Annotated in this window: 107 protein-coding genes and 6 pseudogenes (1 of these 113 running past the window's edge); 66 read left to right on the top strand and 47 right to left on the bottom strand. The window is 63.7% G+C overall.

Annotated elements, in window-relative coordinates:
- The 5 genes from thiD to AC5ZG5_RS16010 all read left to right on the top strand — a co-directional run.
- Positions 1 to 258, top strand: partial view of a bifunctional hydroxymethylpyrimidine kinase/phosphomethylpyrimidine kinase gene (gene thiD, locus AC5ZG5_RS16030; RefSeq protein WP_456643419.1) — the end only. It extends 543 nt beyond the left edge of the window; the window shows 258 of its 801 coding nt (coding positions 544–801); its start codon lies off the left edge, out of view; the stop codon is at positions 256 to 258.
- A gap of 172 nt (positions 259 to 430) precedes the next feature.
- Positions 431 to 1,243, top strand: a complete 813-nt coding sequence (locus AC5ZG5_RS16025) for a UDP-2,3-diacylglucosamine diphosphatase (RefSeq protein ID WP_456643395.1) — start codon at positions 431 to 433, stop codon at positions 1,241 to 1,243.
- The gene (locus AC5ZG5_RS16020; protein WP_130227059.1) at positions 1,240 to 2,304 is read left to right on the top strand and encodes a glycosyltransferase family 4 protein; all 1,065 of its coding nucleotides are present in this window, start codon (positions 1,240 to 1,242) and stop codon (positions 2,302 to 2,304) included. Before AC5ZG5_RS16025 ends, AC5ZG5_RS16020 begins: the two co-directional genes overlap by 4 nt.
- 161 nt (positions 2,305 to 2,465) lie before the next feature.
- A complete protein-coding gene (locus AC5ZG5_RS16015; RefSeq protein WP_456643394.1) occupies positions 2,466 to 3,455 on the top strand; it encodes a threonine/serine dehydratase family protein in 990 nt (329 codons plus the stop codon).
- Positions 3,456 to 3,682: 227 nt separating this feature from the next.
- Positions 3,683 to 4,717, top strand: a complete 1,035-nt coding sequence (locus AC5ZG5_RS16010; RefSeq protein ID WP_130227057.1) for an AI-2E family transporter — start codon at positions 3,683 to 3,685, stop codon at positions 4,715 to 4,717.
- Here AC5ZG5_RS16010 and AC5ZG5_RS16005 read toward each other — a convergent pair.
- From AC5ZG5_RS16005 to AC5ZG5_RS15990, 4 genes are all read right to left on the bottom strand, one after another.
- Positions 4,714 to 6,777 (bottom strand): prolyl oligopeptidase family serine peptidase, encoded by a 2,064-nt coding sequence (locus AC5ZG5_RS16005; RefSeq protein WP_456643393.1) that lies wholly within the window; start codon positions 6,775 to 6,777, stop codon positions 4,714 to 4,716. The two genes, AC5ZG5_RS16010 and AC5ZG5_RS16005, sit on opposite strands and share 4 nt — an antisense overlap.
- Before the next feature lie 96 nt (positions 6,778 to 6,873).
- Positions 6,874 to 7,527 (bottom strand): TetR/AcrR family transcriptional regulator, encoded by a 654-nt coding sequence (locus tag AC5ZG5_RS16000; protein ID WP_456643392.1) that lies wholly within the window; start codon positions 7,525 to 7,527, stop codon positions 6,874 to 6,876.
- Positions 7,528 to 7,627: 100 nt separating this feature from the next.
- Positions 7,628 to 9,397 (bottom strand): metallophosphoesterase family protein, encoded by a 1,770-nt coding sequence (locus AC5ZG5_RS15995; RefSeq protein WP_456643391.1) that lies wholly within the window; start codon positions 9,395 to 9,397, stop codon positions 7,628 to 7,630.
- A 146-nt stretch (positions 9,398 to 9,543) separates the two neighbouring features.
- Entirely contained in the window at positions 9,544 to 10,728 is a 1,185-nt protein-coding gene (locus tag AC5ZG5_RS15990) for a hypothetical protein (RefSeq protein ID WP_456643390.1), read from the bottom strand.
- A gap of 75 nt (positions 10,729 to 10,803) precedes the next feature.
- Here AC5ZG5_RS15990 and AC5ZG5_RS15985 point away from each other — a divergent pair, with 75 nt between their 5' ends.
- Positions 10,804 to 12,000, top strand: coding sequence for an MFS transporter (locus AC5ZG5_RS15985; RefSeq protein ID WP_456643389.1), 1,197 nt, complete (start codon positions 10,804 to 10,806; stop codon positions 11,998 to 12,000).
- Here the strand turns inward: AC5ZG5_RS15985 and dgcA are convergent.
- Complete coding sequence (gene dgcA / locus AC5ZG5_RS15980) at positions 11,970 to 12,977, bottom strand: N-acetyl-D-Glu racemase DgcA (protein WP_456643388.1); 1,008 nt, start codon at positions 12,975 to 12,977, stop codon at positions 11,970 to 11,972. The two genes, AC5ZG5_RS15985 and dgcA, sit on opposite strands and share 31 nt — an antisense overlap.
- Before the next feature lie 137 nt (positions 12,978 to 13,114).
- Between dgcA and AC5ZG5_RS15975 the strand changes: the two genes are divergently transcribed.
- From AC5ZG5_RS15975 to AC5ZG5_RS15965, 3 genes are all read left to right on the top strand, one after another.
- Positions 13,115 to 14,248: an ABC transporter permease gene (locus tag AC5ZG5_RS15975; protein WP_456643418.1), complete on the top strand. Its 1,134-nt coding sequence runs from the start codon at positions 13,115 to 13,117 to the stop codon at positions 14,246 to 14,248.
- Positions 14,249 to 14,250: 2 nt separating this feature from the next.
- Positions 14,251 to 15,024, top strand: coding sequence for an ABC transporter ATP-binding protein (locus AC5ZG5_RS15970; protein ID WP_456643387.1), 774 nt, complete (start codon positions 14,251 to 14,253; stop codon positions 15,022 to 15,024).
- Positions 15,025 to 15,141: 117 nt separating this feature from the next.
- Entirely contained in the window at positions 15,142 to 16,029 is an 888-nt protein-coding gene (locus AC5ZG5_RS15965; RefSeq protein ID WP_130227049.1) for an MlaD family protein, read from the top strand.
- A gap of 336 nt (positions 16,030 to 16,365) precedes the next feature.
- Here the strand turns inward: AC5ZG5_RS15965 and AC5ZG5_RS15960 are convergent, their stop codons facing one another.
- The gene (locus AC5ZG5_RS15960) at positions 16,366 to 22,236 is read right to left on the bottom strand and encodes an apolipoprotein A-IV repeat region-like domain-containing protein (protein WP_456643386.1); all 5,871 of its coding nucleotides are present in this window, start codon (positions 22,234 to 22,236) and stop codon (positions 16,366 to 16,368) included.
- Positions 22,237 to 22,629: 393 nt separating this feature from the next.
- On the opposite strand from AC5ZG5_RS15960, the gene AC5ZG5_RS15955 reads away from it, so the two are divergent.
- Together AC5ZG5_RS15955 and AC5ZG5_RS15950 are read left to right on the top strand one after the other, a co-directional pair.
- A complete protein-coding gene (locus AC5ZG5_RS15955; RefSeq protein ID WP_028163600.1) occupies positions 22,630 to 23,019 on the top strand; it encodes an Hpt domain-containing protein in 390 nt (129 codons plus the stop codon).
- A gap of 128 nt (positions 23,020 to 23,147) precedes the next feature.
- Positions 23,148 to 23,468 (top strand): 2Fe-2S iron-sulfur cluster-binding protein, encoded by a 321-nt coding sequence (locus AC5ZG5_RS15950; protein ID WP_028163599.1) that lies wholly within the window; start codon positions 23,148 to 23,150, stop codon positions 23,466 to 23,468.
- Here the strand turns inward: AC5ZG5_RS15950 and AC5ZG5_RS15945 are convergent.
- Positions 23,465 to 23,929, bottom strand: coding sequence for an acyl-CoA thioesterase (locus tag AC5ZG5_RS15945; RefSeq protein WP_456643385.1), 465 nt, complete (start codon positions 23,927 to 23,929; stop codon positions 23,465 to 23,467). The genes AC5ZG5_RS15950 and AC5ZG5_RS15945 overlap by 4 nt on opposite strands.
- A 176-nt stretch (positions 23,930 to 24,105) precedes the next feature.
- Between AC5ZG5_RS15945 and AC5ZG5_RS15940 the strand changes: the two genes are divergently transcribed.
- Together AC5ZG5_RS15940 and AC5ZG5_RS15935 are read left to right on the top strand one after the other, a co-directional pair.
- Positions 24,106 to 25,134, top strand: a complete 1,029-nt coding sequence (locus AC5ZG5_RS15940) for an NAD(P)/FAD-dependent oxidoreductase (RefSeq protein WP_456643384.1) — start codon at positions 24,106 to 24,108, stop codon at positions 25,132 to 25,134.
- Between the two features lie 162 nt (positions 25,135 to 25,296).
- Entirely contained in the window at positions 25,297 to 25,884 is a 588-nt protein-coding gene (locus tag AC5ZG5_RS15935; protein ID WP_456643383.1) for a DUF2147 domain-containing protein, read from the top strand.
- A gap of 54 nt (positions 25,885 to 25,938) precedes the next feature.
- Here the strand turns inward: AC5ZG5_RS15935 and AC5ZG5_RS15930 are convergent, their stop codons facing one another.
- Together AC5ZG5_RS15930 and AC5ZG5_RS15925 are read right to left on the bottom strand one after the other, a co-directional pair.
- On the bottom strand, positions 25,939 to 27,879 hold the full coding sequence (locus tag AC5ZG5_RS15930) for an SGNH/GDSL hydrolase family protein (protein WP_456643417.1): 1,941 nt from the start codon (positions 27,877 to 27,879) through the stop codon (positions 25,939 to 25,941).
- 213 nt (positions 27,880 to 28,092) lie between these two features.
- Complete coding sequence (locus AC5ZG5_RS15925) at positions 28,093 to 29,178, bottom strand: lysylphosphatidylglycerol synthase transmembrane domain-containing protein (RefSeq protein ID WP_456643382.1); 1,086 nt, start codon at positions 29,176 to 29,178, stop codon at positions 28,093 to 28,095.
- A gap of 392 nt (positions 29,179 to 29,570) precedes the next feature.
- On the opposite strand from AC5ZG5_RS15925, the gene AC5ZG5_RS15920 reads away from it, so the two are divergent.
- From AC5ZG5_RS15920 to AC5ZG5_RS15900, 5 genes and pseudogenes are all read left to right on the top strand, one after another.
- On the top strand, positions 29,571 to 30,077 hold the full coding sequence (locus AC5ZG5_RS15920) for a YciE/YciF ferroxidase family protein (protein ID WP_028163593.1): 507 nt from the start codon (positions 29,571 to 29,573) through the stop codon (positions 30,075 to 30,077).
- 267 nt (positions 30,078 to 30,344) lie between these two features.
- Positions 30,345 to 31,775, top strand: coding sequence for an MFS transporter (locus AC5ZG5_RS15915; RefSeq protein WP_456643381.1), 1,431 nt, complete (start codon positions 30,345 to 30,347; stop codon positions 31,773 to 31,775).
- A gap of 147 nt (positions 31,776 to 31,922) precedes the next feature.
- Positions 31,923 to 33,236, top strand: a pseudogene (locus AC5ZG5_RS15910) (MHYT domain-containing protein); the annotation flags it as partial.
- A pseudogene (locus AC5ZG5_RS15905) lies at positions 33,235 to 33,444 on the top strand (hypothetical protein); the annotation flags it as partial. The pseudogenes AC5ZG5_RS15910 and AC5ZG5_RS15905, both read left to right, overlap by 2 nt.
- 114 nt (positions 33,445 to 33,558) lie before the next feature.
- Positions 33,559 to 34,326 (top strand): putative bifunctional diguanylate cyclase/phosphodiesterase, encoded by a 768-nt coding sequence (locus tag AC5ZG5_RS15900; protein ID WP_456643416.1) that lies wholly within the window; start codon positions 33,559 to 33,561, stop codon positions 34,324 to 34,326.
- Here AC5ZG5_RS15900 and AC5ZG5_RS15895 read toward each other — a convergent pair.
- A complete protein-coding gene (locus tag AC5ZG5_RS15895) occupies positions 34,323 to 34,757 on the bottom strand; it encodes a hypothetical protein (protein WP_028163590.1) in 435 nt (144 codons plus the stop codon). The genes AC5ZG5_RS15900 and AC5ZG5_RS15895 overlap by 4 nt on opposite strands.
- A gap of 72 nt (positions 34,758 to 34,829) precedes the next feature.
- Here AC5ZG5_RS15895 and AC5ZG5_RS15890 point away from each other — a divergent pair, with 72 nt between their 5' ends.
- Entirely contained in the window at positions 34,830 to 35,435 is a 606-nt protein-coding gene (locus tag AC5ZG5_RS15890; RefSeq protein WP_456643380.1) for a hypothetical protein, read from the top strand.
- Between the two features lie 6 nt (positions 35,436 to 35,441).
- On the opposite strand, the gene AC5ZG5_RS15885 is transcribed toward AC5ZG5_RS15890, so the two are convergent.
- Entirely contained in the window at positions 35,442 to 36,785 is a 1,344-nt protein-coding gene (locus tag AC5ZG5_RS15885; RefSeq protein ID WP_456643379.1) for an aminotransferase-like domain-containing protein, read from the bottom strand.
- A 177-nt stretch (positions 36,786 to 36,962) separates the two neighbouring features.
- Here AC5ZG5_RS15885 and AC5ZG5_RS15880 point away from each other — a divergent pair, with 177 nt between their 5' ends.
- Positions 36,963 to 37,211 carry a DUF1127 domain-containing protein gene (locus tag AC5ZG5_RS15880; protein ID WP_456643378.1) on the top strand — a complete coding sequence of 83 codons (249 nt, stop codon included), beginning with the start codon at positions 36,963 to 36,965 and terminating at the stop codon, positions 37,209 to 37,211.
- Here AC5ZG5_RS15880 and AC5ZG5_RS15875 read toward each other — a convergent pair.
- Both AC5ZG5_RS15875 and AC5ZG5_RS15870 read right to left on the bottom strand, forming a co-directional pair.
- On the bottom strand, positions 37,208 to 37,633 hold the full coding sequence (locus tag AC5ZG5_RS15875; RefSeq protein WP_028163586.1) for a universal stress protein: 426 nt from the start codon (positions 37,631 to 37,633) through the stop codon (positions 37,208 to 37,210). The two genes, AC5ZG5_RS15880 and AC5ZG5_RS15875, sit on opposite strands and share 4 nt — an antisense overlap.
- A 57-nt stretch (positions 37,634 to 37,690) precedes the next feature.
- Entirely contained in the window at positions 37,691 to 38,233 is a 543-nt protein-coding gene (locus AC5ZG5_RS15870; RefSeq protein WP_208829151.1) for a SixA phosphatase family protein, read from the bottom strand.
- Between the two features lie 94 nt (positions 38,234 to 38,327).
- Here AC5ZG5_RS15870 and AC5ZG5_RS15865 point away from each other — a divergent pair, with 94 nt between their 5' ends.
- Complete coding sequence (locus AC5ZG5_RS15865) at positions 38,328 to 39,803, top strand: NAD(P)/FAD-dependent oxidoreductase (RefSeq protein WP_456643377.1); 1,476 nt, start codon at positions 38,328 to 38,330, stop codon at positions 39,801 to 39,803.
- 73 nt (positions 39,804 to 39,876) lie between these two features.
- Complete coding sequence (msrB, locus tag AC5ZG5_RS15860; protein WP_456643376.1) at positions 39,877 to 40,377, top strand: peptide-methionine (R)-S-oxide reductase MsrB; 501 nt, start codon at positions 39,877 to 39,879, stop codon at positions 40,375 to 40,377.
- A gap of 83 nt (positions 40,378 to 40,460) precedes the next feature.
- Here msrB and flbT read toward each other — a convergent pair whose 3' ends face one another.
- The gene (gene flbT, locus AC5ZG5_RS15855) at positions 40,461 to 40,892 is read right to left on the bottom strand and encodes a flagellar biosynthesis repressor FlbT (RefSeq protein ID WP_456643375.1); all 432 of its coding nucleotides are present in this window, start codon (positions 40,890 to 40,892) and stop codon (positions 40,461 to 40,463) included.
- A gap of 364 nt (positions 40,893 to 41,256) precedes the next feature.
- Here flbT and AC5ZG5_RS15850 point away from each other — a divergent pair, with 364 nt between their 5' ends.
- The 3 genes from AC5ZG5_RS15850 (at position 41,257) to AC5ZG5_RS15840 (ending at position 44,676) form a co-directional block, all read left to right on the top strand.
- The gene (locus AC5ZG5_RS15850) at positions 41,257 to 43,719 is read left to right on the top strand and encodes a flagellin N-terminal helical domain-containing protein (RefSeq protein ID WP_456643374.1); all 2,463 of its coding nucleotides are present in this window, start codon (positions 41,257 to 41,259) and stop codon (positions 43,717 to 43,719) included.
- Between the two features lie 206 nt (positions 43,720 to 43,925).
- Positions 43,926 to 44,291 (top strand): flagellar biosynthesis regulator FlaF, encoded by a 366-nt coding sequence (flaF, locus tag AC5ZG5_RS15845; RefSeq protein WP_028163580.1) that lies wholly within the window; start codon positions 43,926 to 43,928, stop codon positions 44,289 to 44,291.
- Between the two features lie 19 nt (positions 44,292 to 44,310).
- The gene (locus tag AC5ZG5_RS15840; RefSeq protein WP_028163579.1) at positions 44,311 to 44,676 is read left to right on the top strand and encodes a hypothetical protein; all 366 of its coding nucleotides are present in this window, start codon (positions 44,311 to 44,313) and stop codon (positions 44,674 to 44,676) included.
- 95 nt (positions 44,677 to 44,771) lie between these two features.
- Here AC5ZG5_RS15840 and AC5ZG5_RS15835 read toward each other — a convergent pair whose 3' ends face one another.
- The 4 genes from AC5ZG5_RS15835 to AC5ZG5_RS15820 all read right to left on the bottom strand — a co-directional run bounded on the left by AC5ZG5_RS15835 (position 44,772) and on the right by AC5ZG5_RS15820 (position 47,277).
- Positions 44,772 to 45,137 carry a flagellar protein FlaG gene (locus AC5ZG5_RS15835; RefSeq protein WP_028163578.1) on the bottom strand — a complete coding sequence of 122 codons (366 nt, stop codon included), beginning with the start codon at positions 45,135 to 45,137 and terminating at the stop codon, positions 44,772 to 44,774.
- Positions 45,138 to 45,283: 146 nt separating this feature from the next.
- Positions 45,284 to 45,781 carry a hypothetical protein gene (locus AC5ZG5_RS15830; RefSeq protein ID WP_456643373.1) on the bottom strand — a complete coding sequence of 166 codons (498 nt, stop codon included), beginning with the start codon at positions 45,779 to 45,781 and terminating at the stop codon, positions 45,284 to 45,286.
- 15 nt (positions 45,782 to 45,796) lie between these two features.
- The gene (gene flgJ / locus AC5ZG5_RS15825) at positions 45,797 to 46,153 is read right to left on the bottom strand and encodes a flagellar assembly peptidoglycan hydrolase FlgJ (protein ID WP_028163576.1); all 357 of its coding nucleotides are present in this window, start codon (positions 46,151 to 46,153) and stop codon (positions 45,797 to 45,799) included.
- Positions 46,153 to 47,277, bottom strand: coding sequence for a flagellar basal body P-ring protein FlgI (locus AC5ZG5_RS15820; RefSeq protein ID WP_456643372.1), 1,125 nt, complete (start codon positions 47,275 to 47,277; stop codon positions 46,153 to 46,155). Before AC5ZG5_RS15820 ends, flgJ begins: the two co-directional genes overlap by 1 nt.
- Positions 47,278 to 47,544: 267 nt before the next feature.
- On the opposite strand from AC5ZG5_RS15820, the gene AC5ZG5_RS15815 reads away from it, so the two are divergent.
- The 3 genes from AC5ZG5_RS15815 to AC5ZG5_RS15805 all read left to right on the top strand — a co-directional run bounded on the left by AC5ZG5_RS15815 (position 47,545) and on the right by AC5ZG5_RS15805 (position 49,676).
- The gene (locus tag AC5ZG5_RS15815; protein ID WP_456643371.1) at positions 47,545 to 47,958 is read left to right on the top strand and encodes a flagellar assembly protein FliX; all 414 of its coding nucleotides are present in this window, start codon (positions 47,545 to 47,547) and stop codon (positions 47,956 to 47,958) included.
- 326 nt (positions 47,959 to 48,284) lie between these two features.
- Positions 48,285 to 48,650 carry an RNA polymerase-binding protein DksA gene (gene dksA / locus AC5ZG5_RS15810; protein ID WP_196237262.1) on the top strand — a complete coding sequence of 122 codons (366 nt, stop codon included), beginning with the start codon at positions 48,285 to 48,287 and terminating at the stop codon, positions 48,648 to 48,650.
- A 216-nt stretch (positions 48,651 to 48,866) separates the two neighbouring features.
- Positions 48,867 to 49,676, top strand: coding sequence for a phytanoyl-CoA dioxygenase family protein (locus tag AC5ZG5_RS15805; protein ID WP_456643370.1), 810 nt, complete (start codon positions 48,867 to 48,869; stop codon positions 49,674 to 49,676).
- A gap of 21 nt (positions 49,677 to 49,697) precedes the next feature.
- Here the strand turns inward: AC5ZG5_RS15805 and AC5ZG5_RS15800 are convergent, their stop codons facing one another.
- Complete coding sequence (locus AC5ZG5_RS15800; protein WP_456643369.1) at positions 49,698 to 50,126, bottom strand: winged helix-turn-helix transcriptional regulator; 429 nt, start codon at positions 50,124 to 50,126, stop codon at positions 49,698 to 49,700.
- Between the two features lie 101 nt (positions 50,127 to 50,227).
- Here AC5ZG5_RS15800 and AC5ZG5_RS15795 point away from each other — a divergent pair, with 101 nt between their 5' ends.
- Both AC5ZG5_RS15795 and AC5ZG5_RS15790 read left to right on the top strand, forming a co-directional pair.
- A complete protein-coding gene (locus AC5ZG5_RS15795; protein WP_456643368.1) occupies positions 50,228 to 51,256 on the top strand; it encodes an SDR family oxidoreductase in 1,029 nt (342 codons plus the stop codon).
- Positions 51,257 to 51,334: 78 nt separating this feature from the next.
- A complete protein-coding gene (locus AC5ZG5_RS15790; protein ID WP_028163570.1) occupies positions 51,335 to 52,120 on the top strand; it encodes a 2-keto-4-pentenoate hydratase in 786 nt (261 codons plus the stop codon).
- Between the two features lie 1,033 nt (positions 52,121 to 53,153).
- Here the strand turns inward: AC5ZG5_RS15790 and AC5ZG5_RS15785 are convergent.
- On the bottom strand, positions 53,154 to 53,501 hold the full coding sequence (locus AC5ZG5_RS15785) for a hypothetical protein (RefSeq protein ID WP_456643367.1): 348 nt from the start codon (positions 53,499 to 53,501) through the stop codon (positions 53,154 to 53,156).
- 296 nt (positions 53,502 to 53,797) lie between these two features.
- Between AC5ZG5_RS15785 and AC5ZG5_RS15780 the strand changes: the two genes are divergently transcribed.
- Together AC5ZG5_RS15780 and AC5ZG5_RS15775 are read left to right on the top strand one after the other, a co-directional pair.
- The gene (locus tag AC5ZG5_RS15780) at positions 53,798 to 54,061 is read left to right on the top strand and encodes a hypothetical protein (protein WP_456643366.1); all 264 of its coding nucleotides are present in this window, start codon (positions 53,798 to 53,800) and stop codon (positions 54,059 to 54,061) included.
- Positions 54,062 to 54,122: 61 nt separating this feature from the next.
- Positions 54,123 to 55,468: pseudogene (locus AC5ZG5_RS15775) on the top strand (IS701 family transposase).
- A gap of 36 nt (positions 55,469 to 55,504) precedes the next feature.
- Here AC5ZG5_RS15775 and AC5ZG5_RS15770 read toward each other — a convergent pair.
- The 3 genes from AC5ZG5_RS15770 to AC5ZG5_RS15760 form a co-directional block, all read right to left on the bottom strand.
- Positions 55,505 to 56,266: an IS5 family transposase gene (locus AC5ZG5_RS15770; RefSeq protein ID WP_456643365.1), complete on the bottom strand. Its 762-nt coding sequence runs from the start codon at positions 56,264 to 56,266 to the stop codon at positions 55,505 to 55,507.
- Between the two features lie 572 nt (positions 56,267 to 56,838).
- Positions 56,839 to 57,903 carry an IS110 family RNA-guided transposase gene (locus AC5ZG5_RS15765; protein ID WP_456643364.1) on the bottom strand — a complete coding sequence of 355 codons (1,065 nt, stop codon included), beginning with the start codon at positions 57,901 to 57,903 and terminating at the stop codon, positions 56,839 to 56,841.
- A 165-nt stretch (positions 57,904 to 58,068) separates the two neighbouring features.
- The gene (locus AC5ZG5_RS15760) at positions 58,069 to 58,752 is read right to left on the bottom strand and encodes a TetR/AcrR family transcriptional regulator (protein WP_456643363.1); all 684 of its coding nucleotides are present in this window, start codon (positions 58,750 to 58,752) and stop codon (positions 58,069 to 58,071) included.
- 211 nt (positions 58,753 to 58,963) lie between these two features.
- On the opposite strand from AC5ZG5_RS15760, the gene AC5ZG5_RS15755 reads away from it, so the two are divergent.
- From AC5ZG5_RS15755 to AC5ZG5_RS15735, 5 genes and pseudogenes are all read left to right on the top strand, one after another.
- Positions 58,964 to 59,860 (top strand): NAD(P)/FAD-dependent oxidoreductase, encoded by an 897-nt coding sequence (locus tag AC5ZG5_RS15755; RefSeq protein WP_456643415.1) that lies wholly within the window; start codon positions 58,964 to 58,966, stop codon positions 59,858 to 59,860.
- Between the two features lie 21 nt (positions 59,861 to 59,881).
- Positions 59,882 to 60,354, top strand: a pseudogene (locus tag AC5ZG5_RS15750) (methyltransferase family protein).
- 144 nt (positions 60,355 to 60,498) lie between these two features.
- Positions 60,499 to 60,957 carry a nuclear transport factor 2 family protein gene (locus AC5ZG5_RS15745; RefSeq protein WP_456643362.1) on the top strand — a complete coding sequence of 153 codons (459 nt, stop codon included), beginning with the start codon at positions 60,499 to 60,501 and terminating at the stop codon, positions 60,955 to 60,957.
- Between the two features lie 129 nt (positions 60,958 to 61,086).
- Complete coding sequence (locus tag AC5ZG5_RS15740) at positions 61,087 to 61,962, top strand: class I SAM-dependent methyltransferase (protein WP_456643361.1); 876 nt, start codon at positions 61,087 to 61,089, stop codon at positions 61,960 to 61,962.
- Positions 61,963 to 61,990: 28 nt separating this feature from the next.
- A pseudogene (locus tag AC5ZG5_RS15735) lies at positions 61,991 to 62,101 on the top strand (efflux RND transporter periplasmic adaptor subunit); the annotation flags it as partial.
- Positions 62,102 to 62,290: 189 nt separating this feature from the next.
- Here the strand turns inward: AC5ZG5_RS15735 and AC5ZG5_RS15730 are convergent.
- From AC5ZG5_RS15730 to flgF, 7 genes are all read right to left on the bottom strand, one after another.
- The gene (locus AC5ZG5_RS15730; RefSeq protein WP_028163568.1) at positions 62,291 to 62,713 is read right to left on the bottom strand and encodes a hypothetical protein; all 423 of its coding nucleotides are present in this window, start codon (positions 62,711 to 62,713) and stop codon (positions 62,291 to 62,293) included.
- 191 nt (positions 62,714 to 62,904) lie between these two features.
- The gene (locus AC5ZG5_RS15725; protein WP_028163567.1) at positions 62,905 to 63,120 is read right to left on the bottom strand and encodes a hypothetical protein; all 216 of its coding nucleotides are present in this window, start codon (positions 63,118 to 63,120) and stop codon (positions 62,905 to 62,907) included.
- Positions 63,121 to 63,297: 177 nt separating this feature from the next.
- On the bottom strand, positions 63,298 to 64,869 hold the full coding sequence (locus AC5ZG5_RS15720; RefSeq protein ID WP_456643360.1) for a glycosyl hydrolase family 79 N-terminal domain-containing protein: 1,572 nt from the start codon (positions 64,867 to 64,869) through the stop codon (positions 63,298 to 63,300).
- Between the two features lie 250 nt (positions 64,870 to 65,119).
- Positions 65,120 to 65,872: a flagellar basal body L-ring protein FlgH gene (gene flgH, locus AC5ZG5_RS15715; RefSeq protein ID WP_028163565.1), complete on the bottom strand. Its 753-nt coding sequence runs from the start codon at positions 65,870 to 65,872 to the stop codon at positions 65,120 to 65,122.
- A 5-nt stretch (positions 65,873 to 65,877) separates the two neighbouring features.
- On the bottom strand, positions 65,878 to 66,966 hold the full coding sequence (flgA, locus tag AC5ZG5_RS15710; protein WP_456643359.1) for a flagellar basal body P-ring formation chaperone FlgA: 1,089 nt from the start codon (positions 66,964 to 66,966) through the stop codon (positions 65,878 to 65,880).
- Between the two features lie 14 nt (positions 66,967 to 66,980).
- Positions 66,981 to 67,769 (bottom strand): flagellar basal-body rod protein FlgG, encoded by a 789-nt coding sequence (gene flgG, locus AC5ZG5_RS15705; RefSeq protein ID WP_028163563.1) that lies wholly within the window; start codon positions 67,767 to 67,769, stop codon positions 66,981 to 66,983.
- Positions 67,770 to 67,781: 12 nt separating this feature from the next.
- A complete protein-coding gene (gene flgF, locus AC5ZG5_RS15700; RefSeq protein WP_028163562.1) occupies positions 67,782 to 68,546 on the bottom strand; it encodes a flagellar basal-body rod protein FlgF in 765 nt (254 codons plus the stop codon).
- Between the two features lie 384 nt (positions 68,547 to 68,930).
- Between flgF and fliL the strand changes: the two genes are divergently transcribed.
- From fliL to AC5ZG5_RS15680, 4 genes are read left to right on the top strand one after another with little or no spacing between them, the layout of a single operon-like run.
- On the top strand, positions 68,931 to 69,422 hold the full coding sequence (gene fliL, locus AC5ZG5_RS15695) for a flagellar basal body-associated protein FliL (RefSeq protein ID WP_028163561.1): 492 nt from the start codon (positions 68,931 to 68,933) through the stop codon (positions 69,420 to 69,422).
- A gap of 2 nt (positions 69,423 to 69,424) precedes the next feature.
- On the top strand, positions 69,425 to 70,621 hold the full coding sequence (gene fliM, locus AC5ZG5_RS15690; protein WP_028163560.1) for a flagellar motor switch protein FliM: 1,197 nt from the start codon (positions 69,425 to 69,427) through the stop codon (positions 70,619 to 70,621).
- 1 nt (position 70,622) lies between these two features.
- A complete protein-coding gene (locus AC5ZG5_RS15685; protein ID WP_028163559.1) occupies positions 70,623 to 71,084 on the top strand; it encodes a DUF6468 domain-containing protein in 462 nt (153 codons plus the stop codon).
- Positions 71,081 to 71,857: a MotE family protein gene (locus AC5ZG5_RS15680; RefSeq protein ID WP_130229066.1), complete on the top strand. Its 777-nt coding sequence runs from the start codon at positions 71,081 to 71,083 to the stop codon at positions 71,855 to 71,857. The genes AC5ZG5_RS15685 and AC5ZG5_RS15680 overlap by 4 nt, the downstream gene beginning before the upstream one ends.
- A 31-nt stretch (positions 71,858 to 71,888) precedes the next feature.
- Here the strand turns inward: AC5ZG5_RS15680 and AC5ZG5_RS15675 are convergent, their stop codons facing one another.
- Both AC5ZG5_RS15675 and AC5ZG5_RS15670 read right to left on the bottom strand, forming a co-directional pair.
- The gene (locus AC5ZG5_RS15675; protein ID WP_028163557.1) at positions 71,889 to 72,419 is read right to left on the bottom strand and encodes a DUF1269 domain-containing protein; all 531 of its coding nucleotides are present in this window, start codon (positions 72,417 to 72,419) and stop codon (positions 71,889 to 71,891) included.
- Between the two features lie 174 nt (positions 72,420 to 72,593).
- On the bottom strand, positions 72,594 to 72,848 hold the full coding sequence (locus tag AC5ZG5_RS15670) for a DUF3551 domain-containing protein (RefSeq protein WP_456643358.1): 255 nt from the start codon (positions 72,846 to 72,848) through the stop codon (positions 72,594 to 72,596).
- 115 nt (positions 72,849 to 72,963) lie between these two features.
- Between AC5ZG5_RS15670 and AC5ZG5_RS15665 the strand changes: the two genes are divergently transcribed.
- The 5 genes from AC5ZG5_RS15665 to AC5ZG5_RS15645 all read left to right on the top strand — a co-directional run bounded on the left by AC5ZG5_RS15665 (position 72,964) and on the right by AC5ZG5_RS15645 (position 78,822).
- Positions 72,964 to 73,251 carry a type II toxin-antitoxin system RelE/ParE family toxin gene (locus AC5ZG5_RS15665; protein ID WP_456643357.1) on the top strand — a complete coding sequence of 96 codons (288 nt, stop codon included), beginning with the start codon at positions 72,964 to 72,966 and terminating at the stop codon, positions 73,249 to 73,251.
- Between the two features lies 1 nt (position 73,252).
- On the top strand, positions 73,253 to 73,546 hold the full coding sequence (locus AC5ZG5_RS15660) for an addiction module antidote protein (protein ID WP_028163554.1): 294 nt from the start codon (positions 73,253 to 73,255) through the stop codon (positions 73,544 to 73,546).
- Positions 73,547 to 74,006: 460 nt separating this feature from the next.
- Complete coding sequence (locus tag AC5ZG5_RS15655) at positions 74,007 to 77,780, top strand: tetratricopeptide repeat protein (RefSeq protein ID WP_456643356.1); 3,774 nt, start codon at positions 74,007 to 74,009, stop codon at positions 77,778 to 77,780.
- Positions 77,781 to 77,953: 173 nt separating this feature from the next.
- Positions 77,954 to 78,190: a hypothetical protein gene (locus AC5ZG5_RS15650; RefSeq protein WP_028163552.1), complete on the top strand. Its 237-nt coding sequence runs from the start codon at positions 77,954 to 77,956 to the stop codon at positions 78,188 to 78,190.
- A 323-nt stretch (positions 78,191 to 78,513) separates the two neighbouring features.
- The gene (locus AC5ZG5_RS15645) at positions 78,514 to 78,822 is read left to right on the top strand and encodes a hypothetical protein (RefSeq protein WP_130229062.1); all 309 of its coding nucleotides are present in this window, start codon (positions 78,514 to 78,516) and stop codon (positions 78,820 to 78,822) included.
- Between the two features lie 132 nt (positions 78,823 to 78,954).
- On the opposite strand, the gene AC5ZG5_RS15640 is transcribed toward AC5ZG5_RS15645, so the two are convergent.
- Entirely contained in the window at positions 78,955 to 80,286 is a 1,332-nt protein-coding gene (locus AC5ZG5_RS15640) for an amidohydrolase (RefSeq protein WP_456643355.1), read from the bottom strand.
- Between the two features lie 50 nt (positions 80,287 to 80,336).
- Between AC5ZG5_RS15640 and AC5ZG5_RS15635 the strand changes: the two are divergent.
- The 3 genes and pseudogenes from AC5ZG5_RS15635 to AC5ZG5_RS15625 all read left to right on the top strand — a co-directional run.
- Positions 80,337 to 80,525 (top strand): annotated as a pseudogene (locus tag AC5ZG5_RS15635) (SDR family oxidoreductase); the annotation flags it as partial.
- On the top strand, positions 80,512 to 80,742 hold the full coding sequence (locus AC5ZG5_RS15630) for a hypothetical protein (protein ID WP_456643354.1): 231 nt from the start codon (positions 80,512 to 80,514) through the stop codon (positions 80,740 to 80,742). The pseudogene AC5ZG5_RS15635 and the gene AC5ZG5_RS15630, both read left to right, overlap by 14 nt.
- A gap of 9 nt (positions 80,743 to 80,751) precedes the next feature.
- On the top strand, positions 80,752 to 81,987 hold the full coding sequence (locus AC5ZG5_RS15625) for a YbfB/YjiJ family MFS transporter (protein WP_456643414.1): 1,236 nt from the start codon (positions 80,752 to 80,754) through the stop codon (positions 81,985 to 81,987).
- A gap of 9 nt (positions 81,988 to 81,996) precedes the next feature.
- Here AC5ZG5_RS15625 and fliP read toward each other — a convergent pair whose 3' ends face one another.
- Together fliP and AC5ZG5_RS15615 are read right to left on the bottom strand one after the other, a co-directional pair.
- Positions 81,997 to 82,749: a flagellar type III secretion system pore protein FliP gene (fliP, locus tag AC5ZG5_RS15620; protein WP_456643353.1), complete on the bottom strand. Its 753-nt coding sequence runs from the start codon at positions 82,747 to 82,749 to the stop codon at positions 81,997 to 81,999.
- The gene (locus tag AC5ZG5_RS15615) at positions 82,746 to 83,705 is read right to left on the bottom strand and encodes a flagellar biosynthetic protein FliO (protein ID WP_456643352.1); all 960 of its coding nucleotides are present in this window, start codon (positions 83,703 to 83,705) and stop codon (positions 82,746 to 82,748) included. The genes fliP and AC5ZG5_RS15615 overlap by 4 nt, the downstream gene beginning before the upstream one ends.
- 330 nt (positions 83,706 to 84,035) lie before the next feature.
- Between AC5ZG5_RS15615 and flgB the strand changes: the two genes are divergently transcribed.
- The 9 genes from flgB (at position 84,036) to AC5ZG5_RS15570 (ending at position 92,252) form a co-directional block, all read left to right on the top strand.
- A complete protein-coding gene (flgB, locus tag AC5ZG5_RS15610; protein ID WP_456643351.1) occupies positions 84,036 to 84,446 on the top strand; it encodes a flagellar basal body rod protein FlgB in 411 nt (136 codons plus the stop codon).
- 23 nt (positions 84,447 to 84,469) lie between these two features.
- Positions 84,470 to 84,895, top strand: coding sequence for a flagellar basal body rod protein FlgC (gene flgC, locus AC5ZG5_RS15605; protein WP_130231207.1), 426 nt, complete (start codon positions 84,470 to 84,472; stop codon positions 84,893 to 84,895).
- 20 nt (positions 84,896 to 84,915) lie between these two features.
- Positions 84,916 to 85,224, top strand: coding sequence for a flagellar hook-basal body complex protein FliE (fliE, locus tag AC5ZG5_RS15600; protein ID WP_028163546.1), 309 nt, complete (start codon positions 84,916 to 84,918; stop codon positions 85,222 to 85,224).
- 127 nt (positions 85,225 to 85,351) lie between these two features.
- Positions 85,352 to 85,615: a flagellar biosynthesis protein FliQ gene (fliQ, locus tag AC5ZG5_RS15595; protein WP_028163545.1), complete on the top strand. Its 264-nt coding sequence runs from the start codon at positions 85,352 to 85,354 to the stop codon at positions 85,613 to 85,615.
- 14 nt (positions 85,616 to 85,629) lie between these two features.
- Complete coding sequence (gene fliR, locus AC5ZG5_RS15590) at positions 85,630 to 86,400, top strand: flagellar biosynthetic protein FliR (protein ID WP_456643350.1); 771 nt, start codon at positions 85,630 to 85,632, stop codon at positions 86,398 to 86,400.
- A 23-nt stretch (positions 86,401 to 86,423) separates the two neighbouring features.
- Positions 86,424 to 87,500 (top strand): flagellar biosynthesis protein FlhB, encoded by a 1,077-nt coding sequence (gene flhB, locus AC5ZG5_RS15585; protein WP_456643349.1) that lies wholly within the window; start codon positions 86,424 to 86,426, stop codon positions 87,498 to 87,500.
- A 157-nt stretch (positions 87,501 to 87,657) separates the two neighbouring features.
- Entirely contained in the window at positions 87,658 to 90,216 is a 2,559-nt protein-coding gene (gene cckA / locus AC5ZG5_RS15580; RefSeq protein WP_456643348.1) for a cell cycle histidine kinase CckA, read from the top strand.
- A 240-nt stretch (positions 90,217 to 90,456) separates the two neighbouring features.
- Positions 90,457 to 91,428, top strand: a complete 972-nt coding sequence (locus tag AC5ZG5_RS15575) for a Tim44 domain-containing protein (protein WP_456643347.1) — start codon at positions 90,457 to 90,459, stop codon at positions 91,426 to 91,428.
- A gap of 155 nt (positions 91,429 to 91,583) precedes the next feature.
- Positions 91,584 to 92,252 carry a lectin gene (locus tag AC5ZG5_RS15570; RefSeq protein ID WP_456643413.1) on the top strand — a complete coding sequence of 223 codons (669 nt, stop codon included), beginning with the start codon at positions 91,584 to 91,586 and terminating at the stop codon, positions 92,250 to 92,252.
- Between the two features lie 284 nt (positions 92,253 to 92,536).
- On the opposite strand, the gene AC5ZG5_RS15565 is transcribed toward AC5ZG5_RS15570, so the two are convergent.
- Positions 92,537 to 92,941, bottom strand: coding sequence for a DUF3606 domain-containing protein (locus AC5ZG5_RS15565; RefSeq protein WP_456643346.1), 405 nt, complete (start codon positions 92,939 to 92,941; stop codon positions 92,537 to 92,539).
- Positions 92,942 to 93,096: 155 nt separating this feature from the next.
- On the opposite strand from AC5ZG5_RS15565, the gene AC5ZG5_RS15560 reads away from it, so the two are divergent.
- The gene (locus tag AC5ZG5_RS15560; protein ID WP_130231073.1) at positions 93,097 to 93,804 is read left to right on the top strand and encodes a glutathione S-transferase; all 708 of its coding nucleotides are present in this window, start codon (positions 93,097 to 93,099) and stop codon (positions 93,802 to 93,804) included.
- A gap of 109 nt (positions 93,805 to 93,913) precedes the next feature.
- On the opposite strand, the gene AC5ZG5_RS15555 is transcribed toward AC5ZG5_RS15560, so the two are convergent.
- A complete protein-coding gene (locus AC5ZG5_RS15555) occupies positions 93,914 to 94,273 on the bottom strand; it encodes a GFA family protein (RefSeq protein WP_028163537.1) in 360 nt (119 codons plus the stop codon).
- A gap of 74 nt (positions 94,274 to 94,347) precedes the next feature.
- Positions 94,348 to 94,827 carry a hypothetical protein gene (locus AC5ZG5_RS15550; RefSeq protein WP_456643345.1) on the bottom strand — a complete coding sequence of 160 codons (480 nt, stop codon included), beginning with the start codon at positions 94,825 to 94,827 and terminating at the stop codon, positions 94,348 to 94,350.
- Positions 94,828 to 95,037: 210 nt separating this feature from the next.
- Here AC5ZG5_RS15550 and AC5ZG5_RS15545 point away from each other — a divergent pair, with 210 nt between their 5' ends.
- On the top strand, positions 95,038 to 96,693 hold the full coding sequence (locus tag AC5ZG5_RS15545) for a fumarate hydratase (protein WP_456643344.1): 1,656 nt from the start codon (positions 95,038 to 95,040) through the stop codon (positions 96,691 to 96,693).
- Between the two features lie 135 nt (positions 96,694 to 96,828).
- Here AC5ZG5_RS15545 and AC5ZG5_RS15540 read toward each other — a convergent pair whose 3' ends face one another.
- The 4 genes from AC5ZG5_RS15540 to AC5ZG5_RS15525 form a co-directional block, all read right to left on the bottom strand.
- Entirely contained in the window at positions 96,829 to 97,125 is a 297-nt protein-coding gene (locus tag AC5ZG5_RS15540) for a hypothetical protein (protein WP_028163534.1), read from the bottom strand.
- A 94-nt stretch (positions 97,126 to 97,219) separates the two neighbouring features.
- Positions 97,220 to 97,774 (bottom strand): inner membrane-spanning protein YciB, encoded by a 555-nt coding sequence (locus tag AC5ZG5_RS15535; RefSeq protein ID WP_456643343.1) that lies wholly within the window; start codon positions 97,772 to 97,774, stop codon positions 97,220 to 97,222.
- A gap of 22 nt (positions 97,775 to 97,796) precedes the next feature.
- On the bottom strand, positions 97,797 to 98,375 hold the full coding sequence (locus tag AC5ZG5_RS15530; protein ID WP_456643342.1) for a hypothetical protein: 579 nt from the start codon (positions 98,373 to 98,375) through the stop codon (positions 97,797 to 97,799).
- A gap of 250 nt (positions 98,376 to 98,625) precedes the next feature.
- The gene (locus AC5ZG5_RS15525; protein WP_456643341.1) at positions 98,626 to 100,029 is read right to left on the bottom strand and encodes a carotenoid oxygenase family protein; all 1,404 of its coding nucleotides are present in this window, start codon (positions 100,027 to 100,029) and stop codon (positions 98,626 to 98,628) included.
- 111 nt (positions 100,030 to 100,140) lie between these two features.
- On the opposite strand from AC5ZG5_RS15525, the gene AC5ZG5_RS15520 reads away from it, so the two are divergent.
- Both AC5ZG5_RS15520 and AC5ZG5_RS15515 read left to right on the top strand, forming a co-directional pair.
- On the top strand, positions 100,141 to 100,866 hold the full coding sequence (locus AC5ZG5_RS15520; protein WP_456643340.1) for a TetR/AcrR family transcriptional regulator: 726 nt from the start codon (positions 100,141 to 100,143) through the stop codon (positions 100,864 to 100,866).
- 387 nt (positions 100,867 to 101,253) lie between these two features.
- Positions 101,254 to 101,916 (top strand): SET domain-containing protein, encoded by a 663-nt coding sequence (locus AC5ZG5_RS15515; RefSeq protein WP_456643339.1) that lies wholly within the window; start codon positions 101,254 to 101,256, stop codon positions 101,914 to 101,916.
- On the opposite strand, the gene AC5ZG5_RS15510 is transcribed toward AC5ZG5_RS15515, so the two are convergent.
- Positions 101,913 to 102,341, bottom strand: a complete 429-nt coding sequence (locus AC5ZG5_RS15510; protein WP_456643338.1) for an RrF2 family transcriptional regulator — start codon at positions 102,339 to 102,341, stop codon at positions 101,913 to 101,915. The two genes, AC5ZG5_RS15515 and AC5ZG5_RS15510, sit on opposite strands and share 4 nt — an antisense overlap.
- Positions 102,342 to 102,425: 84 nt before the next feature.
- Between AC5ZG5_RS15510 and AC5ZG5_RS15505 the strand changes: the two genes are divergently transcribed.
- Both AC5ZG5_RS15505 and AC5ZG5_RS15500 read left to right on the top strand, forming a co-directional pair.
- A complete protein-coding gene (locus AC5ZG5_RS15505; RefSeq protein ID WP_456643337.1) occupies positions 102,426 to 102,887 on the top strand; it encodes a group III truncated hemoglobin in 462 nt (153 codons plus the stop codon).
- 88 nt (positions 102,888 to 102,975) lie between these two features.
- Positions 102,976 to 103,857: an AraC family transcriptional regulator gene (locus AC5ZG5_RS15500; protein ID WP_456643336.1), complete on the top strand. Its 882-nt coding sequence runs from the start codon at positions 102,976 to 102,978 to the stop codon at positions 103,855 to 103,857.
- Positions 103,858 to 103,943: 86 nt separating this feature from the next.
- On the opposite strand, the gene AC5ZG5_RS15495 is transcribed toward AC5ZG5_RS15500, so the two are convergent.
- Positions 103,944 to 104,327, bottom strand: a complete 384-nt coding sequence (locus AC5ZG5_RS15495) for a MarR family winged helix-turn-helix transcriptional regulator (protein WP_456643335.1) — start codon at positions 104,325 to 104,327, stop codon at positions 103,944 to 103,946.
- Between the two features lie 173 nt (positions 104,328 to 104,500).
- On the opposite strand from AC5ZG5_RS15495, the gene AC5ZG5_RS15490 reads away from it, so the two are divergent.
- The gene (locus AC5ZG5_RS15490; protein WP_456643334.1) at positions 104,501 to 105,604 is read left to right on the top strand and encodes an FAD-dependent oxidoreductase; all 1,104 of its coding nucleotides are present in this window, start codon (positions 104,501 to 104,503) and stop codon (positions 105,602 to 105,604) included.
- A 4-nt stretch (positions 105,605 to 105,608) separates the two neighbouring features.
- Here AC5ZG5_RS15490 and AC5ZG5_RS15485 read toward each other — a convergent pair whose 3' ends face one another.
- Positions 105,609 to 105,830, bottom strand: coding sequence for a hypothetical protein (locus tag AC5ZG5_RS15485; protein ID WP_409334853.1), 222 nt, complete (start codon positions 105,828 to 105,830; stop codon positions 105,609 to 105,611).
- A gap of 305 nt (positions 105,831 to 106,135) precedes the next feature.
- On the opposite strand from AC5ZG5_RS15485, the gene AC5ZG5_RS15480 reads away from it, so the two are divergent.
- A complete protein-coding gene (locus AC5ZG5_RS15480; RefSeq protein ID WP_456643333.1) occupies positions 106,136 to 107,524 on the top strand; it encodes a tyrosine-type recombinase/integrase in 1,389 nt (462 codons plus the stop codon).
- A gap of 11 nt (positions 107,525 to 107,535) precedes the next feature.
- Here the strand turns inward: AC5ZG5_RS15480 and AC5ZG5_RS15475 are convergent, their stop codons facing one another.
- Both AC5ZG5_RS15475 and AC5ZG5_RS15470 read right to left on the bottom strand, forming a co-directional pair.
- On the bottom strand, positions 107,536 to 107,772 hold the full coding sequence (locus AC5ZG5_RS15475) for a helix-turn-helix domain-containing protein (RefSeq protein WP_456643332.1): 237 nt from the start codon (positions 107,770 to 107,772) through the stop codon (positions 107,536 to 107,538).
- A 1,258-nt stretch (positions 107,773 to 109,030) separates the two neighbouring features.
- Positions 109,031 to 109,720: an IclR family transcriptional regulator gene (locus AC5ZG5_RS15470; protein WP_456643331.1), complete on the bottom strand. Its 690-nt coding sequence runs from the start codon at positions 109,718 to 109,720 to the stop codon at positions 109,031 to 109,033.
- Between the last annotated feature and the right edge of the window lie 144 nt (positions 109,721 to 109,864).

Genomic DNA, 109,864 nt, shown 5'->3' with positions numbered 1-109,864 from the left:
GGCAGCGAGAGCATCGACTATCTCGTCGATGTAGACAGCGCGATCGTGCTCGCGGCGCCGCGCATCAGCACCGCAAACACCCATGGCACCGGCTGCTCTTTGTCGTCTGCGATCGCAGCCGAGCTTGCCAAGGGCGAAGACGTGACGTCAGCCGTGCGCAATGCCAAGCGCTGGATCAGCGCCGCCATCGAAGCCGCCGACCGTTTCACCGTCGGCCACGGCCACGGGCCGGTGCATCATTTTCACAGATTTTATTAGACGACCGAGCTGCCTCAACCCTGTCCCGCATATCTACGGCCTCTGGTGTCGCCAGATTGTCGCATGGCGCTGTTATCCGCATTTCAAAGGGGCGCGTAGCTGATTCTGGTGGGACTGTTGGCTGCGACGAATCGTCATCGCCCTGTCACAGGGATTTGTTAGGTGCACAGGTATGGGAAGCGACTCTTTCAGTGAAGAGAGCCCCGAGCGGCGCTTTCGCACGTTGTTTATCTCCGATGTCCATCTCGGAGCCCGCGGGTCGCAAGCCGACCGATTGCTGGATTTCCTGCGCTCTCACGATGCCGACACGATCTACCTGGTTGGCGACATCGTTGACGGTTGGGCGCTGAAGTCGAGCTGGCACTGGCCCCAGACCCACAACGATTTCGTGCAGAAGATGCTGCGCAAGGCACGCAAGGGCGCCAAGGTCATCTATATCCCCGGCAATCACGACGAGTTCCTGCGCAAGTACTACGGCACGCATTTCGGCGGCATCGACGTGATGGAGAACACCATCCACACCGGCGTCGACGGCAAGCGCTTCCTCGTGATCCACGGCGATATCTTCGACCTCGTGGTGCAGAATGCGCGCTGGCTCGCCCATCTCGGCGACAAGGCGTACGACTTCGCGATCCAGATGAATCGCTTCGTCAACTTCTTCCGCCGCATGTTCGGCGTGCCCTACTGGTCGCTGTCGCAATGGGCGAAGCTGAAGGTCAAGAAGGCAGTCAATTACATCGGCGCGTTCGAAACCACGCTTGCGAGCGAAGCACGTCGCCACGGCTGCGACGGCGTGATCTGCGGCCACATCCATTATGCAACGATCCGCGACGAGCACGGCATCCGCTACATGAATTGCGGCGACTGGGTCGAGAGCTGCACGGCGCTGGCCGAGCACGAGGATGGCCGCTTCGAGATCATCACCTGGACTGATCCGGTCCGGCGCATCGCACCAGTGCCACGGGTCACGGCGCGCGCTGCATGACAAAAATCCTGGTCGCGACCGACGCATGGCATCCCCAGGTCAATGGGGTGGTTCGGACGCTGACCATGATGGCCGAGGCGGCAAAGGGCCTCGGCGTCGAGATCGCATTTCTCACGCCGCAATCGTTCCGCACCTTCGCGATGCCGAGCTATCGCGACCTCCGGCTGGCCTTGCCGCATCCGGCTGCGATTGCCGCGCTGATCGAGCAGGACAAGCCCGACAGCATCCACATCGCCACCGAAGGTCCGATCGGCCTGTTGGTGCGCCGCTACTGCCGCAAGCGCGGTCTGCCGTTCACCACGAGCTTTCACACCCGCTTTCCCGACTATGTCTCGGCGCGCTCGCCAATCCCGGAAAACTGGGTCTGGCGGCTGTTGCGCTGGTTCCATCGGCCGAGCCAGGCGGTGATGGCGGCAACCCCGGCGCTCGCCGCCGAACTGCGCTCGCGCGGCTTTCGCAACGTGGTGCTGTGGTCGCGCGGCGTCGATACCGAGCTGTTCCATCCGCGCCATGTCGACCTCTGTCTTCCGGCACCGGTTTTCCTGAGCGTCGGCCGGGTGGCGGTCGAGAAGAACCTGGAAGCCTTCCTCGACCTCGATCTGCCGGGCACCAAGGTCGTTGTCGGCGACGGACCGGCGCGGCCGGCACTGGAGCGGAAATACCGCGACGCCGTGTTCCTGGGCGCACGGCACGGCGAGGAATTGGCGCGCATTTATGCCGCTGCCGACGTGTTCGTGTTCCCCAGCAGGACCGACACCTTCGGTTTGGTGCTGCTGGAGGCGCTTGCGAGCGGCCTGCCGGTCGCCGCTTTCCCGGTGGTCGGTCCGCGTGACGTGATCGGCACTGCGCCGGTCGGCGTGCTGAAAGAAGACCTCCGCGAGGCCTGTCTGGAGGCGCTCAGCATCCCCGCGCAAACCTGTGTCGACTTTGCTGCGCGCCACACCTGGCAAGCCTCGGCGCGCGTTTTTATCGACCACGCCCTCAATCTCCGGCCGGTCGAGCCCGAGCCTGAGAACGAACCGGCGGAATTCGTGGCTGAGGACCCGCATTTCGCAGCCTAGCCTGACCCCGTAGCCCGGGTGGAGCGCAGCGCAACCCGGGGACTTCTGTATCTGTCTTGACCGGCGGTCCCGGGTTACGCGTTCCGCTCCACCCGGGCTACGGCCGGGGATCACACAGAAGCGTCTTGCCGGCTCGTCCGCGACCGCGTTACAAATTGCGCATGACCGAAATCGTCGCAAATCAACCCATCGGTGCGGCTGATATCGAAGCCGCCGCAAAGGTGGTCGCGCCGTTCGCGGTGCGCACGCCGCTGCTGTCCTTTCCCGTCCTCAACGAGCGCGCCGGGACCAAGGTATTCCTGAAGCCGGAAATGCTGCAGCGGACCGGCTCGTTCAAGTTCCGCGGCGCGTTCAACAAGCTGTCGTCGATCCCGCAGGCACAGCGCGGCGGCGGGGTCGTCGCGTTCTCCTCCGGCAACCATGCCCAGGGCGTGGCCGCGGCGGCGAAGATCCTCAACATGCAGGCGACCATCGTGATGCCGGCGGACTCGCCCATCACCAAGCGCGAGCGCACCAAGTCCTATGGCGCCGAGGTCGTGCTCTATGACCGCGACCGTGAGGACCGCGAGGCGATCGCCAATGGCATCGCGGAGAAGCGCGGCGCGACTTTGGTGCGTCCCTATGACGATCCCTTCGTGATCGCAGGGCAGGGCACCGCGGGCCGCGAAATCGCCGAGGACATGGCCACGCTTGGGCTTACGCCTGACATCGTGGTGGCACCGGCGTCCGGCGGCGGGCTGATCGCGGGCGTCGCGACCGCCGTGAAGGCCAAATTCCCGCAAGCCCAGGTGATCGTCGCCGAGCCGAAGGGCTATGACGACCACGCGCTGTCGCTACAGGTAGGACATCGCGAGCCGCATCCAGCCGCCGCCCGCACCATCTGCGACGCGCTGATGGCGGCGATGCCGGGCGAACTGACGTTTGCGATCAACAGCAAGCTGCTGGCGGGCGGCGTGTCGGCTTCGGATGAGGAAGTCGCCGCTGCGGTTGCGTTCGCCTATCGCGAACTGAAGCTGGTGGTAGAGCCCGGCGGCGCCGTCGGCCTTGCCGCCTTGCTCGCCGGCCGCATCGACGCCAAGGACAAGAACGTCGTCATCGTTCTCTCCGGCGGCAATGTCGACGCCGACCTGTTCGCCAAGCTGGTGGCCTGAACAACGCCGAGATTCTGTAGCCCGGGTGAAGCCAACGGGTCGCGCGCGAAGGCGCGCCCGATGGCTCCGCCCGGGCTACGACGCAGAACATCGTTTTGGCGCCTGCGCAATCAGCGCATCAACGGCGTCCAAATCCCTGGCCCCACCCCATCGATTGGCTGACTGCCCTTGCGGCGGATTGCAGCACCTGACAATCTTTGTTTGGCGCAAGGTCGGAGGAATCCAGGATGGGGGACGGCTCCGGGCAAAGGGTTGCAACCGTCGTCATCGCGGTAGTGCTCGTCGGCGCGGCCGCATCGCAGGCGAGGAGTGTGCTGGCGCCGCTCGCTGCGGCGCTGTTCATCATCGCGATCGTCTGGCCGGCGCAGAAATGGCTGCAGTCATGGATGCCGAAGCTCGCAGCGCTCGCGATCACCATGCTGGTCACGGTGGCGATCTGCCTTGCCTTCGCTTCGCTGGCAGCGTGGGGCTTTGGCCGCGTCGGCCATTTCCTCGTCGCCGATGCTGGGCGGTATCAGACGTTCTATGAACGGGCCGTGATATGGCTCGATGGCCATGGCATCGAGGTTGCCAGCCTCTGGGCCGAGCACTTCAATGTCGGCTGGCTGCTGCGCGCCACGCAATACGTCACCGGCCGCCTCAACACCACGCTGAGCTTCTGGCTGATCGCGCTGGTCTATGTCGTGCTGGGGCTGCTCGAGGTCGAGGATGCCAGGCGAAGGATAGACAGATTGGAGAACGCTACGGCGGCGCGCGTGCTGCTGAATGGCAGCGCCGCGACCGCGGCCAAATTTCGGAAATATCTGCTGGTGCGCACGCAGATGAGCGCAGTCACCGGCCTTCTGGTCGGCCTTTTCGCCGGCGTTACCGGATTGCCATTCGCGTTCGAATGGGGCGTGATCGCCTTCGTGCTGAACTACATCCCGTTCATCGGGCCGTTCATCGCCACGCTGTTTCCGACGCTGCTTGCCATGACGCAATTCGAGAGCTGGCCGGCGGTGTTCGGTGTCTTTGCCTGCCTCAACATCATCCAGTTCGTGGTCGGCAGCTATGTCGAGCCACGCGTCGCCGGCAACACGCTATCGATATCGCCGTTCATCGTGCTGTTTGCGATCTTCTTGTGGACCTTCCTGTGGGGCCTGTTCGGCACCTTCATCGGTGTGCCAATCACGCTTGCGCTTCTCACCTTCTCTGCCGAGCACCCGTCGACGTGCTGGCTCGCCGATCTGCTCGGAGGGCCGGCGGATGCGAAGCGGGCCTAGGCACCTACTTGCAGACCCGTCCAATGGGCGGCGAAGGCCCACATGTCGGCGTGCAGGGCGATGATCTTGTCCAGCGGCATGCCGGCACCGTGCCCGGCGCGGGTTTCGATGCGCACCAGATGCGGCCTCGGACCAAGGTCCGCCGCCTGCAACGCCGCGACATATTTGAAAGTGTGCGCGGGAACGACGCGGTCATCGGCGTCGGCGGTCGTGGCGAGGATCGCTGGATAGTCGGCGCCGGCCCTGATGGTGTGGTAGGGCGAGTAGGTCATGAGGTTGCGGAAGTGCCGCTCTTCGGCCGGGCTGCCATACTCGCCCATCCAAAACGTACCGGCGGTGAACTTGTCGTAGCGCAGCATGTCCATCACGCCGACGCCCGGCAGCGCCACGTCGAAGAGGTCAGGTCGCTGGTTGGTCACCGCGCCGACCAACAGGCCGCCTCCCGACTCGCCCTGGATCGTCAGGCCGTCCGGCGCGGTGATGCCTTCGGCCTTCAGGAACTCGGCGGCGGCGATGAAGTCGTCGAACACGTTCTGCCTGTTTTCAAGTTGGCCCGCGCGGTGCCAGGCCCTGCCGTACTCACCGCCGCCGCGGATGTTGGCAACTGCCAGCACGCCGCCTTGTTCGACCCAGGCGAGTTGCAGGGAGTTATAGATCGGAACCTGGCTGATGCCGAACCCGCCATAGCCGTAGAGCAGGGTCGGCGCGGCCCCGGACACGTCCTTGCGACGGATCAGGAACAACGGCACCCATGTGCCGTCCTTGGAGCGACAGAAGCGCTGCTCCACCACGATCCTGCTCAGATCGATCGCCACCTTCGGCTCGGCCCATGGCTCGATGGCGTTGGCGGCGACGTCGTAGCGGTAGATGGTGGCGGGCACGTCATAGCTGGTGAAGACGAAGAACGCCTCGCCGTCGGCCGGATTGCCGGTCAAGCCGCCTGCGGTGCCGATGCTGGGCAGCGCCACCGCGCCGTCGGGCGCGCCGTCCATGTCGAAGCGACGGATCTCGGTCTTGGCATCGACGAGGTAGCCGATCAGCAGCTTGCCGCCAAGCAGGGCGGCGTCGTTGAGCACCGCGCTGCCCTCGGCTTCGGGCACGATCTCGACCGGCTGCGGCTCGGGCGCGGCGAGGTCGAGCGACACCACGCGGCGGCGCTCGGCGCCATCGGTGGTGATCAGGATCAACTTGGCGCCATCGTTGCCGAGAACCATCCACTCGGCGTCCATGCTTGGGACGATAGTGCGTGGCGTCCAGTCCGTAGCGCTCAGGTCGACGACGGTGAGGGCGCTCTCGTTCGACCCAGGGGTCGAGGAGATGTGGAGGTAGCGGCCATCCACGGCGCGATCGGCCACGTGCAGCAGTCCCGGGTGATCCGGGGTGCAGTAGATGAGACGGTCTTCGGCCTGCGGCGTGCCCAGTCTGTGGAAATAGACGGCGTGGTTGGCGACGCCAGCGCTCACGGCCGTGCCGGCTTCAGGCTCAGGATAGCGCGAATAGAAGAAGCCGGAGCCATCGGGCACCCAGGCCAGCCGGGTGAACCGCGCCCATTCGACGGCGTCGTCCAACTGCTGGCCAGTATCGACGTTGAGCACTTTGATGGTGCGCCAGTCCGTGCCGCCGGTCTGCACGCCGAAGGCCAGGAAGCGGCCGTCGTCGGACGGCGCCCATTCGGCCAGCGCATCGGCGTTGTCAGTCGACCAGGCATTGGGATCGATCAGCAGGCGGTCTTCGCCCGCCGCCCCGCCACCCACATAGAGCGAAGCCTGATTGGCAACGCCGTCATTGCGGGTGAAGAAGTAGCGCTCGCCGCGCTTCAGCGGGACCGTGAAGCGCTCGTAGTCCAGCAATTCGGTCATCCGCTGCCTGAACACGTCGCGGCCGGGCAGGGTGCTGAGATATTTTTGCGTCACCGCGTTTTGCGCTTCGATCCAGGCTGCAAGCTTTCGGTCACTGCGCGCATCGCCTTCCAGCCAGCGATAAGGATCAGCGATCCTCTCGCCGAACTGCTCCTCCACCAGATCGCCGCGTTCGGTCTCCGGATAAGCGATGTCGGGCATGGTCTCTCCAAAATGGATTGGGCTAGGGCGGGAATGGCCGGGGCCAGAAGAAGCGAGGGAGCCGTGCGGCACGAAACTCGTTCGCCCAGCCTTCGGTCATGAAGATTGCCGGTCGTCGACAGCGGACAAGTCGTCGCCGAAAGGTTTCGGCACGACAGGATCACAGAAGGGCAGGTTGCTGACCGCCCGGATGGCGCGCGACATCCGCGCGACCACTTCTGCGGTGGTGAAGGTCTGGCCGTAGCGCACCGCGGCCAGGCTGATCGTCTCATCGATCGTGCGTATCGCACACATCACGGCAGCGGCGCACAGGCGGACGTCGAAATCATTGCGCAAGCGATCCAGCCGATCCGCGATGACCGCCATCATCTGCTCTTCGCCATCGTGGTAGGACAGGAGCCAGGTTGAGCGAAGGTCAGGCTCATCGGGAAAGGCGGCGATCAGCCTGACGATCAGGATCCCGTCGGCGATCTCTTCTGCCGACTGCTTCTCCAGGTCGAAACACTCCGCGAGATGCGCTTCAAGCGACAGGTTGCGCGGCCAACGTTGCAGTTGCAGGGCGAAGCGGCTCCACGACTGGGCGAACAGCGGCTCCACGCAGCTCTCCTTGGTGCGGAAGTATCTCCACACCGTTCGCTTGGAGAGGCCGGAAGCCTCGGCGATATCGTCCCCGCTTGTGCCGCTGACCCCACGTTCCAGAAAAAGCCTGGCTGCCTGGCGCGAGACCGCCAGACGCGCATCGTCTTGCATCGAACCCACGGAGTAACCTCTTGTCACTTAGTGACGTAAATGATGTCACTAAGTGACATAAATGTAAAGCCCGAGCGCGACAGCGCAGGGGTGCTGCTAGCTAGTTTCCCGCAATCTCCACCTTCTCCGGCTCGGCAAGGCAAAGCGTTCCATCGAGGCCGCTTACCAGATGGTGGATGTAGAAATAGCTTGGCGCATCATCGGCAGCGTTCATCACCGGCGAGGGCGCGGAGATAATCTTTAATGCGCCGCATGCACCGATCCAGTCGATGTGGCGGTGACCGTGCATCACCACGACGCGGTCGGCAAAGGCTTGCAGTCTACGGACGAACCAGCTCCCATTGATTAATGCCGTTCCAATGCGTTCGGAGAACTTCGTCGTCGGCATGGGATATTCCGTGAGGTGATGGTGCAGCGCCACGATCCACCGTGCTTTCGGAAAATAGTTCATGGCGGCCTCTAGCCGCTGCACCTGTTCGAGCGAGACCAGCCCGAGCGCGTTGGTGAAGGAGAAGTGGGTTTCGGCATTGGAGTCGAGGATGGCTATTCCGAGGCCTTCCGGTTGGTCGGGCGGCAGGATCATCGGGAATTGGTCCTCGAATAGCCGGCGAAGCTCGGCGCCCCGACGCACGCCGCCGCGCTCGGCGAACGCAACAATCTCTTCGCGATGCGGCGTGAGGAGTTCGTCCAGCGTGGCCGCGACTTTGCCTGAGTTGTCAACGAGGCGCACCCGATTGCCCTGAATGGCCGATATCGCCGACAGGGTTCGCATTTGCCGCAGCCGCTTGCCGGGGCTGAACGGCAAGTCGAGCCGGGCAGGGTTGGCCCGATCGACGATGTTCACATCATGATTGCCCGGCAGCAGAAGCGTCCGCGCGGTAAGATCAGGGTGCTCTGACAATGCCTCGAGGAATTCAGCCCATTCGCTTGCCCGTCCTGCGTCCGTCATATCGCCGCTGATCAGCACGTGATCGAGCGGATCGGCGGCATGAATGGCGGCGAGACGCGCGAGCACGGCGGCGAAGCGTTCATTGCCGCGCGGTCCGGCGCGCCCGCATTCGATGCGAAAGCCATATCGCTCGCCGACGACGTGGACATCGGACAGGTGCGCAACGCGCCAGATGCGCGCATCGGACCTGGGGATATCGAAGGCGGCAAGATCGACCGGCTGATCCATGCTGGCATCGGCAAAGCCCCAGGCCAATGACGCAGCGGCGAGATAGCAGGATACGAGTACGATGGCGTTGGCCAGCGTGGTCACCACGAGATGATGACCCAGGGCGAGATCGATCAGGCCGGCGGTCCATTGCGAGGCCGGCCAAACCAGGATTGCGATCAATGCCGCGCCTGCGCTGAGCAGGATGCCGGCACCGAGCGAACACGCGCGTCGCACTCGCATGCGCAAATTTGGAGTCAGGCTGTATTGCCAGATCCGTTCCGTCAGGTGGCGCAGTGCCTCACGGCAGAACGCGTAGCTTGGCTGCACCGCGAGCGCGTTGAGCGACCAGAAACTGGTCTCGACGATCCGCAGCAGCGGCCGCCAGGCGAACCAGCCGAGCGCGACGATCGCGATCAGCATCAACGCCGCGCCGATTTCCGTCAGGACCAGGATTTTTTCGGACAGGATTGACAGCCAGGCGGAGGCTATCAGGGGCGCAAGACCAAGCAACACGGCCGGCAGCAGGAGCAACGCGGTCCACGCGAACAAGAGCTTCGGCAGGCTGATCTCGACAAGCAGGCTGCCGGCAATAGCAAGCAGCGAACGCTGACCGGGGCTGGCCGCATCGTCCTCGACGTCGCCGTCGCGCGGATCAAGCAGCACGCGGCGCTGAATGCTCGAACGTTCGTCCGCCGATGTCGACTGCCTCATGACATGAGTCCGTCGCTTGCACCTGCCGCCAGGATGGACTTCGCGGACGCTAGCAGCACGTGTCCGTGCTGCGTACTTTATCACAGGTCTTGTAACGAGACATCGGCCACTGCGCGAGTCTCCTCGCGGAGCGGCAAGCCTCGCGCTTACGAGAAGAACGCGATCTTCTCGGCCTGGCTCATGCGGCGGATCGGCGCGAGCGGATCGCCGGCCGCGGCGCTGGGCTTCTTGACGATGCCGTTGGCAATGATGGTGGAGCCGAGCGAGATTTCGACCGGAGGCTCGGGCGGCGAGACGAAGGTAGGCTGCGGCGGAAGCTCGAACTGCGGTTCCGGCAGCGCGACGGCAAGCTCAGGTGCCTGCGGCACGATTTCCGGCGCGGGCGGTGCTTCCAGTTCAACAGGTGGTTCTTCGGCGATCGTTGCCGTGGTGTCCTCAACGTCGAACGGGTCGGGTGCGCCCATCTCCATCGCGATCATGTCGAGCACGGCCTCGTCATGAGCGTCGGCCGCAGCTTCCTCGGTGGCGCGAGCAAGCTCGATCGCTTCAGCCTCCGCCAGCGCCGCTTCGGCGACGGCGAGCGCGGCGTCCGCGTCCGCGACGGTGATGGTCTCTTCCGCGGCTTCCGGCTCGGGAGGTGCGGCGACCGTCTCCATGGTGGCCGGCGCCTCCGGTGGAGCCTCGATCTCTACCACGTGAAAGGAACGCTCCTCCGCGGGCTTCTCCGGTGCAGGTGCGGGTGAGGGAGCCACCGGCGCTTCGGCGCTCGGCGCGGGCATCTCATCGGCTTCGGAGAACTGGGCGAGGCGCTGCACGATCGGTGCGAAGGCGGCGTCCAGCGCGGCCTTCGCCTCCTCGGATGAAATCTGCGCGGCGCCGCTCTCGATCGCGACGACCTGGGAATCGATGAGGTCGCAGATGCGTCCGTCATTGCCGATCTCGCGCAGCCGCCACGCGATCTCGCGGATCACCCGCGCGCCCTTGCGCACCGGGGCAAGCTTCTGCTCCAGCGCCAGGCTGTCGAGCGCTTCGGCCGCAGATGCCTGCGCGGCCTCCACCGCGTCGCGGATCGCGGCGATGGCCTCGGCGACCGCCGGCCCCGGATCGGGTTCGACCGCCTGCTTCTGCGCGGCAAGGCTTTCCTCGAGCCGGGCCACCGCATCCAGCACCAGGCGGGTATCGGCGTTGCGGTTGCGCTTGGCATATTCGGAGAGGAACCAGCGGCCGCGCGAAGTCTCCATGAAGGCTTCGCTGATCGCGTGGTAATCGTCCTCGCCCGGCTGCACCGGGCGGGCTGTGATCGGCGAAAGGGCGAATGCTTCGTTGGCCATGCAAATCTCGTCGCGCAAATTGCGGCGCGCTGCGATAACGAACACCACGATATCAGGCGAATCGCAATTGGATTGATGGCTTCCGAATCACAAATTCCTGCAGCGCCGCAAGTGGATGCTAAGCGATTCGCGGCTCGCCTCGGAGCCTTTTACGGCACCATGTTCGGGATGCTCGGCACCTATCTGCCGTTCTTCCCGCTCTGGCTGAAGGCGGTGGGGATCGAGGCGTCCTGGATCGGCGTCATCACGGCGGTGCCCGCGGTGACCCGTTTCACCGTGCTGCCGCTGATCACGTCCCTTGCCGAGCGGCGGCGGATGCTGCGCGGCGCCATCATGATCACGGCAGCCGCGACCGCGTTCGGATTTGCCCTCATCGGCACCCAACGCCAGGCACTGCCGGTATTCCTGGTCTTCGTCGTCACCTGCTGCCTGTGGACGCCGACGGGGCCGCTCACGGATGCCTATGCGCTCCGCGGCGTGACGCATTACAGACTGAACTATGGTCCGCTGCGGCTGTGGGGTTCGGCCGCCTTCGTGGTCGGCGCGCTCTTGTGCGGGCTGCTGGTCGATGAAGTCGCGGCGGAGCACCTGATCTGGATCATTGCTGCCGTAGCGGGGGTCAGTGCGCTCACCAGCCTGGGCCTGCGGCCGCTCGAGGTCACAAAGAGGGCCGAGACCGCACAGCGCGGCGGCGTCGCGCTGCTCCGCGATCGGGGCTTCCTCGCGATCATCGCGGCTTCTGCGCTGATCCAGGGCAGCCATGTCGCCTATTACATCTTTGCCTCCATCGTCTGGAAGCAGGCCGGCCTGGGCGGGCTCACCATCGCAGCGCTGTGGTCGCTCGGCGTGCTCGCGGAGATCGTGCTGTTTGCGGTATCGCCGCGCCTCACGCTGCCCCCGGCGATGCTGGTCGTGATCGGCGCACTGGCCGGGGTTGCGCGCTGGGTGATCACCGCGCAAGACCCGCCGCTTCCGGTCCTGGCCGTCGTGCAGCTCACGCATGGGCTGACCTTCGGCCTGACGCAGGTCGGCATCATGGGGCTTTTGGTGCACCAGGTGCCCGGACACATCATGGCGCGCGGGCAGGGCTATCTTGCCGCCTGCAGCGGCATCGTCTCGAGCAGCACCGCGATCCTGTGCGGCGTCGTCTATGCCCGCTACGGCCAGGGCGTCTATTACCTGATGGCCGCGATGGCGGCGTCAGGTGCGCTCGTGATGTGGCTGGCGCGGCGCAACCTCCATCATCCCCAGAGCGAGGCCTCCGGCGGATAGACGAGGCTGCCGTCGTAGCGCAGCCCGTGGTCGCGGTCGCGCGCGAGCAACAAGGGGCCGTCGAGATCGACGAAGCGCGCCTGCGGGGTGAGCAGCATCGCGGGCGCCATGGCAAGCGAGGTCGCGACCATGCAGCCGACCATGATGTCGAAGCCGAGCGCCTGGGCGGCATCCGCCATCGCCAACGCCTCGGTCAGGCCGCCGGTCTTGTCGAGCTTGATATTGACTGCGTCGTAGCGGTCGCGGAGCCCCTCCAGCGAGGCGCGCGCATGCACGCTCTCGTCGGCGCAGACGGCAAGCGGCCGCTTGATCTCAGCCAGCGCCGCATCGTTGCCGGCCGGCAGCGGCTGCTCCACCAGCGTGACGCCGGCATCCGCGCAGGCGGCGAGGTTGTCGGCGAGGTTGTCCGCCGTCCAGGCCTCATTGGCGTCGACGATCAGTTCCGCATTCGGCGCCGCTCTTCGTACCGCCTTGATGCGCTCTCCATCGCCGTCGCCGCCGAGCTTGATCTTGAGCAGCGGCCGGTGCGCGGCCCTGGCGGTCGCTTCCGCCATCGCCTCCGGCGTTCCCAGCGAGATCGTGTAGGCCGTGGTCCAGGGGACCGGCGTTCCGCGCCCGAGCAGGTTCCATATCCGATTGCCGCTGCGCTTGGCCTCGAGGTCCCACAGGGCGCAATCCAGCGCGTTCCGGGCCGCGCCCGGCGGCATTTGCGCCTGCAGGGCCTTCCGGTCCATGCCGGCCGCAAGGGGCCCCTGCATTGCCTGGATCGCCGCAAGCGCCGCCTCCGGCGTCTCGCCATAGCGCGGGTAGGGCACGCATTCGCCGCGCCCGGTCAACCCGTCCAGGCTGACCTCGGCCACGACGGTAACGGCCTCGGTCTTGGCGCCCCGGCTGATGGTGAAGGCGCCCGCGATCGGCCAGCGTTCGATAAAGGCGGCAAGCTCTTGCGTTAGGCGCGCGGATCGGCTGGAAGTCATTTCAAAATCTCGCAATTTCTGAACCGTGCGCTTGCGGGGCGCTGCCAACTATGGCTGGTTAGCGCCAGATTCTACAAGGCAATGCGGCGTTCGAATTCCTATCTTTCGAACGAGACAACCAGCCTGGGGTGGGCATTTTGAACGGCGAGCCGACACTGGAACGGATAGCACAGGGCGACGGCCTTGCCCTGTGCGCCGCGGGGCCGTGGACGGCCCGTTTTGCGCCCGTGCTGGAGCGGATGGTGGCCGACGCGGAAAAACTCCGCGGCACCCGTCCCGATATCTTCATCGACGTCTCCCAGGTCTCCAAGCTCGACACCTTCGGCGCCTGGTTGATTGAGCGGCTCAGGCGCAGCCTGAGCCATGGTGGCGGCGAGGCGATCATCGCCGGGCTCTCGGACAATTATTCGAGCCTGGTCGACGAAGTCAGGCGGGTGAAGGAAACGCCGGAGGCCGAGACCGGCCCGGTCTCGATCACGGCCATGCTGGACCAGATCGGCCGTGTGGTGGTCGGCATCGGCGGCACGATCATCGGATTGGTCGACATGCTCGGCGCCGTGCTTGTCGCGAGCGGGCATGTCTTGATCCGCCCGCGCTCGTTCCGCCTGACCTCGACCATTCACCATCTTGAGCAGGTGTGTTGGCGCGCGGTGCCGATCGTGGTGCTGATCACCTTCCTGATCGGCTGCATCATCGCGCAGCAAGGCATCTTTCATTTCCGCAGGTTCGGTGCTGACATCTTCGTGGTCGACATGCTCGGCGTGCTGGTGCTGCGCGAGATCGGCGTGTTGCTGGTGGCGATCATGGTCGCGGGCCGCTCGGGCAGCGCCTACACTGCCGAGCTCGGCTCGATGAAGATGCGCGAGGAAATCGACGCGCTGCGTACCATGGGGTTCGATCCGATCGAGGTGCTGGTGCTGCCGCGCATGCTGGCGCTGGTGCTGGCGCTGCCGATCCTTGCATTTCTCGGCGCGATGGCCGCGCTGTATGGCGGCGGCCTTGTCGCTTGGCTCTATGGCGGTGTCGATCCCGAAGCGTTCCTTTTGCGGCTGCGCGACGCCATCTCGATCAATCATTTCATCGTCGGCATGGTCAAGGCGCCGGTGATGGCGGCGGTGATCGGCATCGTCGCCTGCGTCGAGGGGCTGGCGGTGCAGGGCAGCGCGGAATCGCTCGGCCAGCACACGACGTCATCGGTGGTGAAGGGCATCTTCTTCGTCATCGTGATGGACGGCGTGTTCGCGATCTTCTTCGCGTCGATCGGGATGTGACCATGCTGGTACAGCCCATTTCCGACGCCATCATCCGTGTTCGCGACATCACGGTGCAGTTCGGCAGGACTCGCGTGCTCGACGGTCTCGATCTCGATGTGAAACGCGGCGAGATCCTGGGCTTTGTCGGGCCCTCCGGCGCCGGCAAGTCGGTGCTGACGCGCACGATCATCGGGCTGGTGCCGAAGGTGTCGGGACGCATCGAGGTGTTCGGCATCGACCTCGATGGCGCCAGCTCCAGCGAACGGCGCCGGGTCGAACGGCGCTGGGGCGTCCTGTTCCAGCAGGGCGCACTGTTCTCCTCGCTCACCGTGCGGCAGAACATCCAGTTTCCGGTGCGCGAATATCTGAGGGTCTCGCAGCGGCTCCTGGACGAGATCATGGTGGCGAAGCTCGTGATGGTCGGGCTGAAGCCCGAGGTCGCCGACCGCTATCCTTCCGAGCTCTCCGGCGGCATGATCAAGCGCGTGGCGCTGGCACGCGCGCTCGCGCTCGATCCCGAGCTTGTGTTCCTGGATGAGCCGACCTCCGGCCTCGACCCGATCGGCGCCGGCGAGTTCGACGAGCTGGTGCGCACCCTGCAGCGCACTTTGGGGCTGACCGTTTTCATGGTAACCCACGACCTCGACAGCCTATATACCGCGTGCGACCGCATCGCCGTTTTAGGGAACGGTAAGATCATTGCCGCAGGATCGATCGCCGACATGCAGGCCTCGCAGCATCCATGGCTGCGGCAATACTTCCATGGCAAACGCGCCCGCGCCGTCATCGGCTAGCGCGTGATCCCGACAGGTGGAAACCGGTTTTCGGACAAGATCATGCGCGAGAGAGAAGGATCAGTGACGGTTCCGCCGCGGCGGACCCCGAGCTTGGACGAGTAGCTGGAGCAATCGATGGAAACCCGGGCGAACTATGTCCTGATCGGCGCCTTCACGCTGGCGGTGATTGCGGCTGCGTTCGGCTTCGTGCTCTGGTTCCAGAGCCTGCATACCACCAAGCAGCGCAGCCCTTTGCGGGTGATCTTCGAAGGTCCGGCCTCGGGTCTGCGGAACGGTGGTAATGTCAATTTTAATGGTATCAGGATAGGGGAAGTCATTTCGGTGAAGCTCGACAATCCGCGTCGCGTAGTTGCATTCGCGATGGTCGAGAACAACGCGCCGATCCGCAAGGACACCCTGGTCGGCCTCGAATTCCAGGGATTGACAGGCGTTGCCGCGATCTCGCTGAAGGGCGGCGAGGAGACGGCGCCTCCGGTGCCGCTCGACGAGGACGGTATCCCCGTGCTGACCGCCGATCCCAGGGCCCTGCAGGATGTCACCGAAGCGATCCGCGCGACGCTTCAGAACGTCAACCGCATCGTCGCGGACAATCAAGAATCGGTGAAGAACTCGCTGCGTAATCTCGAGACCTTCACCGCGGCGCTCGCGCGCAATTCCGAGAAGATCGACAATGTGATGCTGAGGGTCGACGGCGTGATGGGCAAGGCCGACAACCTCATGCTCGGCCTCAACAGCATCGCCGGCGGCGATCGCGGTGGCGAACTGGCCGCGATGGTGAAATCGATCCGCGAGCTCGCCGAAGATTTCGACAAGCGCTCGGGCGCACTGATGGCCGACGGCCGCAGGACGCTCGGCGATATCAGCCGCGCCGTGAACAACCTCGACCGCAACCCGACGCGCCTGTTGTTCGGCGCCAGCAGCAGTAGCAGTAGCAGCAACAGCAACGCATCTGAACCGCCGCCTCCGCCGAGGTCGGTAGGGCCGGTACGGAGGCGACAGTAGCGGGCGATTCGTTCCCTCTCCAGCGTCATCGTCCGCGAAGGCGGACGATCCGGTATGCGGCAGCGTCACGGGCTCATCTCAGGCCGTAGCGACTACTGGATGCCCCGCCTTCGCGGGGCATAACGGTGAGAGATTTGTTCTCCGCCGTCATTGCGAGCCAACGGGTCGCGCGAACGCGCGCCCGATGACAGGCTCCGCGAAGCAATCCATTGGCACCGCATAACGGGTGAGAATGGATTGCTTCGTCGCTTTCGCTCCTCGCAATGACGAAAAGCAAAACGGAGGCCCTTCGGCCTCCATTTCTCTATTCGCTATTCGCCACTCGCTATTCGCGTCTCATCCCAGCCGCCCCGCTGCGTGTGCGAGCAGCGTGTACACCAGCCCCGTCTCCGAGGTGAGGTGGTTGCGCAGCGACTGCGGGCCGCGGTCGTCGCGGGCGACTTCGTCGAGCAGCCGCTCGAACTCGGCGATGTAGCGGTCGACCGTCTGCTTGAAGCCGCGGTCCGAGCGGTACTTGCGGGCGACCTCGTCGAAAGCCTTCTGGCCGGCCGGCGTGTAGAGCCGCTTGCTGAACGCCTTGTTCTCGCCGCGCTGGTAGCGATCCCACATCTCAGCCGCAAGGTTGCGGTCCATCAGCCGGCCGATGTCGAGCGACAGCGATTCCAGCGGATTGGCGGCGGCAGCCTGCGGACGGGGACGCGGCGCTTCGCGGGGCGCGGGGGCAGGGGTATCGCTGCGGTTGAGCAGGTCCGACAGCCAGCCGTCCCGGCCGTTGTCCGGGGTCGCCGGGCTGACCGGCGGCGCTTCGGTGCGGCGCGAGGCCGGCGCCGGCACGCCGAGGTCCGGCGGCGGCAGGGTCGATGCGCTGCCATAGTCGCCGCCGCGCATGCGGACATCGCTTGTGCGACCGCCAGCGGCAGCGACCATCACGGTCTCGTCCTGGCGCTGCACGCTGACCCGGCTGTTGGTCGCGACGTCGAGCCCGCGGCCGTGCTGGGCCACGATGCGGTTGAGCTCGGCCAGCGCCTCGATCTGGTCGACGATCACCTTGCGCATCTGCGCGGTGTTCTCCGCGGCCTCCTGCGGCATCTCGAGCACGCCGCGGCGCAGCTCGGTGCGGGTGGCCTCGAGCTCGTTGTGCATCTCGGCCGCCATCTGCTTCATCGACTGCACCATTGCGGAGAATTTCTCCGTCGATTCCTTGAACATCGCATCCGTTTCCTGGGTGCTCTGCTGGTACAGGTCGTTCATGGCGTCGAGCGTCTGTTGCCGCTCGTTCTCGGCCGCGGCGCGCACGGCCTCGAACTGGCGGCTGATCGCCGCAGAGCCGGCGCCGGCGGTCTCCGCCACCACGCGGGCGATGTCGCGGGCGCGCTCCTCGGCCGCGGCGAGCGATTCATCGAGCAGGCCGGTGAAGCGCGACAGCCGCTGGTCGAGATCAGTGGTGCGCAGGTCGATAGTGGTGACCAGCGATTCCAGCGTCGCCTTGCGTTCGGCGATCGAGCCCGTGGTGTTGCGGTTGCTCTGCTCCACCAATGCGGCGGCTTCGACCAACGCGCGGCCGTGGGTGTCGAACTGGGTCGACAGCTCGCCGAGGTCCTCCAGCGCCTTCTGGGTCTTGCTGTTGAACACGGTGAGCTGGTCTTCCAGCGTCTGGGTCGCAATGCCGTTGCGCGAGGTGACGTCGTTCATCGCCGAGACGAAGTCGGCGACGCGGGTCACGAGCGCGCGCTCGAGCGAGTTGAGGTTGTCGTGGGCGCCGGTGAGCACCTCCTGCAAGAGGATGTTGCCCTCGCGCAGCCGCTCGAACAGCGCCACTGTATCCGTGCGCAGGATCTTGCTGGTCTCCTGCATCTCGGTGACGGCGGCAATCGAGACCTGGCGCGACTGGTCGATCGCCGCGCGCGAGGAGTGCTCGAGGTCCTTCAGCGACTTTGCCACCGCGCCGGTCGCAAGATCGCCGGCGGAGGTGATGTTGCGCGCGACTTCGGCGCCGTGGCTCGACATCGTCTGCGCGAAGGTGTGGCCGCGCATCTCGATCGACTTCAGCGCGTCCGCGGTGGCGCGGTCGATATCGGTGGCGAGCTGCGCGCTCTTGTTGGTGAGCGCTTCCACCAGCGTGCCGCGCCTTGTGTCGACCATCTGCGCCAGCCGCTCGGCCTGCTGCTGCACATAGGTGACGATCTCGTCGGTCTTGCCGGTCATCGTCGAGCCGAACTGGCTGGAGGCGGCGAGCACCGAACGCTCGATGTCGGCGGACGTCGTCTTGACCTTCGAGGAGACCTCGTTGGCGGCGGCGACCAGCGAACTGTGCGCGTTCTGCGCCGAGGTCTGAATCGTCTCGGTGGTGTTCGCCGTGACGGCAGCGAGCGAGCGCTCGATCTGGACCGAGATGGCCTGGATCTGACCAGCCGCGTCGGCCGAGGTCGACACGAACGAGGTCTGCGCCTCGCGTGCGCTGCTCAGGATGGCCGCGGCAGTGTCGGCGCCGACTGCGGTCAGCGTCCGTTCGATATCGATCGCCAGCGACTTGACGTGGTTGGCTGCCTCCGACGATCCGGTGACCAGCGTGGTCTGAACGTCGCGGGCAGCCGAAGTGATCGACTCCGCGGTGGCCGCGCCAGCCATCGACAGCGAGCGCTGCATGTCTGCGACCAGCGTCGTGACGCTGTTTGCAGCTTCGGTTGATGCGGCAACCAGCGTGTTCTGGGCCTCGCGTGCGCCTGAGGTGACTGACTCCGCGGTAGCAGCGCCGGCCATGGACAGCGAGCGCTGCACGTCAGCGACCAGCGCCTTGACAGTGTTCGCGGCTTCGGTTGACGCGGAAACCAGCGTGTTCTGCGCCTCGCGTGCGCCTGAGGTGATCGACTCCGCGGTCGCCGTGCCGGCCATGGATAGCGAGCGCTGCATGTCGGCAGTCAGCGTCGTGACCGCGTTTGCAGCGTCGGTTGAGGCCGCGACCAGCGAGCTCTGCACGTCGGCGGTTAGCGTTCGTACCAGGTTTGCCGCCTCGGTCGAGGCCGACGTGAGCCTGTTCTGCGCCTCGCGGGCGCTGCTCAGGACTGTCTCGGCCGTCGATGTGCCGGCGGCAGACAGCGAGCGCTCCACATCGACCGAGAGTGCCTTCACCTGGCTGGTGATGTCGGTCGAGGCTGTTGTCAGCGCGCTCTGGGCCTCGCGTGCGCTGGCAACGACTGCTTCCGCCGTCGAGCTACCCGCAAGCGTGAGCGAGCGTTCGACATCGCCCGCCAGCGACTTGATCTGGTTCGTGATGTCGGTCGATGCCGCGATCAGCGTGTTCTGTGCTTCGCGCGCACCGGCCGTGACGGCTTCGGCTGTGGCGGTGCCGGCGAGCGTCAGCGAGCGCTCGACGTCGACGGCCAGCAACTTGACCTGGCTTGCCGCGTCGGTGGAGGCGCTGACCAGCGCGGTCTGTGCCTCGCGTGCTCCCGACAGGATCGAGGCGGCGGTCGCGCTGCCGACGGTCTGCAGGGTGCGCTCAACATCGGTCGAGAGCGCCTTGACCTGGGAGGCGACCTCGCCGGTGGCCGCCATCAGCGAGGCCTGGGCATCGCGGGCGCTGGACAGGATCGAGCTTGCGGCACCCGAGCCGACCGCGGTCAGCGCAGCCTCCACTTCGCCGGCGGTGAGCTTGAGCTGGGCGCCGACGTCGGAGGAGACCGTCAGCAGCGACTGCTGCGCGGTGCGCGCGCCGGTCTGGATGGTCTCGCTGGTGTTGACCACCAGATTGGTGAGCGAGCGCTCGGCGTCCTCGACATGCGACTTGATGCCGGAGGAGAGCAGTTCAGCGCGCGCCATCAGCTCGTCGCTGGCCTGGCGTCCGCTGCTTTCGATGCGGCCCGCGACCGCCTCGACGCGCGAGCCCAGGAGGTCCTCGAACTGCGCCACGCGGGCGTCGATGTCGCCGGCGATGGCGCCAACGCGGGTCTCGATGCCGTGGTGGATTTCCAGGAACCGGGCCGAGATGGTGTCGGTCAGATGCGCGCTGCGGCCGTCCACGGTTTCGGTGACGCTGGCGATGCGGCGATCGAGCGCCTCGATCGCCTGCGCGGCGCCGTCGGTGAGCGAGGAGGTGAGCAGGCCGAGGCGGGAGTCGATCGACTGGATCGCCTGCGCCGCACCTTCGGTGAGCGAGGTCGAGAGCATGCCGAGCCGGCCATCGATCGTCTGGGTGACCGAGCTGGTGCGAGTGTCGAAAGTCTGTTCCAGCGACTTCAGGCGGCCCTCGATCGACTCGTCGAGCCATTTGAGGCGGCCCTCGAGCGAATTGTCGAGGAAGCCAAGCCGGGTCTCGAGCGAGGCGTTGAGCGTGCCGAGCCGGTTCTCCAGCGAGCTGTCGAGCGTGTTGACGCGGCCGCTCAGCGCGCTGTCGAACATGGCGAGCTTGCTGTCGAGCGACGAGTCGAGGCTGCTGACACGGTCGCCGAGCGTGGTCTCGAACTGCAGGAGGCGCTGGTCGAGGGTCGCCGTGATCTCGCCGCTGTTGGAGGTGAGGCGGGTGTCGAAATTGTCGACATAGGTTTTCAGGGTGTTGGCGATGTCCTCGGTGCGCTGGCCCATGCGCTCGACGATCTCGCCGCCGAACGTCTTCACGGTGCGGTCGAATTCCGCAATGTGGCGGGTGATCAGCGCGCCGAGCGTGCCGGAGTCGCGGGCGAACTTCTCCGCCAGTTCCGAGCCCTGGTTTTTCACCAGTTCGTCGAAGGCGCTCATCTGCAGCGAGAGCGAGTCGTGTGCGGTCTCGGTCTGGCTCACCACCCTGGCAACCAGCGAATTGACGGTGACGTCGAGCACTTCGCTCGCCTTGTCGCCGGAGGTGATGATGTGGCTGGCCAGCCGATTGCCGGCCTCGTCGATCTTGGTGACGAGGTCTCCACTGCGCAGCTCGAGCTCGAGCAGGAGCGAGTCGGAGGAATTCTTCAGGGAATCGTGCGCCAGTTCGGTGCGCTCGGAGATGCCCTCGACAACGCTCACGGCGCGCTGCTCAAATTCGCCGGTGATGCGGTCGATGCGCTCGTTCAGCATCTCATGGACGCGGTCGGCGAGGTCGACGAATTCGTCGTGGACGTGGCCGGTCTTGAAGTTGAGGCTGCTCGTCAGCCGCTCGGAGGCGTCGAGCACCGCGCGCGTGGTCTCGGAGCTGGCTTCCTCGAGCCGGTCGAGCAGGTCGCCGCCGCGCTCGCCGAGCGCGAGGATCATGTTGTCGCCGGCGTGGCTCAACGCCTGGGTGATGTGCTGGCCGCGCTCTTCCAGAGCGCCGGTGATGCTCTTTGCGACTTCGTCGACGCGCGAGGCGATCGCATCCGAGATCAGCGCGATGTCGTGGCGCAGGTCGATCTGCACGCCGGAAATGGCGCTGCGCACCTGCTCGGCCTGTCCGACCAGATTGTCGCGCTGGTGGGCGATGTCCTGCAACAGCGCGCGGATGCGCACCTCGTTGTCGGAATAGGCGCGCTCCAGCGCCGCGACCTCATTGGCGACCAGCGTCTCGAGCTCGCCGGCGCGCGCGATCGCGCGCTCGATGCCGTCACCCATCGCCGCGACCTCGCGGCGGATCGCCTGTCCGACCGTGACCATGGAATCGCTCGCCGCCCCTTCGGGCTCCGAGAAGCGGATCGCGACCTGCGCCATCGATTGCGCGATCATCCGCATCTCCTGCCCGCGCCAGGCAAGACTCGCGAGGAAGTAGAACAGCAGCACGGGCGCGAGGAACAGGCAGGCGAGGCCTGCCAGCACCAGGACGCCGCCGCTCTGGCCGATCGCGGCCTGCAGCGAGGACAGGAAGCTCACCGTGAGCAGGCCGCAGCCGACCAGCCAGACGCCGGTGAAGATCGACGCAAAGGTGTAGACGTTGCGGGCAGGGCTGCCCTTCTGCAGCGCCTGCAGGAGCTGTCCGATCGCCTCGCGATCGTCATTGGCGGCGCGCCGGGGGCCGCGTTGCTCCTCGATCGGCTCGAACACCGATCGCTCGTTGCCGGGACGTGTTTCGACTGGACGCGTCTCGAACGGGGTTTCGGGGAAGGGCGTGGTCGCAGCAGGGATCGCGGGCGGCGCGGCTTCGCCGCTACCGGTACTGATCACATCGCGGTTGGGCTCGGCACTGTTCTCACCGATGTTCAGGGCTTCCTGAATGGCAGACAGTGCGACTTCGGTGGGATCTTTCACCTTCTTGGGATTGTTCGCCATGTTAAGTCTGAGCCCTCTCAACTAATACGCGTCGGCGATCTTGCGAACATTGTCCCCCGCAAGCTCGAGCCGTCCCGTCCCCGTAAAGCGGTACGCAAGCACGCCCGTCGGCCGCTTGTCCGCTACATCCGGAAACATCCTATTGGTTGAGCGATGCGAATGAAATGGCCGCGATTAAGACATTCTTAATCATCGTTAACAGGTTTGTGCCATAAGGCCTTATGCTTCCACATAAATCCTGCGAGCTGACGCCCATTGAGGTCCTACTTTGTCTGAAAAAGGGCAAAGTTGAGGCAAATTTGGCCAACGATCCGTTAACTATTTCCATGATTGGGTGACGCCCAAACGGCCCTACCGAAAAGGAGGTGGTGGCCGGTCCTTAGGATCAGGCCCATGCCGCGTCACCTCGAACGGACCCAATGGATAGCTTCGCCGCCGCTCTCCCCCGGGGACGGCCCGATCGATCTTGCACATCTTGCGCGCATGTCGCTCGGCGACGCCGCTCTCGAGCGCGAGGTGCTTTCGCTGTTCGTGGCGCAGTCGGCCAAGCTGATCGCAGCCCTGGCCACCCTTCCGCAGGATGCGCGCGAACTGGCGCACAAGTTGAAGGGATCGGCACGCGCGATCGGCGCTTTCGCTGTCGCGGATGCCGCCGCCGGGCTGGAACATGTCCTGACGAGTGGCATCGAACCGGCGGAGCCGCTGGCGGTGCTCACTGACGCGGTCGCGCGGGCGCGGAACGCGATCGAGGCCATCCTCGGCGACCCTTCAAGCCCGAATTGACCGGCGACAAATTCGCGTCAAAAGGTTTTGCGTGAGGGCACCCGGCCGCTGGCGCTCCCGGGATCGACCCGTTATAGGGACTGCCGGGGGACCTCATCCAGATCCGTATTCCGGTAGCACGAGCGATCATGGCCAAGATAACTTATGTCGACCATTCCGGGGAAAGACGCACCATCGAGGTGGAGAACGGCGCGACCGTGATGGAAGGCGCTATCCGCAACGGCGTTCCGGGCATCGAGGCGGAATGCGGCGGCGCCTGCGCTTGTGCGACCTGCCACGTCTATGTCGACGAAGCCTGGCGCGAGAAGGTCGGCGCGCCCACGCCGATGGAAGAGGACATGCTGGATTTCGGTTTCGACGTGCGGCCGAATTCGCGTCTGTCCTGCCAGATCAAGGTCACCGACGACCTTGACGGGCTCGTGGTGACGACGCCGGAACGGCAGGCTTAATCCCGTTGATACAGATCAAGGCCGCGGCGGATCCAGGGCTTTAGGTTAGCCTTCACTTCATCCGTCAGGGGGACCGGCTTGCGCGTGGTTTCGTCGATCAGCACCGTCACCGCCTGCGCGGAGGCCACGCATCGACCTTGCGAAAACACCACCTGATCGAACGTCACCGAGGTTCGTCCGAACTTCACGATGCCGAGCCCGAGTTCGATCGTGCCGGGCCAATGCAGCTCAGCGCGGAAATGGGTGTCGAGGCGCACCATGATCCAGGCGAGCCCATCCGGCACCAATCCCTTGCTGGGATCCTTCATCAGCGTGACGCGGCCGGTCTCGAAATAGCTCGCATAGACCGCATTGTTGACGTGCCCATTGGGATCGAGGTCGGCAAAGCGCACATTGTCTGACAGCCGATAGGGATAGTCTTCCAGGCGCGGCGTGGCGTTGGAACGGATCGGGGCATTCACTTGCACAATCTCCAGGTCGTTCGCCACGTTACAGCCTAGTTGTCGAGTTGCGGCAAGGGGTTGCCGCGGCGCTTGCGGCCCCTATTATGGCGTTCCCGATCAGGTCGTCCCCAATCAGGCGTCTTGGCTCGGCCGGCAGCCTTCCCATTTCGTACTCAACTGACAAAGAAGCGGATATGAGCGAAGCGATCAAAACCGACGTGTTGATTATAGGCGCAGGTCCCTGCGGACTGTTTGCCGTGTTCGAACTGGGCCTCCTCGACATGAAGACCCATGTGATCGACATCCTCGACAAGATCGGCGGCCAGTGCGCCGAGCTCTATCCGGAGAAGCCGATCTACGACATTCCCGGCATCCCGCTCGTCACCGGCCAGGGGCTGACGGAGTCGCTGTTGGAGCAGATCAAGCCGTTCCACCCGACCTTCCATCTGAACGAGATGGTTGAGACGATCGAGAAGGTCGGCGATCCCGCCTTCCGCGTGAAGACCGACGCGGGCAAGGTGTTCGAATGCAAGGTGGTGGTGATCGCCGCCGGCGGCGGATCGTTCCAGCCGAAGCGGCCGCCGGTGCCGGGCATCGAAGCCTATGAAGGCAGCTCGGTGTTCTACGCAGTGCGGAAAATGGAGCAGTTCCGCGAGCGGAACATCCTGATTGTCGGCGGCGGCGATTCCGCGCTCGACTGGACCCTCAACCTGCACCCGATCGCCAAGCGCATCACGCTATTGCATCGACGCGACGAGTTCCGCGCTGCGCCCCACAGCGTCGAGCAGATGCGTGCGCTCGTTGCCGACGGCAAGATGGACCTGAAGCTCGGCCAGGTCACCGGCCTCGAAGGCGAGGCGGGCAGGCTTGCGGCGGCGACGGTGAAGGGCAACGACAACGCCGTCACGAGGGTCGAGTGCGATACCATGCTGCCGTTCTTCGGGCTCACGATGAAGCTCGGTCCGGTCGCAAACTGGGGCGTGGCGCTGGAGAACAATCTGGTGCCTGTCGACACCGCCGCCTTCGAGACCAACGTATCAGGCATTTTCGCGATCGGGGATATCAACACCTATCCCGGCAAGCTGAAACTGATCCTGTCCGGCTTCCACGAGGGCGCGCTGATGGCGCAGAAGGCCCACCGCTATGTCTATCCGGACAAGCGGCTCGTGTTCCAGTACACGACGTCGTCGTCGAGCCTGCAGAAGAAACTCGGAGTCAATTGATTCCAATCAACATATGTTTGGTCGATTTCAGTCAAAATATCGTCGGTCAGGTTGCGGAGCGGCCGGTGCGGCCATTTGCATCGTCTGCCCTGCCACTGGAACCTTCCGCGAAATGGCCGTAGTCTTCGCTCATTCGTTCGTTGAATTAGTCGGGTGACGACAATGCGAAATTGGCGATTTCGATTTCGGCTGCTAGTGCCTGTTATCATGGCGCTCCTGGCGGCCGCCCTGCCGGCGCAGGCGCAGCAGCCGTCGGCGGCGGGGCTGTGGCAGAAGGTCGAGGACGGCAGGCCCGTGATATGGGTGCTGTTCGTCGACCATAACGGCGTCTTCGAAGGCATCATGGCGAAGACATTCCCGAGGCCCGGCGAGCCCGTCACCGAGGCCTGCACGAAATGCACCGACGACCGCAAGAACGCGCCACTTCTTGGCATTCCCTTCATCCGCAACATGAAGCGCGCCGGATTGAAGTATGAGGAAGGCAACGTACTCGATCCGCGCGACGGCAGTATCTACAAGGCCAAGATGAGCGTCAGTCCCGACGGCAAGGAATTGACGATGCGCGGCTACATCGGCATCTCGCTGTTCGGCAAGGACGAGGTCTGGTACCGCCTGCCTGATACGGCGATCGCGCAACTCGATCCCGCCATCGTCGCGAAATATCTGCCGGCTCAGGCGGCGGCGATGAAGCCTCCGGTGCCGGCCGCCACGAAGAAGAACGTCGGTCCAGCCGGCGCGCCTTCGCGCTAAAGCTTCGGTTCTGATTGAATTAGAGCCGACATTCCCACCTCGCTCGAAAGCGCTTTAGCGGCTGCCGATCGGCTGCACCGGTTCGGAGATCACCTCGCCCACGCCGACGTCGAGTCGCAGCACTCCGGCCGCCGCGGGGAGGGCGGCGTCCGCCATCGCGGCGTGGCCTTCGGCGGTCGGATGCACCGCGCCGCCGTAGACGGCCGACAGCAGGCCCCAGGTCGCATCATGGATGTCCGAAGGCTGCATCGAGGATGGCAGCGCCTGCGGATAGGTCATCGCGGTGAAGTAGCTGTCATTGGCGTCGCGAATCCAGCGGGCACGCGGCAGGTAGGCGCGATATTCCGAGGCGCTGCGGCCGCATAGCATCGGCTGGCTGGCGGCGGTGACGATGTCAGGATCGAAGCTCTCGCCATTGGCCGCAAAGCATTGCCGGTCGAACTCCGGATCGGTGGCGCCGCGCGCGCAGAAGCCATGCATCGCGAACGCGTCCTGATGGGCGTCGACAAAGGTCATGCGGTCGGCACGCGGATTACGACAGAGGACGCCTGACTGGCACAGCGCCAGCGCCTTCAAGGCCGGAAGGAATTCGTCCTGCACATAGCCGACCACCGGACCAAGCCGCTGCGGCGCGGCATTGAAGGAGGGATGGATGTCGAAGCCGGCGCGGCCGCCGGGGCAGGGGACACCGCCCTCCGACAGCCCCGGATTGGCATAGGCCGTATAGATCACGCGCGAAAGATCGCCGCCGACGAGCGGCCTTAGCGCCTCGCGCAGCTTGGCAAAGGATTGCGGCAATGTGCGTCGCAGGGCATCGCGGGAATCGTCGACAGACGCCATGACGCCACCGCGCCGGAACAGCGCGCGCTCTGTCCCGGCATCGACGATCACATTGGCGACGAGGCCGGAGAAGTAGATATCGTTGGCACCGATCGAGAGCAGGAGCAGGTCGAGCTGTCGATCCGGCTGGCGGCGCTTGGCTGCCGCGAGCGCATCGCGCAATTCGCCGAGCTGGCCGTTGACGGTGCCCGAGCAGGTGTTGCCCGATTTGCTCGGCAGGCACTCGCGGGCCTGCTGTGAGCCGAACAGCCCGTCATTGATGGTTGCGCCCGTGCAGGCGAGCGGCAGGTAGGTCACGGCGATGTGCGGGTAGTTCACCGCGAGCGCGAGCGCGGTGCGGGTCTGGTAGCTGTAGAGCGAGCGGTGGCAGGCCGCGTTGAACCACAGCGCGCTGTGCTTCTGCCATACCGAGAGGAAGTCCGGTGCTTCGCAGGCGCGTCCGCCTTTGTAGCCGGCGCGGCTCGGCCGGTAATATTGCTCGCCCGCGGTGCCGAGATAGGAGCGGAAGCAGAAGCCTTCTTCCGCCAGCGCAATCGGACGGTCCGGATTGCCCTCGCCGGAGGCGATGCTGTCGCCGAGCCCTGCGATGAAGATGTCGCGCACGGCGATCTCGGTGGAGACGCGCTGGGCCGGATCCGAACCCGCGGAGACGTCGACGGTCGCCATGGTCGTGCGGCCGTAGCGGACGCGCAGGTTCACCGGTTCGGCGCAGTCGAAGGCGGAGGTCTGCGGCCCGTCGCCATCGTCGAACGACCAGGCGCAGGTGGCGCCGACCGGAATCGGCCCGACCAATCGCACCGTGATCGGGTGATCTGTTGGCGTCAGGTAGCTTTCCTTGACGTTGTCGCGGGTGCAGGGCTCGTTGACGCGGCCGGCGAGGTCGATGCAGAGCCGGTTGACGGTGTTGCGCGCCCAGCCGCGGCCGTCGCTCTGCAATTCCAGCGCCTGCTCGGCGGCGAGCACGCTGCGGCCGCGCCCGGCTTCGGTCTGCAGCAGGAAGTCGCGCTCCTCGCGGAACAGGCGAAAGCGGTTGCGGACTTCCCACGAGATCTGCAGCGGCTGTTGGGCCGCGGTCTGCGCTTCGGCCGATTGGCTCAGCAGCGCGACCGCCAGCAGCGCGGCGGAAACGATCGAACGGAACAGAATTTTGACCATGGCGCGTTTGACGGCATCGGTGGGGCAGAAATAAGAGAGCCGCGCCGAATTAGCCAGAAAGAATAACGCGCCGAGATCATGATCCGATTGGACGGGATCGGATTGTGATCTCATCTCTTTGTTTGAGCATGATCTCCGCGCAAACGCTTCGCGTTTGCCGCGAGGGAAAACCGGTTCCCACTTTTCCGGATCATGCTCCAGATAACGTCGCTGTTACCGTTTCAGGTGCTTGATCCGTGGCCGGCTCTCGACCGACTGCCGCACGGTAACCTCGGCGGTCTCCGCTCTGAAAGGCGGATCATTGAGCTTGCGCCGGCTGAGCCACGGCTGCACCACGTTAAGCCACAGCTCGCGCACCCCCATGATCGAGATCGAGATGCCGAAGGGGATCAGGAAGTACAGGATGCGGAACACGACCAGCGTGGCCAGCAACTGCTCCTTGGAGAAGTCCGGCAGCGCCACCAGCATCGCGGCGTCGAACACGCCGATCGATCCCGGCGCGTGGCTCGCGAAGCCGAGCAGGGTGGCCAGGATGAACACCACGGCCAGCGAGACGAAATCGATATAGGGCTCGGTCGGCATCAACAGATACATCGCGAGCGCGCAGAAACCGAGGTCGACGACGCCGATCAGGATTTGCACCAGCGTCAGCTTCGCGGACGGTAATACCACCTTCCAGCCGTTCTGGCCGAGCTCGCGGCGGCCGGTGCCGGTCACGAGCCAGACCAGATAGGCGCCGATGCCGGCAAGGCAGCCCACTCCGATCAGCCGGTTCATGGCTTCCGGCAACAGGTCCATCGAGGACGCCGCTCCGGGGTGCCAGACCATGCCGATCCCGAGCACGAACAGATTGCCGAGCCAGAAGGTCAGGCCGGAGAGGAAGCAGATCTTGGCGACATCGATCGCGGTCAGGCCGAAGTCCGAATAGATGCGAAAGCGGATCGCGCCGCCGGTGAAGACGGTGGCGCCGATATTGTGACCAATAGTGTAGCTGGTGAAGCTGGACAGCGCTGCGATGCGGTAGGGGATGTGGGTCTTGCCAATGGTTCGCAGCGCGAAGAAGTCGTAAAAGGTTAACGTGCAGAAGGCACCGACCACGCACAGCGCGGCAAGCGCAATGCGGTGCGGGGCGATCTCGGTCAACGCCGTCAGGACCAGGGCGGTATCGACGCCCTTCAAGGTCCGGACCAGATGGGTCACCGCCAAGACGATGATGATGACGCTCGCGGCGATCCCCAGCCGTTTCCAGCCGATCTTTTCCTTGAAGCCACGCCCAAGCGCGGTCACCAGCCGATGCATTCGTCCTCCCGGCGGAGCGGCATTCTAAAGAAGGCCCGTTACATGGTCACATGGGATAACGGGTGACGGTCAAACGCACCGTGCCCCAGCACCCATAAGGCAAAACGGTAGATTTGTGCAGCCCTTGACAAGCCACGCGTCCGCCTTCGTTCGTGATTTCTGTCATACGCAGTACATATGTCTGGGTATTGGAAAATGTGAGTCGCCGCCGGCGGTCCTGTCGGTTCAATTTCGTCGTAGCGTTCCGCTGTTCCGTCCCCGGTTCTTGCCGTTTCGCCGGAACGTCTGTCCATCCAGCCTGTTAGCGCAGGTATCAGCAACCAGAACATGGCGTTTTGCGGGGACGACAAGGTGGGCGGGCGCCATGTTCCCAGAACTAAGGGATACGCGCAATGGGACTCTTCAGTAAAGACATCAAGAGCATGAATGACTTGTTCGTGCACCAATTGCAGGACATCTATTACGCCGAGCAACAACTTGTGAAAGCGCTGCCGAAGATGGCCAAAAAGGCCTCCGATCCGCAGCTCAAACAGGGATTTCTGACCCACCTGGATGAAACCAAAACGCATGTGCAGAGACTGGAGCAGGTATTCCAGATGCATGGCGCCCAAGTGAAGGCGGTCGATTGCCCGGCGATCGACGGCATCATCGAGGAAGCCGACGACGTGGCCGGCGAGGTAGATGACAAGAACGTGCTCGACGCCGCGCTGATCAACGCCGCACAGGCCGCCGAGCATTATGAGATCGCCCGCTACGGCAGTCTGATCGCCTGGGCACGGCAACTCGGCCGCAACGACTGCGCTTCCATCCTGCAGAAGACGCTGGATGAGGAAAAAACCACCGACAAGAAGCTGACCTCGATCGCCGAAGGCAAGGTCAATCTCAGGGCGGCGAGCTAGATCACGATCCGGCCACGTTTGACTGGGCTGCAGCTCATCAGAGTGTGATTTTCGGGCTAACGTCTGGCTCGCCGGGCGAAATCCGGTTCCGGATGGCCCGGATCATGCTCCAGGCATTTCGGAGATTGAGGCAAAAAGCCGCGCCTGAATAATTCCGGTGCGGCTTTTTGTACCGGTCGCTGCCCTCCGCGATCCTTCGATCGGTACCGAAATGTATTCACGAAACGACGGGATATGTCTGGTGTTGGCTCTCCGTTGAGGTGATCCATGCAAGACCTGTCACTCAAGACCCGACAATATGCGGACGTGCCGTCCCGTCCGGCCGAAAAACCCGTGCCTTCGAGGCTCGCCGCCTCGCTGACGCTTGCCGCGATGAGCGTTGGCTACGGGGTGGTGCAGCTCGACGTCACCATCGTCAACACCGCGCTGCATGCGATCGGCGGTGCGCTTGGCGGTGGCGTGTCCGAGCTGCAATGGGTGGTGAGCGCCTACACCATCGCCTTTGCTGCCTTCATCCTGACCGCCGGTGCGCTCGGCGATCGCATCGGCGCCAAACGGGTCTTCATGACAGGCTTTGCGCTGTTCACCGCGGCGTCGCTTGCCTGTGCGCTGGCGCCGAACGCACCGGTGCTGATCGCGGCGCGTTGCATCCAAGGACTGGCGGCCGCGATCCTGGTGCCGAATTCGCTGGCGCTGCTCAACCATGCCTATCCGGATGAGAGGGCGCGCGGCCGCGCCGTCGCGATCTGGGCGGCCGGCGCCAGCGTGGCGCTGACGGCCGGGCCGTTCCTTGGCGGCGCCCTGATTGCGCTCATCGGCTGGCGCGCGATCTTCCTGGTCAACCTGCCGATCGGCCTTGCCGGCCTCTGGCTGACCTTCCGCTATTCCGATGAGACCACGCGCTCGCTTTCGCGCGAGATCGATTTGCCTGGTCAAATCGCGGCGATCACGGCGCTTGGCGCGCTCGCCGGCGCCCTCATCGAGGGCGGCGCGCGCGGCTGGCAGGATCCGTTCGTGCTCACAGGCTTTGCTGCGTCCGCGGTGCTGAGCGCGCTGTTCGTCTGGCGCGAAGCCCATGCGTCGCAACCGATGCTGCCGCTGTCGCTCTTCAGACAGCGAATGTTCGCGGCGACGTCGTTCGTCGGTCTTCTCGTCAACGTTGCCCTTTACGGGCTGATCTTCGTGCTGAGCCTGTATTTCCAGGAGATCAACGGCTTGTCGGCATTTCAGACCGGGCTGGCCTTCGTGCCGATGATGGGCGCGGTGCTGCCCGTCAATCTGATCGCGCCGCGCATCAGCGAGCGCATCGGCGCGCCCGCGACCATCGGCTGCGGTGCACTGCTGTCGGCAGCGGGATGTTTGGCCTTGCTCGGCTTGGGGCCTGACACTGCCTATTGGGCGATCTGTGCGCAATTGATCGCGATGAGCAGCGGACTTGGTCTTTTGGTCCCGCCGCTGACGTCGACGCTGCTCGGCAGCGTCGAGAAGTCGCGCTCGGGAATTGCAGCCGGCGTGCTCAATGCGACCCGGCAGACCGGCAGCGTGCTCGGCGTCGCGCTGTTCGGCTCGCTGGTCGGCCGGTCCGCAGCGTTCATCGCCGGCCTGCACACCTCGCTGCTGATCTCGGCTGGCCTGCTGCTTGCGGCCGCTGCCGCGATCATGCTCGGCGCCATGTGGCGGGATCGGGCGACGACGTGACCTGCATCATCACGCGCGCCCGTTGCGGATTGAGCCGATTTTTGTCGCCGGCTCAAAACTTCGTTCACCATCAGCGGAACGAGTTCCGCTGCGGTTACCCCAAATCCACCAACTGGAGGGCTGGTACGGCGCGATAGGGGAACTGCAATGTACCAAGTCCTGATTTGCCTGACGACGCAGCACGATTGGCGGTTCGTCATCCTTGCCCTGACGACCTGCTGGCTCGCCGGCGCGGTCGCGATCAGCCTGTTTCACAGGGCCCGAGCGTCGCAAGGGCTTCCGCGGGTGGTCTGGATCGGGCTGGATGCGGTGGCCGGCGGCTGCGGGATCTGGGCGACGCATTTCATTGCGATGCTGGCCTACCAGCCCGGCATGGGCGTCGGATACGACATTCCGCTCACCCTGCTGTCACTGGCCCTTGGAGTGTCGATCGCCACGGTGGGCTTGACGATTGCCCTGCTGAACAACCGCGTCTCGACGGCAGCGACTGGCGGCGCGATCGTTGGCCTTGGCATTGCCGCCCTGCACTACGTCGGCATGATGGCCGTCGCACTTCCGGCGCGCCTCGTATGGTCGCCTGGCATCGTGCTCGGTTCGGTACTGATCGGCAGCCTGTTCGCGGCGCTGGCGCTCGTGGTTGCAACGCGCAGCGATGATCGCAACCACGGCATCGGCGCGACCGCACTGCTGACGCTGGCCGTCGTCTCGCTCCACTTCACTGGAATGGGCGCAATGACCGTCATTCCCGATCCCAGCGTCGCCGTTGACCAGATGTCGATTTCGCCGGTCGCGCTTTCCTCCCTGACGGCGATCGTGACCTTCGCGTTTCTCGGGATCACGCTGGTTGCGGCCATGCTCGACCGTCGTGCCAAGGGCGAAATGCGCCAGCAGAAGGTTCTGCTCGACACCGCGCTCGGCAACATGTCGCAGGGCTTGTGCATGTTCGATGCAAATGGCCGCATCCTCCTGGCCAACGACCGTTACGGCGCGATGATGGGCCGGTCCAGCATTCCGCTGCGGGGCCGCCTGCTGCGCGACGTCCTGCAGGACCAGAAGCTGAACGGCGAATGGGACGGCGATCCCGATCAGTTCGTCGCCGATGTGATGGCGGAAGCCGGCGCCGGCCACACCGTGACCAAGGTGGTGACCAGGGGCGACCGCTCGATCCGCGTTGTCGATCAGCCGATGAAAGGCGGTGGCTGGGTCGCGACCTTTGAGGATATCACCGAGTGGCAGCAGGCGCAGGAGCGGATTTCGCATATGGCGCGCCATGATGCGCTGACCAATCTGCCCAACCGGATGCTGTTCCGCGAACAGCTCGAAAAGGGATTGCGGCTCGCCCGGCGCAGCGACCAGCTCGCGGTGCTCTGCCTCGATCTCGATCATTTCAAGATCATCAACGATTCGCTCGGCCATCCCGTCGGAGACGCGCTGCTCAAGGCGGTCGCGCAGCGGCTCGGTGAATGCGTCACCGAGAACGATACCGTGGCCAGGCTCGGCGGCGACGAATTCGCGATCGTGCAGTTCTGCGGGGATTGCGACGTCGGTGGTGGCCGCGCTCGCGAGCCTCATCGTCGAGAAAATCGCGGCTCCTTACGACATCGGCGGCCATCAGCTCGTGATCGGCGTCAGCATCGGCATCTCGCTGGCGCCCGAGGACGGCAAGAATCCGGACGAATTGTTGAAGAAGGCCGATCTCGCGCTCTACCGTGCCAAAGCGGACGGCCGCGCCACCTATCGCTTCTTCGAGACCGGGATGGATGCACGCGCGCAAGCGCGGCGCATGCTCGAGCTCGACCTGCGCAAGGCGCTGCAGCGTGATGAATTCGAGGTTCACTATCAGCCGATCCGCGACGTCGCCCACGACCGGATCGTCGCCTGCGAGGCCTTGCTGCGCTGGAAACATTCGCTGCGCGGGGTGATCCCGCCGGGCAATTTCATCGGGCTTGCGGAAGAAACCGGACTGATCGTTCCGATCGGGGAATTCGTGCTGCGCCAGGCCTGCGCGGATGCGGCTGCCTGGCCGCAGGACGTCGCGGTCGCGGTCAATCTGTCGCCGATCCAGTTCAAGAACCCGAACCTGGTGTCATCTGTGAAGGCGGCGCTTGAGGACACCCGCCTTGCTGCGCATCGCCTCGAGCTCGAGATCACGGAGACGGTGCTGCTGCAGAACAGCGAGGCGACGCTTGCGGTGCTGCACGAACTGCGCGCGCTTGGCATCCGCATCTCGCTGGACGATTTCGGCACCGGCTATTCGTCGCTGAGCTATCTTCGCAGCTTCCCGTTTGACAAGATCAAGATCGATCGCTCGTTCGTCAGCGACCTCGCGACGCGGGAAGATTCTATGGCGATCGTCCGCGCCGTGACCGGGCTCGGCAAGAGTCTCGGCATCGTCACCACGGCGGAGGGTGTTGAGACCGATGCGCAGTTCGAACTGCTGCGTCGCGAGGGATGCACGCAGGCGCAGGGCTATCTGTTCAGCGCGCCGCGTCCCGTCGCCGAGGTGATGAAAATCCTGGCGGAAAGGTCGCCGCAGCGCCTGAGCGCTTAACTCCTGCGCAGCGCAAAATGCGCGCCGCAAAACGCCATCGCACCGCCGAGGCATAGCGCGGCGAGGCCGGCCTCCACGATCGAGATGGTCGAGATTGAACTCGGTGCCGACGCCACCTGGCCGGCGCCGGCGAGAATGAGGACGCCGACGGCGATCAGGAACTGCCGCATCCGCGGCGGGATCTCGCCGGCGACGGCGCTGTGCATCAGGTTTGCGGTGAAGTAGCCGCCACAGAACGCCACCGTCGCGATCAGCCACCAGGCGATCGCCGCGCCCGCCGGCATGGTCTCGTGCGTGTCGGAGCGCCACAGCCCGCCAAGATCAAGGCCGTAGCGCATGCCCAGCATGTGCACGGCGAGCGCCAGCAGCACGCCGGAAAGCATGGCGCCGCCGAGAATCAGGTGGCGTGGAAAAGAGGTCGTCTCGTCCATGGTCTGCTTGTAGGATGAAGCCGGCGCGCGGCGCAAGCGGCGCGGTCAGTCGATTGCTCCGGGTTGTGGAATTTGCCGAAATCATCAGCCAACAATAGCGCCGAGCCAGGCGAGGACACGCCGACGCGCTATGCCTACAAGGCATCATTGATCGGATCGGCGCATCAATTCGAATTGACCGATGCCGGATTGTCGTGGCGCATCGCCGGCCGTTCCGGCGTCTGGCCTTATCGCGATATCTCGGCGGTCCGCCTCTCGTACCGTCCGGTGTCGATGCAGTCGCGCCGTTTCCGCGCCGATATCGAGAACGGCAATGGCGGACGTCTCGCCATCCTCTCGACCACCTGGCAGACCGCAACACTGATGGCGCCGCAGGACCACGGCTACCGTGCCTTCATCGAGGAATTGCACCGGCGGATGAACACGACGGGCAGCAAGGCGGTGCTGACAGGCGGGCTCGGGCGTGCGACCTATGCGGCCGCGCTCGCGGTGTTGGCCGTGCTGGCGGTCGCGATGATCGGGCTTTTGCTGCGCGCGTTGTTCACCGGCGAATTCGTCGCCGTGCTGTTTCTGATCGGCTTCGCCGTCCTGTTCGCCTGGCAGATCGGCGGCTTCGTTACGCGCAACCGGCCGCGCAGCTACAGCTTGGATCATCTGCCGGATAAATTGCTGCCGTAGCTCGCTTCACTCGGTCGCGTCAAAATCTTCTTCCTTCGCAATCAAGATGCCCGACAGCGCCCGGAGTCCGGTTTCGAGCTGCTCCAGCGTCGGCGCGCCCAGCGCCAGGCGGACCGCGTTGGGTGCATGTCCCGGGGCGACCGCGAAGGTCGTCGACGGCGTCAACGCGATGTCGCGACGGGCGGCTGCGGCTACGAAAGTCTGCGAGCGCCAATGCGGCGGCAATGTCAGCCAGAGATGATAGGCCTTGGTATTGGCCTGGATTTCGAACCCGGCGAGCAATTTTGCGGCCATCTGCTGGCGGCGCGCCGCGTCGATCCGCTTCAGCCGCGTGAGCTCGGACACGGTGCCGTCACCCATCAGCCGCTGCCCGGCCGCAAACGCATAGCCTGACGCCGTCCATCCGCCGGAGCGGACGGATGCCATGATGATCTCGCGCAGCCGTAGCGGAGACACGATGAAGCCGAGCGCAAGCCCGGGTGCGACTTTCTTCGAGAGGCTGTCGAGCACGATGCAGCGGTCGGGAGACAGCGCAGCGAGCGGCGGCTCATCGTCGAGAAATCCGTAGACCGTGTCCTCGATGATGGTGAGGTCGAGCTTCTCGACCACGCGCAGCAGATCGGTGCGCCGCGCGGCCGGCATCGTGATGCCCAGCGGGTTTTGAATGGTCGGCTGCAGATAGAGCGCCGAAAGATGCGCCTCGCGGTGCGCTTTCTGCACCGCATCGGGCCGCACGCCATGCTCGTCCATCGCGAGCGGCACCAGCGTCACGCCAAGCCGCGCCGCGATGCCCTTGATGAAGGGATAGGTCAGCGCCTCGACGCCGCAGCGCCCGCCTGGCGGCACCAGCGCGGCGAGCGCGGCCGCGATGCACTGCCTGCCGTTGGCGGTAAAGACGATCTGCTCGGCGCCGGGAGACCAGTTCTTGCGGGCAAGGAACGCCGCCGAGACCTGTCGCACGGCTTGCGTGCCCGTGCTGGTCGACGGCCGCAATGCGGCCTCGAGCGCCTCTGTCCGCTCCAGCCCTTGCAGGCTTTTCGCGATCATCGCCGCCTGTTGCGGCAGCAGCGGATAGTTGAATTCCATGTCGATGCGCGCGCCATGCGCCTCGGGCGACGGCGCGATGCTGCCTCGCGCGTCGCCGGAAATGAAGGTGCCGCGGCCGACTTCGCCGACGACGAGACCGCGCCGCAACAGCTCGGTGTAGACCCGGCTCGCGGTCGACACCGCGATCTTGCGCTCATAGGCGAAACTGCGTTGTGGCGGCAGGCGGTCGCCAGGTTTCAGCGCGCCGCCGGCGATCTCGGCGGCGATGGCGTCGGCAAGCCGCAAATATTCGAACTTCGACATTATTGCACCGAGGACAATGTTTCGCTTGAACCGAGATAATTACCGGATCATCTAGAGGGCATCAATCCTACGATTGTACTGAGGATGCGCAAGCAATCCGAGGTCAATACGGCGCTGCGATAGCATTTGCGCCGACGGCATCGGTTTGCCGCGCGGGAGAAAGCCGGAGAGAAGACGATGTCGACGCTATCCTCGGCCGCAGGCCGGCCTGCGCAGCCGGGCGCATCAGGCGGGCTGCTTCGCCGGATCGAAGCGGGCGCGCACGCGCTGCTCGCCTATCTGGAGCGCGGCGCCGCCATCAAAACACTTCGCGGACTGGATGACCGCGCGCTGCGCGACATCGGCATCTCACGCTGCCAGATCGAGGCCGCCGTTGGCGGCGCGCTCAATCCCGCGATGGGAAAGCTTGGCTCGAAAGCATTTTAGTGCCGCACCACCAGCACCGAGCATTTTGCGTAGCGCACCACATGGCCGGCATTGGAGCCGAGAAAATAGGTGCGCATCGCTGGGCGGTGCGAGGTCATCACGATAAGGTCGGCGTGCATTGCCGCCGCTTCCTCTAGGATCTCGTGATAGATGCCACCCTGTCGCACCACGCTGGAAATGCGCGATGGCTCGATGCCGCTTTCCCGGGCCACGATCGCCAGCGCTTCCTCGGAGGTCTGCCGCTGTTGCGTATCAAAATCGGCCGGCACATATTCGGCCAGCATCACCGGTGTCATCGGCAGCACGTTGAGCAGGCGTACCGTACCCCTCCAGTTTTCCGCGAGCGTTGCCGCTGTCGCGATCGCGGGCTTCGCCAGATCGGTGTCGGCCAAATCGATCGGCACCAGAATGGACTTGAACATCCACGCCTCCTGTCCGCTCAACATTGACACGGCAAGCGGCGATTCCCGCGCCTGCCTCTAGTCGTCCGAAGTCTGCTTCAATAGTTTCGGGCTGACAAACTGTACGAGCTTGCCGCGACGGAACGCCACGTCGGTCCAGTCGTGCGTCGGGAAGTCGAAGATCGCAAGACCGGAGGTTGGCAGGTTGTGATCGAGCGCTTTCTTCGCAGATGCGTCGCCGCTGCCGATGAGGGTGAGGGCAAGCTCATGCATGCCGGGATTGTGGCCGACCAGCATCAACCGCTTGGGGTCGCTGACCGAAGCCATCCGAATCGTGTGCAGCAGGTCGGTCGGATCGGCGCCGTAGAGTTCCGGTAGGAACTCGACGTCTGGCGGCGATACGAGCCCTTTCATCGCTTGCCAGGCGACTTCCCAGGTCTGATGTGCCCGGACGGCGGGCGAGACCAGCACGCGGTCAGGAAATGGCGGATGCCGGCCGATCCAGGCGCCGATCTCCGCGGCATCACGGTGGCCGCGCTCGTCGAGCCGCCGGTCGTGATCCTGGCCCGTGGGCGATTCGGTTTCGGTCTTGGCGTGACGCAACAGCATCAAACGGCGCATGGCGCAATCTCAATTCGGCGTGTTCTGGATTAATCTTACATGCTCATGCCCGCGACAAGGTGACAAGCCGTGTTGCGGTCCGTAAGAAAACGACATGAGCGAGACTTCCACAAGTGCGACCGACCATCGCGATGCTGCGATGCCGTTCCCCTCGCGCCTTTCGGTCGAGCTGGACGTCGATATCTGCGTGGTCGGGGCTGGGCTTGCCGGACTGACCGTGGCGCGGGAAGCGGCGCGGCTTGGCGCCAGCGTTGCGGTGCTCGAAGGCCGACAGGTCGGCTGGAACGCCTCCGGTAACCAGCTCGGCACGGTGATGCCGGGATTCAATCTTCCGCTGTCCGAACTGATCGAACGCGTCGGGTTGGAAGACGCCCGCGAACTCTGGGCGCTGTCGAAGGCCGGTGCCGATTACGTTCGCGCGACCGCGACCGAGGAACTGATCCCGGGCATCGCGTTCAGCGAGGGTGCGCTGCAGGTTTCCACCGTCGATGTCGGCGAGACCCTGATCAGCCGGCTACAGACGCTGGCTGAGGATTTCGAGACCGAGGTCGAGGGCTGGCAGGTCGACCGTGTGCGCAGCACCATCAGGACGAAGCGCTATTTCCATGGCATCTACTATCCCAAAGCGTTCCAGGTTGACGGCCGCAAATATGTGCATGGCTTGGCGGCGCTTGCGCAGCGGGCAGGGGCGCGCATTTTCGAGGACACGCCGGTGGTCAGCATCGACTTCTCCGGCATCCGCAAGCGCATCGTTACGCCTTCGGCGCGCTTGCGCGCGAACCATATCGTGCTCGCCGGCAACGTGCATCTCGGCGCGCCGCTCCAGCGCTTGTCGGACACACTGCTGCCGGTGTGGCGCTATGCGGCGGTTACCGAGCCGCTTGGCGAGCGGCTCGCGGAGGCGCTCACCTTTCACGGCTCGGTCAGCCACAGCGACGGCATCGATCATTTCCGCGTCGTCGATGGCGACCGGCTGATGTGGGCGAGCCCGGAGACGACATGGAATGCGAAGCCGCAGCGTTTCGCGCCAGCCATCCAGCGCCGCATAGCGACCATCTTTCCGCAACTCGGCAAGGTCGCAATCGACGATGTCTTCGGCGGCGCCGTTGGCGTGACGGTGCATGGCATGCCGCAGATCGGCGAGCTGCGCAAAGGCCTCTGGGTCGCAAGTGGCTTTGGCCGGCAGGGCATGAACACCTCGGCAATGGCCGGGCTGTTGATCGCACGCAGCATCCTGTGGGGCGACGAACGCTGGCGGCTGTTCTCGCCGTTCGAACTGGTCTGGGCGGGCGGGACGACCGGCCGCATCGCCGCGCATCTGATCAGCCTTTGGGGGCGGGGCGCCTCCGCCGCCGCCAACGCACTGGCGCGCTATCGGGAGGGCGTGCGCGCCAAGGAGCGCGTCCGCAACGCACGGCTCGCCGAGGCCAATCGCCAGTACGGCACCCTGCCGCGGCCGCCGCGCCGCCGCCCGGCGCCTGGTGGCCAGCGGACTGCGCACCCGCAACCGTCTGTGCCGCAGGAGCCGTATGGCTCAAGCTCGCAGAAAAGTGAGGAGATCAGGGACTGACCGGTGTAACGTCGCAATCGGGTGTGCCGTATCTGACAGCGAACAATCGTCATCCGCCTCCACGGAGACCATCATGATTGACCGCCGTTTCCTGCTTGCTTCCGTTGCCGGCCTGTTCAGCCTCGCCGCTTTCCGCTGGCTGCGTGGTTCACCGGCGCAGGCCGCCGAGAAATTCGAGATCGAGAAGACCGACGCCGAGTGGCGCGCGCAGCTCACGCCGCAGCAATATGAGATCCTGCGCAAGCAGGGCACGGAGCGGCCCTGGTCCAGCCCGCTGTTGAAGGAGCACCGCAAGGGCATCTTCGCCTGCGCAGGCTGCGACCTGCCGCTATTCTCCTCCGACACCAAGTTCGAAAGCGGGACCGGCTGGCCGAGTTTCTATCGGCCGCTCGAAAACGCCGTCGGCACGACGGAAGACCGCACCTTCGGCATGGCGCGTACGGAGGTGCATTGCCGACGCTGCGGCGGCCATCTCGGCCACGTCTTCGACGACGGTCCGAAGCCGACGGGTCTGCGCTACTGCATGGATGGCTTTGCGCTGGTCTTCCATCCGGCGACCGCCTCGGCCACCTGAATCTATCTTCATCACGCCAGATGCAATGAACACAAAAAAGGCCTCCCTTTCGGAGGCCTTTTTTCCTCGATCGTGTGATCGTCTCACGCCGACTTGCGCTCGTCCTCCTGCGCGGGGGCGTCGAGCTTCCTTGCGCTTTGCAGCAGGGCCTCTTCGTGTGCGATCAGCTTCTTCGACTCCTTCAGCGCGTGATAGAGGTCACCGTTGAGGATGTGGTTGTTGATGTTTTCGATGAATGGCCAGCCGCTTGGCATCGCCGTGATGATGTCGCGCACCAGGCTGAAATAGGTCGGATGGTGCGCCATCGGGTCGGGCGAGAGATACATGAGCTGCACCGCGAGATAGACCAGCTTGGCCGGCGTGTCGGCTGTCTCCGGCGTCAGAATGTCCTTCTCGCGCAGGATCGGAATCCTGTCGCCGTCGATCAGGAGGCGAGCCCGCTGATCGGTGTTAGTGACCACGCAGGAGCCGATGATGATCCGCTCGTTCGGCTTCAGCTCGACCTTCAATGCCATTCCCGTTCTCCTCTGCCGCCATTCCCGCGCGATGCGTCGTTGCGACGAAATCGAATCATGTCTGGCGCGCGTCCGCCGTTAAGACCGATGGCGGCCGATCGCGCCGCAATCCTTTCCGATCATGGTTAACAGTTGGTAAACGCCATTCCTGCTGTGTTCGCCCTTCGGTCCGAAGGCGCAGCAAATTCAGTAGTATTCCGGAGCAATTGTGCCGCTGCGTAGCATTTTCGCGCTGTTCGCTGGCCAGAAATCCGACCAGGAAGATTCATTTTTTCTTAGGAGGCTTGGTTCCAAGGTGAGCCGTCGTCCGATCAAAAAAGATTGGAAGCGACTTGTTCCTGTTTCACACCAGAAAGGTATGAAAATGTCCGGCATTGTTCTCTCGGCATCGGTACGCCAGAACCTCCTCTCGCTGCAGTCGACAGCCGATCTGCTCGCCACCACCCAGAGCCGTCTTTCCACCGGCAAGAAGGTTAACTCGGCCCTCGATAACCCCACCAACTTCTTCACCGCCGCCGCGCTCGACAATCGCGCCAGCGACATCAACAACCTGCTCGATGGCATCGGCAACGGCGTGCAGGTGCTGCAGGCGGCCAACACCGGCATCACCTCACTGCAGAAGCTGGTCGACGGCGCCAAGTCGGTCGCGACCCAGGCCCTGCAGTCGACCGTCGGCTATTCCGCCAAGTCGAGCGTGAGCGTCAAGATCAACGGCGCCACGGCCTCGAACCTGCTCGGCACCGGCGCGTCGATCGACGCGGCGTTCACCGGCACCAACCAGGTCAACAACCAGGCGGTCACTTATACCGCTTCGACCGCCAACGGCACCGCGATCGGCGCGTCTCACCAGAACGCCTACACCAGCAACACCTCCACCGGCACGGTTGCGCTGCAGGACAACGCAGGACCGCCAGCGGTGGCAGTCAATAACCTCACCTCGCTCAACTCTGGCGGCGCTAACCACCTTGATTCCGCCGTTCTGGCCTCGCTCTCCGGCCAGACGCTGACCATCAACAACAACACCATCACCTTCAGCGCGACGGCGACGGCGACCACGACGACCGGCAACAACACCACGATCGGCCTCAACACCGGCACCACCTCGACGTTCGGTGACATCCTTACCGCGATCGGGACCGCGGCGGGCGCCGGTGTGACCGCCACTGTTGACGGGACTGGCCACATCCTGATTGCAACCGGCGCGACGAACGATGTCACCATCACCGGTGGCGCTGCGGCGACCGCGCTCGGCATCTCCACCACCAACCGCGGCGGCGGCTCGATCGTTGCGGCAACGGCCACCGCAACGACGCTGATTGGCGTGCCGGCGACTCCGGGCTCCGACGCGTTGAGCTCTGCTCTCACCACGTCGGACTACCTGCAGATCAACGGCAAGACGATCCAGTTCCACGCCGGCACCGGCGTTACCGGTTCGATGGCGGCCAACAACTACTCGATCGGCCTCGCCGACGGGACGATCGGAAGCATCCTGAGTGCGATCAATCAGGCCGCGCCCGGCGTTACCGCCACGGTCGATGGCACTGGCCAGATCAATATCGATACCGGCACCACCAACGACCTCAGCCTGTCGGGCTCGCTTGCCGGTACGTTGAGCAAGCTTGGCCTGACCGGTGTCACGAGCGTGACCCGCGCGCCCATTGCCACGCCTGAGATCACCGGCGCTACTCTGCTTTCCGGTGCTTCGACTGCGACCAGCGATGCGTTGAAGTCGGCCTTCTCCGCGGGTGACACCATCACAGTCAACGGTAAGCTCCTGAGCTTCGTGACCACGGGTGCAGCCGACGATAACCACATCAACATCACCGACAACATCACCACCCTGTTGAGCAAGATCGATACGTTGTCAGGCAACACCGGCACCGGCTCCACGCCGTCGACCGTCACCGGCGGTCACATCGTGCTCCATACCGGCGCTAGCAGCGACCTGACGATCACGAGTTCGAACGCCGATGCGCTCGCAGCGCTCGGCCTCGGCACCGGCGTCAGCCAGGCCCGCGGCACCGGTCCGTCTCCGCTCAACGGCCAGACGCTGTCGATCGCCTCCACCGGCGGCGGCGTCGCAACCAGCATCACCTTCGGCGGTACCGGCCCGGGCCACGTCAACTCGCTGAACGACCTCAACGCGGCGCTGTCGTCGAACAATCTACAGGCCACACTGGCGCAGGACGGCACGCTGACGATCACCACCTCGAACGACGCAGCCTCCGCCACGATCGGCTTGATCAGCGGCACTGCGGCTCTTTCGGGCCAGTTGTTCTTCGGCAAGACCCCGAGCGATCCGGTGGTCGATCCGAACGCCAGCGCCGCTCGTGACGCGCTGGTCACCCAGTACAACAACATCCTGAACCAGATCACGACCACGGCGCAGGATGCTTCCTTCAACGGCGTCAACCTGCTCACCGGCGACACGTTGCGGCTGACCTTCAACGAAACCGGCAAGTCGACGCTGGGGATCTCCGGCGTCAACTTCAACTCCGCGGGCCTTGGCCTTGCGGCGCTGTCGGCCGGCGACTTCAAGGACAACGACTCCGTGCAGAAGGTGGTGAGCGGGCTCAACAACGCCAGCAGCACGCTGCGCGCCCAGGCGTCGGCCTTCGGTTCGAACCTGTCGATCGTGCAGATCCGTCAGGACTTCTCGAAGAACCTGATCAACGTGCTGCAGACCGGCTCCTCCAACCTGACGCTGGCCGACACCAACGAGGAAGCGGCCAACAGCCAGGCGCTGTCGACCCGCCAGTCGATCGCGGTGTCCGCGCTCGCGCTTGCCAACCAGAGCCAGCAGAGCGTGCTGCAGTTGCTGCGCTAAGCGCAGCGTCACCAAAGCAAGAACGACACGAGACGGCGGGGGAAACCCCGCCGTCTTCGTTTTGGTTAAGGCGTGGCGTGGCGGCTTCTGCCGGAAAACGGACACATTTGGTAACCCTTGCTAACCATATTTAAAGGCACCGTCTGTATGAAAGTTGGGCACTTTTTGAGACCCCGCGGTCAAACCGCTCCCACCGAGGTTCGTGAATGTCAAACGCAGCTCAGGCCTACGCACGCACGTCAACTACGACGGCGTCCCCCCGTGAAATCGAAGCGCAGGCGCTGCTAAAGGCTGCACGACAGCTTCAGGAAGTTCAGACGAACTGGAATGGGCCCGACAAGGCGATGCAGAATGCGCTGCTGTTCAATCGCCGCCTGTGGTCGATCTTCATGAGCGCTGCGCAGGCCAATGACAATCCGCAGCCGCTCGAAGTGCGCCAGAACATCACCAATATCGGCGTATTCGTGATGAAGCAGACCGTCGAGATGCAGATCAATCCGGATCCGGCGAAGCTGAAGTCGCTGATCGACATCAACTGCAACCTCGCCGCCGGCCTCGCCGGCCGCGCCTAGGCAGAGTGGGGCGGCTGCAATGGCCGACATGATGGGCATCCTGGCGGCCAACTACAAGGCCGTCGGGCTGAACGTTCCCTCCAAGACGCCCTATGTAGCCGTTGATCCTCAGCTCTACGAGGGCAGTTGGACCGGCAAATACGCCAACAACAAGTCGTTCAAGATCCAAGTCTCGAACGTCACGGGCTTCCGCGCCAAGGTGCACTACGAGAGTGAGGGCACCAGCAAGTACCAGGATGTCCTGATCAAGGATCAGTCGTTCCGGATCGGCGATACCAAGTTTACGCTGACCGCGATCGGTACGGCGCTGATCAAGAATGTCGTCAACGATCCTGCGACCGGGGGAACGTATCTCGACCAGGCCTACGCGAAGCGCCAGGGCTAAAGCTTCGTTTCGAGAACCGAAGCTTTAGATCTTTTGTTTGGCGCGTTTTCTTCACGCGAACCGGTATCCACTTCGCTCGAAAACGCTCTGAAGCGTCAGGCCCTGCGGTCGGTGGCGCCGAGACGCGTCGGCGCTTCCTTGGTCAGGTCGAGCGTGCGGAAATAGGCGCGGCGGCGCAGCACCGCCTCTTCGGGAAACTGCCTCACCACCTGGCTCGTGCGGTTGTCGACGACCTGAAAGACAACGGAAGCGGCGTCGCGATCGATAATGACTTGATTGGAAACGGACGCGTTGACGACGTTGGAATTGATGCTGGCGCGCGCGCCAGCATCCGTCGCAGTCACGCTCCGGCTCGGCGGCAGTTCGGTTGGGACGGCATTCCGTGCCGCTTCGCTAACGGGAGCGGTGATCGGTGCCGCAACCGGTACCCCGACCGGCTTGATGCTGAAATCTGTACTCATCACGCCTCCTAGTGCCTGCGCACTAGCTAATGCTTCGAGTCAAATCCCAACCCTCCATAAACCGCAACTATAGGCCACACCTCTCAATAGGTTGTTAGGGAACGCGCTGAATGCCGCGCTTACATCAGCGCGACAATTTTAGCGAATTACAGCGACCGGCTGACCGCGAGCGGCGTCATGTGGCGCGGACCAGGCGCGGCGCGCCGGCCGGCGGCGGTGTAGGTATTCGGCACGTTGCGGCGCTGGATCTCGCTGTTGACGCCGCGCACGATACCCTCCGACACCGCATGGGCGGTGGCGAGAACAGTCAGATTCACCTGAAGCATCGCGCGGAAGGTATCGTGATGGCGGCGCAGCGTGTTCAAGAGATCGGGCGCCGCTTGTGCTAGCTGCTTCTGCGCAGCCTTCACGCTCTCGACCGCGACCATGTAGCGGCGCGACAATTCCGATTTCTGCGCTTCGAGTAGCATCGCCTCGCGTACCTTGCCGGCGCGTACCAGCTCCGTCTCGCGCTCGGTGATGCCGAGCAGCGCGCTCATCACATCCATCAGCTCTTCCGCGAGCTTGCGGATTTCGGCAGGTGTCGACGCTGCAGACTTCGCGGCTTGCGCCGGCGCCGGCCGCGGTTGAAGACGCTGATTCATCTTGTCCTGATCTCCTTAAGCTTGGCTGGCGCCGCCTGCCTGCTGCAGGATCAGCGTGCGGAACACTTCGTTGGAAATGCCGACGCCGCCGGATTTCGCGAACGATTTCGAATATTCTTCCGTCAGCATCGAGCGCCACACGCCGGTGCCCGGCGTATCGCCAAACGGGCCTTCGCCCTTGATGCCGCTGGTCATCTGCGAAAACATCGAATTGAGAAACAGCGCCTCGAAATCCTGCGCCTTCGCGCGGGCCTTGGCCTGCATTTCCGGTGAGACCTTGGTAAGCGCTTCCGCAAGTTGCGGGTCGTTGCGGCCATTGCCGCGCGGCGCGCGGTAGGGATTGGTGAGGACGTCGGCAAATCCGCTCTGCATCACATCACCTCGATGTCGGCCTGGATCGCGCCGGCCGCCTTGATCGCCTGCAGGATGCTGATGAGATCGCGCGGGCCGATCCCGAGCCCGTTCAGTCCATCGACGAGTTGCTGCAGCGAGACGCCGTCTTTCACCACGGCGAATTTCTTGCCGTCTTCGGTAACCTGTACATTCGAGCGCGGCGTCACCACCGTGCGTCCCCGCGACAGCGGATTGGGCTGGCTCACTTGCGGGCTCTCGGAGATCGACACCGTGAGATTGCCTTGCGCGACCGCCACGGTGGCGACGCGAACGTCGCGGCCCATCACGATGATGCCGGAGCGCTCATCGATCACGATCTTCGCCGCAAGATCCGGATCGACCTGCAACTGCTCGATCTCGGTCAGGAAGGCGACGACGTTGCCCTTGAACTCTGCCGGGATGTTGAGCTGCACGGTTGAGGGATCGATCGGCTCGGCGCTCTTGACCCCGAGGAAATCATTCACCGCCGCCGCAATGCGCTTGGCGGTGGTGAAGTCGGCATTGCGCAGCGCGAGGCGGACATTGGGCAGGCGATTGAGCGTGAACTCGATCTCGCGCTCGATGATCGCGCCGTTGGCGATACGGCCGACGGTCGGGACGCCGCGCACGACCTTGGCGGCTTCGCCTTCGGCCTGGAAGCCGGAGATCGCGAGCGTGCCCTGCGCGACCGCATAGACATTGCCGTCGGCGCCGAGCAGGGGGGTGACGAGCAGGGTGCCGCCACGCAGGTCCTTGGCGTCGCCGAGCGCGGAGACCGTGACGTCCATCCGCGTGCCCTGCGTGCCGAAGGCCGGCAGATTGCCGGTGACCATTACGGCGGCGACGTTGCCGGTGCGGATGGTGGCGCCGCGGATGTTGACGCCCATCCGTTCCAGCATCGCCTGCAGCGATTGCTTGGTGAAGGGGATATTGTTGAGCGTATCGCCGGTGCCATTGAGGCCGACCACGAGGCCGTAGCCGATCAGCTGGTTCTGCCGCACGCCTTCGATATTGGCGAGGTCCTTGATCCGCGACGTCGCGCCCGCGGGCAAAGCGGTCAGCGCGAGCGCGAGCCACGCGGCGCAGGCGGCTGCGAAATAGTGTGCCGAACGGATGCCGGGCATCCCTTTGCTCCCCTCGAGGTCTTCCATCGGACCGGCACGCCACTCCCATAGCGGCGATCCGCCCTTCACTATGCGAGGGCTGTGCCATGGCGGGGTGATCCATCAAATAACTGATATCTTTAGTGAAATTGCGTGATCGCCATTCGCGCTCCGTTTTCCGGCGGAGTCGAAACTGCCGGCCGGCGGCAGATTTTGCCGGGTCGTTTACGGTCCATTAACCATAAGGGGGCGAAAGTTCCGCCCAGCACGCCCGCGGGATCATCGACGATGCGCATCTCAGGACCGAACGGCACCACGCTTGGAACGCCCACGAGCAGCACGCGGCGGAACAGTTCGAGCAGCTTCGCGCTGCCGGAACCCTCGACGGAGGCGGGCGAGGTCCGTTCCGGCGCCGCGCCGAAAGCTGCCGGCAATATCGATGCGCTGCTTGCGCTGCAGGGTGTCGAGGACCCCATGGAACGCCGCAAGCGCTCGGTCGCGCGGGGCCGCGGCGCGCTCGATGTGCTCGACGAGCTCAAGATCGGCCTTCTGGCCGGCAATCTGGAAGCGAGCACCGTGGCGCGGCTGCGCGATGCCGCCGCCAGCCTGAAATCCTCCTCCGGCCATCCCGGCCTCGATGCGGTCCTGTCCGAGATCGAGCTTCGCGTCGAAGTCGAGCTCGCCAAGGCCGGGCAGGCCTAAGGGCGGTTGCCTTGAAAGCAATTCGTTCGGTCCGGTCAGCGCGGATTTAATTCCCCAGGCCGGGCAAAAAGGACTGATCCGGCCCCTTCATGCGCGGGGATGCTGGTGCCGGACGAGCGCACTGACTGGTCCCGGCGGAACGGGGCCAACTTGCCTGTGTAAGGGGGTGGAAATGGCCATTCGTAGCAGTTGCACCGATATTGTCTGTCACATGAGGTAGCTATATAAGGCGCCGCGCGGATGACCCATTTTCGTCCGCCTGACAGGGACATGGACTGCCTTTGGAAAAGCTGAAGAACTACCGGCCTTCTGAAAAAGAGCCTTTCATGAACGAGCGTCAGCGCGACTATTTCCGCGCCAAGCTGCTGGCCTGGAAGGATGAGATCCTCCGCGAATCGAAGCTCACGCTGCAGACCTTGCAGGAAGAGAACGTCAACCACCCCGACCTTGCCGACCGTGCTTCCTCCGAGACCGACCGTGCGATCGAGCTGCGCGCCCGCGACCGCCAGCGCAAGCTGATCTCCAAGATCGATGCCGCACTGCAGCGCATCGAGGACAACACCTACGGCTATTGCGAGGAGACCGGCGAGCCGATCTCCCTCAAGCGGCTCGAGGCTCGTCCGATCGCAACGCTCTCGGTCGAGGCCCAGGAACGTCACGAGAAGCGCGAAAAAGTCTATCGCGACGAATAGGGTTGGGCTCGCGGCGGTGCCATTGAAACCGCCATCCGGCGGAGGTAGTTTCGCGCCGCCATGATGACATCCATTCTCAACTTCGCGTCGGTCTTCTTGCTGGGTCGCTGACCCCAGCCGCCGCTGCCTGCGGCATCCCAGTGGACCGATTGAGCCGGACCGCCGCTGCATGGCGCAGCGCAACAATGTCTGGCGCCAGCTTGAGAGATCATCATCATGACTAACCACGAACGCGCGCGTTCGCTCACCGACGCGCAAATTGCCCAATTCATCGAACACGGCTTTGTCAGGATCGACGACGCTTTTCCGCGCGAGCTTGCCGCGGAAGCGCGCGCCATCCTGTGGCGTGACTTGCCATGCAGCGAGCACGCGCCCGCAACATGGACGCGCCCGGTGGTGCGACTGGGCTTCTATGGCCAGCCACCGTTCCGGCAGGCGATCAACACGCCGGTCCTGCATAGGGCGATCGACCAGATCGTCGGGAGAGGCCGTTGGTGGCCGCGACAGGACATCGGCACCTTTCCAGTACGCTTTCCGCATCCGGACGATCCCGGCGACGCCGGATGGCACGTCGACCTCAGCTTTCCCGGCGAGGATTGCGATCCGAATGAGCGGCAGGATTTCTCGGCCTGGCGCGTCAATGTCACCTCGCGCGGGCGTGCATTGCTGATGCTGTTCCTGTTCTCCGATGTCGGCGAACAGGATGCGCCGACACGCATCAGGGTCGGCTCGCACCAGCCGATGGCTCGCTATCTCGCACCCGCAGGCGAGGCCGGCCGTGCCCGCATGGTGCTGAACGAGATCGGCGCCGACTGTCCGATTGCGCTTGCGACCGGCGCGGCCGGCACGGTCTATCTCTGCCATCCCTTCCTGGTTCACGCCGCTCAACGGCACCAGGGCAGCGCGCCTCGTTTCATGGCACAGCCCGCGCTGCCATTAAGGGAGCCCTATCGGCTCGCGCGTCCTGACGGGGCCTATTCGCCGGTCGAGATCGCGATCCGGCAGGCGCTCGGAATGGCGAAATAGCGTAAAGCTGCGAAGCGACATTCAGGTGAGTTCGGCGCCGAGTGTCGCTTCGCGCCCGGCTGCGTGGCCGCGTGCGCCATAGGTCTTCGACCAGGCCAGCAGTTCGCGGAACGCCGGCAGCAGGCCGTAAGCGGCGTCGGTCAATTCGTATTCCACCCGCAGCGGCTTTTCGGCAAGCACGGTGCGAAGAACCAGGCCGTCGCGTTCGAGTTCGCGCAGTTGCGCGGTCAGCATGTGCTGGGTGATGCCATCAAGCGAGCGGCGCAGGGCACCGAAGCGGATCGCCCTGTTCATCAGCGAAAAAAGAATCTCGAGTTTCCATTTGCCGCCGAGCGCGTGAATGGCATGCTTGAAATCGTCGAGCAGTGCGGGGTCCGGTTTACAACCTGCGCATTCGGCGGAATCGCAAGGCGACGTGGTATTGTTTTCCATACCGGTCTCGAATTTCATCCTACTTGTCCCGCTGCAGATAGTGGCCCAGATGCGGATGTTGCAGGCCGGCGCAACGAATTTCCGCGCCGAGGCCGAGGATTCAGGAAAGGCTTTGTCGGATGAGCACCGTTTTGGTTACGGGTGGATCGGGTTTCATCGGGGTTCACACCATCCTGCAGTTGCTGGTCGCGGGGCATCAGGTGCGCACCACGGTACGCCGGCCGGAGCGCAGCAAGGATGTGCTGGCGATGCTGCACCAGGGCAATGCGCCATCGCCCGAGAGCGTATCGTTCTTCACTGCCGATCTCACGCAGGATGCCGGCTGGCGCGAGGCGGTGGCCGGCTGCGATTACGTGCTGCATGTCGCCTCTCCGCTCAGCAGCAGTGTGCCCAGGGACGAGAACGAGATGATCATTCCCGCACGCGATGGAACGCTGCGGGTGCTGCGCGCTGCGCGCGATGCTGGCGTCAAGCGTGTCGTGGTCACGTCGTCGATGGGGGCGATCGGCTACGGCCACCCGCCGCAGGCACACCCGTTCGACGAGACGAGCTGGACCAATCTCGATGGCGATGACGTGTTCGCCTATGTCAAATCGAAGACGCTGGCCGAGCGCGCGGCCTGGGATTTCATTGCGAAGGAGGGCGGCGGGCTGGAGCTGTCCGTCATCAATCCCGTCGCCGTGTTCGGTCCGGTCCTGGGACCGGATTTCTCCGGCTCGATCGACATCATCAGGATGCTGCTCAATGGCGCGATGCCGGCGGTGCCGCGAATCCATTTCGCCGTGGTCGACGTGCGCGACGTGGCGGAGCTGCATCTGCGCGCGATGACCTCGCCGGCGGCGCGCGGCGAACGCTTCATCGCGGTTGCCGGAGATCCGATGTCGATGCTCGATATCGCAAACCTCCTGCGGCGCGACCTCGGTTCCGCCGCCCGGCGGGTGCCGCGCTTCCAGGCGCCGGACTGGGTGGTGCGGTTGGCCGCAATGGGCGTTCCGGTGCTGCGCTATGCCGTGCCGATGCTCGGCAAGGTCCGCCGCTCCACCAGCGCGAAGGCCCGCGAAAAGCTCGATTGGACGCCCCGCCGCGATGACGAGACGATCCTTGCGACCGCCGAAAGCCTGATCAGGCTTGGCCTTGTCAAGGCGTGAGCGCGTATGTGACGCGCTTGTCAAGCGCGCGCCGTGGTGCTGAATTGCCATCTCGACAACGCAATCCGGGAGGTGGCCATGGACAGGACCGCAGCGGCCGCAAAGGCCATCGCCACCGCTCGCCGTAACCGCGCGCCGCTGGCGGCGCTGCCGGTGGATCTGGTGCCGGCCGATGAGGAGGAGGGCTATCAGGTCCAGCGTGCGGTGCATGACCTGTTGCTGCCGAAGGTCGGCGCGCTCGTCGGCTACAAGATCGGCTGCACCAGTGCCGTGATGCAGGACTATCTCGGCATCGACCATCCTTGCGGCGGCGGCGTGTTCGAGAAGGGCGTGCATGAGAGCGGCGCCGAGCTCAAGATGGCCGACTATGTCCGCGTCGGCGTCGAATGCGAGATCGCGGTGAAGCTGGCGCGCGATCTGGCGCCGGGCGAGGCGCCGTTCACCGCCGAATGGGTGGCGGAGGCGGTCGCGGAGTATCGTCCCGCGATCGAGATCGTCGACGACCGCTATGCGAAATGGGAGGCGATGGGCGCGCCGACGCTGATCGCAGACGACTTCTTCGCCGCCGGTTGCGTGCTGGGCACAGCAGTGCCGCGCATCACCGCGCCCGATCTGCACGACGTCAAGGGCCGCGCCCTCATTAATGGCGAGGAGGTGGCGAGCGGCACCGGCGCCGACGTGCTCGGTCATCCCCATAACGCACTCGCCTGGCTTGCCAACCATCTTGCCGCCGAAGGCAAGGGCTTGCATGCGGGACAGGTGGTGCTGACGGGCAGCCTGGTGAGGACGATATGGCTCAATGCCGGCGACAGCGTCGTGATGGAGCTCGCCGGACTGGGCAAGGTGAAGGCCACGTTCGCGTGATGGGTAGGGTGGGTTCGAGCGCGCTGCTCTCTCGCTGTCGTCGCAGCGAAAAGCGGGGACCCATAACCAGAGGGAGTTGCTGTGGCGCAAGCAAGCGGTTGCAGCGGAGCATATCACGCGCCTGTGGTTATGGGTCCCAGGTCCCGGCTACGCCAAGAGGCTTCGCCGCGGCGCGCAAGCCCGGGACGACGTGGGGAAAGGTCCGATTCAAATTTCAAATAGCGTGAGGATGTGAGTTCGCGTTCTCGCGGCATGGATTGCCCGAGCTTTGCGCTCGTCTCACCCTCCTCGATATCAGAGGGCGCAGGGAAAGCCGGGTGCTGGTTGCACCCGTGGGTCCCGTGCGACAAAAAGCACGGGGGTAGGACCACAGGTTCAACCGAAGCATTCCGGCTTTCCCTGCGCAGTGGTTTACGACTTACTTCGTGCTCTTCCCGGTGACCGGGCTTTCTTGCCACCGTCGCCCGCAGACTATCTCTACGAACTTAGCGCCAGCGTCGGGGCGCCAGAACCACACGACTTCGCCGTCCGCTGATGTCACGCTCGTCTGTCGCAACACCCGCGTCCACCGCATCTCACCGCAACGTTCGTGACGATCGCGACCCGCCCCTCATCCGCCGTGAGACACACGGAGTTAAATCACTGATTTGCCCGACGGCGAAAGCGGAATGTTTTCCGCGTGAGGACTGGACGAAGCAAATCACTTTGATTGAATTAAAGAAAATCGCGCGAATGATACGACGCCGTCATGCCCGGGCTTGCCCGTCTTCGCTATCGCTTCGCCGGACTGACATTAGAGTGCCCGGCGAAGCCTCGGCGTAGCCGGGTCCCGGGCATCCACGTTCTTCGCGCCCGAGACAACGTGGATGGCCGGGTCAAGCCCGGCCATGACGGAGGAGAGGATTGCGCAATGACGGGGACTGTCATTCCGGAGCGTCCGAAGGACGAGCCCGGAATCCATTTCGCCGCTTGCGCTAGCTGCCCAATGGATTCCGGGCCTCGTGCTTCGCACGCATGCCAGAATGACGGCCCCTCACGCCGACACGTCGACGAGCTGACCCTTCTTGTCCGCGTTCTTATGAAACTGCTGCTCGATGAGATCCTTGATCTTCTGCTCGACGGCCTGGCGCTGTTGCGGCGTCATGCTTTTCAGGTCGTCCTCCGTCAGCCCCATGCTCTTCAGGATGTTCGCGCGCATCCGGTCGATCGGGTTCATGTGGGCGTATTTGAGGAACTCCTGCTCGATATCGTTGCCGAGGGAGGTTTCTCGCGCGGGTTGGGTGGAGGCTTGATCGTCGGCGCTTGAGACCTCCTTTGCGGCAGTGTTCTTCGTGTTCGCGGTCACAAAGCTATAGGAGGAGATCGTTGGCGGTATCTGCACGTCGCACCTCATTGGTGACTGCAGAAGCGGCACGCAAAGCCTGTGCCATTATGTGCGCGAGCTATTTCAAGGGGATAGGCGCGATCGTCAGGACATTTCGGCGGCGGATGGGCAAGATCTGCCCGGCGAAGTTTTCCCGCTCTTGTGAATGAGCCACATTATTCGATGTCACCTCGGTGATAGTTGCAAGTCGCGGACTATCACGGTCAGGAAAGGCGGCGCGATCCATGATTGGCGCCGGCGCTGCGGCTCACCATCTCGACTGAGTGTGATTCCGCGTCGTCCAGGAGACCAGAATGAGATACGCACTGATCGGCACCGCTGGCGTCATCGCGGCGGCTTTCGCAAACCCGGCATCGGCACAGGCGGTGATCGAAGATCCCGGCTACTGCGCGCAGTTCTATCCCGATGCCAATTGCCAGAATATCGGGCCGGGCAATCCCTATACCGACGGCAACTGGCGCAACGATTGGCCGCCTGCGCGACACGCGTTCATTGAACGGCATGCGCGCCACCAGCGTCATCTCAGCCATCACGAGATGAATGGCAGGGCAGGCTAGCACTACTTTGGCAGATTGTTGGTTTTGCCGTGCTTTGTAGGATTCCCGAATCAATTTTTCAATGATTCATGGGTGGTCGGCTCTTGGAGGGCTGACCATGGCGGGATGGGAAGACGAGCTCGAACGCTGGCTGATGCCGTTCTTGGACCGGCTGGGTCATAAGACTCGGCAGCGGATGTGTCCTCTGTATGTTGCGGGACTGATCGGTCCTGGCGATCGCAAGAGCGTTCAGCCGATGGCGGAGCGCCTTGCCACGGGCAACTACGACCAGCTGCACCATTTTATTGCGGACGGTGTCTGGGACGCGACGCCGCTGGAGACAGAGCTGCTCAACCAGGCGGACCGACTTGTCGGCGGCAGGGATGCGGTGCTGGTTATTGATGACACCTCACTGCCGAAGAAGGGTGAGCGCTCGGTTGGTGTTGCGGCTCAATACGCGTCGGCTCTCGGCAAAACGGCAAATTGCCAAACGCTGGTGTCTTTGACGCTTGCGCGCGGCGAAGTGCCAGTGATGGTCGCGTTACGTCTCTTTCTGCCTGACAGTTGGACAAGTGACGTGTCTCGTTTGAAGCGCGCTCGCGTGCCAGTCGAACACCGAACGCCACGGTCCAAGCCGGAGATTGCTTTGGCCGAGATTGACCGCGCGATGGCAGCCAACGTGCGCTTTGGATGTGTGCTGGCGGATGCAGGATATGGACTTAGCGCACAGTTTCGACAAGGGCTAACAGAGCGCGGGCTGGCCTGGGCTGTCGGTATCCCTCGGCACCTGAAAGTGTATCCGGTCGATGTGAAGCTCATTTGGCCGATTACCAAAGTCCGCGGGAAACCACGAAAGCACCACGTGCCCGATATCTTATCGATTGCGGCAGAACAAATGCTGGCCAGCGCCAAATGGAAAGCCGTGAGTTGGCGCAGCGGGACGAAAGGTCGGCTGAAAGCTCGATTTGCTGCTCTCCGTGTCCGCACCGCCGACGGCCCTCCTCAGCGGATTTGGGATAAGGGGCAGCAGCATCTCCCGGGCGACGAAGCTTGGCTCATTGGCGAGCAACGTGCCTCAGGGGAGAAGAAATACTATCTTGCCAATCTCCCTGCGGCGACGGATCTGCGCACACTAGCCGCCACCATCAAGGCAAGATGGATTTGTGAGCAGGCGCATCAGCAGTTGAAGGAGGAGCTTGGACTTGATCACTTCGAGGGGCGATCATGGCAGGGTCTTCATCGCCACGCCCTGATGACAATGATTGCCTACGCCTTCCTGCAACATCGTCGCCTCGCACACGCGGGGCGGAAAAAAAAGAATCAACGGACCTCCGCCTCAGCCAACCATGCCCGCCGTACGTCACGCCATCGTCGATCTCATCCTTCGCCGTCTCAACGGTGTCCATACTGCCGAAAACAAATCCCTGAAAAATACCGGCGGAAACCGATTCTGCCAAAGTAGTGCTAGGACGTGGACTCATTAACGCGAAGCCATAGCCTGATCGAGGCGAGCTGAACGAAAGCAAGATAGTTCGCTGCCAGCTTGTCATAGCGAGTTGCCACGCGACGGCACTGTTTGATCCTGTTGAAGAACCGCTCGACCTGGTTGCGAGCGCGATAGAGATACGGGCTGAAGCAGATCGGATCACTGCGATTGCTCTTTGGCGGGATGTTGGCCCACGCGCCCTTCTTCATCGCAAGTTCTCTGATCCAGTCGGCGTCATAGCCACGGTCGGCGAGTAACATTGCCCCGGATTTCAGACGAGACAGCAGTTTTCCGGCTAGTCGAACGTCGTGCGCCTCACCGGGGCTCAGCGCTAGCCGTACCGGCAGACCATTGCTATCGACCACCGCATGAATTTTGCTCGTCAAGCCGCCGCGTGACCTTCCCATCGATTGGCGCTGGTTTCTCGTAACGCAGGCTCCATGCTGGTGCACGCGGACAATAGATGTGTCGATCATCTGGACAGCGGCATCATGAGCAGTGGCAAGTGCGTCTATGATGCGGCCCCAGACACCAGCCCGCCGCCAACGGACGAAACGGTTATAGCAGGTCGCGTAAGGGCCAAAATGATCCGGCAGATCGCGCCAAGGTGCCCCGGATCGCAGGACCCAGAAGATGCCGTTTAAAACACGTCGGTCGTTTACCCGAGGAACGCCACGAGGCTTGTTTGGCAGCATCGGCTTGATGGCAAACCATTCATAGTCGGTGAGTTCGTAGCGCATGATTCGTCCCCCCAGTTTGGGAGTTTGAATCATGGGGAGCGGTCCAAGCGCAACGCTTCTGGCCTGGCTCGGCGCTCTCTGGGCAAAGCTTCAGCTAACCGACAGCCCTCGTTGAGTCCGTCGAAAATGACCCAATGTATGGTCCGGCCGTGCGTAGCAAGAAGATTTCGACGATCCGGTAGATGCGGTCTTGCATCAATGTATCCGGCCTCTGCTTGGAGCGCAGTGCTCCGGGCCATCATGGATATCAGCGCGCATGTGATCTGGTTAGCGGACAGGCCTCGACCGGGCCATTTGGGTCACCAGTGTTCGCATGCGCCGGGAAGACCGATTCTCCATCGTCGTCTCATCCTCTCGCAGACCTCGGCGGGTAAGGGTGTTGTTACGTCATCGATAGCTCCTCACTTCGCGCTGTTCCTTTGTTCGTGCCTGGCGGTCGTTCCTTCGTCCCGGCCTGCGCGCGCAGGCGCGCCGCGCGCAAGGGGCCGTCAAGGCCGGCCGTCGTGCTGTCCTGACGTCTTGCTATCCTGCCGCCAGGCTGCGCCTTGATGGCCCCGCGCACGGCGCGAGGATCAAGCAGGTCGGGACGCCGTCTCCTCCGTCTTGACGCACGCGAAGGCGCGTCCCTTGTTGAGGACCGCCCAGGCGATCCGGGCGAGCTTGTTGGCGAGCGCAATCGCCAGCACGTTGTGGTGCAATCGTTTCTTGGCGGCTTCGATCCAGGAGTTGAGGCCATAGCGCTCCCAACACCTTACCTTGACCAGCACAACCCACGCGGCTTGCACGAACAGCGCGCGCAGGTAGCGATTGCCGCGCCTTGATATATTGCCGAGGATCGTGCGGTCGCCGGTCGATATCTGCTTCGGCACCAATCCAAGCCAGGCGCCGAAGTCGCGGCCTTTCGAGAATACGTCTCCAGTGCCGATCGCGGCGACCATTGCGCTCGAGATGATCGGGCCAATGCCAGGCACCGTCATCAGTCGCTGGCAGGCCTTATCTTGACGGGCCAGTGTTTCGATCTCGCTAGATAGACCCTCGATACGCTCATCCAGCCGGCGCCAGTCTTCGGCCAGACCCTCGATGATGCGCAACATGCGAGGCGAGAGAACATCGGTGCGAGTTGCCAAGATACCCGGCAACTCGAACCGCAGGGAATGCAGGCCTTGCCGCACGGCGATGCCCCGCTCCAGCAGGAACGCACGGATCTGATTGATGGCGCCGGTACGCTGACCGACCAATCGATCGCGGACGCGGTGCAGTGCCTGAAGGTCGAGTTGATCGGCGGTCTTGGTCGCGACGAACTTCATGGTCGGGCGTTGGACAGCCTCGGCGATCGCTTCCGCATCTCGGAAGTCATTCTTCTGCCCCTTCGAATACGGCCGCACGTATTTCGCCGGCATCAGGTGGGCGTCGTGGCCAAGCATTTGGAGCTTGCGGCTGAGATGATGCGCGCCGACGCAGGCTTCCATCCCGATCAGGCACGGCGGCAGGTTGGCAAGTCGCGCCTCGACCTGGCCACGCGACCATTTTTGCCGGAGTACGATCGCACCACGCCGATCGTGCCCTATGACGTGAAACGAGTTCTTGCCGATATCAATGCCGACCACGGCGATTGTGCTGCTAGATTTCTGAGACATGGCGTGCTCCTTTTCGGTGCCCCGAACCAGCTTCGATCACTGGCGGGGCTGGAGTACGGCCGGACCATCCCATTAGCGGACGTTAGTCGGACCGTGCGGCCGACTCGTCAATTTTCATAGTCGGCTGCCTGCCTTGACCTGCTGGCCGACTAGGTCACGCACGATTCAAATTTTGTTTTTTGACCTTGAGGCAGGCAAATCTCCGCCCACTTGGTCGTTGTCACGGTGCGCGGCGATGAACATGGCGACGGCCGACCGGCAATAGGATTCGATTTCGTTGTCGTCCTCTGCTTTCGCCTGATCGAAGCGTGCGATCATCAGGAGATCGGATCCTTTGAAAAGCGCGGCGAACAAGCGGGCGGACCGGAGAGGATCGGGCACGTTCAGAACCGCCTTCGCGTGCAACTGACGCAACAAGGCCTCGATTTCGGCGATGACATGGGCGGGGCCGGCTTCGAAATGGAGCTTGCTTAACGCGTTTTGACTCGTCTTGTCGGCCATGACCATGGCTTCGAGGCTGCGGACGTCTGATCTCAACAGCGTGCGAAGCAGTGATGATCCCACCGCCACGAGCTGATCTTCGACCGAACCGTCGACGCCTTCAAGAAGGGCCTGTAGTGCAAACAACTGATGGCAGCCGGCCGCCATGGCCGCGCCGAACAGCGCCTCCTTGTTCTCAAAGTGCCTGTAGATGCTGAGCTTGGATATCTTCGCTCGCTGGGCGACCTTGTCCAATGTCGTCGCTTGAAAACCCAACTCCACAAAGAGCTCGCGCGCGGCGTCGATGATGGTTTGGCCAAGCGCCTCGTTGGCGGGCCGGCCGCGCCGGCCCTGGCTGTTTTCGGTCACGGCAATTCCAGTACTTGACAGTATCCTAATTCTTGAATTACGATACCATGAAGTATCTGAAATGTGCAAGCCAGGGGGTAGGGTGACTCCTTCGATGCAACGACGAGCCATGCTGAAGTTGGCTGCGCTTTCCGCCATCGGCCTCGCCGGCGCTCAGGCCACCGCCAAGCCCAACTCGTCTCCCTCCATCCACAGCACGGAGCCCATCACCATGGATGACGTCATCATCATCGGCGGCAGCTTTGCCGGTCTCGCCGGCGCCCTGCAGCTCGGCCGCGCCCGCCGCAAGGTCACCGTTCTCGATACCGGCCTGCCGCGCAACCGCTTCGCCGGCCACTCGCATGGCCTGCTCGGCCACGATCACAAGCCGCCGCTGGATATCCTGGCCGAGGCCCGGCAGCAGCTGGCGCGTTATCCCGCGATCAAGCTGGTCAGTGCCCGGGCCGAAAGTGTCTCCGGCGCCATCGACGATTTCAACGTCCTCACTTCAGATGGCGAAAGCTTTCGGGCGCGCCGCCTGATCCTGAGCTATGGCGTCGCCGACCAGATGCCTGATATTCCGGGCTTTGCCGAAGGCTGGGGTACCTCCATCGTGCCCTGCCCCTATTGCGACGGCTTTGAAGTCGCCGGCCAGCATTGGGGCCTCGTCTGGTCCGGCCCGCAGTCGCACAATCAGGTCAAGCTGTTTCACGATTGGACCGACAGGTTGACGCTCTTCGCCAATGGTTATGACATTCCGCCCGATACCCGGGCCGATCTGGCGCGCCGCAACACACCTGTCCTCGATGGCCGGATCACCGGGATCGCCCATCACGGGGGCCATAACGCCACCGTCAAGCTCGATACCGGCTCCGATGTCGCGGTCGACATTCTGTTCGCGCATCCGCGCAACAAGCCGTCCGCAAGCCTGCATGAAGCACTGGGCCTCGCCACAGTCGATACGCCCCTCGGCATCATCCTCAAGGTCGACGAGCGCCGCCAAACCAGCATGCCCGGCATCTACGCCGCCGGCGACCTCGCCAACCCCCTTACGCCGCCATCGGTCACCCTGGCATCATCGCACGGCGCGATGGCGGGAATCTTCGCCCAGCAGTCGATGGTGGTTTGAGAGCACAGATACAGGATGAGCATGGCCGTCGAACGAGACAGCGCGGATGTGCGCTTCCCTCCGCCCTTCGTCTATCTGGGAGCGCTGCTGTTGGGGCTGGCGGCGGAGCGTTTCGTCACCCTGCGCTCTTTCGGCATCGACTGGCGGTTGCTGGTCGCGGCAGGCGCGCTGCTGTTCGTTGCCGGCGCGGTGATGATGCTTACGGCGGCGGGGCTGTTCCGGCGACTGGGCACCAACGTTCCGCCGTCGCAGCCAACGACCCTCATCGCAACGACCGGTCCTTATCGGTGGACCCGCAATCCCATGTATCTCGGCATGGCGCTTATTTATGCCGGCCTTGCGATCGGCTTCGACGGGCCGATCGCCTTCGCCTTGCTCCCGTTGGTGTTGATCGCGGTTCAGACGCAGGTGATCAGCCGCGAGGAGCGCTATCTCGAAGCGAAGTTCGGCGACGACTCCGCCGCTACAAGGCCGAGGTTCGCCGCTGGCTCTGACTACTCCGCCGCTGCCGCCTGCGGGGCCGCCCGTCGGCCAGCTTTCCCAACGGATCGCCGTCGTTACCCGGAGCAGCTTTCAGTATCTGGAAAGTATCCATCCGTCTTGCAGAGCCGTCGGCTATCCAACAACAGGTGGCATCAATGGTCTACAGTCTAACTGTCAAAAAAGAGATCCGCAGGAGCTTCGATCATGTCAACAACCAGCGTTGGGATGATGCTGCAAAGGGCCTAACACCAAACGCGTATCACTGGGTTGCCGGAAATCATGCGTTGGGGGGTGAGCGACATGGAAAGCAATCGGTGAAGCAGTGGTTCGAGCGCATGGGCCGTGTTTTCCCGAAGCTTCACATAGATATTGAGCAGGTCGAGGTGACGGGTTGGCCATGGAATACCACAGTGTTCGTCAAGTGGCGGGCCAACGCGAGGCTACTTGACGGCCAAAGCTCGTATGTGAACAGGGGCGTCCACGTCTTCAAGTTGCGATGGGGCAAGGTTTATTCGATTGAGGAATACTTCGACTCGCAGGCTGCAGAACGAAGCCTCGCTATCCAAGCTCGTGCTGGTTTGGATGAAGCTGCGGCTGGCCCAATCGTGAGCTAACGCGGATCACTCGTGTGATGCCGCCATCAGCGCACGGCGCCTTATCACTAGTGGAGGCGGGCTCGCTGGAGACGATGGGCTTTGGCATCGGATAGCTTCGTTAAGAACGAACCAGAACAAGGATATGTCATGGCACAGCACAATGCCGATCGAGCCGCCGGCTGGAATGACCAAAGCGGGGAGCGCTGGGTCGCCCACCAGGCCCGGCTCGACGCCATAGCGGCCGTGTTCGGTCAGGCCGCGATCGAAGCCGCCGCGCCCGCGACGGGCGAGCGCGTGCTGGACGTCGGCTGCGGCGCGGGCGCGTCGAGTCTGGCTCTGGCCGCCCGCGTCGGCGCGGGGGGCCAAGTGCTGGGCGTGGACATATCCGAACCGCTGATCGCCCGAGCGCGCGCGCTCGCGCCACAGGATACGCCAACCCTGTTCCGCGTCGCCGACGCCAGCAGCGCCGAGCTGCCCGAGGGGGCGTTCGACATCCTGTTCTCGCGTTTCGGGGTGATGTTCTTCGACGATCCGAGAGGCGCGTTCGCCCATATGCGCCGCGCGCTCAAGCCGGGCGGGCGGGTCGCTTTCGTCTGCTGGCGTGGCGCGGCCGAGAACGATTGGATGCGCCTGCCGATGGGCGCGATTAAGGGCATCGTCCCGGCGACCGCGCCGCCCGATCCCGAAACGCCCGGCCCGTTCTCGTTCGGCGACCGGGGGCGGGTGGCGCGCATCCTGACGGGGGCCGGCTTCAACGATATCGCTATCGCGCCCTTCGATGCTTCCGTCCCGTTTGGCGAGGGCGCGACGCGGGACGCGGCGATCGACGACGCGGTGCAGATGACGTTCGAGGTCGGCCCGCTGTCGCGCGCGCTTGTTGATCAGCCCGACGACATCCGCGCCCGCGCCTCGGCCGCGGTTCGTGCCGCCTTCGCGGACTGCCCCGGCGAGCGGTCGGTGATGATCGACGGCGCGACGTGGATCGTCACGGCGCGCAATCCCGCGCAAGCTGATAGCGATTAGCAGGGGGAGACGCCCCTCGCTGGCCTTGATGGCCGCTGCGCTGGCCGGGTGCAAGGATACCGTGGCGCAAAAAGCCGAACCGCCGGGGCCGGTTGTGGTTGCGACCGCGCATTTTGACGCCGAGACCCCGGAGCGCAGCACAGCTGCTTAATGAGTACACAGCCTAGAGCGCCAAGCGGTAGGTGGATTAACGTCCCGAGCTTCGCTTCAGCGCGCGACGGCGCAAGCGCAATCGTCGCGAGCAGGGCGGTGGATTACGCCTTACAGCTTCGCGCGTTGACGCCGCCGAGAGTGGGGGCGGCTAACCGACCCTACGAAACTATGCCGATCATCCAACCGCAAACGGCTTGGCGGGGCGGTGCCGGTCGGCTTGGCTTTGCGGCAGCCGTGTCACGCCGGCTGCGCGCTTGATGCCACGCTCTGACGGCGGCTCCGGACGGGGAAACAGGTTGGCCTCGAAACGCACGCCCGGCGCTTGCTCCGCGGTGCCTGAGCACACCGCGGTCTGGCCCTTGAACACCCCGGTCAGCTTAGCCTCGACCTCGTCGACACCGAACACGGTGGTCGGGCCTTCGGCGTAGCGCTTGGTCGTCAGCGTTGCGGTGAACCGGTCTTCGTCGAGCTCGTAAGTGCCGCTATAGGTGAACATGCAGTCGCCGCCCGAGATCCTGCCATTTGCAAGATAGATGATCCCGGTGCCTTCGCCGTGCGGCGTCCGAAACCAAACGGCATATTCGCCATCCCTGATCATCGAACACACCCATAACGAGAAAATTTGCGTCGTGCACTACCTAGAGCGCGACGCCGCCAACTTCCAGCGAGTGAGGGCGCGAGGGTTAATGGGGCGTGAAAGGCCACGCGTAAAATCGCCATCATGCCTGACCCGCACGTGTATCAGATCGCCAACCTGATCCTCATCGATGGACCGGCACGCCTCACGCTCTAAGCCTCGTTCTTGGGCGTATATTTGCCCATGACGCATTTGTAGCTCTTCAGCTTCCACTCGTGATACGGCCCCTTGGAGAGCCAGTCGGCGATGCCGATTTGCGCGTTCACACTGCAGGCTGCCATGGTGATGCCGGATTGCTCACTGTTGGTGACGACTTTTTCAAGACAAAGCGGGCCGTTGCAGAGAATAGCGACAAGCGTGACAAGCATTTTGACCATCGGCTGATTGGGGAATACCCGGTTGGACTGGTTTATGCAGGCTTCGTGCCAGTGGTTGGACTTGCGTGATCACATCTCTTCGAAATGTGATCTGCACTCGCCTGCATCTGACCTGCTGTACGTAGTTTCCCGGGGTATGCTTCCGATGCAGAGGTGCCCGGCGTTCCGCTACTTGCAGGTGGGATTGGCCGCATCCGCGATCGAGAAAAACGTGATGCTGGTCGGGGCCAGCTCGGTACGCGATTTCGCGAGCGGCTCGCCTTCCAGCACAGGCAATTCATCATCCGCAGCGAGCTTCAATTCGCGGCCATTCAGGCGCACGCGCGTGCCAGTGAGACTGGCTGCGGTCAGGGTGTAGCGTCGCGCCGTTCCGGAGAACTCGAGCGACCGCCGCGCCATCCGATCGGTGTTGATGGTAAGCAGCGCCACGCCGCCTGACTTGTCCCGCAAACAATGCGCGTAGAGATATAGTCCCGGCACCGCCGCCGGTCCGGCGTCGAGCACGACCGTGCCCATCAGTTTTCGCCAAAGCAGTGCCGCCCAATAGTTCGGGCGCGGCGTGAAATCCTTCTCTTCCAGCAGGCCGTAGTCACTGGCTGCAAGCGTGTTGTGCATGAGGACTTGCACCTGCCGTTTGGCCATGCGCCCGAGCGTATCGAGATAACGGAAGCTATCGAGGAAAGTCGAACTCCAGGGATTGCCGCCGCAGGCGGCATCCGCCGTTTCCGTGATCCACAGCGGCCGGCCGGGTGCGAACCGGTCGCGCAATTTTGCGTAGAAGGACGCTGCACGGTCGATGCCGGACAACCAGTCCTGCGACAACGCGTTGTTGTCGCGCGCCGCAGCCGGCGGCACCGTCCTGCTGCAACGTGGCGAGAGCGCGCCGTAATAGTGGAACGAGATCGCGTCGAACACGGGGCCTGCGGCCGCCAACAGTTTCTCACTGCCGAGCGCATCGCCTGATCCGCCGGTGCTCACGGTATCAGGGCCAAGCAGGATCGTTTCCGATGATGCATGCTTGAGGAACGGCGCGAACACGGCGATGTCGCGGCCGAAGCTCGCGGCATCATAGCCGGAGGGCGCGCCGCCGCTGGCGGCGAGGTCAGGCTCGTTCATGAACTCGGCGGCGGCGATGTTGCCGCCGAGGGCCTGCGTCGCCGCGATCAGCTTCTCGGCCTGCGCCGGCGTCCAGACGCCGCTGGCATCGCGCGTGCCCAGGCCTGTCGCAAAGGAGGTGACGAGCCTAGCGTCCGCCGCGCGCGCGAAGTCGATGACACCTCTCCATTGACGGCGGGTCAGCACGCCGTTGAAGCCGGGAGGCGGGGACCGCGCGCTCTCGTCGGCGTCGTCGAAATAGGTGGTGTTGGCCCAGGTGCCGCTCACGCGCAGATAGGCCGGCCCCAGCGCCGCGGCGAGCTTGCGCAGCCGCGGATTGCCGAGATCGATCGGCTTGCGATAGGCGTACATTGCGGGATCCCTGCCGGCGGGGATGCCTTCCGCTTTTGAAGAAGGTTTGTGCCGATCGGCGTAAGGACGCCAGAAGTGCCCGCCGGTCACCTCGACCATCTCGACATTGTAGGATTGAAAGCGCTCGTCGACCGAGCCGATGCGCGCCATGGCCGCTGGCGCGAGCGCGATGCTCGGATCGGTCGCCGACGCAGGCGGGGCGCACAGGATGGCGAGCGCAAGACCGATCAACACGCGCATCGGGCAAGGCTGAACGCTCGTTCCGTTCGGCATGCTGCAATGCTACACGAAAGCGCTGAGCTAAGCTCGGTTTGCATCCGCAATGGACGCTCTACTCCCTCTCCCGCGTGCGGGAGGGGGCTGGGGTGAGGGTGTCTCCGCGATGGGACCATTCACGGCGAGAGAGTCCTCAGCCACCGTCAAAAAAGCCGCGACCCCCGCCAGGGGAGCTAGCGAGGGCCGCGTTGGAACACCTCGTTGCGCCTAGGTTCGCAACAAAGTGTGGGAGCTGGTTTGAAGTAGGTCAGAACGGCAGCAGCACGTCCATCACCTGCTGTCCGTAGCGGGGCTGCTGGACGTCGGTGATCTGGCCGCGGCCGCCATAGGCGATGCGGGCCTGGGCGATCTTGCTTGAATCGATGGTGTTGTCGCTCTGGATATCCTCGGGCCGCACGACGCCCGCGACGATCAGTTCGCGGATCTCGAAATTGACGCGGATCTCCTGCTTGCCTTCGACCACGAGGTTGCCGTTCGGCAGCACCTGCGTGACGACTGCAGCGACGTTGGTCTGCAACGCTTCCTGCCGGTTCACCGAACCTTTGCCGTCGCTGGAAGAGGTCGAGTCCGTGGTGAGGATTTTGCCCGGCAGGACCTTCAGCGGCTGCGTAACCGTTTGGGAGCCGAGGAAGTCGGTAATACCAGAATCTTCCTTGGCGGTACGGCTGCGCTGGGTCTCGTTGGCGATGTTGGCCCTGTCGGTGAAATTGACGGTGACCGTCAGCAGGTCGCCGACGCGCGCTGCGCGCTGGTCCTTGAAGAAGGCTCTGGAGCCGTTGCGCCACAGCGAGTTCGGGCTGTAGGAGGCGACTTCCGGCTTCGGCATCGGCATCTGCACCGGCTTGTAGCCCGGCTGCGTGGTCGGATTTTCGATCGCGGTCAGCTTCGGCTGTTCGCCGATCTGGGACAGGCGGTCGATCGAGGAGCAACCGCTGGCGAGGATGCCTAGCGTGAAGAGGGCGCCGGTGAGGACGAGGCGGTTGATACGGGGAGCGGACATCACGGTTACTCGGCTTTCGGGGCGACTGAACTGACGTTGGCGACGGCGACGGGGCTCGCCTGCTCGGCGGGCGCGAGCGAGGCGGTGGGTTCAAGGACAGTTGCAGCGCGCGGCGGGGTGATCGTGACCTGGCCGCGGCCGGTGACGGTGCCGGAGACGGTGCGCTTGGATTGCAGGTTCATCACGCTGACGACATCGCCCTCGGTGCCGCCGTCGAGCGCCTTGCCGCGGATCGTGAGGTAGAGCCCGGCCGCCTGATAGATCAGCGTCACGTTCTGATCGCGGGTCACGAGATCGGGCCTGGCGAGATCGGCGGTCTTCAGCGCCTGTCCGGCGCGGAGCTGGCGACGGGCCTGCATGCCGACAGCATTGTCACGGAGCGCGAGGTCGTTGCCGACCTCGGCTTTCGGGCGGCGCTCGACCAGCACGTCCGAATGCTTCAACATTTCGCCGCGCTCGACAGCGCGTGCCAGCACGGCGGCTTCGACGGTTTCGATCGCGGTGCCGGTGAAGCGCAGCCTGGTCGGCGCGGCGCCGGTCTCGTTCGCGATCTCGAAGGTGATGTCGAAGCGGCTGTTGCGCGGATCGTAGCGGAGAGCGATCGGCTGCAGATTGCCGGAATTGGTGGCTTCCAGCCTGATGTCGCCGACGTCGCGGTCGAAGTTGATGGTGAGATTGGCGGCTTCGCCAAGGCCGTTGCGGCGCTCCAGCGTGCGGGCGACCGCTTGCTCGATCTCCTTCCGCTCGATCGCGCGCGCGGCGCGGGTCACCGAAATTTCCTTGAGGTCGCGGGTATCGACGCCGATCACCTGATGGGTGCGCAGCGTGGCGAGCACCTGCGCCACCGGCAGCGTGCCTGTGGTGCCGAGATCGGGCGCGCGATAGATCGGCGTCGTGCCGAAGCTGCCGGCGTTGTCGACGAGATCGCCGATGCGGACGATGTCGCTTGTGATGGTGACATTGGCGCGCAGCGTCGGCGGCGTGATGACGTTGTTGCGGTCCCGCGCGACGGCGTCGCTGCGGCTCTGCGCGATCGCATTGGAGACCGACGCGGCAAGGAGCAGCGCGGCGAGGAGAAGCGGGCGGGCGAACATGGTCACTCTCCCCCTCAGCGGAACAGGTTGGAGGTGGATTGCAGCATCTGGTCGGCAGCGCTGATCACCTTGGCGTTCATCTCGTAGGCACGCTGGGCCGCGATCAGATCGGAGATTTCCGAGACCACCTCGACATTGGCCTGTTCGAGGTTCGACTGCTGCATGTCGCCGAACCCGTCGGTGTTGGCGATGCCGTCCTGCGGCGTGCCGGAGGCCGGCGTGTCGACGAACAGGTTGTCGCCGATCGGCTGCAGGCCCGCCTTGTTGATGAAGCGCGTCAGCCCGATCTGGCCGACCAAAGTCGGCGTGGTCGAGCCCGGCAGCATCACGGTGAGCTGGCCCTGCGCATTGATCGTGATCTGCGAGGAGTTCTGCGGGATGGTGATGGTCGGCTGCACCGGGTTGCCCTGCGCGTTAACAACGCGCCCCTGCTGGTCCATCATGAACGAGCCGTCGCGGGTGTAGGTGTAGGTGCCGTCGGGCATCTGGATCTTGAAGAAGCCTTCGCCGCGGATTGCGATGTCGAGATCGTTGCCGGTCGGCGAGAGCGTGCCCTGGCTCATCAGGCGTGGCGTGCCGACGGTCTTGACGCCGCCGCCGAGATCGATGCCAACAGGCAGGATCGTGCCCTGGTCGGAGGCCTGCGAGCCGACGCGGCGCACATGGTCGTAGATCAGGTCCTGGAACGCGGCGCGCTGCTTCTTGTAGCCGGTGGTGCGCAGGTTCGCGATGTTGTTGGAGATCACCTGAACGTTGAGTTCCTGTGCCGCCATGCCGGTCGCTGCAGTGTAGAGAGCGCGCATCGATTAATCTCCTCAGGCCGGAACGTCGGCGAGCTTGTCGATCGCCGATTTGTGCAGATCGCTCTGCTGCTGCAGCAGTGACGAGATCTGGGTGTAGGTCCGCGTGATCTCGATCATGCGGCTCATCTCGGTGACGGAATTGACGTTGGACTTCTCGACGAAGCCCTGGCGCAGCCGCGAGGTGGTATCCACCGCGGCCGGGTTGCCTTCGCCGGCGGAATAGAGGTTGTTGCCTTCCTTCACGAGCTGCTGCGGCTGGGCGAAATTGACCACGCGCAGCTTGCCGCGGATCGAGTCGATGCGGCCGGTGCCTTCGAGCACGGTGACATAGCCGTCGGCGGCGATGCTGATGTCCTTGTCGGTCTGCTGGAACACGATCGGGCCGGCATTGCCGAGCACGGGATAGCCGGACTGGGTGACGAGCTGGCCCTGGTTGTTGACGGTCAGATTGCCGTCGCGGGTGTAGCGCTCGCCTTGGGGCGTCTGCACCACGAGGAAGCCCGAGCCGTCGATCGCGACGTCCAGCGGGTTCTTGGTCTCCTGCGACGGTCCTTGCGAGAAGTCGTGGAAGGTGGCGCGGTCGTTGACAAAGGACACGCGGCGGTCGGAGGGAGCAAAATTGTCCTCATGCGCGCCGGACCTCAGGAATTCCTGGAACAGCGAGCGGTCGGCCTTGTAGCCGTTCGTCGTGATGTTCGCGATGTTGTTGGCGACGACATCCATCTGCCGCTCCAGCACAACCTGCCGCGATAGTCCGACCAGAAGCGTATTCTGCATCGGCGGTTCTCCCCTTCGTGGACGGTCCGCGAAAAAGAGGTTCTCCCAAACCTCAAGCCCTCGGACCTCGTGAACCTTTGGGCTCTCCCAAACCCGCCGGCTCGCATTGTCTTCAGCGAAAGCCGTGCCAAGTCGGAAAGTGATGATTTGTGAGGAGGTTAGGTGTTCAGCCCGGGGGCGGAGAGGGCGGCAGAAAGGTCTTGTTGACCATGTTTGCCCGGCAGTTTTTTCCTAGTTGCGGCGCAATCGAAAGAAACCATTAACCATTCTTACCCTAGCGTTGCACCGTACAGAGCGCGCGTGCGCTGGCGGCATTGGTATTGCGTCTTAAAGGGCTTGGCTGGGGCAAATCGCGTTCGTCTCCGATCTTTTAGCGGGCGGGCGATGGCGGACGAGGACAAGGCGGAGGGCGGCGCCGAGGGCGAGGCCGCAGCTTCGAAAAAGGGCAAGCTCAAGCTGATCATTGCCGCCGTCGGCTTCCTCGCCATCCTTGGCGGTGGCGCCGGCTGGTTCTTCTTCATGCGCGGCCACGGTGAGGAGGTGCATGCCGAAGCGCCGCCGCCGAAGCCGCCGGCCTTCGTCGAAGTGCCTGACATGCTCGTCAACCTCGTCGGCGCGCCCGGCGAGCGCATCCAGTATCTGAAGGTCAAGCTGGTGCTGGAGGTGAAGGAGGAGAAGCAGGTCGAGGCGATCAAGCCGTCGCTGCCGCGCGTCACCGACCTGTTCCAGACCTATTTGCGCGAACTGCGCGCCAGCGACCTCAACGGCTCGGCCGGCCTGTTCCGCCTCAAGGAAGAACTCACCAAGCGTGTCAACGCGGCGGTGTCGCCCAACCAGGTGAACGCGGTGCTGTTCAAGGAAGTCGTGGTTCAGTAGCGATGGCCGGCAACGACCAGATGGACCAGGATGCGATCGCCGCCCAGTGGGAGGCGTCGCTCGATTCCGAGGATCCCGCAGCCGCTGCGGAAGAGGCTGCGAAGAACGAACTGTCGGAGAGCATGTCGCTGCAATGGGCGGCCATGGTCGAGGACGGTAGCCGCGACTTCGGCACCAAGAACGGCGGCGAGCGGGTCCTCTCGCAGGAAGAGATCGACAATCTGCTCGGCTTCACCGTCGGCGACGTCAATCTCGACGACAATTCCGGTATCCGCGCCATCATCGATTCGGCGATGGTGTCGTATGAACGCCTGCCGATGCTGGAAATCGTGTTCGACCGCCTGGTGCGGTTGATGACGACATCCTTGCGCAATTTCACCTCCGACAACGTCGAAGTCTCGCTCGACCGCATCACCTCGGTGCGCTTCGGCGATTACATGAACTCGATTCCGCTGCCGGCGGTGCTCAGCGTGTTCAAGGCGGAGGAGTGGGAGAATTTCGGGCTCGCCACCGTCGATTCCAGCCTGATCTATTCGATGATCGACGTGCTGCTCGGCGGCCGCAGGGGCCAGACCTCGCTGCGCATCGAGGGCCGCCCCTACACCACGATCGAGACCAACCTGGTGAAGCGGCTGATCGAGGTCGTGCTATCAGATGCCGAGCAGGCGTTCCGGCCGCTGTCGCCGGTGAAATTCACCATCGACCGCCTCGAGACCAATCCGCGCTTTGCCGCGATCAGCCGTCCCGCCAACGCCGCGATCCTGGTGCGGCTGCGCATCGACATGGAGGACCGCGGCGGCAATATCGAATTGCTGCTACCCTATGCGACCATCGAACCGATCCGCAACGTGCTGTTGCAGATGTTCATGGGCGAGAAGTTCGGCCGCGATCCGATCTGGGAAGGACATTTCGCGACTGAGGTGGCGCAGGCCGAGATCTCGGTCGAGGCCGTGCTCTATGAAGCCGACATTCCACTCAAGCAGTTGATGAAGCTGAAGGTCGGCGACACGCTGCCGCTCGACATCCGCGCGGACTCGCTGGTGTCGGTGCGCTGCGGCCACGTCACCCTGACCGAGGGCCGCATGGGCCGCGTCGGCGACCGCGTCGCGATCCGCGTCAGCAAGAATTTGCGCAAGCCCAATACCACCTTTGCGATGTTCGAGAAGGCCGACGAGCAGACCAAGATGATGGAGGCATAGTTTGAATCATTCCCTCGGAATTGCGATTGAAAGCCTGGTCGCCGTGCTGTTGATGCTGACGATCGGCTACTGCATGCTGCTCAACAAGCGCCTGCAGCGGCTGAAGGCCGACGAGCACTCGCTGAAGGCCACCATCGCCGAACTGATCACGGCAACCGAGATCGCCGAGCGCGCGATCGGCGGGCTGAAGCACACCGTGCGCGACGTCAACGAGAATCTCGGCAGCCAGCTCACCGCGGCGACGCAGATGTCGGCGCATCTGAAGGGCCAGCTCTCTGAGGCCGACGCTATGATCCGGCGGCTGTCGAGGATCGTGCAGGCGGGACGGCCGGTGACGGAGGCTGCGCCCGCCGCAGCCGCTGCACCCGCGCCGGCAGCGCCGAAGATGTCGCCGGCCAAGGCGGTGGCCGCGGCTGCTGAAGCCTTCACCGAACGCAGAAAGGCTGGCGGTCTGGCCGCATGAGCGCGTTTCGCGACATCCGCGTCATCCCGGTCGTGCTGGTCGCGATCTTCGGCCTCGTGGTGCTGAAGGTCGCGGGCCTCGTGCTCGATGGCGGCTACGTGTTCGACTACAATCCGCAGTCGACCAAGCCGTCATGGGCGCAGGAGATGCTGAATTTCCCGGGAGGAAAGAACAAGGGAGATCCGAACGACATCACCGGCTCCGTGCATGCTCCGGCGGAGAAAAAGAAGGAAGAGCCGCCCGCGGCGACCGATCCGCCGCCGCAGCCGGATGGCGTCGTGATCAATCCGAACCTGCCCCCGCAGATCTCGGCCTCCGAGCGCGCGATCCTGGAACGGCTGCAGGCGCGCCGGCAGGAACTCGATGCCCGCGCGCGCGAGATCGAGATCCGCGAAAGCCTGTTGAAGGCCGCCGAGAAGCGCATCGAGGCGAAGGTGGAGGAGGCCAGGGCGAGCGACGCCAGGACCACTGCCAGCGCGGCGCAGAAGGCCGAAGCCGACGCCGCGCGCTTCAAGGGCATCGTCACGATGTATGAGGGCATGAAGCCGAAGGATGCCGCGAAGGTGTTCGACCGGCTGGAAATGGGCGTGCTCTACGAGATCGCGTCCCAGATCGCGCCGCGCAAGATGGCTGATATCCTCGGCCTGATGCAACCCGAAGCGGCCGAGCGGCTCACCGTCGAGCTCGCCCGCCGCGCCAGTCCCGACAAGCTGCAACCTGCCGCCGACCTGCCGAAGATCGAGGGCAAGATGCTCGCGCCGAAGCTGAATTGACGACTTCAGCGCATCGCTTGCAGCAGTACTATCAAGCAGCCGGTGCAGCCGGCGCAGGTGGAGTAGGAACAACCGCTTGCGCGCCGGCCAGCGCCGCCCGCAACGCGTCTTCCTTGGTGTGGTCGAGAGACGTCTTCAGCACGGTCCCGCCTTCGCCCCTGAGGCCTTCGAGCACTTTGTCCCCGGTCACCCTGCGTGCCAGCACGAAGAGGGCCGCAGTTCCGGGCTGAATGGCTTCAGCGGTCTGCTTCATCCATTTGTCGTCGATACCGACATCGGTCAGATATCCGCCGAGCGTGCCGCCGGCGGCGCCAAGCGCCGCTCCTGCCAGCGGCATCAGGAAGATCAGGCCGATCAGGGTGCCCCAGAAAGCGCCGCCGACCGCGCCGGCCGCCGTGGTGTTGATGAGCTGGTTCAATTTCACCCGGCCTTCGGGATCCTTCACCGCGATCACGGCATCGCCGAGTTCGATGAGGTACTCCTTCTGCATGGCCAGCAATTTCTGACGGACTTCTTCCGCCTTCGCCTCGGTTGGGAATGCGATCACGACAAGATCACTCATTTGCAGTTCTCCTCTATGGCCGCCCGACTCTATTGCGTCTCCATGACCATCCGAATGCAAAGCAAATGGCACGCGAATGCGATTGATTTACATCAACCCCCGGCGAGGAGAGCGTAGCACGTTGTTCAATCTGTGGCTTTGCGGCCTTTGTCACAAATGAAGCGGGGAACCCGGCTACCGCCGACGGGCCCTAGCTGGCGGTTTCCCGCCTGCGCCCGCGAAATACGGGTTGGCAAAACATTCGGCTGCGCGGCCTGACGCCGACGCCTTGCACTGAGCCATCGATGTATATCCGCAGCCGATGGCAGGGCCGTCAATGCTGAAGACCTGCATGCAGATCGGGTAACGCGGATCGTAGGTCTGCGCCTGGCCGGGCAAGGCCGCCAGGATTGCGACGCCCACCAGGATCGCCCGAGCTACGGGGCGCATCGGAATCTCCTTAAAGGCAAGTCACTTCCCGTTTTCTTTTTACTTCCTTCTACTTTGGACATTTTCTTTGTGTATTATAGTTGACAGTCACAGGGTGTGTATCTTAGTACACGCGATGCAGATCATCCAGAGCGAAGCTTACTCGACGTGGTTCGCTAAGCTTGGCGACATTCAGGCCAAAGCCCGCATCGTTGCCCGCATCCGCCGCATGGAGTTGGGCAACCCCGGTGATGCCAAATCGGTTGGCGACAGTGTGAGTGAAATGCGGATCGACCACGGCCCGGGATATCGGGTTTACTTCACGAAGCGCGGCAAGACCGTTGTGATCTTGCTCTGCGGTGGCGACAAGAAATCACAGAAGCGAGACATCGAAACCGCGAAGCGAATGGCAAAGGAGGTCTGATATGGCCATCAAGACAACCCCCTTCAACATCCTTGATCACCTCAAGACTCCAGAGGAGCAAGTCGCTTACCTTGAAGCGGCCCTGGAGATCGATGATCCGTCATTCATCGCGGCAGCTATTGGCGACGTTGCCAAAGCCCGCGGTGTGAGCGAATTCTCTCGCGAGACTGGCCTAAGCCGAGAGGCGATCTACAAGGCGTTCAAAAAGGGAGGCAATCCAACCCTTGAAACGCTAGACAAAGCGCTGAAACCCCTTGGAATGCGACTGACACTTACTGCACGAAACGCAGCTTAACGACGCGCCGCGCTCCGCGGTTTACCGATCGCACTGATAGACGCGGCCAGCGGCGAACTGCGCGTCATCGATCTGGCGATGAGCATGCAGCCGTGCAAGCGGGTCGTTCCGAGCTGCCGAGTCTGACCCGATGGTTGCCCAGATGGGCAACCATGTGGAGCAACTCAAGGCCGAGCTTGAGACGATGTGCATGTCCGCTTCCGAAGTTCAGGCGGTGTAGGCGTCTCGGATGTCTTCAGGGAACGCATCGATGACCTTTGGGCGTACTCGCGCTGGTCCCGATAGCCATCAATGTCCCCGCCGGAGCACTGCTATATTTCCTCGATTTTCGGGGACCGTTCCCCGAAGTTTCCAAGTAGTCGTCGTTAACAACTCCTTAAGCGAGCCAATTCAAGATTCGGATGCGGGGTGGCGCATTGGTAGCTGCTTCGAGGCTTGAGGGCTGAAAGACGTAACTGGCATGGCGCGACGGGCTGCCGCTGGACTAAGGTCGCATGGCCGCGTTTTGCCGCGGACGGCGTATCTTTGCCTGGGCCGGCTGCTGCCGCTTGCCGTGCTCCTGATTTCCCTGACACTTGCCCCGGCCGCCCGCGCCGACGATCCGGTCAAGGGCGTGGCGACGTTCTCGGCGGCCAACGGTTTTGCGCGGCTGGTGTTCAAGCTCGCCGAGGATGTCGAAACCGAGGTGTCGACGGCCGGCTCGATCGTCGTGATCCGCTTCAAGCGGCCGGTCGATATCCCCGTGGAGAGATTGGCCGATGCCGTGCCCGATTATGTCGGCATGGCGCGGCGCGATCCGGACGGAACGGCGATCCGCTTGTCGCTGTCGCGGCGGGTGACGATCAATACGATGACCGCGGCCGAGCGGATCTTCATCGACTTCCTGCCCGATGAGTGGGCCGGGCCGCCGCCGCCTTTGCCCACGGACGTGATCCGCGAACTGGCCGAGCGCGCGCGTGCCGCCGAACGTGCCTTGCGCGCGCAGCGGGCGGCGGACGCAGCCAGGAAAAAGCCGCCGGTGCGCGTGCGCGCTTCGGTGCAGCCGACCTTCGTGCGCTTCGTGTTCGAAATTCCCGATGGCGTCAGCGCGTCCTCGGTGCTGAACGAGCAGAAGCTGACACTGTTGTTCAACAGCGTGCTCAGCTTCGACCTCGCGGATGCCAAGGTGGCGGCGCCGCCGAACGTCGCCTCGATCAACCAGCGCTCCGACACCGACACATCAGCTGTCGACATCAACCTGATCGGCGAAGTCGATGTGCGTTCCTTCCGCGAGGACAAAAACTACGTCGTCGACGTCGCCTTCCAGCAGCCGGAGAAGCCGGCAGCGGAGGGGCACGCCGCCAACGTTCCACCCGCGCCGGCAAAGCCGCTGGTCGCCGTGGCGGCCGGGCAGGGCAAGGCGATCAGGGAATCCACGCCGTTGCAGCAGCCGGCCCCGGTCGCCCCGGTGACATCAGAGACGTTCGCGGCGCAGGCCAAGATCGCCATCAAGCCCGAGCAGGGCACAAATGCCCCGCAGGCGGAGCCCGCGGTGGCGGCCGAGAGCACGGCGCCTGCGGTCGCGAGGCCGCAGCCCGCTGCCGCCGAAGTGCCCGCGCCGGCGTCCGAGAAGGTCGCGCAGGAGGTGCCGCCGGCTCCGCCTCCAGTGCAAGCGGGGCCTGCCGAGCCGCCGCTGCCTCCAGCAGCGTCCGCGAAGGAAGCTTCACCGTCGCCTGCGAATGCCGCGCCGAAACCGGCCGCAATGCTGCAGGCTTCCTCCGCCGAGAAGTCTGTTGCGGTCGACGCGCAGCGCGACAGCGACGGCTTGCGCGTGACGTTCACCTTCCAGAAGGCGACGCCGTCGGCGCTGTTCCGCCGCGCCGACGCGGTGTGGCTGGTGTTCGATTCTCCAGAGCCGATCGATGTCGCGCCGATCCGCGACAAGGCCGGCGCCATCATCTCCGACATCAGCCGTTTTGCATTGGACAAAGGACAGGCGATCCGCTTCCGCCTCAACCGCCCGCAGATGCCTTCACTCGAAGCCGACGAGCGTTCCTCCGGCACCGGCTGGACGGTGACCTTCGCCGACCGGGTGCAGAAGGCGCCGCAGCCCTTGATGGTGGTGCGCAACGTCAGCGATCCCGCACTCGCCAATGTCAGCGTGCCCTTGGCCAATCCCGGGCAATTGCACCGGCTGGTCGATCCCGATGCCGGCGACATGCTGTGGGTCGTGACCGCGCCGCCGCCGGCGCGCGGCTTCATCCGTCGGCAGGATTTCGTCGAGCTGTCGCTGCTTGAATCCGTGCACGGCCTCGTGGTGCATCCGAACTCCGACGACGTGAAGGCCGAACTCGGCGCCGACAAGGTGGTGCTGGGACGTCCTGGCGGGCTGACGCTGTCATCGGCCGACGTTGCCGCCGAACGCGCCACCGCCGCGGTCAAGCCGCTGTTCGATGCCGAGGAATGGAAGAACAATCAATCGGCGAACTTCATCAAGCGGCTCGATGGGCTGATCGCGGCCAGCGCCGAGGCGACCACGTCGCCCGAGCAGCTCGCGCAGTCGCGGCTCAACCTTGCCAAGTTCTACGTCGCGCGCGCCATGTATGAGGAAGCCCACGGCGTCGCCAACCTGATGCTGTCGGAGAGCAAGCGCGGCGCCGAGGATCCGGCCGTGCTGATGATCCATGCCGCCAGCAGCGTCATGATGGGCCGGCCCGAGCGCGCGCTCAAGGATCTCGCCAGTCCCTTGATCGGCAACGGCTATGATTCCCAATTGTGGAAGGGGCTCGCCCTTGCGCGCCAGGGCAAATGGGCGGATGCGCGGGAGAAATTCAAGAACGCGGAGTTCTCGGTCGCGACGCTGCCGCCCGATCTGCAGCGCGTCGTCATGCTGGAATCGATGAGGGCCGCGCTCGAGGTGAAGGATTTTGCCGGTGCCGCGCGCCGCCGCAGCGAGCTCGAGGTGATCGGCCTGCCGAAGGAATTGAAGCCCGCCGCAGCGGTGCTGCGCGGCCGGCTCGCCGAAGCGCTCGGCTATGAGAAGGACGCGCTCGACGCCTACCGCTTTGCCGCGAACTCGCCCGATCGGCAGGCCGCGGCCGAAGGCAAATTGCTCGAGGTCATACTGAAGCAGAAGCGGGGTGAGATCACGCAAGGAGAGATCCTGCGCGAGCTCGAACTGCTCGCCGTGATGTGGCGCGGCGACAGCATCGAGCTGCGCACGCTGCAGATCCTGGCGAAGATCTATTCCGACACCGGCCGCTATGCGGAGGCGTTCGCGGCCACCCGCGCCGCGACGAAACTGCAGCCGAACTCGCCGGAATCGCGGCAGGCACAGGATGCGGCGTCGGCGCTGTTCTCCCAGCTTTTCCTCGGGCCCGCCGGCGACAGCATCCCGCCGATCGATGCACTCACGATGTTCTATGAATACCGCGAGCTGACGCCGATCGGTCGCCGGGGGGATGAGATGATCCGCCGCCTGGCCGACCGTCTCGTCGGCGTCGACCTCTTGGATCAGGCCGCCGAACTGCTGCAGTACCAGGTCGACAAGCGGCTCGAGGGCGCGGCGCGCGCGCAGGTCGCCGCACGCCTTGCTATGGTCTATCTCACCAATCGCAAGCCGGAGCGCGCGATCGCGGCGCTGCGCCTGACCCGCATCTCGGATCTCTCGGGCGAATTGCGCCAGCAGCGGCTGCTGCTCGAGGCGCGTGCGCAGAGCGACGTCGGTCGGCATGACCTTGCGCTCGACATCATCTCCAACATTCCCGGCCGCGAGGCGATCCGGCTGCGCTCCGACATCTATTGGGCGCAGCGGCACTGGCGCGAGGCCTCCGAGCAGATCGAGCTCTATTATGGCGACCGCTGGCGCGACTTCACGCCGCTGAACGCGGCCGAGAAGGGCGACATTATCCGTGCCGTGGTCGGCTATGCGCTCGCCGAGGACGCGATCGGGCTTGCCCGCTTCCGCGAGAAATATGCGCCGCTGATGTCGGGCGAGGCCGACCGGACGGCGTTCGACATTGCAGCCAGGCCGGCTGCCGCCAACAGCGCCGAATTCTCAGAGATCGCAAGGATGGCCGCCAGAGTCGATACGCTCGACGGCTTCATCCGCGACATGAAGCTCCGCTTCCCCGACGCCACCGCCCGCGCGCCGCTCTCCGATCCGATCGCGACCGGCGCTGTGCCGGGCACGAAAGCCGATCCCGAGGCGTTGCCTGCGATCGTCGGCACCAAGCGCGCCAGCGCTGCGAGGTAGCCCGTAGCCCGGATGGAGCCAACGGGTCGCGCGAATGCGCGCCCCGTTGGCTCCATCCAGGCTACAAACTCCGTCCGGGCTACGTGGAAGCCGCGACGATCGTCCTCTCGACAGCGTCGCGTTTAGGCGGCAATTTGCGGCGGCCACGCAAATCGCCGGAGGACGTCGTCACCATGAGCAAGCCGACCAAGACCGAAGCCGAACTCATCGAGATGGCAAGAGCCGAGCTGAAGGTCCATGCCGATTGCCCTGATGGCATCGTGATCTCCGTGATCCGTGACGGCGACAGTTGGGAATTTCGTGCGGCCGCCGACGCCGCGACGGTGGCTAAGCCGGGTTATCCCGAATGCGTGGCGATGCTGGTCCAGGTCGGCGATCACCTCAGCAAGCAATATGACTTCAAGAACTGACCGGCTGCGCTGTTATCCGTGACGAGCGCCGGCTCGCTACGGCGTGTACTCACAAACCCGCGCGCCGCATCGGAGTGCGTCTGGGATGCATTGTGCCCCTGATCGCGGCGCGATAGCAGACCTCCAAGGGTCCGAGATGGGGCAAGAGGCGACGTAACGCGTCCGGATCAGCTCCGATCGAGTGGCGGGTTGTGGGGCTTGGCTTCGTGCCATCACCAGTTACCCACGTAACGCAATTCCGGATTTCCGAAATCTTTCTGTAGGCGTTCCGCCCCATCATGGTCGCCTGGTGGATGGTCACTTCTAACACGAAAGGAGCTTCCATGAAGATTCAAGTCCGCAGGCTCGCGATTGCAGTCGCAATTGCTGTCCCTCTCGCAGCGGCCGCCACGGCCAAATCGTCTGCTGCGCCGATCAATGGCATGTCGATCAAGGCGGCGGTACCAGCCGTGACGATGGACGTGCGCTATCTGGTGCGTCGGGATTATCCTTCGTACTGGGGCTATCCCACCTATAACTCGTACTGGGGTTATCCCACCTATAATTCGTATTGGGGCTATCCGACCTATAATTCATATTGGAGCTATCCGAGCTATTACTACTCCTATCCCGGCTACACTTACGGCTGGTGATGACATCAAGCATTGGCAGCGTGCGGCTCCCTTCGAGCCGCCGCTCGCCAACATGTATTTGAGAGATTTTGTCCTTGCTCGATCACGCGCATGCTGCTTACTTCGCTTCGCTCGCAATGACGGGCTTGGCCGTTACTGCCCCTTGGCCCTCTGGTCGAATGCGCTCAGGACTGCGAGCGTCATCGCGGTGACGCCGGTCTGAATGGTAGGCTTCGGCACCGGCGCGAACAGCGGGGAATGGTTGCCGGGAAGCGGCGCGCCGCCATTGCGCGCGGCGGCGACGTGCTCGGGATCGTAGACGCCGATATTGAAGAACATCGAAGGCACGCCGGCATTGATGTACTCGGAAAAATCTTCGCTCGCGGCGACCGGCGGCGCGGTCCTGAACTTGTCGCCGAAGGCCGCGTTCAGCACCTTCTCGGCGGTCGCGACAACAGCGGCATCGTTGACAACCGCCTTGGTACCCTCGGTGATCCTGATCTCCGGTGCAGGCGCGTTCGCCATGGCGGCGACCGCTTTGGCGGTACGTTCGATTCCATCATGCATCTTGGCGCGCACGTCCGGTTTGAAGGTTCTGATGGTGCCGAGCAGGACCGCCTCGTCGGGAATGATGTTGGCCGTGGTGCCGGCATGGAGCGAGCCGATGGAGACCACGCCGAATTCGGTCGGGTCCTTTTCACGGCTGATGACGCTCTGCACATCGACCACAAAACGCGACGCCATCATCACGGGATCGATGGTCGCCTGTGGCGCCGCGCCATGGCCGCCGCGGCCTTTGAATTTGATGTAGAGGCCGTCGGCATTGGAAGAGCGGACCCCGACGGTGTAGCTGACGTAGCCGTAGGGAAAGGCCCCGCTATGCAGGGCAAAGCCGGCATCGGGCTTGGGAAAGCGCGTGAACAGGCCGTCGGCCAGCATGGCTCTGGCACCCGCAACCACTTCCTCGGCGGGCTGGGCGATGAACATCAGCGTGCCCTTCCACTGGTCCTTCAGCCCGACCAGCGCCTTCGCCGTTCCGACCCAGCTCGCCATGTGGATGTCGTGGCCGCAGCTATGGGCGACGAAGGTTTCGCGCTCCTGCCAGATGGTCTTGTCGCGGCTCGCGTAGGGCAGGCTGGTCTTCTCCTCCATCGGCAGCGCGTCAAGCTCGGTGCGCACCATGATGGTCGGACCGTCGCCATTCTTGTAGAGCGCAACCAGCCCGGTCTTGCCGACCTTCTCTGTAACCTCGAAGCCGATCGCGCGCATCTCGGCGGCGAGTTTTGCGGCGGTCTTCTCCTCCTGGAAGGCGATCTCGGGATGGGCGTGGATGTCCTTGTAGAGCGCATCGAGTTTTGGATATTCGCTCTCGAAGGAGGTCTCGATCGATTGCTTCAGGCTTGCGACGTCGAGCTCCGCATGCGCCGGCAGCGCAACCATGCTGCCCAAGGCAAATGCGACGAGCAGAGGCTTTGCAAACCGCATGGTCAGACCTCCCTTGGCTTTTTTTCTTCCTCAACCAGAATATCGCGGTGGGCATCCGCGTCAACGCGGTCTCGCCCGGCGTGATCAAGACGCCGATGCATGGACGCGAGACCTAAGATTTCCTCGCCAAGCTGCATCCGGTCGGGCGGATGGGCGAGAGCCGCGACATCGTCGATGCCATGCTCTATCTCGAAAGCGCGGGCTTCGTCACCGGCGAGATCCTGCATGTCGATCGCTGAAATCACCCGGATTCGTCATTGCGAGCCACCGGGTCGCGCGAACGCGCGCCCGATGACAGGCTCCGCGAAGCAATCCACGGTGCCGCTTGCGGAGGCGTGGATTGCTTCGTCGCTGTCGCTCCTCGCAATGACGGTCGACGCGCCGGTCAGCCATCGCCGTCGGCGATGGCTGGCATCAGAACTAACCATTTCCCTTTCCGGCAGCGAGGCTGCTTAACCGATGTCAATGTCAAGCACCCACGCTCACCGTCATCCCCATTCAGCCGCGGCCAATCATCATCATGAAGGCGGGCCGGTCTGGCTGTCGGCTGCGGCGGGGCTTTGCGCCTCGCTGGTTGGTCTTGGATTGGCGCGCTTCGCCTACACGCCGCTGATCCCGGCGCTGATCGCGGCAAAATGGTTCAGTCCGGCTGATGTCGTCTATCTCGGCGCTGCCAATCTTGCGGGCTATCTCGGCGGCGCGATTATCGCGCGCGAAGTCGGCGCTCGCATCGGGGCGGTGCGCTCGCTGCGCGCCATGATGGTGCTTGCCTCGCTCTGCTGCTTTGCGTGCTCGGTGCCGATCTCGTTCGCCTGGTTCTTCGTGTGGCGCTTTCTTGCCGGTCTGTCCGGAGGCGTGATCATGGTGCTTGCGGCGTCGACGATCCTGCCGCATACGCCGCCGAACAAGAAGGGCGTGGTCGGCGGCGTGATCTTCGCCGGCGTGGGCCTCGGCGTTGCGGCGTCCGGCACGCTCGTGCCGCTGTTGCTGCGGCAAGGGCTGCAAGAGGCCTGGTATGGACTTGGGATATTGTCCGTGCTGCTGACCCTGGCGAGCTGGAAGGCCTGGCCGGCCGAGGTCCGCGGCACGAAAGCCGTAGCTCACCATCGCATAGCATCGCGGCCGCGATCGCTGGCGATCCGCGCGCTGTATGCGGAGTATGGCCTCAACGCCCTGGCGCTGGTGCCGCACATGGTGTTCCTGGTCGACTTCGTGGCGCGCGGGCTGGGGCAGGGGATTCCGGCCGCTTCGCAATACTGGGTGCTCTACGGCATCGGCGCGATCGCCGGTCCGCTCGTGACCGGGCATCTCGCCGACCGCGCAGGCTTCGGCCCGGCGCTGCGCGTCGCCTTCCTGGTGCAGGCGGTGGCCATCGTGCTGCCTGCGGTCAGCGTGGCTCCGGCCGCGATGATCGCCTCGAGCGTGATCGCTGGCGCCTTCACCCCCGGCATCGTGCCGCTGACGCTCGGCCGCATCCATGAACTCGTTCCGCACAACAGCGCCGCGCAGGGCGCGGCGTGGGCGCAAGCAACCACGAGCTTTGCGCTGTTTCAGGCCGGCGGCGCCTATGGCCTGTCCTACTGCTTCGAGCAGACCGGCGGCAACTACGCGCTCCTGTTCATGATCGGCGCAGCCGCCATCACCACCGCTCTCGCCGTCGATCTCGTGGTCGGCCTATTGGGCGATCGCGCGCGCTCGTAGTTCGTCGCGCTATCCCCCGTAGCTCTGCACCAGGCTGCCGGCGACCAGCGACCAGCCGTCGACCAGCACGAAGAAGATCAGCTTGAACGGCAGGGACACCACGACCGGCGGCAGCATCATCATGCCCATCGACATCAGGACGGAGGCGACCACGAGGTCGATAATGAGGAAGGGCAGGAATAGCAGGAAGCCGATCTCGAAGGCGCGCTTCAATTCGGAGATCATGAAGGCGGGGACGAGGATGCGCAGCGACATCTCTTCCGGGCTCGCGGGCGGCGGCTCGCCGGAGAGATCCATGAACAGCTTGAGGTCCTTCTCGCGCACATTCTTCTGCATGAAGCCGCGCAACGGGACGGAGGCGCGCTGCAGCGCGTCCTCGACGCCGATCTGGTTGGCGACCAGCGGGCGGATGCCGTCGTCATAGGATTTCTGCAGCACCGGGCCCATCACGAACGCGGTCAGGAACATCGCCAGCGCGATGATCACGGAGTTCGGCGGCGCGGTCGCGGTGCCGAGCGCGGTGCGGAGCAGCGACAGCACCACGACGATGCGCGTGAACGACGTCATCATGATCAGGATCGACGGCGCGATCGAGAGCACCGTGAGCAGCGCGATCAACTGGATCGCGCGCTCGGTGACGCCGCCATTGCCCTGGCCGAGATTGATGCTGATGTCCTGCGCAAGCGCAGGCGCCGCCAGCGAGCTGGCGGCGATCAGGACGGCGGTGAATAAAACTCTACGCGGATACTTCGGCGGCCTCACGAAGGGTTCTTCGGGCGGCCGAGCAAGGAGGCCATCTCGTCTTCGAGATTCTCAAAGCCGCTCTTCTGCGGCGCAGGTGAGGGCGGAGGTTCGCTGCGTGCGGGGCGCGGTGCAGGTGCCGGCTCGGGCGCGACCGGCGGCGCGGCAGCTTCGCTCGGCGGACGGCGCAGCGCGGCCTCGAGCCGCTGCGCCATCTCGGCGAGATTGGCGTCGGCGCTGGATGTATCCGGCGGCGGCGGAGGAGGAGATGGCGGAGACGGAGGAGGCGGCGGTGGCGGTGCTGCGGCACGCTCGGGGGTGCGCAGCGGCGCGATCTTCGGCTCGGTCGTGCGGGGCGGGCGCGGGATCAGGGGCTCGGTGCGGGGCACGCGCGGCGGGATCGGCTCCGGCCGCGGTTCGGTGCGCTCGGGGCGGCTGCCGATCGGCTCCGGCGTGAAGCCGGTGAGCGGATCGCGTCGCTCTGTCAGCGGCGGGCCGGCCGGACGGCGAAGCTCTTCGGCAAAAGACGGGCGCGCGGGCCGCGGCGGCGGCTCAGGCATCGTCGGCTCCGGCGTATCGAAGATCTCGGTGCGGGCGCTTTCGGCCTCGGCCCACGCGGCATCCGGGAGCGGCGCAACCCGCGGTGGCGGCTCGGCGCTGGCGATGACCGGACGCGCCGGCGCCTGGTCGCGGGCCGACGCGCGGACGATATTGGGTTCGACGACGATGTCGGTGGGGCCGCCGATCATCAGGAGATGCTCGACATTGTCGCGGCGGACCAGCACGAGGCGGCGCCGCCCATCGACCGCGGCCGCATCGATCACGGCTAGCCGCGGCATCCGCCCGCGGTTGGTGTTGGCTCCGAGGCGGTTACCGGCAAAGCGGCGGACCAGCCATGCGGCCAGACCGATCAGCGCCAATACGGCGATGAACGCAAAGAGGAACCACAGGATCTGCATATTACTGTCCCCGGCCATCTGGCCCTGCTTTCATGCTGGCGTCGACGGATGCGGGCTGAAGCGATCCGATCAGCGAATCACGCCCGAGATCAGCCTTATTTCTTAATTCCCCACGGCAGTCACGCCGCCCATGTTTACTAATAGACCAAGAATCGATTGTTCCAAAACGACTTCTAAGCCCACCTGCGCGCGCTGGTTAACGCAGCCATCGTGGCGAAAATGTGCACTTCCGGATGATTCGGAGACCTGCCTACGGCCTCCCGGAACAATTTAACCAGCCGTTAACCATACACCGGGCAAATTCTGCCTACCTCGGGGACGGCCCCAGAGGTTAACGGGGGCGCGGCGATGGCCATCAACGATCTACCGATCCTGTCGGCGCTGCGCACCAAGATGCAGTGGCATCAGGAGCGCCAGCGGGTGCTGGCCGAGAACGTCTCCAATTCGGATTCGCCGAACTTTCGGCCGCGCGACCTGGTCGAGCCGACCTTCGGCCGCAATGGCGCGCCGGTCGGCGGATCGATGGGCATGCTGCCGATGATGCGGACCGCCTCCGGCCATATCGCGGCCTCCGGCGCGCCGGAGAATTTCGACCATGACGGCGGCAAGAACGCCTTCATGACCAGGCCGGCCGGCAACGCCGTCAACCTGGAAGAGCAGATGCTGAAGGTCTCCGCCAACCAGATGGACTATGCGGCGGTGACCTCACTCTACAGCCGCAGCCTCGGATTGATCAAAACCGCCATCGGCAGGCGCTGACAGGTTTTTAGGGAGAAGGGATCATGGCCGACGATGGAAGCGATTTCGCCCGCTCGATGACGATTGCCACCTCCGGCCTGCGCGCGCAGGCCGGACGGATGCGGGTGATCTCGGAAAATATCGCCAACGCCGATTCGACAGCGCAGACCGCTGGCGGCGATCCCTACCGCCGCAAGGTGCCGACCTTCTCCTCCGCACTCGACCGCGCGCTGGATGCCAAAGTGGTGACGCTCGGCAGAGTGCGGCCCGACCAGTCGGCGTTCCGCGTCAAATACGAGCCGAGCAATCCGGCGGCGGATGCGACCGGCAATGTGAAATATCCCAACGTCAATCCGCTGGTCGAAATGACCGACATGCGCGACGCCCAGCGCTCCTATGAGGCGAACCTCAACATCATCAGTGCCACGCGGCGGATGATCCAGCGCACGCTCGATATCCTCAAGTCCTAAGAAACAGGAAGCGATCCAACATGGCCACACCGACAGTCGCCGCCAACGCCTATGCCAGCCTCGCCCGCATGATGGAGCGGGGCGGCGCCGAGAAGGGCGGCGAGACCGCAGGCCCCTCGTTCGGCGCGCTGGTGAAGGAAGCCATCGGCAGCGTCATGGATGCCGGCCGCAAGTCCGACGCCCAGACCGTGGCGATGACCTCGGGCCGGGCCAATGTGATGGATGTGGTGACCGCGGTCGCCGAGACCGACGTCGCGGTCTCGACCCTGGTGTCGGTGCGGGACCGGGTGATCCAGTCGTATGAAGACATCATGAAGATGCCGATCTGAGGCTTCCGTCATTGCGAGCGGAGCGAAGCAATCCATGGTGCCGCTTGCTGAGGCATGGATTGCTTCGTCGCTGACGCTCCTCATAATGACGGCGGAGGGTTTGGCGGATTGAAAAAGGACGCTTGAAATGACCGGTGCTGAAACCCTCGACGTGGCGCGCGATGCGATCTGGACCATCGTGGTGGTGTCGTCGCCCCTGATGATCGTCGGCCTCGTGGTCGGCGTGATCGTGTCGCTGTTCCAGGCGCTGACGCAGATCCAGGAACAGACGCTGATCTACGTGCCGAAGATCCTCGCGATCTTCGTGACAATGCTATTGGCGCTGCCGTTCATGGCTGACGCGATGCACGCCCACATGCTGCGGATATCGTCGCGAATCATCGGCGGTTGATGCACTGTGACTGAATGCGCATCGACATATCCCTGCTGCCGGCGCTGGCCGCGACCTTCGTCCTGGTGTTTGCCCGCATGGGGGCGATGGTGATGCTGCTGCCGGGATTCGGCGAGAGCAATATCCCGGCGCGAATCAAGCTCGGGATCGCGCTGCTCTTGACGCTGATCATCCTGCCGCTGCACCGCGCCGACTATCATGTCGACATCACGTCGGTGACGTCGCTGATGGTGTTGATGGTGCACGAGATCGTCATCGGCATCGTGCTTGGGGCGACCGCGCGCGTAACGTTGTCGGCGCTTGCAGTCGCGGGCTCGGTGATCGCCCAACAGCTCGGGCTCGGCTTCGTCACTGCGATCGATCCGACGCAGGGCCAGCAGGGCCAGCTCATCGGCAACTTCCTCACGATCCTCGGCATGACGCTGTTGTTTGCGACCGACACTCATCATCTGGTGCTCGCGGCGCTGAACGAGAGCTATAAGATCTTCTCCCCGGGCGCGACGATGCCGACCGGCGACGTCGCGGCGCTGGCGACGCGCGCCTTCGCGGAAGCCTTCAAGATCGGCCTGCAACTTTCGGCGCCGTTTCTCGTATTCGGTCTCGTCTTCAATATCGGGCTTGGCGTGCTGGCGCGGCTGATGCCGCAGATGCAGGTCTATTTCGTCGGCGTGCCGCTCTCGATCCTCGCCGGGTTCCTGATCCTCGCCGTGGTGATCGCGGCGATGATGGGGACCTATCTCGAATACTTCATCGGCGTCATGCACCAACTCACGCCGCTGAAATAGGGAGCCGCCATTAAGGAAGCGCGATGGCCGAGGATAGCGACGACAAAACGGAAGACCCTACGCAAAAACGTCTCGATGACGCACATGCGAAGGGCGATGTCGCCAAGAGCCAGGAGGTCAACACCTGGTTCGTGATCGCTGGCGGCACCTTGGTGCTGTCGACCTTCTCGACCTCGACGGCAGCAGGCATCCTGACGCCGCTGCGCAACCTGATCGCCAATTCCTGGATGATCAGGACCGACGGCCCGGGGCTGATGTCGCTGATGCAGACGCTCGTGATCGCTGTCATCGCGGCAATCGGCGTGCCGCTGCTGATGCTGATGCTGGCGGCGATTGCCGGCAACATGATCCAGCACCGCCTGGTGTGGTCTACGGAGTCGCTGACGCCGAAATTCAGCAAGATCTCGCCTGGCGCCGGCTTCAAGCGCATTTTCGGCAAGCAGGCGGCGGCGAATTTCCTCAAGGGCATCTTCAAGGTCGTCGCGCTCGGCGCGGTCATGACGGCGGTGCTGTGGCCGGAATGGCACCGGCTGGAATCGCTGCTTAGAATCGACGTCGCCTCGATCCTGCCCGCCACCACCAGCCTGACGTTGCACCTGCTGGGCGCTGTGGTGGCGATGCTCGCCGCGGTCGCGATCGCCGACTACTTCTTCCAGTACCGGCAATGGTACGAGCGGCAGAAGATGTCGGTGCAGGAGATGAAGGAGGAGTTCAAACAGTCGGAAGGCGATCCGCACATCAAGGGGCGCATCCGCCAGTTGCGGCAGCAGCGCATGAAGAAGCGGATGATGGCCGCGGTTCCCAAGGCGAGCGTGATCATCACCAACCCGACCCACTATTCGGTGGCGCTCGCCTACGACCGCGACATGCAGGCGCCGGTCTGCGTTGCCAAGGGCGTCGACAACATCGCCTTCAAGATCAGGGAGGTCGCCAAGGATCACGACATCCCGATCGTCGAGAACGTGCCGCTGGCCCGCGCGCTCTATGCAACCGTCGATGTCGACGAGGAAATTCCGGTCGAACACTATCACGCGGTCGCCGAAATCATCGGCTACGTCATGGGCCTGAAGCGTCGCGGGCTGTCGGGACAGCGAAGCTGACGCGGCATGGGACTCCGGGAATGGAACGAAAGCGGCCTGAGATGGGCTTAACCTGGGAAATCGCGGCCTGATGGACTTGCGCTCCAAGCTCCGATTGAGGCACTCAGGAGGACGGGCGAATCTGCGCGCCTTCACCGCCGACGGGCAGCTTCAGTCAATGACCGCCGAGACCGATCACAACCAGGCTGCCGAGCCGTTCGTGGCCCACGAACCGGCGCGGCGGAGCGGCAGCATTGTTCTGGTGCTGCTGGTGGCGGCCGGCCTCGTCGCGGTGGCGGTCGCGCTGATGACGATCGGCCGCGGCCAGGCACAGCCCTATATCCTTGGCGTGCTGGCGCTGCTCGCCATGGTCGGGCTGTTCAGCCTTTTCGCCTTTGCCGCCGGAATCGTCCGTTTCTCCGACCGTTCCACCGACGACCCCGTGATGGGCCGGATCGCCAACCACGCCTATGACGGGCTGGCGGTCACGGATTCGCACGGACAGGTGGTCTATTCCAACGCCGCCTATCTCGCGCTGACGGGGGCCTCGAGCCCGCAGGAGGTGCGGCCGGTCGAGCGCGTCTTCATCGGCAATCCGGATGTCTCCGAGGCCGTGTTCCGCCTGCTCAAGGCCGCGCGCGAAGGCAAGCGGCAGCAGGAGGAGGTCCGTATCGCCGGCCATGATGGCCTCCAGGGGCGGTGGCTCAGGATGCGGGTGCGCCCGCTCGGCCAGAGCAAGCGCGAACAGAAATATGCGGTGTGGTCGATCGCCGACATCACCCGCGACCGCGAGCGCCAGGAGGACGTGTTCAAGGAACTGCAACACGCGATCGAATATCTCGATCACGCGCCTTGCGGCTTCTTCTCGGTCACGCCGTCCGGCGAGATCGCCTATGTCAACGCGACGCTCGCGAACTGGCTCGACTACGACCTCGCCGAGATCGGCTCGGGCGGCTTGAAGCTCACCGACATCGTGTCCGGCGACGGCGCGGCGCTGCTGACCTCGATCGTGCCGGCGCCGGGTGAGGTGAAGACCGAAGTCTTCGACATCGATCTCAGGATGCGCAGCGGCAAGCCGATGCCGGTGCGGCTCTATCACAAGCTCGCCTTCGGCGCCGACGGCGCGCGCGGGGCCTCGCGCACGCTCGTCATCAGCCGCGCCCGCGACGAGCATCACGATCCCGAACGCGCCGCCGAAGTGCGCTTCATGCGCTTCTTCGACCATACGCCGATGGCGATCGCGACCGTCGACCGCGGCGGCAATGTCGTGCGCGCCAATGCGCGCTATGCCAAGCTGGCGCAAGGCCTGAGTGCGGATGGTGCTGCCACCAAGTCGATCTTCCGCGCGGTCAATCCGCGCGACCGCAGCCTGGTGATCGCGGCGATCAACCAGGCCGCCGAGGGCAGGGGCGACATCGCGCCGGTCGAGGTCATGCTCGACGGCGCCAAGGAACGCTGGGGCCACTTCTTCATCACTGCGGTGGAGGAGGACGAGCGCGATGCCGAGGCCGCGATCGTCTACATGCTCGAGACCACCGAGCGGCGCACGCTGGAAAACCAGATCAATCAGTCGCAGAAGATGGATATGGTCGGCCAACTGGCCGGCGGCATTGCGCACGATTTCAACAACGTGCTGTCAGCCATCATGATGGCGAACGATTTCCTGCTGAACGCACACAAGCCGACCGATCCGTCGTTCCAGGACATCATGCAGATCAAGCAGAACGCGACCCGCGCGGCGACGCTGGTGCGGCAACTGCTCGCCTTCTCGCGCCGCCAGACGCTGCGGCCGCAGGTGCTGGATCTCGGCGACGCACTATCCGACCTGACCATGCTGCTGCGCCGGCTGATCGGCGAGAAGGTGAAACTCGACCTCGTGCACGGGCGCGACCTCTGGCCGGTGAAGGTCGACGTCTCCCAGTTCGAGCAGGTGGTCGTCAACCTCGCCGTCAACGCGCGCGATGCGATGCCTGATGGCGGCAAGCTGATCATCAAGACCCAGAACGTGGCGGCGGAGGAAGCGGGCCAGCTCGCCTACAAGGGCCTGCCGGCGGCGGACTATGTGCGGATCGACATCACCGATACCGGCACCGGCATTCCGCTTGAGATCATCGACAAGATCTTCGAGCCGTTCTTCTCGACCAAGGAGGTCGGCAAAGGCACGGGGCTCGGCCTGTCGACGGTCTACGGCATCGTCAAGCAGACCGGCGGCTTCGTATATGTCGATTCCACGCCTGGCGAGGGCACCACGTTCCGCATCTTCCTGCCGCGCCACCGGCCCGAGCAGGAGGCCGCATCGGAGCCGCAGCCGACCAACGGCGCCAAGGAGGCTGCAGCCGAGCCGCCCAAGCCAAAACCCGACCTGACGGGGCAGGGTACGATCCTCTTGGTCGAAGACGAGGATGGTCTGCGTTCACTGAACGCCCGCGGCTTGCGTTCGCGCGGCTACAGCGTGATCGAGGCGTCCAACGGCGTCGAGGCGATGGAAGCCTTCGACGAGAAGAATGGCGAGATCGACCTCGTCGTCTCCGACGTGGTGATGCCCGAGATGGATGGCCCGACGCTCTTGAAGGAGATGCGCAGCCGCAATCCGGATCTGAAGATCATCTTCGTCTCCGGCTATGCCGAGGATGCGTTCGAGAAGAGCCTGCCGGAGAACCAGCAGTTCGCCTTCCTGCCAAAGCCCTTCACGCTGACGCAGCTCGTCGCTGCCGTGAAGGAGACGATGACGCTGTAATAACGTCATCGCCAGGGGAGGCGACGAAGCAACCTGCCCTCCGTGGTGGCAGTCTGCAGCGCCTCGCTCCGGTCGCAATGACAGGGTTAAGAAGCCGCTAAAACCCGTGAAAAGACGGGCTTTTGTCACATCCCCGCGACTGAGGGCCGCAGTGGTTGTTCCCGTTTACGGCTTCCCTTTTGGGCGGCCGTGCCCATCTTAGTGTCACTTTCCCCATTTCGGGGATTCAAGGAAACACAGATGAATTTCACGCAACACACGCGCGGAATTGTTCGGGCTATCGCGGTCGCGATCGCGCTGGCGCTGCCCCTCACGGCTATCAGCATCTCGGCGGCCGACGCCCGCGCCGGCGGCGGCTTCGGCTCCGGTTCCCGCGGCTCGCGGAGCTTTTCCGCGCCGCCCAGCACCAACACGGCGCCCGGCGCGACGCAACCGTTCAACCGCACCTATAGCCAGCCTGGCACCGGCATGAACTCGCCGGCCGCGAATTCGGGCGGCCTGTTCAACCGGGGCGGCATGGGCCGCGGCCTGCTCGGCGGCCTCGCCGCGGGCTTCCTCGGCGCCGGCCTGTTCGGCCTCTTGTTCGGTGGTGGCCTACTCTCCGGCCTCGGCGGCCTGACGTCGATCCTCGGCCTGTTGCTGCAGATCGGCCTGATCGTGCTGGTGGTGCGGCTCGCGATGTCGTGGTGGCAGCGCCGCCAGACACCGGCCGCCGCCTATGCCGGCGGACCGACACCTGCACCCGGCGTGGGCCCGCAGCCGAATTATCGCTCGGGCATGGGTTTCGGCCTCGGATCGTCCAACGCACCTCTGGAAATCGCGCCGGCCGACTATGAGGCCTTCGAGCGCCTGCTCGGCGAGGTCCAGGCTGCATGGTCAAATGAGGATGTCGGCAAGCTGCACTCGCTCGCGACGCCCGAAATGGTCTCCTACTTCTCCAAGGACCTGGAGGAGAACAAGGCTCGCAACGTCGTCAACAAGGTGACGAATGTGAAACTGCTGCAGGGCGATCTTGCCGAAGCCTGGCGCGAGGGCGAGTCCGATTACGCCACCGTGGCGATGCGGTTCTCGCTGGTCGACCAGACGCTCGACCGCACCACCAGCCGGCCGGTCGCCGGCAGCGAGCAGCCGCAGGAAGTGACGGAGGTCTGGACCTTCGTGCGCCGGCGCGGCAGCGACTGGGAACTCTCGGCGATCCAGCAGGCGAACTGATCGTCCGCTAGATAACGTAACATCGAGGCGCTGCGGTTCATTCCGCAGCGCCTTTTGCTTTGCGCGATTCATTTTCGCGGTCACAGCATCGGAATAATCAGTGCCGCTACGGGTTGATGTCGGAAGCCAAGAACAATCAGGAGGAGCAAATGAATATGCGTGCCATCATCGCGCCGACGTGTTTCGCACTTGCCGCTTTCGCGCTGCAACCGGCGCAGGCGCAGTCGGCCAATGCGAGCTTCTTCCTGACCAGCAACGGCATCGGCAATGGCGGCAATCTCGGTGGGCTTGCGGGCGCTGACAATCATTGCCAGACGCTGGCGCAGGCGGCGGGCTTCGGCGCGCCGAAAACCTGGCACGCCTATCTGTCGACACAGGCGGCCGACGGCCAGCCGGCCGTGAACGCGCGCGACCGCATCGGGAAAGGGCCGTGGCAGAATGTGAAGGGGGTGGTGGTCGCCAAGGATGTCGCCGACCTCCACAGCGCCGGCAACAATCTCACCAAGCAGACCGCGCTTTCTGAAAAAGGCGAGGTCATCAATGGCCGCGGCGACACGCCGAACCGTCACGACGTGCTGACCGGCTCGCAAGCGGACGGCACGGCGTTTGCCGCCAGCGAGGATCGCACCTGCAAGAACTGGACAAGCAGCACGCAGGGCACCGCCATCGTCGGCCATTCCGACCGCATCGGCCTGCGCGACGACGAGCCATCGAAGTCCTGGAACTCATCGCATCCTTCGCGCGGCCCCGACGGTGGCTGCTCGCAGGCTGACTTGAAGAGCACCGGCGGCGACGGCTTGCTGTACTGCTTCGCCGTGAACTGAAGTCCATGCCGCCAATCCCGGCCGCCTGGAGCGTGATCCGATTCCATCCAATCAGATCATGCGCCAGCGCGTGATGTCTCTTGGCTGAATCAGTCTCGCCGCAAGTTCACCTCTCCCGTAGGGAGAGGTCGCGCCGAAGGAGCGGGTGAGGGGGTGCGGCCCCTCGATAGAGCAAATCCACTCACCCGGCGTTACACGCCGACCTCTCCCTACGGGAGAGGTGAAGGGACGCAGCGCCATCGCGGACACGATTCGACCTCATCGCACCATGCTCCAGCAAGCGCTCAGGCGGCCTTCTTGGTGGCTATTTTCTTCGCGACTTTCTTCTTTGCTACCTTCTTGGGAGCTGTTTTCTTCTTCGCCACATAGGCCGCGACTTTCTTCGACGAATGGCCTACGGCAGCGACCGCGGCCTTCAACTTGGCCGGTGTGACTTTGAACTTCTTGGACCAGTAGCGCACTTCATAGGGCTCGCTAACCGCAATCCGCGCACGGTCCGCGGCGAGGTGCTTCTGCTCCTTGAAGTAGGCTTCCACCTTCTTGGCGGAATGTCCGACTTTCTTGACGGCGGATTTCAGCTCGGCCGGCGTGACCTTGAACTTTTTTGACCAGTAGGCGACCTCATAAGCTTCGTCCAACGCGATCCGCGCGCGATCACCAGCGCCGCGCTTCTTCTTGCTATCCGCCATCAATATTCTCCTGTCCGATCGGGAATCGGATGTTCCAAGGTCGGAACAGGTTAACATCGTCGCGCGTTTGCAAACAATTGCGATCACGGGGCAACAGAGCGCCGGCCACAGGAGTGTGGTGTTGTCATGAGCTTGTCACTGGGGAGGCATCGTCCATGCGCTATCAGCTCTACTACTGGCCCGATATCCAGGGCCGCGGCGAATATGTGCGACTCGCGCTGGAGGATGCGGGTGCTGATTATGACGATGTGGCGCGTGGCGCAGGCGGCACAAGCGCGATGATGGCGATGATGGAAGCGGGCAAGGGCACACCGCCCTTCGCGCCGCCGTTCCTCAAAGCCGGCAAGCTCGTGATCGGGCAGACTGCGAATATCCTGTTCTTTCTCGGCGCGCGCCATGGCCTGGCGCCGAAGGCCGAAGCGGCACGGCTTTGGGTGCATCAAATGCAGCTCACGATTGCCGATCTCGTGCTGGAAGTTCACGACACCCATCACCCGCTCGGGCCTAGCCTTTATTACGAGGACCAGAAGGCGCCGGCGAAGAAGCGCACCGCGGAATTCTGGAAGGAGCGGGTGCCGAAATATCTTGGCTATTTCGAAGATATTGTGGAGGCAAATGGCGGTGCTTACGTCAGCGGCCGCCGCCTGACCTATGTCGATCTGTCGCTGTTTCAGATCGTGGAGGGCCTCCGTTATGCCTTCCCGAAGCACATGCAGGCGTTCGAGGAGAACATTCCCCGCCTGGTCGAATTGCGCGATCGCGTCGCCGAGCGGCCGAACATCAAGACCTATCTGGCAAGCGAGCGGCGGATTCCGTTCAACGAGCAGGGCATCTTCCGCCGGTACAAGGAACTGGATCTTTGAAGCGTCGCTCTATCCGCTCGTCATGGCCGGGCTTGACCCGGCCATCCACGGTTTCGGTTGAACGTGGATGCCCGGGACAAGCCCGGGCATGACGGTGCATGAAACGACATCAACTGTTCTTGCCGTCGAACGGCGTCATCGCGAGCTTCGACAACTCGATGCCGTCGATGCAGCTCACGTTCAGCGCCACCACATCAGTGCCGTCGGGCTTCTTGCCGTAGGCAAACACCTCGGCGCCGCAGTCGATGCAGAATTGATGGCGGATGGCGTGCCGGTTGAAGAGATATTCCTTCAAGTTCTCCTCGCCGGCGCGGAGCTGAAAACTCCTCGGCGGCAGGAAGGCGAAATGCAGGCCCTTCTTGGTGCAGATCGAGCAGTTGCAATTGGTCACCATGGCAAGATCGGAGGTGCATTCGAAACGCACCTGTCCGCAATGGCACCCGCCGGTATAGGTTTTGCTGTCAGGCATCGTTCTTCCTCACCGCATCCCGGGGAAAGCATGATAACGCAACGGCTCGGTCCGGTCAGCAGGTCGCGGAAGCGCTATTCGTCCTTGCCGCGGGTGATCGCGATCGATGCCTCGGTCTTGGTGCGCGTGCAGTCCATGTTGAGGCGGCGGAAGCGCATGCTGACCTTGTCGCCGCGCAACAGGCCCATGCGCTTCAGGCAGCGCGTGGCGCCGGTCGTGGTGTCGTCCTTCGGCACGGTGAAGATGATCGCCGCCGCCGAGCTGACCAGTTGATAGAATTCCGGCTTCGGCTTCCGGTCGCCCTTGGCATAGAGCTCGATGGAGTAGCTCCTGCCGCGGCAGCCGAGCGACAATTCCCTGGTCGCGGGATGGGTCAGATAGACGATGTTGGCGGCCTTGAAGTTGACCTTGAGGCCGTCGATCTGGCTGGCGAGCTGCTTGGCGATGTCATCGCATTGGTCGGCGTGTGCCGGCAATGCGGCGAGGGCGGAGAAAAGCCCCAGCACGGCGGCGAGCGCTGCGCCTCGAAGACGCAATACGAGTGTTCTGGTCACGGATGCCCCCCCCTGCCGGCATGGAAAACCACACTGGTTCAATGCAGGGTCGAGCGGGTTGCGTCAATATGCGGGGGCCAGCCCTGCGCGAAACCGCAGGTGCCCCGGATCGCTGGCTAGCGTTCCCACGCCTTTCCTTTACGGCAAAAATGCTTAGAACGGCTCTAGATGCCGGGCCGACGTTCCCGGCCCCAACCCGAGATCATGCCCATGAACGCTCCCACCGCTTTCCCCGACCAGTCCAAGCCTGTTCCGCCCTACAAGCACACGCCGTTGTTCCCGCTGGGGCAGGACACGACGCCGTACAAGAAGGTCACGGCGGAAGGCGTGCGGGTCGAGAAGGTGCTGGGACGGGACATGCTGGTGGTGTCGCGCGAGGCGCTGCGGGCGCTATCGGAGGCCGCCTTCGGCGAGATCAACCATTACCTGCGGCCGGGGCACCTCAAGCAGCTTCGCAATATCCTCGACGACAAGGAAGCCAGCGACAACGACAAGTTCGTGGCGTTCGATTTCCTCAAGAACGCCAATATCGCCGCCGGCGGCGTGCTGCCGATGTGCCAGGACACCGGCACCGCGATCATCATGGGCAAGAAGGGTTGCAACGTCATCACCGAGGGCGATGACGAGGCGGCGCTGTCGGAAGGCGCGCGCGACGCTTACTTGCGACGCAATTTGCGCTATTCGCAGGTGGCGCCGCTGTCGATGTATGAGGAGAAGAACACCGCCAACAACATGCCGGCGCAGTGCGAGATCTACGCCGAGGGCGATGATGCCTACAAGTTCATGTTCATGGCCAAAGGCGGCGGCAGCGCCAACAAGAGCTTCCTGTTCCAGGCGACGCCGTCGGTGCTGACCAAGGATCGGCTGCTGGCATTCCTGAAGGAGAAGATCCTCACGCTCGGCACCGCGGCGTGCCCGCCTTATCATCTCGCGATCGTGATCGGCGGCACCTCGGCCGAACTTTGCATGAAGACGGTGAAGCTCGCCTCCGCCCGCTATCTCGACGCGCTGCCGACGCACGGCTCGCCCGACGGCAACGCCTTCCGCGATCTGGAGATGGAGCAGGAAATCCACAAGATGACGCAAAGCTTGGGCGTCGGCGCGCAGTTCGGCGGCAAGTATTTCTGCCACGACGTGCGCGTGATCCGGCTGCCGCGCCACGGCGCCTCATTGCCGATCGGGCTCGGCGTGTCCTGCTCGGCGGACCGCCAGGTGCTCGGCAAGATCACCAAGGACGGCGTCTATCTGGAGGAGCTCGAGCATAACCCCGCGCAGTATCTGCCGCAGGTCGAGCAGTCGCTTGGCGGCGACGTCGTCAAGATCGATCTCAATCAGCCGATGAAGGATATCCTGGCTACGCTCTCAAAGCATCCGATCAAGACGCGCGTATCGATGACCGGCACCATGATCGTCGCACGTGACTCCGCGCACGCCAAATTGCGCGAGCGGCTGGAGAAGGGCGAGCCGCTGCCGGATTACTTCAAGAACCATCCGGTCTATTACGCCGGTCCGGCCAAGACGCCTGATGGCTACGCGTCCGGCGCGTTCGGTCCGACCACGGCCGGGCGCATGGACTCCTTCGTAGACCAGTTCCAGGCCGCCGGCGGCTCGATGGTGATGGTGGCGAAAGGCAACCGCGCGCCGGCGGTGCGCGAAGCCTGCAAGAAGCACGGAGGCTTCTATCTCGGCTCGATCGGTGGCGCCGCGGCGAACCTCGCCGAGCACTGCATCAAGAAGGTCGAGGTGGTCGAATATCCCGAGCTCGGCATGGAAGCGATCTGGCGCATCGAGGTCGTGGATTTTCCAGCCTTCATCATCATCGATGACAAGGGCAACGACTTCTTCAAGGAGTTGAACTTGGGTTGAGGAGGCGTAGCCTCACGATGTGTCATGGCCGGGCTTGACCCGGCCATCCATCGTTCAAAGGAGATGGATACGCGGGTCAAGCCCGCGTATGACGACTGAGTTTGCAGCAAATGCCGCGCCAATAATGGCGCCGCTTTACGCCCTTGTCCCCGTGAACGGGAAGCTGCCCATCGGGCCGATGCCCATTTCGCCGGCGATGCTGTCGCCCGTCACCTTTCCGGTGAATTCGAGCGTGAGCGGCATCGGGTTGGTGATGGAAACCTTCCAGGCGACATCGTCGCCGTTGGCGGTGCCGTCGAAGATCTCGGCCGAGCTGCCTTCGGCGCCCTGCGTGCCCGTGAGCGTGCCGCCCGAGTTCTTCAGCGACAGGGTCGCCTGACGATCGCCCATCGGCGTGCTCATGGTGAGATTCCAGTTTCCGTCCACCGCCATGCCTGTCTCCCCGAGGTTCAATGGTGAAGCTTGGTCGGCGGGTATAGCCTATCTGCGCGCGCAAGCCCAACGCTGTATTTCCGCCCTGCGATGATTAAGCGCGGGCGGCGGCGCGCAAGCGGCTCGTCACAATGATGCGGAAGAGGACGTATTGGATCGCGAAGGCGGCGATCTTCAAGCCGGCGGCTACCACCGTCACATAGGTCGCCCACAGCTTGATGTCGCCGGTCGCGGCCACCGCGATGGTGCCGGCGCCGATCGCGAACATCAGTGCCGCCCAGGCATAGCCGGCGAGGGTGACATATTCCGGAATGGTCTGCACCACGATCGGCGGCATGTAGCGCAGCATCCAGCCGCGCTTGAGCATGATCGCGCCGATCGCGAAATGCGCAATCGCCGGCTTTGCCAGCACGAAGCGCAGATCGTGGGTGAGCAGGGTGGCGCTGCCGAGCACGATCACCAGCGCCAGGCTCGCCCAGGTCATGAAGCCGAGCGTCTCGCCCTTGATGCGGGAATGCACCACCTGTGCGATCGCGCCGGCAATCGCGATCCCCGTCGCGAGCAGAACGTTATCGGTGGCGAAATAGACCGCCAGGAACACGATGGTCGAGAAGAAGTCGGAGGCGAGCCTTGCGAAGACGTCCTTCATCGTGGTGTCCTTCCAGCGATACTCAGTTCGCAGTGGGCAACGCATTGACCGGATGGGCACCGTATTTCGTCATCCGGTAATGCGGGTACCACTTGGTGAAGAAGACGGCACTATTGCGCGCGGCGAACGCAATCAGAAGCCCGCTCCACAGCGGCAGGCTCGGCATGTAGACGATGGCGATGTTGCCGACCATCATCAGCAGCGCCGCGATGGTCCAGGCCCAGGTGATGACGTAGTTGACGCGCAGGAAGCCGGGTTGCTGCACTGTGTTGGCGTCGACCACTTCGCGCGCATATTGCAACGTGAAGGGACGGCGGGCCAGGATCGAGCCGAGCGAAACCACGAAGATGCCAGTGTCGACGGCGAACCTCACCGACGCGGTGCCGAGGTGCTGATCGACGAAGGCGACATAGAGGCCGATTGCAGCGAAGGTGGTCACCGAGCCGACGCCGAGGATCTTGATCGAGAGGCCACGCATCACGTCGAATGCGATGACCGCGAGGCAGATCGCCGCGGCGGCAAACAGGCTGGCCGTCGCCGACGTCACCAGCAGCAGGGCTGCGAAAGCACCATAGGGGGCGAGGATGAGGAAAATCGTCATGGCCGCCTCTCTGTGCTAATCTTGACAATGTAAAGATAAACTAGAGGTGTCCTGAGAAGGAGTCAAACGAAATCTTTACAGTGTCAAAATAAAGGCGAGGTCGAATAAGTCGGAATGATTTCAGTCGTTTAGGGCAACATCATCCCGGGGCGCGCGTTAACGCGAACCCGGAATCTCGAGCCCACAACCTCCAAATTCCGGGTTCATCGCGTTGCGATGCCCGGAATGACGGGAGAGCGGGCGCGCGGGCTCAATTCGCGCCGACCCAATTGCCGTGGAAGCCATCGGGTACGCGGTGGCCGAGATGGACCAGTGCGATCGGGCCGGCCTGGACGTCGCGCGCGTTGAACACGGCGAGGTCGCTGCGATTTTCCCGGGCGCGCCAGACCACTGCGAGCAGCCAGCCGTCGCCCTCGGGCGCATCGCTCCCGCGCTCGACGAACACCGGCTCCGAGATGGTGTCGCCGGCGGGCAGCAGATAGTGGTCGCGGCGCTTGCCCGTGCCATCGACGTGCACGATGCCGGAGAGCGCGCCGAACATCGGCAGTGCAGGATTGGCGCAGGCGTACCAGCCATGGGCGAAAGCATAGCCGGCATGGCGATCGTCGATGCGCGGGAATTCGCCGGTGAGGTCGTCGAGATAGGTTTGCGTGAAACGGTCGGTATTGCCGGCGAGATCGAAGGTCCAGCGGCAATAGCGCGCGCGGTTCTTCTTCGGGTCCGTCGGCGAGCCGTCCGGATGGTTGAACAGTGGCGCTTCCTCGAACTGCATGACGTCGGCGATGATGTGGCTGCCTTCCTCCCAGGCGTTCACGACGTGGAAGACGTAGCAGCTCTCGGCGCGGAACCAGGTGATGTCCTGCGCGGAGGCGCTCCGCTTCATCACGCCGACATAGGCGCCTTTCTCGGGCTCCCAGGCATATGGCGCTTTCCCCCTCATCGCCCGCTCCATGCTGCCGGTGACCGGCAGGATCGGAAACAGCAGATGGTTCTCCGTGACGATGAAGTCGTGCACCATGCTGGCATAGGGCGATTCAAAACGCTCGAAGCGTGTGACCACACCGGACGAATTGACCGAGCCGAAGGAAAGGGCAGGGGTCAGAGGGCCCGCGGCGTTGTAGCCGAAGAATACGAGCTCACCGGTCTTCGGGTCGATCTTGGGATGCGCGGTGAAGGGGCCCTGGATGGCGCCGTTATAATCGCAATAACCTGTTCGCTTCAGTGTGCCGGGCTCGATCTCGGTCGGCAGATGGCCTTCCTCGAGCGCGAGCAAGCGGCCGGCATGGAAGATGATGTTGGTGTTGGCGACGCCGCCGTCAGTGGTGGTCGCCGGCGGCGCATCCGGAAGCTTGCGGCCGAAGCCGCCGAACAATGCGCGGCCGGCGTCATGCTCGGCCTGCCATTTCGGCGTCCGCACCCAGCGATTGCGATAGCTGGCGCGGCCGTTCTCGAGGTGGAAGGCGTGCAGCATGCCGTCGCCGACGAACCAATGTGCGCCGGGGGACTCGAATTGCGGATTGGGCCCGTTCCGATAGAGCGTGCCGTTAAGCTCACGTGGCAGCTCGCCCGATATTTTCAGTAACGGCGCATCCGCTTCAAAAGGGATCGGCGCCAGGTTGGTCCGCGGTGTCTCAGCGATCGTCTGATCAAGCATCGTCACTCCCTCCATGTTATCTTTACGTTGTAAAGATACCGATACAGGTGGCGCTGCCGACCGTCAAGCAAAATCTTTACAGTGTCAAAATTGCGACATATAAGGATTCGTATGACGAGATTGTCGAGAGAAAACAAGGCGAAGGCGTCACCGCCGAGAACGCGGAAGACGACGAAACAAGCGGCCGCGAGGCCGGCGCGCCGGCAGCGCAGGTCGGGCGAGGCGCCCTATCATCATGGCGCGCTGCACGAGGCGCTGTTGACGGCGGCAGAGCGCGTGCTCGAGCGCGACGGGCTGGCGGGGCTGACCTTGCGCGCGGTGGCGCGCGAGGCCGGCGTTTCGCATGCCGCGCCGACGCATCATTTCGGCGATCTGGCTGGCCTGCTCAGCGAGCTCGCCGCCATCGGCTTCCGCCAGTTCAACGATGCGATGCGCGCCGCCGTCGCAGGCGGCGCCACCATCGCGGAGAAGGGGCTAGCGCGCGCAAAGGCCTATATCGCCTATGCGCAGGCGCATCCGGGCATGTACGGCCTGATGTTCCGCACCGAGCGGCTCGACATGTCCAGACCCTCGCTGCACGAGGCCGCAAGCGCCGCCTTCGGCGGCCTTGCCGGTGCGGTCGGCGAAAGCCGCCACGAGCATATCGAGGAGCAGAAGCTGTCGCTCGACCAGGCTGCTGCGATCGTGCGTGCCTGGTCGCTGGTGCACGGCTTCACCACGCTGCTGCTTGACGGCCGCCTGTCCGACGTCCTGAAGCGGCTGCCCGAGGGCACATCGGCCGAGACATTGCTGGATGCGATGCTGCACAGTTCGGCCTTCCGTCCACCGGCCAACTAAAAATGGTTGAGATTGGTTGGTTTACCCACCGCGCGGCAGTCTTTTGGTGCCGTCGACGTGTAGCTGCTGTTGAATGTTTGGGCGTTTGAGAATGGTCAAGACTGCCGGCCAGCAGGATGGCGACTACGCATGCATTATGACAAGCTTCATCATGCAAGCCTTCATAGCGGAACCGCGATGAGATGGTGATCTCATCTCCTTGTTTGAGCGTGATCTTTTCGGAGAGCCGCTTCCCACTTGACCGGATCATGCTTTATTCAGACGCGTTCATTGTGGGCAAGCTTCAACGGCAAGCGCGAAACACCTGACAGCGGCGCTGAATTGTCCTAGAAGAGCGGCTCCGCACAGCCGTCGCTCGTGCGAAGCGTCCGTTCATTCAACATTACCATGCCCTCGATATCGCCCAATAAACCCTATCGCGTCGGCCGTTCCCGCACCGGACTCGGCCTTTTCGCCACCAAGCCGATCAAGAAGGGTAGCAGGATCATCCGCTATTTCGGGCCGCTCCTGGATTCCAAGAAGAAGGAAGAGGACGAGATCGAGAACAAATATCTGTTCGAGCTCACCAACCGGTGGACCATCGACGGCTCGATCCGCGAAAACGTCGCCCGCTATATCAATCATTCCTGCAAGCCGAATTCGGAATCCGACGTCAAGCCGCGCAAGCGCAAGATCTATATCCGCGCCATCAAGAACATCGAGCCCGGCGAGGAGATCAACTACGACTACGGCACCGATTATTTCAAAGCCTATCTGAAGCCGATCGGCTGCAAGTGCGATTCCTGCGAGAAGAAACGCAAGAAGAAGCGCGCCGAGGCGCGGGCGGAACGGCTCAGGCTAAAGGAGAAAGCCGAGCGCAAGGCGAAGCGGAAGGCCGAGAAGGTCGCCAAGGAAAAGACCAAAGCTCAAGACAAAGCCAAAGAAAAGGCGAAAAAGAAGAACGGCAAGGCCAACGGCAAGTATCTGAACGGCTCGGGCCGCCCCAAGCCTGCCGGCAAGAAGGTGGTCGCCGGAAAGCGCAAGAGCTCAGCGACGGCGCTACACGCCTAGATTGGCTTGACCGCCTTTGGCCGCGCCGGATAGGCGCATTCGGCGAGCGTCGTTGCATCGAGCTCGCGCAAGAAGGCTTCGCGCGCCGCGGCCAGTCTTCCCTTCAGGCGGCAGCGCGGCGTCAGCACGCAGGCGCCGCCATCCTCACGAAAACATTCGACCAGCGCCTGGTCGTTCTCCAGCGCGCGCACGACCTCGCCGAGCGTGATCGCCTGCGGCGGTCGCGCCAGCGCAAAACCGCCGCCAGCCCCGCGCTGGGTGGTGATGAAGCCGCTGTCCGCAAGGTTCCGCACGATCTTGGCCAGGTGATTGCGCGAAATGCCGAATTCGGCCGCGATCTCGGTGGTCGCAAACGAGCGCGTCGGCTCGCCCGCGAGCCGCATCAGGGCGCGCAGGGCGAAATCGGTGAACAGAGTGAGGCGCATGGGAGCCCCGCAAAAATCCGGTTTTGCGAACCTGCCATACTGCCCTAAATGGGTATTTAGAATACCTATTTGAGGAGAGCTGGCATGACAGGGGCAGAGCGGCGCGAGCAGATCACGGCCGAAATCGTCGCCAAGACCGGTATCACCGAGGCCATGATCGAGCACCTCGTGCACGGCTTCTACGCCAAGGTCCGCGCCGATGCGGTGCTTGGGCCGGTGTTCGAAGCACGCATCCGGGATTGGGGGCCGCATCTGTCGCAAATGTGCGCATTCTGGTCGTCGGTCGCGCTGATGACCGGCCGCTATCACGGCACGCCGATGGCAAAACACCTGCCGCTGCCGGTCGACGCCGATCATTTTGACCGCTGGCTCGAATTGTTCGAACAGACCGCCCGCGAACTCTGTCCGCAGGAGGCGGCCGCGCATTTCATCGAGCGCGCGCAGCGGATCGCTGCCAGCCTCGAACTCGGCATCGCCGGCGCTCAGGGCGTGATGCTCGGCAAGGGCGAGCGGTTTCGGCGCGGCGAGGAGGGAGCGGCGCAATAACACACGAACGCCGTGACAAGACCGCAAGATCGGTCGAGCGCGTCATGTCTGTGTGCGCATAGCTGGCGCTGCCACGGAGGACAGAACGATGAAGGCGGCGCTTCAAGACTACCATGCCCGGATGCAGCGGGTGCTGGATCACATAGACCGGCATCTGGACGACGATCTGGACCTGGATGCACTTTGCAGCGTCGCAGCCTACTCGAAATATCATTTCCACCGGCAGTTCACGGCGACCTTCGGGCTGTCCGTGCATCGCTATATCCAGCTCGCCCGCATGAAGCGCGCTTCATACCGGCTAGCCTACAGCGATGCCCAAAGCGTCACGGACATAGCGATGGATGCCGGTTACGATGCACCGGACGCCTTCGCCCGCGCCTTTCGGCGACGGTTCGGGCAATCGCCTTCGTCGTTCCGGCAGTCTCCCGACTGGGAGCCGTGGCTTGCGGCCTTCGGGCCTCTCGACAACGCAAGGAGCAAGCTCATGCAGAAGACTTTTACCACTGACGACGTCACGATTCGCGATGTGCCCCCCATGCCGGTGGCGATCATGGAGCATCGGGGCGACCCGGCGACGCTCGGCGCCACCATCCAGCGGTTCATCGCGTGGCGCAAGGCCGCTGGCCTGCACCCCAAGACAAGTGCGACCTTCAATGTCTGGCATTCCGAGCGGCGTCCTGCGTCGCCTGCCGATTATAGCGTGGACCTTTGTGTCGGGACCGACCAACCGATCGAGGCGAGCGGTGAGCAGATCAAAGCCGGCGAGATCCCTGGCGGACGCTGTGCGGTGCTGCGCGTCGTTGGCAACACCGACAATCTCGAGCCCGCCGCGCTCTACCTTTATCGCGACTGGCTTCCGGCCAGCGGCGAGGAAGCACGCGACTTCCCGATCTATTGCCAGCGGCTGAGCTTCTTCCCGGAGGTGCCGGAGCATGAGGCGGTCGCGGAACTATTTTTGCCTCTGAAATAGCGCCCTCTGACGGCGGCCTGTCCCTTCCGATCGCAAGAAACGGACAGGCCGCTATCCACCCAATCTCGGTCTTTATGGTTCACGGCCTAGACCTTCTCGGCGTGATCCATCGCCATTTGCTCGCGTTGCGCGGCCTGTTCCAGATTGCCAATCAGGCGCTGGAGCAGATCAATCAACATTTTGATTTCACCGTCGCTCATGCCCGCAACGGCCATTTCATTGCCGGCGTCCACGGCTGCATCGATCTCGGGAAGTATTCCGAGCGCCTTGCGCGTTATTGAGATCAGGCTACTGCGGCCGTCATCGGGATCGGGGCTGCGCTTGATCATGCCGTCGCGTTCGAGCCGCGACAGGAGCTGAGCCATGCTCGGCTGCTCGATCCGGGCACATAGCGCCAGGTCCTTCTGGGAGAGCTTTTGTCCTGCCCTCAACATGTTGAGAACGGGGAAGCCGGCAACGCCGATTCCCAACGGCCGGAACTTGGCATCCGCCAGGCGGAGGAGCAATCTCGCCGCCCTGTTGATGAGATGGCCCGGCCGCTCGTGTAGCTCCCATTTTCGCATCGTCATTTTCTCTTGCATAGGGTCCTATACAAATATATAGGCTCCTATATGTAACCTGGATGCAGCCCGAAGAGTAGGCCATGATCGCAATTGTGGGCGGGGGAATGGGCGGACTTTGTCTGGCCAGCGTGCTGCATAGACATGGCATCGCGGCAGTCGTCTACGAGGCCGATCTCTCGGCCACCCTTCGTCACCAGGGTGGGATGCTCGATATTCATCAGGATACAGGCCAGGCCGCATTGCAAGCCGCGGGTCTGCTTGAGGCCTTTGCCAGCCTTACTCTGCAACATGGCGATGCCTTGCGCGTCCTGGACAAGACAGGCGGGGTGCGACTGACTGATGACGGCGATGGCTTGCGGCCGGAAATCGACCGGGGCACGTTGCGCAATCTGCTGCTGTCCTCTCTGCCGCCGGGCCTTGTTCGCTGGAATGCGCGCGTGACCGGAGTAGGTAGGGCGGATGGCGGGTTCAAATTGTCGTTCGCCGACGGCAGCGTCGCGACGGCAGACCTTTTGATCGGCGCTGATGGAGCGTGGTCAAAGGTCCGCCCGCTCGTCTCGGAAGCCGTTCCGATCTATTCGGGCATCAGCTTCGTCGAACTGCGCTATCTCGATGCCGACAAGAGACATCCGACGGCGGCCGCCCTGGTTGGCAAAGGATTCATGCTCGCGCTCTCGGACGAACGAGCCATCATCGGCCATCGGGAGCCCGATAGCGAGTTGTGTATCTACGCTGCCCTCAAGGTCGCGGCCGATTGGTCCAGACGGCCTGTTTCTCGCGACATGCTGCACCGGCACTTTCACGACTGGCATCGTGATTTTCATGAAGTGCTGGCCAACAGCGATGGCGATCTCCTGCCGAGGCCAATCTGGATGTTGCCGGAGGGACATCGCTGGCCGCGCACTCCAGGCGTGACGCTGCTCGGGGATGCCGCTCACCTGATGTCGCCCTTCGGCGGAGAGGGGGCAAATCTGGCCATGATCGATGGTGCCGACCTGGCCAGGGCCATCATCGAACATACCAACGACATCGAGCGTGCCCTTGCGATCTACGAAGCCAAGATGTTCCCACGCGCCCGGGAGAAGGCCGCCGAATCCGCCGCCAATCTCGAACTCTCGTTCGAAGCGAATGCCCCGCAGGGGATACTGGAGTTCTTTGCAAGTCACAGCTTGCAGCCTTGTTGATGATTCAGCGGAACAGCCGGCGGAGCTGACGCATGAGGCGCAATGGACAAAGCCGCTTCGCCGCTCTGGTCTCGGCGGCCTGCACCTGTGCGACGACGTAGACGCCGGTCGAGTAGACCAGCGGTTCCGGTAGCTGCAGTGAACGCGCGATCAGCGATGTCGCCAGATTGAGCAGCCATGCAATGATGTCGGCGGCGGACGGGAAGGGGCTCGGGTCGGGTCTCATGGTCATCTCCTCGTGCCCTTCGAAGATGATCCGGTCCGCGCGCCTTTTCGATTACCTCGCACGTAAGAGCTTTCGATTACCTCGGACGCAGGACAGGAGACTGTTCGAAGACGTCCTAAGATGTTCGATGGTGTTCGCACATGCTTAGAACCCTTGAAGACTAGGGGTTTTTGCGTACATTCCCGTTCGGCGCTGTTTGTTCTCATTCGCGTCCAGCCGCAGATTTTGTTGGCATTTTTGTTGGTGTCGGAAGAACAAACGTAGCGGCACAATTCCGACCTTCCGAGACGCGAGAATCGAAGCAGATGGCAAGCAATCAGGTTAGCCCGCACGCGAAGGCCGAGCAGATCAGGACCGACGTCGACTGTCGTGCCGCCAAACCGAAATTCGAGAACAGCACTTGGACGGCCACCAAGATTTCTGACGTGACAGGCGGTGGTCTTTATCTCTTCATCAAGCCGGACCTGAACAGGCCGGGCAAGGCCGCTTCCAAGCTCTGGCAGATGGCATATCGCTTTCACGGCCGACAGAAGACCTACTCCATCGGACCTTACGGCGATGGCACCGGCGGCACCGTCTCGCTCTCCACTGCACGTCAGAAGCGCGACGCCGCAAAGGCGCTGCTCGCACAAGATCCACCACTCGATCCCTCCATCGAAAAGCAATTCGAAAGACATCGTCAGGCGGCCGAACGCCCTTTCGGCGTCTGGATCGATGAATGGCTCGCAGAGAAGAAAACCGAGAAGATCAAGCGCGGTAGACTTGTCACAGTGCGCAGTCCTGAAACTATCGCGCTGCTCGAACTGTGGGCTGGCTACCTGAAGGATCGTTTCGGCAAGCTCTGTCGGAAAGACATCAAGCGCCCCGATGTTCTCGGTTTCTTTCGGGCGATGCAGGCTGAAGGCAGGCTAGAGACCCGTGACCGCGTTCACAGCATCGGTTCGCAAGTCTGCGACTACGCTGACCTCGAAGGCGATGGCTACAATCCATTCCGTTCGTGCAAGAAGCAGCTGACCGTCAACGTTTCGACGCCGCGGCCCGGCGTCACTGATCCGCAGGACGTGGTTCGCCTTTTCAGGCTGGTCATGCCGACATGGGCGAAGGCCAGATTTGGCGACCCGCTTGGTGATGCACTTCGGCTGAATGCACTGACCGTCCCGCGCCCCGGCATGATCAACAACATGGAATGGTCAGAAGTCGACTGGGATACCGAGCGGTGGACTATTCCTGCTGCTAAGATGAAGACCGGCTGGGATCATGTCGTACCCCTGTCGCGACAAGCCCTCGCTATCCTGCGGCGCGTGCGGAAAATTAATGGCAATCGGCGCTACGTGTTCGCTTGTGGCGAAGATGCACCGTTGTCCGCTCGAGCGCTTTGTTGTCGGCTGCGTACGCTCGGCATCGACACCAAGACCGAACATTGCGCACATGGCTTCCGCACGACGTTCTCGACGCTTTGCCACCATGAGGAGATCAAAGAAGCCAAGGCCTGGGATGGCGACGTCATCGAGCTGCAACTTGCGCATCTCGAAAGTGACTCGGTAAAGGCGATCTACAAACGGCACGGACCGCTGGCCCTGATCGGCTCGCGCACCAAGCTGATGCAGCATTGGGCTGACCGGATCGATGGCTTTGCCGGTTCAAAGAAAATTGTGCCGATCAAAACAATCCTTGAAACCTGCACAAGTAGCTAGAGCGCCTTGCTTCATGTACTCGGCTCAATGCGAGGGAGGGACATATGATAGGCATCGATGGAATCAGCATCGATCATGGTCTGGCCCTCCATTTTGTAGGCGATGATCTTTCCCTTCTTGATCAGCTTGTAGGCCTTGGTTCGGCCGAAACCGCCTCGCTCCAACGCCTTTTTCAACGGAATTAGATTGCGTTTTTGGCGGCGCTCACCCGTCATCGCCTTCGATCCCTCCCACGCTTCGCTGTCCATCCCTCTCCGCCGCTGAGATGGGGTCAACGTCGGCGGTCTCGTATAGCTAACGGCGGCGTGTTTTCGGAACAGCGCGCGCCTGACATCCGACTTTGTGAATTTGGTTCTCGACACGAGGTTGAACGCAAGATGGAAACGAGTGGCAGGGAGGAAGGCGGCTGCGTCAATTCATTCAATCATGGGCTTCATTCGTCTCTCCAGTGAAAGCCAAGAAAGAATCAAGCATTATGGGACAGCTGAAAGAGCCAAGAATGATTTTGGGCCAGCGAGATCGGAGGAGGACACACGGATCATTTTCCGGTGAGTGGCTTTTCGCGCCATCTTTTTGGGTGACCAACTTTGCTGAACGCGTGCCAAGCTGTCGCCTTTATTGCTTCGGTTAGCTCAAGTTTCGCGCTGACGCATCAGGGCGAAAGTACAGTCCTCTGAACGAGATAGAAGACGCCCGTTGCAGGACGTGTGCACCGGCAGATTAGCAAGGAGCTGCACTCGGAAAATGTGAAGCAGTCACATCTTACGTCCTGCATCAGCCTGTACTGCATCAGATTGCGCGAAAGTTGCCGGCGCGGATAGCACGGAAAGAGTGTCCCACACGTTGATCTGCAGACCGTTGGGCCACACTTCAGCAAACCGGGTAACCATCGCAGTATATACGTCGGTCAAGGCCCAGACGCTCCGAGAGCGCGGCGTCATCGCCCCAGCAACCAACGATCGATGCCGAGCACAGCGTGCCCTTGTCTTGGAAGCGAGGTCGAAGCGTGCTTGTTTTCTTGATCTGAGACTCGCTGATTCTGAGGCTGACGCTTCACCTGGGCACAGGCGCCGCAACCACATCCCGATCAGAGGAAACTTCGGAATCTGGCGAGTTTGGTGATGTGATCGGCTGACAAGACTTCCGTTATGAGCGGAGGCTGTGGCGCGGTGTGGATTTGGTAAAGATGACGTGTGGCCTCAGGCTTGGTCATAAACTCTCCTATGCAGTCGTCCAGCGTGCCTTCCGCCAGTAGATAGGTGCTTCTGTCTGCACGACGTTCATTGTTTATGGAGGGCCATTTGCGATGCATCGCGGGCGCATCGAATCGAATGTGAATGTCCTCCGCGTCCGTCATCTCTGTACTCGATCCTTCAACGCGCCTGCTCTGTCCTCTGAAGAGCCGGGAAGTGGCCTCATTGCGTCATGATGCGCCATCACACTGTCACCTTTGCCGAAGCCGCGTCGAGTTCTTCGCAAACGGCGCAAAGCGGCCGCGCTCACTGATCAGCGTTCGCTCGCAGGCAGCAACCCCGCTAACGCCTTGGCTTCCGATTTGAGAGCATCGATTGCCGCCTTGCGGGCACCGGCATTGAAGCGAGTCCTGATCGCTGACACTGAAAGGGCGCCCCTCAGTTCGCCGTGTACGTCAATCAACGGCACGGCCGCCGCAGCGACCTCCGGGTCCCGCTCTCCGATCGAAACATAAAAGCCTCGGTCGCGGATTTTCTTCCCTTCGACGTTCGCTGGCTCGCGGTATACAGTGAGAATTCGCCCGGCGGCGCCCCGATCAATGGGCAATCGCTGACCTTCTTCGAGATGATGTCGAACTGAACGTGGAGAATTGACGCGGTAAAGACAGATACGTTCGTCCTTATCTGCAACATAAAAGGATGCAGTTTCTCCAGTTGCCTCGACCAGTCGACGAAGCGATGGCCGGATGACTTCGCCAAGATCAAGGCTGCGCTGATAAAGCGCCCCAAGACGCCACAACTCCGGTCCTGGTCGAAACAACCGGTCCGCGCCGCGGACGAGAAAGCGGTCAGCCTCCAACGAAGAGGCCAACCGCAGCACTGTGCTCTTGTAGAGGTCCGCCGTCTCCGCGATCTGCGTCAGTGTCATCGCAGTACGCTCCGCGTTGAAACTTTTCAGGATCGCGAGCGCTCTGCTGACCGCGTCAACTCCTGTCTTGCTCATTTCTGCTCCGGTTCTGTACAGCAGAACAACTATCAGATTTAGGGGGCCAGAATTCACTTTAGAAAACGAAGAAAGCGGTTCTGTAGCTCAGAATGATGGACTTTTCTCCTAAGTAGGACTATGGTTTGTACGTAACGGACCAGT

This window comes from Bradyrhizobium sp. Ses1 (assembly GCF_059512365.1).
This window is presented reverse-complemented; position numbering and strand designations above follow the sequence as displayed.

Bases quoted from the DNA above. Each gene is read 5' to 3' on its own strand.
- AC5ZG5_RS16025 (WP_456643395.1), top strand. From the start codon at position 431: ATGGGAAGCGACTCTTTCAGTGAAGAGAGCCCCGAGCGGCGCTTTCGC.
- AC5ZG5_RS16020 (WP_130227059.1), top strand. From the start codon at position 1,240: ATGACAAAAATCCTGGTCGCGACCGACGCATGGCATCCCCAGGTCAAT.
- AC5ZG5_RS16015 (WP_456643394.1), top strand. From the start codon at position 2,466: ATGACCGAAATCGTCGCAAATCAACCCATCGGTGCGGCTGATATCGAA.
- AC5ZG5_RS16010 (WP_130227057.1), top strand. From the start codon at position 3,683: ATGGGGGACGGCTCCGGGCAAAGGGTTGCAACCGTCGTCATCGCGGTA.
- AC5ZG5_RS16005 (WP_456643393.1), bottom strand. From the start codon at position 6,777: ATGCCCGACATCGCTTATCCGGAGACCGAACGCGGCGATCTGGTGGAG.
- AC5ZG5_RS16000 (WP_456643392.1), bottom strand. From the start codon at position 7,527: ATGCAAGACGATGCGCGTCTGGCGGTCTCGCGCCAGGCAGCCAGGCTT.
- AC5ZG5_RS15995 (WP_456643391.1), bottom strand. From the start codon at position 9,397: ATGAGGCAGTCGACATCGGCGGACGAACGTTCGAGCATTCAGCGCCGC.
- AC5ZG5_RS15990 (WP_456643390.1), bottom strand. From the start codon at position 10,728: ATGGCCAACGAAGCATTCGCCCTTTCGCCGATCACAGCCCGCCCGGTG.
- AC5ZG5_RS15985 (WP_456643389.1), top strand. From the start codon at position 10,804: ATGGCTTCCGAATCACAAATTCCTGCAGCGCCGCAAGTGGATGCTAAG.
- dgcA (WP_456643388.1), bottom strand. From the start codon at position 12,977: ATGACTTCCAGCCGATCCGCGCGCCTAACGCAAGAGCTTGCCGCCTTT.
- AC5ZG5_RS15970 (WP_456643387.1), top strand. From the start codon at position 14,251: ATGCTGGTACAGCCCATTTCCGACGCCATCATCCGTGTTCGCGACATC.
- AC5ZG5_RS15965 (WP_130227049.1), top strand. From the start codon at position 15,142: ATGGAAACCCGGGCGAACTATGTCCTGATCGGCGCCTTCACGCTGGCG.
- AC5ZG5_RS15960 (WP_456643386.1), bottom strand. From the start codon at position 22,236: ATGGCGAACAATCCCAAGAAGGTGAAAGATCCCACCGAAGTCGCACTG.
- AC5ZG5_RS15955 (WP_028163600.1), top strand. From the start codon at position 22,630: ATGCCGCGTCACCTCGAACGGACCCAATGGATAGCTTCGCCGCCGCTC.
- AC5ZG5_RS15950 (WP_028163599.1), top strand. From the start codon at position 23,148: ATGGCCAAGATAACTTATGTCGACCATTCCGGGGAAAGACGCACCATC.
- AC5ZG5_RS15940 (WP_456643384.1), top strand. From the start codon at position 24,106: ATGAGCGAAGCGATCAAAACCGACGTGTTGATTATAGGCGCAGGTCCC.
- AC5ZG5_RS15935 (WP_456643383.1), top strand. From the start codon at position 25,297: ATGCGAAATTGGCGATTTCGATTTCGGCTGCTAGTGCCTGTTATCATG.
- AC5ZG5_RS15930 (WP_456643417.1), bottom strand. From the start codon at position 27,879: ATGGTCAAAATTCTGTTCCGTTCGATCGTTTCCGCCGCGCTGCTGGCG.
- AC5ZG5_RS15925 (WP_456643382.1), bottom strand. From the start codon at position 29,178: ATGCATCGGCTGGTGACCGCGCTTGGGCGTGGCTTCAAGGAAAAGATC.
- AC5ZG5_RS15920 (WP_028163593.1), top strand. From the start codon at position 29,571: ATGGGACTCTTCAGTAAAGACATCAAGAGCATGAATGACTTGTTCGTG.
- AC5ZG5_RS15915 (WP_456643381.1), top strand. From the start codon at position 30,345: ATGCAAGACCTGTCACTCAAGACCCGACAATATGCGGACGTGCCGTCC.
- AC5ZG5_RS15900 (WP_456643416.1), top strand. From the start codon at position 33,559: ATGCTCGAGCTCGACCTGCGCAAGGCGCTGCAGCGTGATGAATTCGAG.
- AC5ZG5_RS15895 (WP_028163590.1), bottom strand. From the start codon at position 34,757: ATGGACGAGACGACCTCTTTTCCACGCCACCTGATTCTCGGCGGCGCC.
- AC5ZG5_RS15885 (WP_456643379.1), bottom strand. From the start codon at position 36,785: ATGTCGAAGTTCGAATATTTGCGGCTTGCCGACGCCATCGCCGCCGAG.
- AC5ZG5_RS15880 (WP_456643378.1), top strand. From the start codon at position 36,963: ATGTCGACGCTATCCTCGGCCGCAGGCCGGCCTGCGCAGCCGGGCGCA.
- AC5ZG5_RS15875 (WP_028163586.1), bottom strand. From the start codon at position 37,633: ATGTTCAAGTCCATTCTGGTGCCGATCGATTTGGCCGACACCGATCTG.
- AC5ZG5_RS15870 (WP_208829151.1), bottom strand. From the start codon at position 38,233: ATGCGCCGTTTGATGCTGTTGCGTCACGCCAAGACCGAAACCGAATCG.
- AC5ZG5_RS15865 (WP_456643377.1), top strand. From the start codon at position 38,328: ATGAGCGAGACTTCCACAAGTGCGACCGACCATCGCGATGCTGCGATG.
- msrB (WP_456643376.1), top strand. From the start codon at position 39,877: ATGATTGACCGCCGTTTCCTGCTTGCTTCCGTTGCCGGCCTGTTCAGC.
- flbT (WP_456643375.1), bottom strand. From the start codon at position 40,892: ATGGCATTGAAGGTCGAGCTGAAGCCGAACGAGCGGATCATCATCGGC.
- AC5ZG5_RS15850 (WP_456643374.1), top strand. From the start codon at position 41,257: ATGTCCGGCATTGTTCTCTCGGCATCGGTACGCCAGAACCTCCTCTCG.
- flaF (WP_028163580.1), top strand. From the start codon at position 43,926: ATGTCAAACGCAGCTCAGGCCTACGCACGCACGTCAACTACGACGGCG.
- AC5ZG5_RS15840 (WP_028163579.1), top strand. From the start codon at position 44,311: ATGGCCGACATGATGGGCATCCTGGCGGCCAACTACAAGGCCGTCGGG.
- AC5ZG5_RS15835 (WP_028163578.1), bottom strand. From the start codon at position 45,137: ATGAGTACAGATTTCAGCATCAAGCCGGTCGGGGTACCGGTTGCGGCA.
- AC5ZG5_RS15830 (WP_456643373.1), bottom strand. From the start codon at position 45,781: ATGAATCAGCGTCTTCAACCGCGGCCGGCGCCGGCGCAAGCCGCGAAG.
- flgJ (WP_028163576.1), bottom strand. From the start codon at position 46,153: ATGCAGAGCGGATTTGCCGACGTCCTCACCAATCCCTACCGCGCGCCG.
- AC5ZG5_RS15820 (WP_456643372.1), bottom strand. From the start codon at position 47,277: ATGCCCGGCATCCGTTCGGCACACTATTTCGCAGCCGCCTGCGCCGCG.
- AC5ZG5_RS15815 (WP_456643371.1), top strand. From the start codon at position 47,545: ATGCGCATCTCAGGACCGAACGGCACCACGCTTGGAACGCCCACGAGC.
- dksA (WP_196237262.1), top strand. From the start codon at position 48,285: ATGAACGAGCGTCAGCGCGACTATTTCCGCGCCAAGCTGCTGGCCTGG.
- AC5ZG5_RS15805 (WP_456643370.1), top strand. From the start codon at position 48,867: ATGACTAACCACGAACGCGCGCGTTCGCTCACCGACGCGCAAATTGCC.
- AC5ZG5_RS15800 (WP_456643369.1), bottom strand. From the start codon at position 50,126: ATGAAATTCGAGACCGGTATGGAAAACAATACCACGTCGCCTTGCGAT.
- AC5ZG5_RS15795 (WP_456643368.1), top strand. From the start codon at position 50,228: ATGAGCACCGTTTTGGTTACGGGTGGATCGGGTTTCATCGGGGTTCAC.
- AC5ZG5_RS15790 (WP_028163570.1), top strand. From the start codon at position 51,335: ATGGACAGGACCGCAGCGGCCGCAAAGGCCATCGCCACCGCTCGCCGT.
- AC5ZG5_RS15780 (WP_456643366.1), top strand. From the start codon at position 53,798: ATGAGATACGCACTGATCGGCACCGCTGGCGTCATCGCGGCGGCTTTC.
- AC5ZG5_RS15770 (WP_456643365.1), bottom strand. From the start codon at position 56,266: ATGCGCTACGAACTCACCGACTATGAATGGTTTGCCATCAAGCCGATG.
- AC5ZG5_RS15765 (WP_456643364.1), bottom strand. From the start codon at position 57,903: ATGTCTCAGAAATCTAGCAGCACAATCGCCGTGGTCGGCATTGATATC.
- AC5ZG5_RS15755 (WP_456643415.1), top strand. From the start codon at position 58,964: ATGGATGACGTCATCATCATCGGCGGCAGCTTTGCCGGTCTCGCCGGC.
- AC5ZG5_RS15745 (WP_456643362.1), top strand. From the start codon at position 60,499: ATGGTCTACAGTCTAACTGTCAAAAAAGAGATCCGCAGGAGCTTCGAT.
- AC5ZG5_RS15740 (WP_456643361.1), top strand. From the start codon at position 61,087: ATGGCACAGCACAATGCCGATCGAGCCGCCGGCTGGAATGACCAAAGC.
- AC5ZG5_RS15730 (WP_028163568.1), bottom strand. From the start codon at position 62,713: ATGATCAGGGATGGCGAATATGCCGTTTGGTTTCGGACGCCGCACGGC.
- AC5ZG5_RS15725 (WP_028163567.1), bottom strand. From the start codon at position 63,120: ATGCTTGTCACGCTTGTCGCTATTCTCTGCAACGGCCCGCTTTGTCTT.
- AC5ZG5_RS15720 (WP_456643360.1), bottom strand. From the start codon at position 64,869: ATGCCGAACGGAACGAGCGTTCAGCCTTGCCCGATGCGCGTGTTGATC.
- flgH (WP_028163565.1), bottom strand. From the start codon at position 65,872: ATGTCCGCTCCCCGTATCAACCGCCTCGTCCTCACCGGCGCCCTCTTC.
- flgA (WP_456643359.1), bottom strand. From the start codon at position 66,966: ATGTTCGCCCGCCCGCTTCTCCTCGCCGCGCTGCTCCTTGCCGCGTCG.
- flgG (WP_028163563.1), bottom strand. From the start codon at position 67,769: ATGCGCGCTCTCTACACTGCAGCGACCGGCATGGCGGCACAGGAACTC.
- flgF (WP_028163562.1), bottom strand. From the start codon at position 68,546: ATGCAGAATACGCTTCTGGTCGGACTATCGCGGCAGGTTGTGCTGGAG.
- fliL (WP_028163561.1), top strand. From the start codon at position 68,931: ATGGCGGACGAGGACAAGGCGGAGGGCGGCGCCGAGGGCGAGGCCGCA.
- fliM (WP_028163560.1), top strand. From the start codon at position 69,425: ATGGCCGGCAACGACCAGATGGACCAGGATGCGATCGCCGCCCAGTGG.
- AC5ZG5_RS15680 (WP_130229066.1), top strand. From the start codon at position 71,081: ATGAGCGCGTTTCGCGACATCCGCGTCATCCCGGTCGTGCTGGTCGCG.
- AC5ZG5_RS15675 (WP_028163557.1), bottom strand. From the start codon at position 72,419: ATGAGTGATCTTGTCGTGATCGCATTCCCAACCGAGGCGAAGGCGGAA.
- AC5ZG5_RS15670 (WP_456643358.1), bottom strand. From the start codon at position 72,848: ATGCGCCCCGTAGCTCGGGCGATCCTGGTGGGCGTCGCAATCCTGGCG.
- AC5ZG5_RS15665 (WP_456643357.1), top strand. From the start codon at position 72,964: ATGCAGATCATCCAGAGCGAAGCTTACTCGACGTGGTTCGCTAAGCTT.
- AC5ZG5_RS15660 (WP_028163554.1), top strand. From the start codon at position 73,253: ATGGCCATCAAGACAACCCCCTTCAACATCCTTGATCACCTCAAGACT.
- AC5ZG5_RS15655 (WP_456643356.1), top strand. From the start codon at position 74,007: ATGGCGCGACGGGCTGCCGCTGGACTAAGGTCGCATGGCCGCGTTTTG.
- AC5ZG5_RS15650 (WP_028163552.1), top strand. From the start codon at position 77,954: ATGAGCAAGCCGACCAAGACCGAAGCCGAACTCATCGAGATGGCAAGA.
- AC5ZG5_RS15645 (WP_130229062.1), top strand. From the start codon at position 78,514: ATGAAGATTCAAGTCCGCAGGCTCGCGATTGCAGTCGCAATTGCTGTC.
- AC5ZG5_RS15640 (WP_456643355.1), bottom strand. From the start codon at position 80,286: ATGCGGTTTGCAAAGCCTCTGCTCGTCGCATTTGCCTTGGGCAGCATG.
- AC5ZG5_RS15630 (WP_456643354.1), top strand. From the start codon at position 80,512: ATGTCGATCGCTGAAATCACCCGGATTCGTCATTGCGAGCCACCGGGT.
- AC5ZG5_RS15625 (WP_456643414.1), top strand. From the start codon at position 80,752: ATGTCAAGCACCCACGCTCACCGTCATCCCCATTCAGCCGCGGCCAAT.
- AC5ZG5_RS15615 (WP_456643352.1), bottom strand. From the start codon at position 83,705: ATGGCCGGGGACAGTAATATGCAGATCCTGTGGTTCCTCTTTGCGTTC.
- flgB (WP_456643351.1), top strand. From the start codon at position 84,036: ATGGCCATCAACGATCTACCGATCCTGTCGGCGCTGCGCACCAAGATG.
- flgC (WP_130231207.1), top strand. From the start codon at position 84,470: ATGGCCGACGATGGAAGCGATTTCGCCCGCTCGATGACGATTGCCACC.
- fliE (WP_028163546.1), top strand. From the start codon at position 84,916: ATGGCCACACCGACAGTCGCCGCCAACGCCTATGCCAGCCTCGCCCGC.
- fliQ (WP_028163545.1), top strand. From the start codon at position 85,352: ATGACCGGTGCTGAAACCCTCGACGTGGCGCGCGATGCGATCTGGACC.
- fliR (WP_456643350.1), top strand. From the start codon at position 85,630: ATGCGCATCGACATATCCCTGCTGCCGGCGCTGGCCGCGACCTTCGTC.
- flhB (WP_456643349.1), top strand. From the start codon at position 86,424: ATGGCCGAGGATAGCGACGACAAAACGGAAGACCCTACGCAAAAACGT.
- cckA (WP_456643348.1), top strand. From the start codon at position 87,658: ATGACCGCCGAGACCGATCACAACCAGGCTGCCGAGCCGTTCGTGGCC.
- AC5ZG5_RS15575 (WP_456643347.1), top strand. From the start codon at position 90,457: ATGAATTTCACGCAACACACGCGCGGAATTGTTCGGGCTATCGCGGTC.
- AC5ZG5_RS15570 (WP_456643413.1), top strand. From the start codon at position 91,584: ATGCGTGCCATCATCGCGCCGACGTGTTTCGCACTTGCCGCTTTCGCG.
- AC5ZG5_RS15565 (WP_456643346.1), bottom strand. From the start codon at position 92,941: ATGGCGGATAGCAAGAAGAAGCGCGGCGCTGGTGATCGCGCGCGGATC.
- AC5ZG5_RS15560 (WP_130231073.1), top strand. From the start codon at position 93,097: ATGCGCTATCAGCTCTACTACTGGCCCGATATCCAGGGCCGCGGCGAA.
- AC5ZG5_RS15555 (WP_028163537.1), bottom strand. From the start codon at position 94,273: ATGCCTGACAGCAAAACCTATACCGGCGGGTGCCATTGCGGACAGGTG.
- AC5ZG5_RS15545 (WP_456643344.1), top strand. From the start codon at position 95,038: ATGAACGCTCCCACCGCTTTCCCCGACCAGTCCAAGCCTGTTCCGCCC.
- AC5ZG5_RS15540 (WP_028163534.1), bottom strand. From the start codon at position 97,125: ATGGCGGTGGACGGAAACTGGAATCTCACCATGAGCACGCCGATGGGC.
- AC5ZG5_RS15535 (WP_456643343.1), bottom strand. From the start codon at position 97,774: ATGAAGGACGTCTTCGCAAGGCTCGCCTCCGACTTCTTCTCGACCATC.
- AC5ZG5_RS15530 (WP_456643342.1), bottom strand. From the start codon at position 98,375: ATGACGATTTTCCTCATCCTCGCCCCCTATGGTGCTTTCGCAGCCCTG.
- AC5ZG5_RS15525 (WP_456643341.1), bottom strand. From the start codon at position 100,029: ATGCTTGATCAGACGATCGCTGAGACACCGCGGACCAACCTGGCGCCG.
- AC5ZG5_RS15520 (WP_456643340.1), top strand. From the start codon at position 100,141: ATGACGAGATTGTCGAGAGAAAACAAGGCGAAGGCGTCACCGCCGAGA.
- AC5ZG5_RS15515 (WP_456643339.1), top strand. From the start codon at position 101,254: ATGCCCTCGATATCGCCCAATAAACCCTATCGCGTCGGCCGTTCCCGC.
- AC5ZG5_RS15510 (WP_456643338.1), bottom strand. From the start codon at position 102,341: ATGCGCCTCACTCTGTTCACCGATTTCGCCCTGCGCGCCCTGATGCGG.
- AC5ZG5_RS15505 (WP_456643337.1), top strand. From the start codon at position 102,426: ATGACAGGGGCAGAGCGGCGCGAGCAGATCACGGCCGAAATCGTCGCC.
- AC5ZG5_RS15500 (WP_456643336.1), top strand. From the start codon at position 102,976: ATGAAGGCGGCGCTTCAAGACTACCATGCCCGGATGCAGCGGGTGCTG.
- AC5ZG5_RS15490 (WP_456643334.1), top strand. From the start codon at position 104,501: ATGATCGCAATTGTGGGCGGGGGAATGGGCGGACTTTGTCTGGCCAGC.
- AC5ZG5_RS15485 (WP_409334853.1), bottom strand. From the start codon at position 105,830: ATGAGACCCGACCCGAGCCCCTTCCCGTCCGCCGCCGACATCATTGCA.
- AC5ZG5_RS15480 (WP_456643333.1), top strand. From the start codon at position 106,136: ATGGCAAGCAATCAGGTTAGCCCGCACGCGAAGGCCGAGCAGATCAGG.
- AC5ZG5_RS15475 (WP_456643332.1), bottom strand. From the start codon at position 107,772: ATGGACAGCGAAGCGTGGGAGGGATCGAAGGCGATGACGGGTGAGCGC.
- AC5ZG5_RS15470 (WP_456643331.1), bottom strand. From the start codon at position 109,720: ATGAGCAAGACAGGAGTTGACGCGGTCAGCAGAGCGCTCGCGATCCTG.